This window comes from Serratia sp. NCCP-200 (assembly GCF_059697885.1).
On the sequence record NZ_BAAKUJ010000007.1, the window covers coordinates 115,344 to 225,746 of the forward strand.

122 protein-coding genes (2 of these 122 running past the window's edge) are annotated in these 110,403 nt (G+C 54.8%); 85 read left to right on the forward strand and 37 right to left on the reverse strand.

What is annotated here, in order from left to right; all coding sequences use genetic code 11:
* Nucleotides 1-1,087, forward strand: the end of a protein-coding gene (malP, locus tag AC6HVW_RS20755) for a maltodextrin phosphorylase (RefSeq protein WP_071681379.1). Its footprint begins 1,319 nt before the window's first position; only the last 1,087 of its 2,406 coding nucleotides appear in the window; its start codon lies beyond the left edge, outside the window; it ends in the stop codon at nt 1,085-1,087.
* A gap of 9 nt (nt 1,088-1,096) precedes the next feature.
* A complete protein-coding gene (gene malQ, locus AC6HVW_RS20760; RefSeq protein ID WP_071681377.1) occupies nt 1,097-3,178 on the forward strand; it encodes a 4-alpha-glucanotransferase in 2,082 nt (693 codons plus the stop codon).
* A 72-nt stretch (nt 3,179-3,250) separates the two neighbouring features.
* Here the strand turns inward: malQ and nfuA are convergent, their stop codons facing one another.
* On the reverse strand, nt 3,251-3,826 hold the full coding sequence (nfuA, locus tag AC6HVW_RS20765) for a Fe-S biogenesis protein NfuA (RefSeq protein WP_021181724.1): 576 nt from the start codon (nt 3,824-3,826) through the stop codon (nt 3,251-3,253).
* A 58-nt stretch (nt 3,827-3,884) separates the two neighbouring features.
* Nucleotides 3,885-4,568, reverse strand: coding sequence for a DNA utilization protein GntX (gene gntX, locus AC6HVW_RS20770; protein WP_071681375.1), 684 nt, complete (start codon nt 4,566-4,568; stop codon nt 3,885-3,887).
* A 31-nt stretch (nt 4,569-4,599) separates the two neighbouring features.
* Between gntX and bioH the strand changes: the two genes are divergently transcribed.
* Both bioH and AC6HVW_RS20780 read left to right on the forward strand, forming a co-directional pair.
* Nucleotides 4,600-5,370: a pimeloyl-ACP methyl ester esterase BioH gene (gene bioH / locus AC6HVW_RS20775; protein WP_071681373.1), complete on the forward strand. Its 771-nt coding sequence runs from the start codon at nt 4,600-4,602 to the stop codon at nt 5,368-5,370.
* Nucleotides 5,371-5,670: 300 nt separating this feature from the next.
* Nucleotides 5,671-5,955 (forward strand): YdgH/BhsA/McbA-like domain containing protein, encoded by a 285-nt coding sequence (locus AC6HVW_RS20780; protein WP_021181721.1) that lies wholly within the window; start codon nt 5,671-5,673, stop codon nt 5,953-5,955.
* Between the two features lie 42 nt (nt 5,956-5,997).
* Here AC6HVW_RS20780 and AC6HVW_RS20785 read toward each other — a convergent pair whose 3' ends face one another.
* From AC6HVW_RS20785 to greB, 6 genes are all read right to left on the reverse strand, one after another.
* Nucleotides 5,998-6,237, reverse strand: coding sequence for a FeoC-like transcriptional regulator (locus AC6HVW_RS20785; protein ID WP_021807449.1), 240 nt, complete (start codon nt 6,235-6,237; stop codon nt 5,998-6,000).
* Nucleotides 6,237-8,549, reverse strand: coding sequence for a Fe(2+) transporter permease subunit FeoB (gene feoB / locus AC6HVW_RS20790; protein ID WP_497569652.1), 2,313 nt, complete (start codon nt 8,547-8,549; stop codon nt 6,237-6,239). The genes AC6HVW_RS20785 and feoB overlap by 1 nt, the downstream gene beginning before the upstream one ends.
* A 75-nt stretch (nt 8,550-8,624) precedes the next feature.
* Entirely contained in the window at nt 8,625-8,849 is a 225-nt protein-coding gene (feoA, locus tag AC6HVW_RS20795; protein ID WP_021807451.1) for a ferrous iron transporter A, read from the reverse strand.
* Nucleotides 8,850-9,440: 591 nt separating this feature from the next.
* A complete protein-coding gene (locus tag AC6HVW_RS20800; protein ID WP_186486511.1) occupies nt 9,441-9,983 on the reverse strand; it encodes an RNA 2'-phosphotransferase in 543 nt (180 codons plus the stop codon).
* Between the two features lie 264 nt (nt 9,984-10,247).
* Complete coding sequence (locus tag AC6HVW_RS20805) at nt 10,248-12,578, reverse strand: Tex family protein (protein WP_071681367.1); 2,331 nt, start codon at nt 12,576-12,578, stop codon at nt 10,248-10,250.
* Nucleotides 12,579-12,703: 125 nt separating this feature from the next.
* Nucleotides 12,704-13,186 carry a transcription elongation factor GreB gene (greB, locus tag AC6HVW_RS20810; RefSeq protein WP_071681365.1) on the reverse strand — a complete coding sequence of 161 codons (483 nt, stop codon included), beginning with the start codon at nt 13,184-13,186 and terminating at the stop codon, nt 12,704-12,706.
* Between the two features lie 378 nt (nt 13,187-13,564).
* On the opposite strand from greB, the gene ompR reads away from it, so the two are divergent.
* Together ompR and envZ are read left to right on the forward strand one after the other, a co-directional pair.
* Complete coding sequence (gene ompR, locus AC6HVW_RS20815; RefSeq protein ID WP_004709363.1) at nt 13,565-14,284, forward strand: osmolarity response regulator transcription factor OmpR; 720 nt, start codon at nt 13,565-13,567, stop codon at nt 14,282-14,284.
* The gene (gene envZ, locus AC6HVW_RS20820) at nt 14,281-15,651 is read left to right on the forward strand and encodes a two-component system sensor histidine kinase EnvZ (RefSeq protein WP_024482751.1); all 1,371 of its coding nucleotides are present in this window, start codon (nt 14,281-14,283) and stop codon (nt 15,649-15,651) included. The genes ompR and envZ overlap by 4 nt, the downstream gene beginning before the upstream one ends.
* Nucleotides 15,652-15,836: 185 nt before the next feature.
* Here envZ and pckA read toward each other — a convergent pair whose 3' ends face one another.
* The 5 genes from pckA to AC6HVW_RS20845 form a co-directional block, all read right to left on the reverse strand.
* Nucleotides 15,837-17,456: a phosphoenolpyruvate carboxykinase (ATP) gene (gene pckA, locus AC6HVW_RS20825; protein WP_021807458.1), complete on the reverse strand. Its 1,620-nt coding sequence runs from the start codon at nt 17,454-17,456 to the stop codon at nt 15,837-15,839.
* A 200-nt stretch (nt 17,457-17,656) separates the two neighbouring features.
* Complete coding sequence (gene hslO / locus AC6HVW_RS20830; protein WP_021807459.1) at nt 17,657-18,535, reverse strand: Hsp33 family molecular chaperone HslO; 879 nt, start codon at nt 18,533-18,535, stop codon at nt 17,657-17,659.
* 25 nt (nt 18,536-18,560) lie between these two features.
* The gene (gene hslR / locus AC6HVW_RS20835; protein WP_021181711.1) at nt 18,561-18,968 is read right to left on the reverse strand and encodes a ribosome-associated heat shock protein Hsp15; all 408 of its coding nucleotides are present in this window, start codon (nt 18,966-18,968) and stop codon (nt 18,561-18,563) included.
* Nucleotides 18,965-19,645 (reverse strand): GMP/IMP nucleotidase, encoded by a 681-nt coding sequence (gene yrfG / locus AC6HVW_RS20840; RefSeq protein ID WP_071681363.1) that lies wholly within the window; start codon nt 19,643-19,645, stop codon nt 18,965-18,967. The genes hslR and yrfG overlap by 4 nt, the downstream gene beginning before the upstream one ends.
* An 84-nt stretch (nt 19,646-19,729) precedes the next feature.
* Nucleotides 19,730-21,862: an intracellular growth attenuator family protein gene (locus AC6HVW_RS20845; protein ID WP_071681361.1), complete on the reverse strand. Its 2,133-nt coding sequence runs from the start codon at nt 21,860-21,862 to the stop codon at nt 19,730-19,732.
* A gap of 448 nt (nt 21,863-22,310) precedes the next feature.
* On the opposite strand from AC6HVW_RS20845, the gene nudE reads away from it, so the two are divergent.
* Entirely contained in the window at nt 22,311-22,865 is a 555-nt protein-coding gene (gene nudE / locus AC6HVW_RS20850; protein WP_021807462.1) for an ADP compounds hydrolase NudE, read from the forward strand.
* A gap of 115 nt (nt 22,866-22,980) precedes the next feature.
* On the opposite strand, the gene mrcA is transcribed toward nudE, so the two are convergent.
* Nucleotides 22,981-25,539: a peptidoglycan glycosyltransferase/peptidoglycan DD-transpeptidase MrcA gene (gene mrcA, locus AC6HVW_RS20855; protein WP_071681359.1), complete on the reverse strand. Its 2,559-nt coding sequence runs from the start codon at nt 25,537-25,539 to the stop codon at nt 22,981-22,983.
* A gap of 121 nt (nt 25,540-25,660) precedes the next feature.
* Between mrcA and pilM the strand changes: the two genes are divergently transcribed.
* The 12 genes from pilM to trpS all read left to right on the forward strand — a co-directional run bounded on the left by pilM (nt 25,661) and on the right by trpS (nt 35,985).
* On the forward strand, nt 25,661-26,503 hold the full coding sequence (gene pilM, locus AC6HVW_RS20860) for a type IV pilus biogenesis protein PilM (RefSeq protein ID WP_071681358.1): 843 nt from the start codon (nt 25,661-25,663) through the stop codon (nt 26,501-26,503).
* Nucleotides 26,503-27,039: a PilN domain-containing protein gene (locus AC6HVW_RS20865; RefSeq protein ID WP_071681356.1), complete on the forward strand. Its 537-nt coding sequence runs from the start codon at nt 26,503-26,505 to the stop codon at nt 27,037-27,039. Before pilM ends, AC6HVW_RS20865 begins: the two co-directional genes overlap by 1 nt.
* Complete coding sequence (locus tag AC6HVW_RS20870) at nt 27,032-27,541, forward strand: type II secretion system protein M (RefSeq protein ID WP_071681354.1); 510 nt, start codon at nt 27,032-27,034, stop codon at nt 27,539-27,541. Before AC6HVW_RS20865 ends, AC6HVW_RS20870 begins: the two co-directional genes overlap by 8 nt.
* On the forward strand, nt 27,534-27,890 hold the full coding sequence (locus AC6HVW_RS20875; RefSeq protein ID WP_071681352.1) for a DNA utilization family protein: 357 nt from the start codon (nt 27,534-27,536) through the stop codon (nt 27,888-27,890). The genes AC6HVW_RS20870 and AC6HVW_RS20875 overlap by 8 nt, the downstream gene beginning before the upstream one ends.
* Complete coding sequence (gene hofQ, locus AC6HVW_RS20880; RefSeq protein ID WP_071681350.1) at nt 27,890-29,137, forward strand: DNA uptake porin HofQ; 1,248 nt, start codon at nt 27,890-27,892, stop codon at nt 29,135-29,137. Before AC6HVW_RS20875 ends, hofQ begins: the two co-directional genes overlap by 1 nt.
* Nucleotides 29,138-29,689: 552 nt before the next feature.
* Nucleotides 29,690-30,211 (forward strand): shikimate kinase AroK, encoded by a 522-nt coding sequence (gene aroK, locus AC6HVW_RS20885; RefSeq protein WP_005271698.1) that lies wholly within the window; start codon nt 29,690-29,692, stop codon nt 30,209-30,211.
* Nucleotides 30,212-30,305: 94 nt separating this feature from the next.
* A complete protein-coding gene (aroB, locus tag AC6HVW_RS20890; protein WP_186486507.1) occupies nt 30,306-31,403 on the forward strand; it encodes a 3-dehydroquinate synthase in 1,098 nt (365 codons plus the stop codon).
* 281 nt (nt 31,404-31,684) lie between these two features.
* Nucleotides 31,685-32,677: an SPOR domain-containing protein gene (locus AC6HVW_RS20895; protein ID WP_021807470.1), complete on the forward strand. Its 993-nt coding sequence runs from the start codon at nt 31,685-31,687 to the stop codon at nt 32,675-32,677.
* 84 nt (nt 32,678-32,761) lie between these two features.
* Complete coding sequence (gene dam, locus AC6HVW_RS20900) at nt 32,762-33,583, forward strand: adenine-specific DNA-methyltransferase (RefSeq protein ID WP_071681346.1); 822 nt, start codon at nt 32,762-32,764, stop codon at nt 33,581-33,583.
* Nucleotides 33,584-33,609: 26 nt separating this feature from the next.
* Entirely contained in the window at nt 33,610-34,287 is a 678-nt protein-coding gene (rpe, locus tag AC6HVW_RS20905; protein WP_021807472.1) for a ribulose-phosphate 3-epimerase, read from the forward strand.
* A complete protein-coding gene (locus AC6HVW_RS20910; protein ID WP_071681345.1) occupies nt 34,280-34,978 on the forward strand; it encodes a phosphoglycolate phosphatase in 699 nt (232 codons plus the stop codon). The genes rpe and AC6HVW_RS20910 overlap by 8 nt, the downstream gene beginning before the upstream one ends.
* Before the next feature lie 2 nt (nt 34,979-34,980).
* Nucleotides 34,981-35,985 (forward strand): tryptophan--tRNA ligase, encoded by a 1,005-nt coding sequence (trpS, locus tag AC6HVW_RS20915; RefSeq protein WP_021181695.1) that lies wholly within the window; start codon nt 34,981-34,983, stop codon nt 35,983-35,985.
* Nucleotides 35,986-36,122: 137 nt separating this feature from the next.
* On the opposite strand, the gene AC6HVW_RS20920 is transcribed toward trpS, so the two are convergent.
* The 5 genes from AC6HVW_RS20920 to nirB all read right to left on the reverse strand — a co-directional run bounded on the left by AC6HVW_RS20920 (nt 36,123) and on the right by nirB (nt 42,097).
* Nucleotides 36,123-36,683: an NlpC/P60 family protein gene (locus tag AC6HVW_RS20920; protein ID WP_186486506.1), complete on the reverse strand. Its 561-nt coding sequence runs from the start codon at nt 36,681-36,683 to the stop codon at nt 36,123-36,125.
* A 209-nt stretch (nt 36,684-36,892) separates the two neighbouring features.
* Complete coding sequence (gene cysG / locus AC6HVW_RS20925) at nt 36,893-38,296, reverse strand: siroheme synthase CysG (RefSeq protein ID WP_071681343.1); 1,404 nt, start codon at nt 38,294-38,296, stop codon at nt 36,893-36,895.
* Nucleotides 38,297-38,349: 53 nt separating this feature from the next.
* Nucleotides 38,350-39,150 (reverse strand): nitrite transporter NirC, encoded by an 801-nt coding sequence (gene nirC / locus AC6HVW_RS20930; RefSeq protein WP_021807475.1) that lies wholly within the window; start codon nt 39,148-39,150, stop codon nt 38,350-38,352.
* 71 nt (nt 39,151-39,221) lie between these two features.
* Nucleotides 39,222-39,551: a nitrite reductase small subunit NirD gene (gene nirD, locus AC6HVW_RS20935; protein WP_071681341.1), complete on the reverse strand. Its 330-nt coding sequence runs from the start codon at nt 39,549-39,551 to the stop codon at nt 39,222-39,224.
* Entirely contained in the window at nt 39,548-42,097 is a 2,550-nt protein-coding gene (nirB, locus tag AC6HVW_RS20940) for a nitrite reductase large subunit NirB (protein ID WP_021807477.1), read from the reverse strand. The genes nirD and nirB overlap by 4 nt, the downstream gene beginning before the upstream one ends.
* 286 nt (nt 42,098-42,383) lie before the next feature.
* On the opposite strand from nirB, the gene AC6HVW_RS20945 reads away from it, so the two are divergent.
* The gene (locus AC6HVW_RS20945) at nt 42,384-43,667 is read left to right on the forward strand and encodes a cytosine deaminase (protein ID WP_497569653.1); all 1,284 of its coding nucleotides are present in this window, start codon (nt 42,384-42,386) and stop codon (nt 43,665-43,667) included.
* A gap of 55 nt (nt 43,668-43,722) precedes the next feature.
* Here the strand turns inward: AC6HVW_RS20945 and tsgA are convergent, their stop codons facing one another.
* The 6 genes from tsgA to AC6HVW_RS20975 all read right to left on the reverse strand — a co-directional run bounded on the left by tsgA (nt 43,723) and on the right by AC6HVW_RS20975 (nt 49,529).
* Nucleotides 43,723-44,907 (reverse strand): MFS transporter TsgA, encoded by a 1,185-nt coding sequence (tsgA, locus tag AC6HVW_RS20950; protein ID WP_071681337.1) that lies wholly within the window; start codon nt 44,905-44,907, stop codon nt 43,723-43,725.
* Nucleotides 44,908-45,140: 233 nt separating this feature from the next.
* Nucleotides 45,141-46,121, reverse strand: coding sequence for a LacI family DNA-binding transcriptional regulator (locus tag AC6HVW_RS20955; RefSeq protein WP_071681335.1), 981 nt, complete (start codon nt 46,119-46,121; stop codon nt 45,141-45,143).
* Nucleotides 46,122-46,210: 89 nt separating this feature from the next.
* Nucleotides 46,211-47,521, reverse strand: a complete 1,311-nt coding sequence (locus AC6HVW_RS20960) for a 6-phospho-beta-glucosidase (RefSeq protein WP_186486505.1) — start codon at nt 47,519-47,521, stop codon at nt 46,211-46,213.
* On the reverse strand, nt 47,518-47,856 hold the full coding sequence (locus tag AC6HVW_RS20965; RefSeq protein WP_037376524.1) for a PTS lactose/cellobiose transporter subunit IIA: 339 nt from the start codon (nt 47,854-47,856) through the stop codon (nt 47,518-47,520). Before AC6HVW_RS20965 ends, AC6HVW_RS20960 begins: the two co-directional genes overlap by 4 nt.
* 25 nt (nt 47,857-47,881) lie before the next feature.
* Nucleotides 47,882-49,207, reverse strand: a complete 1,326-nt coding sequence (locus AC6HVW_RS20970; RefSeq protein WP_071681332.1) for a PTS sugar transporter subunit IIC — start codon at nt 49,205-49,207, stop codon at nt 47,882-47,884.
* 16 nt (nt 49,208-49,223) lie between these two features.
* Nucleotides 49,224-49,529, reverse strand: a complete 306-nt coding sequence (locus tag AC6HVW_RS20975; RefSeq protein ID WP_037376515.1) for a PTS sugar transporter subunit IIB — start codon at nt 49,527-49,529, stop codon at nt 49,224-49,226.
* A gap of 311 nt (nt 49,530-49,840) precedes the next feature.
* Between AC6HVW_RS20975 and ppiA the strand changes: the two genes are divergently transcribed.
* The 4 genes from ppiA (at nt 49,841) to AC6HVW_RS20995 (ending at nt 54,771) form a co-directional block, all read left to right on the forward strand.
* A complete protein-coding gene (gene ppiA / locus AC6HVW_RS20980) occupies nt 49,841-50,410 on the forward strand; it encodes a peptidylprolyl isomerase A (protein ID WP_021181682.1) in 570 nt (189 codons plus the stop codon).
* A gap of 167 nt (nt 50,411-50,577) precedes the next feature.
* Entirely contained in the window at nt 50,578-52,263 is a 1,686-nt protein-coding gene (locus AC6HVW_RS20985) for a sensor histidine kinase (protein ID WP_021807483.1), read from the forward strand.
* Complete coding sequence (gene btsR, locus AC6HVW_RS20990) at nt 52,263-52,988, forward strand: two-component system response regulator BtsR (RefSeq protein ID WP_021181680.1); 726 nt, start codon at nt 52,263-52,265, stop codon at nt 52,986-52,988. Before AC6HVW_RS20985 ends, btsR begins: the two co-directional genes overlap by 1 nt.
* A gap of 256 nt (nt 52,989-53,244) precedes the next feature.
* Nucleotides 53,245-54,771: a helicase HerA-like C-terminal domain-containing protein gene (locus AC6HVW_RS20995; protein WP_071681330.1), complete on the forward strand. Its 1,527-nt coding sequence runs from the start codon at nt 53,245-53,247 to the stop codon at nt 54,769-54,771.
* Nucleotides 54,772-54,982: 211 nt separating this feature from the next.
* On the opposite strand, the gene AC6HVW_RS21000 is transcribed toward AC6HVW_RS20995, so the two are convergent.
* Together AC6HVW_RS21000 and AC6HVW_RS21005 are read right to left on the reverse strand one after the other, a co-directional pair.
* Entirely contained in the window at nt 54,983-55,306 is a 324-nt protein-coding gene (locus tag AC6HVW_RS21000; RefSeq protein ID WP_021181678.1) for a helix-turn-helix domain-containing protein, read from the reverse strand.
* Nucleotides 55,290-55,649 (reverse strand): type II toxin-antitoxin system RelE/ParE family toxin, encoded by a 360-nt coding sequence (locus tag AC6HVW_RS21005; RefSeq protein ID WP_071681329.1) that lies wholly within the window; start codon nt 55,647-55,649, stop codon nt 55,290-55,292. The genes AC6HVW_RS21000 and AC6HVW_RS21005 overlap by 17 nt, the downstream gene beginning before the upstream one ends.
* Before the next feature lie 216 nt (nt 55,650-55,865).
* Here AC6HVW_RS21005 and AC6HVW_RS21010 point away from each other — a divergent pair, with 216 nt between their 5' ends.
* Both AC6HVW_RS21010 and argD read left to right on the forward strand, forming a co-directional pair.
* Complete coding sequence (locus AC6HVW_RS21010) at nt 55,866-56,441, forward strand: aminodeoxychorismate synthase component II (RefSeq protein WP_021181676.1); 576 nt, start codon at nt 55,866-55,868, stop codon at nt 56,439-56,441.
* Nucleotides 56,442-56,535: 94 nt separating this feature from the next.
* On the forward strand, nt 56,536-57,753 hold the full coding sequence (gene argD / locus AC6HVW_RS21015) for a bifunctional acetylornithine/succinyldiaminopimelate transaminase (protein WP_497569654.1): 1,218 nt from the start codon (nt 56,536-56,538) through the stop codon (nt 57,751-57,753).
* A gap of 31 nt (nt 57,754-57,784) precedes the next feature.
* Here the strand turns inward: argD and AC6HVW_RS21020 are convergent, their stop codons facing one another.
* Together AC6HVW_RS21020 and crp are read right to left on the reverse strand one after the other, a co-directional pair.
* Entirely contained in the window at nt 57,785-59,860 is a 2,076-nt protein-coding gene (locus AC6HVW_RS21020; protein ID WP_071681325.1) for a YccS/YhfK family putative transporter, read from the reverse strand.
* Nucleotides 59,861-59,916: 56 nt separating this feature from the next.
* On the reverse strand, nt 59,917-60,549 hold the full coding sequence (gene crp, locus AC6HVW_RS21025) for a cAMP-activated global transcriptional regulator CRP (RefSeq protein WP_005969523.1): 633 nt from the start codon (nt 60,547-60,549) through the stop codon (nt 59,917-59,919).
* Between the two features lie 381 nt (nt 60,550-60,930).
* Between crp and AC6HVW_RS21030 the strand changes: the two genes are divergently transcribed.
* On the forward strand, nt 60,931-61,338 hold the full coding sequence (locus tag AC6HVW_RS21030) for an OsmC family protein (protein WP_071681323.1): 408 nt from the start codon (nt 60,931-60,933) through the stop codon (nt 61,336-61,338).
* A 2-nt stretch (nt 61,339-61,340) separates the two neighbouring features.
* On the opposite strand, the gene AC6HVW_RS21035 is transcribed toward AC6HVW_RS21030, so the two are convergent.
* On the reverse strand, nt 61,341-62,249 hold the full coding sequence (locus AC6HVW_RS21035; RefSeq protein WP_021808048.1) for a LysR substrate-binding domain-containing protein: 909 nt from the start codon (nt 62,247-62,249) through the stop codon (nt 61,341-61,343).
* A 192-nt stretch (nt 62,250-62,441) separates the two neighbouring features.
* Between AC6HVW_RS21035 and AC6HVW_RS21040 the strand changes: the two genes are divergently transcribed.
* Nucleotides 62,442-63,632 carry an MFS transporter gene (locus tag AC6HVW_RS21040; protein ID WP_071681321.1) on the forward strand — a complete coding sequence of 397 codons (1,191 nt, stop codon included), beginning with the start codon at nt 62,442-62,444 and terminating at the stop codon, nt 63,630-63,632.
* Between the two features lie 5 nt (nt 63,633-63,637).
* On the forward strand, nt 63,638-64,816 hold the full coding sequence (locus tag AC6HVW_RS21045; RefSeq protein ID WP_071681319.1) for an amidohydrolase: 1,179 nt from the start codon (nt 63,638-63,640) through the stop codon (nt 64,814-64,816).
* A 36-nt stretch (nt 64,817-64,852) separates the two neighbouring features.
* Here the strand turns inward: AC6HVW_RS21045 and AC6HVW_RS21050 are convergent, their stop codons facing one another.
* From AC6HVW_RS21050 to AC6HVW_RS21060, 3 genes are all read right to left on the reverse strand, one after another.
* Nucleotides 64,853-65,722 carry a phosphoribulokinase gene (locus tag AC6HVW_RS21050; RefSeq protein WP_021808045.1) on the reverse strand — a complete coding sequence of 290 codons (870 nt, stop codon included), beginning with the start codon at nt 65,720-65,722 and terminating at the stop codon, nt 64,853-64,855.
* Between the two features lie 151 nt (nt 65,723-65,873).
* Nucleotides 65,874-66,107 (reverse strand): YheU family protein, encoded by a 234-nt coding sequence (locus AC6HVW_RS21055; RefSeq protein ID WP_021808044.1) that lies wholly within the window; start codon nt 66,105-66,107, stop codon nt 65,874-65,876.
* Nucleotides 66,104-67,084 carry a hydrolase gene (locus AC6HVW_RS21060; RefSeq protein WP_071681317.1) on the reverse strand — a complete coding sequence of 327 codons (981 nt, stop codon included), beginning with the start codon at nt 67,082-67,084 and terminating at the stop codon, nt 66,104-66,106. Before AC6HVW_RS21060 ends, AC6HVW_RS21055 begins: the two co-directional genes overlap by 4 nt.
* Nucleotides 67,085-67,201: 117 nt before the next feature.
* On the opposite strand from AC6HVW_RS21060, the gene AC6HVW_RS21065 reads away from it, so the two are divergent.
* Both AC6HVW_RS21065 and AC6HVW_RS21070 read left to right on the forward strand, forming a co-directional pair.
* A complete protein-coding gene (locus AC6HVW_RS21065; RefSeq protein WP_021808042.1) occupies nt 67,202-67,804 on the forward strand; it encodes a LysE family translocator in 603 nt (200 codons plus the stop codon).
* Between the two features lie 9 nt (nt 67,805-67,813).
* Complete coding sequence (locus tag AC6HVW_RS21070; RefSeq protein ID WP_071681315.1) at nt 67,814-68,596, forward strand: PhzF family phenazine biosynthesis protein; 783 nt, start codon at nt 67,814-67,816, stop codon at nt 68,594-68,596.
* On the opposite strand, the gene AC6HVW_RS21075 is transcribed toward AC6HVW_RS21070, so the two are convergent.
* Nucleotides 68,588-69,568, reverse strand: a complete 981-nt coding sequence (locus AC6HVW_RS21075) for a LacI family DNA-binding transcriptional regulator (protein ID WP_071681313.1) — start codon at nt 69,566-69,568, stop codon at nt 68,588-68,590. The two genes, AC6HVW_RS21070 and AC6HVW_RS21075, sit on opposite strands and share 9 nt — an antisense overlap.
* Before the next feature lie 234 nt (nt 69,569-69,802).
* Between AC6HVW_RS21075 and AC6HVW_RS21080 the strand changes: the two genes are divergently transcribed.
* From AC6HVW_RS21080 to tauD, 9 genes are all read left to right on the forward strand, one after another.
* Entirely contained in the window at nt 69,803-70,720 is a 918-nt protein-coding gene (locus AC6HVW_RS21080; RefSeq protein ID WP_071681311.1) for a GNAT family N-acetyltransferase, read from the forward strand.
* Nucleotides 70,721-70,767: 47 nt separating this feature from the next.
* On the forward strand, nt 70,768-72,030 hold the full coding sequence (locus AC6HVW_RS21085; protein WP_071681309.1) for an MFS transporter: 1,263 nt from the start codon (nt 70,768-70,770) through the stop codon (nt 72,028-72,030).
* Nucleotides 72,023-73,099 (forward strand): Gfo/Idh/MocA family protein, encoded by a 1,077-nt coding sequence (locus tag AC6HVW_RS21090; RefSeq protein WP_071681307.1) that lies wholly within the window; start codon nt 72,023-72,025, stop codon nt 73,097-73,099. The genes AC6HVW_RS21085 and AC6HVW_RS21090 overlap by 8 nt, the downstream gene beginning before the upstream one ends.
* Nucleotides 73,096-74,160 carry a sugar phosphate isomerase/epimerase family protein gene (locus AC6HVW_RS21095; RefSeq protein WP_071681305.1) on the forward strand — a complete coding sequence of 355 codons (1,065 nt, stop codon included), beginning with the start codon at nt 73,096-73,098 and terminating at the stop codon, nt 74,158-74,160. The genes AC6HVW_RS21090 and AC6HVW_RS21095 overlap by 4 nt, the downstream gene beginning before the upstream one ends.
* Nucleotides 74,157-75,284: a Gfo/Idh/MocA family protein gene (locus AC6HVW_RS21100; protein WP_071681304.1), complete on the forward strand. Its 1,128-nt coding sequence runs from the start codon at nt 74,157-74,159 to the stop codon at nt 75,282-75,284. Before AC6HVW_RS21095 ends, AC6HVW_RS21100 begins: the two co-directional genes overlap by 4 nt.
* Before the next feature lie 93 nt (nt 75,285-75,377).
* Nucleotides 75,378-76,373, forward strand: coding sequence for a taurine ABC transporter substrate-binding protein (gene tauA / locus AC6HVW_RS21105; protein ID WP_186486502.1), 996 nt, complete (start codon nt 75,378-75,380; stop codon nt 76,371-76,373).
* Between the two features lie 10 nt (nt 76,374-76,383).
* Nucleotides 76,384-77,151 carry a taurine ABC transporter ATP-binding subunit gene (tauB, locus tag AC6HVW_RS21110; protein WP_071681302.1) on the forward strand — a complete coding sequence of 256 codons (768 nt, stop codon included), beginning with the start codon at nt 76,384-76,386 and terminating at the stop codon, nt 77,149-77,151.
* Complete coding sequence (gene tauC / locus AC6HVW_RS21115; protein ID WP_071681301.1) at nt 77,148-77,981, forward strand: taurine ABC transporter permease TauC; 834 nt, start codon at nt 77,148-77,150, stop codon at nt 77,979-77,981. The genes tauB and tauC overlap by 4 nt, the downstream gene beginning before the upstream one ends.
* The gene (gene tauD, locus AC6HVW_RS21120) at nt 77,978-78,826 is read left to right on the forward strand and encodes a taurine dioxygenase (RefSeq protein ID WP_071681300.1); all 849 of its coding nucleotides are present in this window, start codon (nt 77,978-77,980) and stop codon (nt 78,824-78,826) included. Before tauC ends, tauD begins: the two co-directional genes overlap by 4 nt.
* Before the next feature lie 3 nt (nt 78,827-78,829).
* On the opposite strand, the gene AC6HVW_RS21125 is transcribed toward tauD, so the two are convergent.
* The gene (locus AC6HVW_RS21125; RefSeq protein WP_071681299.1) at nt 78,830-79,549 is read right to left on the reverse strand and encodes an NUDIX hydrolase; all 720 of its coding nucleotides are present in this window, start codon (nt 79,547-79,549) and stop codon (nt 78,830-78,832) included.
* A gap of 192 nt (nt 79,550-79,741) precedes the next feature.
* Here AC6HVW_RS21125 and prs point away from each other — a divergent pair, with 192 nt between their 5' ends.
* The gene (gene prs / locus AC6HVW_RS21130) at nt 79,742-80,602 is read left to right on the forward strand and encodes a ribose-phosphate diphosphokinase (RefSeq protein WP_071681298.1); all 861 of its coding nucleotides are present in this window, start codon (nt 79,742-79,744) and stop codon (nt 80,600-80,602) included.
* Between the two features lie 10 nt (nt 80,603-80,612).
* Nucleotides 80,613-82,103 (forward strand): nicotinate phosphoribosyltransferase, encoded by a 1,491-nt coding sequence (locus tag AC6HVW_RS21135; RefSeq protein WP_497569655.1) that lies wholly within the window; start codon nt 80,613-80,615, stop codon nt 82,101-82,103.
* Between the two features lie 37 nt (nt 82,104-82,140).
* Here AC6HVW_RS21135 and AC6HVW_RS21140 read toward each other — a convergent pair whose 3' ends face one another.
* Nucleotides 82,141-84,060 (reverse strand): ABC transporter ATP-binding protein, encoded by a 1,920-nt coding sequence (locus AC6HVW_RS21140; RefSeq protein ID WP_059199482.1) that lies wholly within the window; start codon nt 84,058-84,060, stop codon nt 82,141-82,143.
* A gap of 134 nt (nt 84,061-84,194) precedes the next feature.
* Here AC6HVW_RS21140 and kefG point away from each other — a divergent pair, with 134 nt between their 5' ends.
* The 4 genes from kefG to slyD all read left to right on the forward strand — a co-directional run bounded on the left by kefG (nt 84,195) and on the right by slyD (nt 87,457).
* Nucleotides 84,195-84,749 carry a glutathione-regulated potassium-efflux system ancillary protein KefG gene (gene kefG, locus AC6HVW_RS21145; RefSeq protein WP_071681295.1) on the forward strand — a complete coding sequence of 185 codons (555 nt, stop codon included), beginning with the start codon at nt 84,195-84,197 and terminating at the stop codon, nt 84,747-84,749.
* Entirely contained in the window at nt 84,749-86,557 is a 1,809-nt protein-coding gene (kefB, locus tag AC6HVW_RS21150; RefSeq protein ID WP_071681294.1) for a glutathione-regulated potassium-efflux system protein KefB, read from the forward strand. Before kefG ends, kefB begins: the two co-directional genes overlap by 1 nt.
* Nucleotides 86,558-86,571: 14 nt before the next feature.
* Nucleotides 86,572-86,775 (forward strand): YheV family putative zinc ribbon protein, encoded by a 204-nt coding sequence (locus AC6HVW_RS21155; protein WP_037376686.1) that lies wholly within the window; start codon nt 86,572-86,574, stop codon nt 86,773-86,775.
* 94 nt (nt 86,776-86,869) lie between these two features.
* Nucleotides 86,870-87,457, forward strand: a complete 588-nt coding sequence (gene slyD / locus AC6HVW_RS21160; protein ID WP_021181645.1) for a peptidylprolyl isomerase — start codon at nt 86,870-86,872, stop codon at nt 87,455-87,457.
* 45 nt (nt 87,458-87,502) lie between these two features.
* Here slyD and AC6HVW_RS21165 read toward each other — a convergent pair whose 3' ends face one another.
* Nucleotides 87,503-87,730 carry a protein SlyX gene (locus tag AC6HVW_RS21165; RefSeq protein ID WP_071681293.1) on the reverse strand — a complete coding sequence of 76 codons (228 nt, stop codon included), beginning with the start codon at nt 87,728-87,730 and terminating at the stop codon, nt 87,503-87,505.
* Between the two features lie 317 nt (nt 87,731-88,047).
* Between AC6HVW_RS21165 and fkpA the strand changes: the two genes are divergently transcribed.
* From fkpA to rplQ, 39 genes are all read left to right on the forward strand, one after another.
* Nucleotides 88,048-88,926, forward strand: coding sequence for an FKBP-type peptidyl-prolyl cis-trans isomerase (fkpA, locus tag AC6HVW_RS21170; protein WP_024482692.1), 879 nt, complete (start codon nt 88,048-88,050; stop codon nt 88,924-88,926).
* A gap of 326 nt (nt 88,927-89,252) precedes the next feature.
* Entirely contained in the window at nt 89,253-89,975 is a 723-nt protein-coding gene (locus AC6HVW_RS21175; protein WP_024482691.1) for a helix-turn-helix transcriptional regulator, read from the forward strand.
* Nucleotides 89,975-90,364 carry a sulfurtransferase complex subunit TusD gene (gene tusD / locus AC6HVW_RS21180; protein ID WP_071681292.1) on the forward strand — a complete coding sequence of 130 codons (390 nt, stop codon included), beginning with the start codon at nt 89,975-89,977 and terminating at the stop codon, nt 90,362-90,364. The genes AC6HVW_RS21175 and tusD overlap by 1 nt, the downstream gene beginning before the upstream one ends.
* Before the next feature lie 9 nt (nt 90,365-90,373).
* On the forward strand, nt 90,374-90,733 hold the full coding sequence (gene tusC / locus AC6HVW_RS21185; RefSeq protein ID WP_021808024.1) for a sulfurtransferase complex subunit TusC: 360 nt from the start codon (nt 90,374-90,376) through the stop codon (nt 90,731-90,733).
* A gap of 9 nt (nt 90,734-90,742) precedes the next feature.
* On the forward strand, nt 90,743-91,030 hold the full coding sequence (tusB, locus tag AC6HVW_RS21190) for a sulfurtransferase complex subunit TusB (RefSeq protein WP_071681291.1): 288 nt from the start codon (nt 90,743-90,745) through the stop codon (nt 91,028-91,030).
* A 144-nt stretch (nt 91,031-91,174) separates the two neighbouring features.
* Nucleotides 91,175-91,549, forward strand: coding sequence for a 30S ribosomal protein S12 (rpsL, locus tag AC6HVW_RS21195; RefSeq protein ID WP_021181638.1), 375 nt, complete (start codon nt 91,175-91,177; stop codon nt 91,547-91,549).
* Between the two features lie 91 nt (nt 91,550-91,640).
* Nucleotides 91,641-92,111 carry a 30S ribosomal protein S7 gene (rpsG, locus tag AC6HVW_RS21200; protein ID WP_021181637.1) on the forward strand — a complete coding sequence of 157 codons (471 nt, stop codon included), beginning with the start codon at nt 91,641-91,643 and terminating at the stop codon, nt 92,109-92,111.
* 90 nt (nt 92,112-92,201) lie between these two features.
* A complete protein-coding gene (gene fusA, locus AC6HVW_RS21205) occupies nt 92,202-94,316 on the forward strand; it encodes an elongation factor G (protein ID WP_021181636.1) in 2,115 nt (704 codons plus the stop codon).
* A 71-nt stretch (nt 94,317-94,387) separates the two neighbouring features.
* Nucleotides 94,388-95,572, forward strand: a complete 1,185-nt coding sequence (gene tuf / locus AC6HVW_RS21210; RefSeq protein ID WP_046808053.1) for an elongation factor Tu — start codon at nt 94,388-94,390, stop codon at nt 95,570-95,572.
* 133 nt (nt 95,573-95,705) lie between these two features.
* Entirely contained in the window at nt 95,706-95,900 is a 195-nt protein-coding gene (gene bfd, locus AC6HVW_RS21215) for a bacterioferritin-associated ferredoxin (protein WP_024485620.1), read from the forward strand.
* Between the two features lie 74 nt (nt 95,901-95,974).
* Nucleotides 95,975-96,454 carry a bacterioferritin gene (gene bfr / locus AC6HVW_RS21220; RefSeq protein WP_021182231.1) on the forward strand — a complete coding sequence of 160 codons (480 nt, stop codon included), beginning with the start codon at nt 95,975-95,977 and terminating at the stop codon, nt 96,452-96,454.
* A gap of 495 nt (nt 96,455-96,949) precedes the next feature.
* Nucleotides 96,950-97,261: a 30S ribosomal protein S10 gene (gene rpsJ / locus AC6HVW_RS21225; protein ID WP_001181005.1), complete on the forward strand. Its 312-nt coding sequence runs from the start codon at nt 96,950-96,952 to the stop codon at nt 97,259-97,261.
* A gap of 31 nt (nt 97,262-97,292) precedes the next feature.
* Nucleotides 97,293-97,922: a 50S ribosomal protein L3 gene (gene rplC / locus AC6HVW_RS21230; protein WP_004956193.1), complete on the forward strand. Its 630-nt coding sequence runs from the start codon at nt 97,293-97,295 to the stop codon at nt 97,920-97,922.
* A gap of 10 nt (nt 97,923-97,932) precedes the next feature.
* Nucleotides 97,933-98,538 carry a 50S ribosomal protein L4 gene (rplD, locus tag AC6HVW_RS21235; RefSeq protein ID WP_021182230.1) on the forward strand — a complete coding sequence of 202 codons (606 nt, stop codon included), beginning with the start codon at nt 97,933-97,935 and terminating at the stop codon, nt 98,536-98,538.
* The gene (rplW, locus tag AC6HVW_RS21240) at nt 98,535-98,837 is read left to right on the forward strand and encodes a 50S ribosomal protein L23 (protein WP_021182229.1); all 303 of its coding nucleotides are present in this window, start codon (nt 98,535-98,537) and stop codon (nt 98,835-98,837) included. The genes rplD and rplW overlap by 4 nt, the downstream gene beginning before the upstream one ends.
* Before the next feature lie 18 nt (nt 98,838-98,855).
* A complete protein-coding gene (rplB, locus tag AC6HVW_RS21245; RefSeq protein ID WP_021182228.1) occupies nt 98,856-99,680 on the forward strand; it encodes a 50S ribosomal protein L2 in 825 nt (274 codons plus the stop codon).
* A gap of 14 nt (nt 99,681-99,694) precedes the next feature.
* Nucleotides 99,695-99,973, forward strand: a complete 279-nt coding sequence (rpsS, locus tag AC6HVW_RS21250; RefSeq protein ID WP_004929772.1) for a 30S ribosomal protein S19 — start codon at nt 99,695-99,697, stop codon at nt 99,971-99,973.
* Between the two features lie 14 nt (nt 99,974-99,987).
* Complete coding sequence (gene rplV / locus AC6HVW_RS21255) at nt 99,988-100,320, forward strand: 50S ribosomal protein L22 (RefSeq protein ID WP_004391423.1); 333 nt, start codon at nt 99,988-99,990, stop codon at nt 100,318-100,320.
* A gap of 17 nt (nt 100,321-100,337) precedes the next feature.
* On the forward strand, nt 100,338-101,036 hold the full coding sequence (gene rpsC / locus AC6HVW_RS21260; RefSeq protein ID WP_004956187.1) for a 30S ribosomal protein S3: 699 nt from the start codon (nt 100,338-100,340) through the stop codon (nt 101,034-101,036).
* A 12-nt stretch (nt 101,037-101,048) separates the two neighbouring features.
* On the forward strand, nt 101,049-101,459 hold the full coding sequence (rplP, locus tag AC6HVW_RS21265) for a 50S ribosomal protein L16 (RefSeq protein ID WP_004929764.1): 411 nt from the start codon (nt 101,049-101,051) through the stop codon (nt 101,457-101,459).
* Nucleotides 101,459-101,650, forward strand: coding sequence for a 50S ribosomal protein L29 (rpmC, locus tag AC6HVW_RS21270; RefSeq protein ID WP_002218942.1), 192 nt, complete (start codon nt 101,459-101,461; stop codon nt 101,648-101,650). The genes rplP and rpmC overlap by 1 nt, the downstream gene beginning before the upstream one ends.
* Before the next feature lies 1 nt (nt 101,651).
* Nucleotides 101,652-101,906, forward strand: a complete 255-nt coding sequence (gene rpsQ, locus AC6HVW_RS21275) for a 30S ribosomal protein S17 (RefSeq protein ID WP_021182227.1) — start codon at nt 101,652-101,654, stop codon at nt 101,904-101,906.
* A 166-nt stretch (nt 101,907-102,072) separates the two neighbouring features.
* Nucleotides 102,073-102,444, forward strand: coding sequence for a 50S ribosomal protein L14 (gene rplN / locus AC6HVW_RS21280; RefSeq protein ID WP_020837240.1), 372 nt, complete (start codon nt 102,073-102,075; stop codon nt 102,442-102,444).
* 10 nt (nt 102,445-102,454) lie between these two features.
* Entirely contained in the window at nt 102,455-102,769 is a 315-nt protein-coding gene (gene rplX, locus AC6HVW_RS21285; RefSeq protein WP_021808126.1) for a 50S ribosomal protein L24, read from the forward strand.
* 14 nt (nt 102,770-102,783) lie between these two features.
* The gene (gene rplE, locus AC6HVW_RS21290) at nt 102,784-103,323 is read left to right on the forward strand and encodes a 50S ribosomal protein L5 (RefSeq protein WP_021808125.1); all 540 of its coding nucleotides are present in this window, start codon (nt 102,784-102,786) and stop codon (nt 103,321-103,323) included.
* A gap of 13 nt (nt 103,324-103,336) precedes the next feature.
* A complete protein-coding gene (gene rpsN / locus AC6HVW_RS21295; protein WP_021182224.1) occupies nt 103,337-103,642 on the forward strand; it encodes a 30S ribosomal protein S14 in 306 nt (101 codons plus the stop codon).
* A 30-nt stretch (nt 103,643-103,672) separates the two neighbouring features.
* Entirely contained in the window at nt 103,673-104,065 is a 393-nt protein-coding gene (gene rpsH / locus AC6HVW_RS21300) for a 30S ribosomal protein S8 (RefSeq protein ID WP_021182223.1), read from the forward strand.
* A gap of 14 nt (nt 104,066-104,079) precedes the next feature.
* Complete coding sequence (gene rplF, locus AC6HVW_RS21305; RefSeq protein WP_021182222.1) at nt 104,080-104,613, forward strand: 50S ribosomal protein L6; 534 nt, start codon at nt 104,080-104,082, stop codon at nt 104,611-104,613.
* Between the two features lie 9 nt (nt 104,614-104,622).
* Nucleotides 104,623-104,976 carry a 50S ribosomal protein L18 gene (gene rplR, locus AC6HVW_RS21310; RefSeq protein WP_021182221.1) on the forward strand — a complete coding sequence of 118 codons (354 nt, stop codon included), beginning with the start codon at nt 104,623-104,625 and terminating at the stop codon, nt 104,974-104,976.
* A gap of 14 nt (nt 104,977-104,990) precedes the next feature.
* Nucleotides 104,991-105,491, forward strand: a complete 501-nt coding sequence (rpsE, locus tag AC6HVW_RS21315) for a 30S ribosomal protein S5 (protein WP_021182220.1) — start codon at nt 104,991-104,993, stop codon at nt 105,489-105,491.
* Nucleotides 105,492-105,497: 6 nt separating this feature from the next.
* Nucleotides 105,498-105,677: a 50S ribosomal protein L30 gene (gene rpmD, locus AC6HVW_RS21320; protein WP_004956161.1), complete on the forward strand. Its 180-nt coding sequence runs from the start codon at nt 105,498-105,500 to the stop codon at nt 105,675-105,677.
* Nucleotides 105,678-105,680: 3 nt separating this feature from the next.
* Nucleotides 105,681-106,115 carry a 50S ribosomal protein L15 gene (gene rplO / locus AC6HVW_RS21325; protein WP_021182219.1) on the forward strand — a complete coding sequence of 145 codons (435 nt, stop codon included), beginning with the start codon at nt 105,681-105,683 and terminating at the stop codon, nt 106,113-106,115.
* A gap of 8 nt (nt 106,116-106,123) precedes the next feature.
* Nucleotides 106,124-107,455, forward strand: a complete 1,332-nt coding sequence (gene secY, locus AC6HVW_RS21330) for a preprotein translocase subunit SecY (RefSeq protein WP_021182218.1) — start codon at nt 106,124-106,126, stop codon at nt 107,453-107,455.
* A 33-nt stretch (nt 107,456-107,488) separates the two neighbouring features.
* The gene (gene rpmJ, locus AC6HVW_RS21335) at nt 107,489-107,605 is read left to right on the forward strand and encodes a 50S ribosomal protein L36 (RefSeq protein ID WP_002227352.1); all 117 of its coding nucleotides are present in this window, start codon (nt 107,489-107,491) and stop codon (nt 107,603-107,605) included.
* A gap of 146 nt (nt 107,606-107,751) precedes the next feature.
* Entirely contained in the window at nt 107,752-108,108 is a 357-nt protein-coding gene (gene rpsM / locus AC6HVW_RS21340; RefSeq protein WP_021182217.1) for a 30S ribosomal protein S13, read from the forward strand.
* Between the two features lie 16 nt (nt 108,109-108,124).
* Nucleotides 108,125-108,514 carry a 30S ribosomal protein S11 gene (gene rpsK / locus AC6HVW_RS21345; protein WP_004929731.1) on the forward strand — a complete coding sequence of 130 codons (390 nt, stop codon included), beginning with the start codon at nt 108,125-108,127 and terminating at the stop codon, nt 108,512-108,514.
* 33 nt (nt 108,515-108,547) lie between these two features.
* Nucleotides 108,548-109,168: a 30S ribosomal protein S4 gene (gene rpsD, locus AC6HVW_RS21350; protein WP_021182216.1), complete on the forward strand. Its 621-nt coding sequence runs from the start codon at nt 108,548-108,550 to the stop codon at nt 109,166-109,168.
* A gap of 26 nt (nt 109,169-109,194) precedes the next feature.
* Nucleotides 109,195-110,184: a DNA-directed RNA polymerase subunit alpha gene (locus AC6HVW_RS21355; RefSeq protein WP_002919219.1), complete on the forward strand. Its 990-nt coding sequence runs from the start codon at nt 109,195-109,197 to the stop codon at nt 110,182-110,184.
* A 40-nt stretch (nt 110,185-110,224) separates the two neighbouring features.
* A protein-coding gene (rplQ, locus tag AC6HVW_RS21360) for a 50S ribosomal protein L17 (protein ID WP_004929726.1) crosses the window boundary here: on the forward strand, nt 110,225-110,403 show its 5' end (the start). 211 nt of this gene lie beyond the right edge of the window; the window shows 179 of its 390 coding nt (coding positions 1-179); its start codon is at nt 110,225-110,227; the stop codon falls past the right edge of the window.

The following is a 110,403-nucleotide window of genomic DNA, read 5'->3' on the forward strand; positions in this document are numbered from 1 at the left end:
GGAATATCACCAGCTGTGGCCGAACAAATTCCACAACGTCACCAACGGCATTACGCCGCGCCGCTGGCTCAAGCAGTGTAACCCGGCATTGTCAGGCCTGATCGATACCACCCTGAAAGTCGAGTGGGCCAACGATCTTGATGCGTTGAAGGGCTTGGAAAAATACGCTGAAGACGCCGCTTTCCGCGAGAAGTACCAGCAGATTAAGCGCGATAATAAGGTGGTCCTCGCCAACTACGTGCACAGCGTAATGGGGCTGACGCTCAATCCAGACGCGATCTTCGACGTGCAGATCAAACGCCTGCACGAGTACAAGCGCCAGCATCTGAACCTGCTGCACATTCTTTCGCTGTATCGCCAACTGCGGGATAACCCGGATCTGGACATCGTGCCACGCGTATTCCTGTTTGGTGCCAAAGCCGCGCCGGGCTATTACCTGGCGAAGAACATCATCTATGCGATCAATCAGGCCGCAGAGAAGATCAATAACGATCCGATCGTCAAAGATCGCCTGAAAGTGGCCTTCATCCCTGATTACCGCGTTTCCGTCGCTGAACTGATGATCCCGGCGGCGGACATTTCCGAGCAGATCTCCACCGCCGGTAAAGAAGCGTCGGGCACCGGGAATATGAAGCTGGCGCTGAACGGCGCACTGACCGTTGGCACGCTGGACGGAGCCAACGTCGAGATCGCCGAGCAGGTCGGCGAGGACAACATCTTTATTTTCGGCAACACCGTGGAGCAGGTCAAAGCGCTGTTGGCCAAGGGTTATGATCCGCTGAGCTATCGCAAGAAAGACAAACACCTGAAGGCAATCCTGGATGAACTGGCCAGCGGCACATTCAGTCACGGTGACAAGCACGCCTTCGATATGATGCTGCACAGCCTGTTGGAAGGTGGCGATCCGTATCTGGTGCTGGCGGACTTTGCTTCCTACTGCGAAGCTCAACGGCAGGTAGACAAACTGTATCGTGACCGCGACGAATGGACGCGCCGCACTATCCTTAACACCGCGCGCGTAGGCATGTTCAGCTCGGATCGTTCGATCCGTGACTATCAGCAACGCATTTGGCAAGCCAAGCGTTAAGGAGTGTGAATGAGTAAAGGTATCGATCAGGTAGCAGCCCAGGCTGGGATTGCTGCCGATTACATCAATGCCCACGGCCAACGCCAGGCGATTTCGCCGGAAACCAAACGCAAGCTGTTGGCGGCGATGAACCCGGCGTCGTTGCAGCCGTCAACGGCTCCCTTGCCACTGGTTAAAGTCTTTTATCATGGCAACCCGGTGGCGCTGCCGCTGGGGGGAGATGGCGAGTTTCATTGGGTATTGTTGCGTGAGGATGGTAGCCAGCAAGAAGGCCGTGCCAGTGCGCACAAAACCCTGACCCTGCCGGGCAAGTTACCGCTGGGTTATCACCAGCTCACGTTGTCACAGGGGGAGCAACAATGGGCCTGCCGGCTGATTGTCGCCCCCAAGCGTTGCTACGAGCCGGATGCATTGTTGACCGGCAAGAAGCTGTGGGGAGCCTGCGTACAGCTCTACACGCTGCGTTCCGAGCGTAACTGGGGGATTGGCGACTTTGGCGATCTGCGGGCGATGGTCGGTGAGGTGGGTGAACGCGGCGGCGCCTTTATCGGGCTCAACCCGATCCACGCGCTGTATCCGGCCAGTCCGGAAAGCGCCAGCCCTTATAGCCCGTCTTCGCGCCGCTGGTTGAACGTGGTGTATATCGACGTCAACGTGGTGGAGGATTTCCAGCTCAGCCAGGCTGCGCAAAAATGGTGGCAGAAGGCTGCGACGCAGAAGCTGTTGGCCAAGGCGCGTAGTAGTGAGCTGGTGGACTACAGCACGGTAACGCAGTTGAAGCTGGCGGCGTTGAAGCTGGCTTTCCCGCATTTCCAGGCCCGCAAGCCGCAGGATGCTCTGACGCAGGAATTTGAGCGCTTCGTCGATGAAGGGGGCAGCAGCCTGTATCAGCAGGCAACGTTCGACGCGTTACATGCCCATCTCAGTGCCAAAGACAGCACTATGTGGGGATGGCCAGCCTGGCCGGAGGAGTATCAGCAGGGCAATAGCCCGGCAGTGGAAACCTTCTGTAAGCAGCATGAGGATGAGGTTACCTTCTACCTGTGGCTGCAATGGTTGGCGGCCAGCCAGTTTGCCGAGTGCTTCGGCCAAAGCCAGCAGTGCCAGATGCCGATTGGGCTGTACCGCGATCTGGCGGTCGGGGTGGCAGAGGGCGGGGCGGAAACCTGGTGTGAACGCGAACTGTATTGCATGCAAGCCTCGGTGGGTGCTCCGCCGGATATTCTCGGGCCGCTGGGGCAAAACTGGGGCCTGCCGCCGATGGATCCGCATGTGATGGTGGCGCGGGGTTATCAGCCGTTTATCGATTTGCTGCGGGCCAACATGACCAGTTGTGGCGCCTTGCGTATCGATCACGTGATGGCGATGCTGCGTTTATGGTGGATCCCTTATGGTGAAACGGCCGATCACGGTGCCTATGTGAAATACCCGGTTGACGATCTGCTGGCGCTGTTGGCCTTGGAGAGTCAGCGCCATCGTTGCATGGTGATTGGGGAGGACTTAGGGACCGTGCCGGTGGAGATCGTCGGCAAACTGCGTGATGGCGGCGTCTATTCCTACAAGGTGCTGTATTTCGAGCACGATGCGGAGAAGCAGTTCCGTGCGCCGCAGTCATACCCGGTGCAGGCAATGGCGACCATTACTACCCACGATCTGCCAACGCTGCGTGGCTATTGGCAAAGTGGCGATCTGACGCTCGGTAAGCAACTGGGGCTATACCCGGATGCGGAAGTGCTCAAAGAGCTGTTTGCCGATCGAGAACGGGCCAAGCAGGGGTTACTGGACGGGCTGCATCGTTACGGCTGCGTACCGCAAAAGGTCGGCAAGAAAGCCTCGTTGTTGAGCATGAGCCCGTTGCTGAACCGGGGTCTGCAACGCTATGTGGCAGACAGCGCAAGCGCGCTGCTGGGCCTGCAGCCGGAAGACTGGCTGGATATGGCGGAACCGGTCAATATTCCCGGCACCAGCGATCAGTACCCGAACTGGCGGCGCAAGCTGAGCCAGACCTTGGAAGCGATGTTTGACGATGCTGAGGTCAACCGTTTATTGAAGGATTTGGATAAGCGACGTAGGAAGGTTTCGGTAGGCTAAATGCATCGGGGCGGCTTACCGACCCCGATGGAGACAGGCAGGGCGCAAAACGGAATTGCGCCCTGACAGTTATCAGTAGTAGGAGTGTTCGCCGCGCTGGTGCTCGGTGAGATCGCGCACGCCTTTCAGTTCCGGGAACTTTTGCAGCAGCTCTTTCTCGATCCCTTCCTTCAGCGTCACGTCGACCATTGAACAACCGTTGCAACCGCCGCCGAACTGCAGGATGGCCAGCGCGTCGTCGGTGATTTCCATCAGCGTCACACGGCCACCGTGGCCAGCCAGCTGCGGGTTGATCTGCGATTGCAGCACGTACTCAACGCGCTCCATCAGTGGCGCATTGTCGTCCACTTTGCGCATTTTGGCGTTCGGCGCTTTCAGCGTCAGCTGTGAGCCGAGCTGATCGGTGACGAAGTCGATCTCGGCGTCGTCCAGATAAGGCGCGCTCAGCTCATCGACGTAAGCGGACAGCTTCTCGAACTTGAGTTCGGTATCTGTCGCTTCCACCGCGTCTGGCGGGCAATAAGAGACACCGCATTCGGCCGTCGGCGTACCCGGATTGATCACGAATACGCGGATTTGGGTGCCTTCTTCTTGGCTTGCCAACAGCTTGGCAAAGTGTTCCTGTGCAGCATCTGTTATACGGATCATAGCATTAGCTCAATAGTTGACTTCTATAGTAGGTTATAATACGCCCATTGCCGTGGTACTACAACGTGCGGCAAACGCACCAAATCTGCAATGATGCGACGCCCTGCTTCTGTAACAGTGTAGCGATTTCCGCCATGGTGCTGCCAGTGGTAACCACATCATCCAGCAGCGCCACATGTTTTCCTGCCAGGTTCTCATCACAACGGAAAGCCCCACGCAGATTACGCCGCCGCAGGCGCGCTATCAATTGCTGTTGTGGCGCGGTTGCCCTGATGCGGCGTAATGCCGCAGGGCGATATTCGCAGCCCAACCAGCGGGCCAGTGGCAGGGCCAACAGCTCGCTTTGGTTATAGCCACGTCGCCAGCAGCGTTTATCCTGCAAGGGTACCGCTAAAATCACCTCCGGTCTGTTCAGATGTTGCTCTCGGTGCGCCTGCAGCCAGTGCAGCAGGATCAAACGAGCCAGAGTGGGAGCCAGTGCGGGTGTCTGTTGGAATTTGAAATTTTTCACCAGGGTGCTGATGGGCGGGCGATAATCCGAAACAAATACCAAGGCTTGCCAAGGGGGCGCCTTTTGCAGACATCGTCCGCAAGGCTGATGGGGATCGCCACTGGGCAAACCGCAAACCGGGCAGCAACAGGGTTTGGCGGGCAACGTGCGTAGGCAGTAGCTGCAGATACCCTGTTGCATCAGCCGTAATGGTTGCCGGCATAGCCAACAGCGGCTGTGGATTGGTAGCATAGTCACCTCCGTTTTAGCAGGACAATAACTGATGACTGAGCTGTATTGGAAAACACTGGGAGAGGGCGATCGCGATCTTGTGCTGCTGCACGGATGGGGATTGAATGCCGAGGTCTGGGGTTGCACGTTGGAGCGATTGGCTCCGCATTTTCGCCTACATCTGGTGGACTTGCCTGGCTATGGCCGCAGCCAGGGCTATGGGGCCGTCTCGTTAACGGAGATGGCAGAGATACTGCTGGTCGTCGCACCCAAGCAGGCTTATTGGCTGGGGTGGTCCCTTGGTGGACTGGTTGCCGGGCAGATCGCCCTTATGCAGCCTGAGCGGGTAACCGGGCTGATCACCGTAGCTTCTTCGCCCTGCTTTACGGCGCACGACCCGTGGCCGGGGATCCGTCCGGAGGTGCTCAGTGGCTTCCAGCAGCAGCTCAGCCATGATTTCCAGCGCACCGTGGAACGTTTTCTGGCGTTGCAAACGTTGGGCACGGAAAGCGCTCGTCAGGATGCGCGCCAGTTGAAAACCGTAGTGCTCAATCAGCCGATACCGGGTGTTGAGGTGCTGAACGGAGGCCTGGAGATGCTACGTACGGTGGATCAACGCCAATCGTTGGCGGCACTGACGATGCCGGTACTGCGTATTTATGGTTACCTCGACGGGCTGGTGCCGCGCAAAGTGGCTAGCCTGTTGGATGAATTGTGGCCAAGCTCCACCTCGGAGGTGATCGCCAAAGCGGCCCATGCGCCGTTTATCTCTCATCCCGAAGCATTCGCTAACATTATTAATCAATTTGTTGCAACCGAGTAATGGCGCGGTCTGGCGGCGATATCTCATTGATTACAGATTATAAACGCACAAAACGGCGGTAAATTTTCAACCAATAAGTGGATAAAAACTAAACCTGTTCGATACTTGAAGGGGTAAATGCGTGGCTACAAGGTGAATATAAGCTTATCAATCTTCACTTTGGCGATTTGTTTCTGGGCAGAGGGAGCTTCGTCAGGGAAAGCAACGAAGCTGTTAGACGTCGCAGTAGCCAAGCTCGATGACGCATTTGTTGTTAGTCGCTTTCATAAAAATCCAATTTATCCATTGAGAGGTATTATCATGAAATCATTGAAGATGATCGTTGCGGCGTTGATTGTAGGCTCAGTGTCTTTCGGTTCGATGGCTGCAACCTTGCTAACTAAGGACGAGCTGGATAAGAACCCAGGCAAGTATGAGAAAATTGGTACCGTGTCTTCAACTGCACAGGCCACCGATCCGATGGACTTGAAAGATGAATTGTCCAAACTGGCCGATGAGAAAGGGGGCCAATACTATGTCGTGCTGGCTGCCCGTGAGCACGGCAAGTTCAGCGCCGTAGCGGATGTGTATAAAGACAAGCAATAATCTTCAAGTAGGGGGTGCAGGCAAACTATTGCGCCCCTGTATTCACCCCTTCAAACGATAAATCACCGTGTTACAAGCCAGCCCTTCTGGGCAACTCTTACAGCTACCGCTCAGGCATTCGCTGCTATCGAGCTCAATACGTTCAACTTTCCCCATGGCGGTCAAACGTTGCAGCATTGCTTCAACCAATGGCAAGGGCGTTGCCAACTGCTGACTCAGCTGTTGCGCCTGAGCGCTGCCCCGAAGGGCAAGCGCATCACGGATTTGCAGCAGGCTGGCCATTAGTGACAGTCACCCGAACTTTGACAACAGGACGCCGAGGTGGTGCTACGCAAACGGATCGTTACGCGGCTACGAGCCTTGCGCAAGCCCAATAGTACCAGCGCATTGAACAGCAGCACGATCAGGATCGCTGTCGCGCTGTATTGCGGATGCTGGCTGAAGGTCGCGATCTGATAGAACAGCGTTGCCAGCGAATAGGCCACGTTCAACCCCCACAGGATGGAGAAGGTCATCCAACCCCGGCTGGACTCACGTGCAATAGCGCCCATCACCGAAACGCAGGGAACGTAAAGCAACACGAAAATCAGATAGCTGTAGGCAGAGATTGAAGTGCCAAATTTGCTACTCATAACGCCCATTGAGCCCACGCCCATCTCACCATCACCCTTGCTGGCTTCGATAGGGTTGGAGAGTACGCTCAGGCTGAAGGTGCTCTTCAGGCCCTGCCAGGTTTCATTGACGGCGGCGCCGAGCTCATCAAGCAGGTTGAAGTTGGCGGCATCGAAGTGCTCATTGGTGATGTTCTCTGCGGTGTACAGCGTGTTGAGCGTCCCGACCACCACTTCTTTGGCCATCGCCCCGGTTACCAACCCGACGGTTGCTTGCCAGTTATCATTGTGTACGCCCATTGGCTGCAATAATGGCGTCAGCACTTTGGAAACCGAGGCCAGCGCTGAATCATTGATGCTGTCTACCGGCTGCCCGCTGAACGAGAAGCTGTTCAAGCCGCCAATAAAGATGCTGGCAATCACGATCACTTTCCCGGCGCGCAGCACAAAACCTTTCAGGCGTTGCCAGGTTTGCAGCAACAGGCTTTTCAGATGCGGCACGTGATAAATCGGCAGCTCCATCACGAACGGCGATGCTTCTCCGCGCATGATGGTGTATTTCAGCACCAGGCCGGTGAGGATCGCCACCACGATGCCGAGCATATACAGTGAGAACACCACGCCCGCGCCGTCCTGGCCGAAGAAGGCCGCGGCGAATACGGCAAAGATTGCCAAACGCGCGCCGCAGGACATAAAGGGGGCCATCATGATGGTGATCAGGCGTTCGCGTGGGGCATCCAAGGTGCGTGCGCCCATAATGGACGGCACGTTACAGCCAAAGCCGACGATCAGCGGCACGAAGGATTTACCCGGCAGCCCGAGCGCCTGCATCAGGCGGTCCATAACAAATGCCGCTCGCGCCATATAGCCGGAGTCTTCCAGGAATGACAGGAACAGATACATCATGCCGATCTGGGGAACCAGCGGCAGCACGGTATTGATACCGCCCCCCACGCCCTGCGCCAGGAAGACGGTCAGCCACTGCGGGAAATGCAGGGTATAACCGATCCACTGGATGCCCTGAATAAAGATGGCCGCCGAACCGAGATCGAAGATTGGTTGCAGTGCGCCACCGATGTTGATCGCCAATACGAACATGATGTACATCACCAGCAGGAAGATCGGCACCCCCAGCCAGCGGTTGAGGATCACCCGATCCAGTACCTCCGTCAGGCGGTTTGGCAACGCCAGCTTGGAGTTGCTGACCGCATCGCAGATAGTGGCGATCGACTGGTAGCGGGCATCGGCAATTACCAGCGCGGGATCTTCCTGCTGCTGCTGTTGCAGCGCTTGCCTGGAATGAGCCAGCAGATCGGTGGCGTTCCCGGCTAACTGATGGCTGTAGATGTCGCCCTCCAGCATTTGCAGCGCCAGCCAGCGGCGTTGTTCGGTGGGCAACTGTTGAGGCATGGCCTCGGTCAGCGTAGCGATTTCGTCTAACAGCAGCGGCGGATAGGCCACCAGCGCTTTTAACTCATTGAAGCGGTGATTGTCGATGGTCTGTTTCAGCAGGCCAATGCCATCGGCCTTGGTGGAAACCATGGATACCACCGGGCAGCCAAGGCGCTCGGCCAGGGCAGCGACATCGATCTCAATATTCTGGCTCTTGGCAATGTCTTGCATGTTCAAGGCCACGATGCACGGAATACCCAGCTCCAGCAGTTGCAGCGTCAGGTAGAGGTTGCGTTCCAGGTTGGAGGCATCGACCACGTTGATCAGCATATCCGCATCGCCGCTCAGGATGTAGTGACAGGCGATCTGCTCATCCAGCGAGGTTTGTTCGGAGATGGTGGTGAGCGAGTAGGTGCCTGGTAAATCAACCAGCGTAACCTGCGACTGCGGCGTCGTAAACTGGCCCTCTTTACGCTCAACTGTCACCCCGGCCCAGTTACCGACCCGCTGGCGTGCTCCGGTGAGCTGGTTGAACAGCGTCGTCTTGCCCGAGTTCGGGTTACCGATTAAGCCAATAGTGATTTTTTTCATAAACCAACGTGATATCAGTAAATTAAGTATCGGCCGTGTTTGCACACGGCAACTGCCTGAGGCGGGGACAGCGCGTTACGCTTGGCTATCTAGCAGGATCAGGTCTATATCTTTTTTCCGCAGTACCAGGCTAACGCGGCGAGTCTTTATTTCTATCGGATCGCCAAATGGTGCCACGCGTACCACGTCAAACTGCGAGCCGGGCAGCATGCCAAGCGACAGTAATTTCTGGCGGTAGGCCGGGCTAATCTCGCTGGAGAAACCGGTAATTTTATAGGTATGTTTAGGAAGCAGCTGCATATTGCCTTCTCAATGCGTTGAGCATTCCCACAGGAATGACACCTTCAGAACATTTGCTGCCCAGACTACCTGTGAAAAGGTGTATGGGGCCAGGAGCGCCGAGCCAAAAACAGAGCAATGAATACACAGAATCATAGTGATAACAATTATCGTATTCAATACGGAATGTATGGGCAATTGTAAATGCTGTCATATCTGCAATGGACGCCTTGCCAGCTCCTGTTTTAGCACTAAGCCAAACGCACTGCAAATGAGTGCAAAAGGTTAATTAAGTTGCAAATTTGTGTATTTTCTTGCGGTAATGAAACAGTTGTAGCTCTATTGGCGTGGCTGAAAGTTTTATGGCGCAGATCTGGCAACATCGCCTGCTGTAAATGAGAGAGGTAAGTATTTGTGTTTACGACACAATCGACGAACTGAAAAGGTGGTGTTAATAAGGGTGTTAACAACGGAGCATTTTTACCGGCGTGCGGGCTTTAAGCGATAGCTCGAAACCGGGTGGCAAAATAATCGCCATTTTATTGCGGTAGGTCAAAATTGTCGGGGGTGGCGCTAGAAGGGCAAATGGCAAAAATGCCTTCATTTCTGCCATCACTTATCAATAAACTTTACTGGCACAGCCGTCGTCAACCAGACCCCATTATCAGCCTGATAAAATTTAAAGCCATTTTGGTACATTGCCAATGCATCAATGGTTAACACAACAGGTTTGCCATGCCTTTGGCCAACGGCGGTCGCTGTAGTGATATCAGCGGATAGATGCACATACTGACGGGAGCCAGCGATCAATCCGTCTTGATTAATTGAAGCGATAAAACGTGTTGCCGTGCCATGGTAAAGGTACTGTGGCGGGGTCTGTTCCTGATAGCTGATATCAACCTGTTTTGAGGAGTGCCCCTGTACCGCGCGGATATAACCGCCATCATCAGAAATAGAGAAGCGCTTCTTGTCGCTGTTCTCTACAACCGATCTGATTAGCGGCAGGTCAAGTATCCTACCCTTTTTAGCTGCACAGGCGATAAGCGAGTCGAGATTCGCCCATCCTTCACTGTCCAGCGTTAAACCGATAGATTCTGGTTGGTGGCGTAATACATAGCTTAAAAACTTGCTTACATCTTGATTTTGATGACCCATTTCACATTCCTTGTTGTTGGTATCGGCATATTACTGGGTAATCTATGGCTGGTGTCAATGAAGAGAGCAATTTTGCTGACGCTATGTAGGGTGGGATGTCATCCCCGAGCTAGTGGATTGATGACTAATTTACCTACGAACTCCAGAAGTCCATAGTTGAATACATGGATCTCATCGACCGTAATAAATCCGCGCTGTCTCTTGAGCGCAGAACCGATCAAGAGACAGCCGAAGGAGGGGATAAGGGTTTATCCCCTCAGCTCATTATTTCTTGCCAAATGCGGCGGCCAGCGCATCACCCATGGCGCTGTTACCTGCCGGGGTGCTGTTGCGTGGCTTAGGCTTATTGACCGCCGGGCGCGAAGTCTTATCGCGTGCTGGAGCGTTGTTATTGCCCCCGCCACGGCGTGCGGAACCCTCTCCCGGTTGCTCATCCAGACGCATGCTCAGCGCGATACGCTTACGCTGCAGATCCACCTCCATCACCTTCACCTTGACGATATCACCGGCTTTTACCACGGTATGCGGATCTTCAACGAACTTGTCCGCCAGTGACGAGATGTGCACCAGGCCATCCTGATGGACGCCGATATCAACAAAGGCACCAAAGTTGGTGACGTTGGTGACCGAACCTTCCAGGATCATGCCCACCTGCAGGTCGTTGAGGGTTTCCACCCCTTCGGCGAAGGTAGCCGTTTTGAATTCCGGGCGCGGATCACGGCCTGGTTTTTCCAACTCTTTCAGGATGTCGGTGACCGTTGGTACGCCGAATTTCTCATCGGTAAAGTCGCTGGCTTTCAGGCTGCGTACCGCGCTCGGGTTGCCCATCAAATCTTGCAGAGCCTGGCGGGTTGCGGCCAGAATGCGTTCCACCACCGGGTAGGTTTCCGGGTGAACGGTTGACGCATCCAGCGGGTTATCGCCGTGGTTGATGCGCAGGAAGCCCGCGCACTGCTCGAAGGCTTTTGGCCCCAAGCGGCTCACTTTCAGCAGTTGTTCACGGTTACTGAAGCGGCCATTCTCATCACGCCAGGTGACGATATTCTGCGCCATCATGCGTGTCAGGCCAGCAACTCGGGTCAGCAGCGGCACGGAGGCGGTGTTCAGATCAACCCCAACGGCGTTCACACAGTCTTCCACCACCGAGTCCAGCTTCTTGGCTAACTGGCTTTGGCTGACGTCATGTTGGTATTGGCCCACGCCGATAGATTTCGGATCGATTTTCACCAGTTCCGCCAGCGGATCTTGCAGACGGCGGGCGATGGAAACCGCACCGCGCAGCGAAACGTCCAGGTTCGGGAACTCCAACGCGGCCAGCTCGGAAGCGGAATACACCGAAGCTCCGGCCTCGCTGACGATCACTTTCTGGGCTTTAACGTCTGGGAACTGCTGTTGCAGCTCGGCATAGAAACGCTCGGTCTCGCGGGATGCGGTGCCGTTACCGATGGCAACTAGCTCAACCTTGTGTTTGATGCACAACGCGGCAACGACCGCAGCGGCTTTGGCTGCCTGCCCGGTGTGCGGATAAACGGTATCGGTGGCAACCAGCTTGCCGGTGGCATCCACCACCGCCACTTTAACGCCAGTGCGCAGGCCAGGATCCAGGCCCATGGTAGCGCGCATACCGGCCGGGGCTGCCATCAGCAGATCGTGCATGTTGCGGGCGAAAACGTTGATCGCTTCGTCTTCCGCACGCTCACGCAGGGTACTCATCAGCTCGGTTTCCAGATGCAGCAACACCTTGATGCGCCACGTCCAGTTAACCACGGATTTACGCCAGGCATCTGCCGGCGCGTTGTTCAGGCGCAGGTTGAGATGGTTGGTGATAATCAGCTCGCCCTGGCTTTCACGCGGGGTTTCTTCAAACTGCGGATCGGCGTTCAGCGCCAGTTGCAGCACGCCTTCATTGCGGCCACGGAACATCGCCAGCGCACGGTGCGAAGGCACTTGCGCAATAGGTTCATGGTGATCGAAGTAGTCACGGAATTTCGCGCCTTCCTCTTCTTTACCCTCGACAACCTTGGACACCAGATGGGCGTTTTTCCACAGGTAGTCACGCACCTTGGCCAGCAGGGTAGCGTCTTCGGCAAAGCGTTCCATCAGGATGTAGCGTGCGCCGTCCAGCGCCGCTTTGACGTCTGCCACGCCCTTTTCGGCATCGACAAACCCTTCGGCCAGTTGCTCTGGCTGCTGTTGCGGATCTTGCCACAGGGAGTCTGCCAGCGGTTCCAGACCGGCTTCAATAGCGATCTGCCCACGGGTGCGGCGTTTCGGTTTGTAGGGCAGGTAAAGATCTTCGAGTTCGGTTTTGCTTTGCGTGGCGTTGATTGCCCCCGCTAACTGCTCGGTCAGTTTACCCTGATCTTCAATGGACTTGAGGATGGTTTGGCGGCGATCTTCCAGTTCACGCAGATAGCCCAGACGAGTCTCCAACTGACGCAGTTGGGTATCATCCAGGCCCCCGGTGACTTCCTTACGATAGCGTGCGATAAACGGCACGGTATTACCTTCATCCAGCAGACGGATGGCGGAGTCAACTTGCTCCGGGCGGGCCTGCAGTTCGGTTGCAATAATGCGGCTCAGTGGATCAGTCATAAGTCAGGTATCTGTTAGCAGCGATAATCGATAGGGGGATAGTTATACGTTTTGCAGGGGGAAAATGCCAGCCCAGAGGGCCGAGGTTTTGATGGGCGCAGCATGCAGCGCCCCTAAGGTCTCAACTATTCTTCGTCTTTGATATATTCGATCTCGTTGACCGTCCAGTAGGCAATACCTGCCGGGGTCTCAACCGTGGCCGTATCCCCCACCTCTTTTTTCAGCAAGGCGCGAGCCATGGGGGAGTCGATGGAGATGTAGTCTTTACGGCCAAAGATTTCGTCGTAACCCACGATGCGAAAGCGTTTGGTATCGCCATCATCATTCTCGATCTCTACCCAGGCCCCAAAGAACACCTTGCCCGCCTGCTGTGGTGAATAATCGACAATTTTCAGCTGTTCAAGGCACTTAGTGAGATAGCGCACCCGGCGATCGATCTCACGCAGCCGCTTTTTATTGTATTGGTAGTCGGCATTTTCACTTCTGTCGCCCAAGCTTGCGGCCCAGGTGACTTTCTTGGTCACTTCCGGGCGCTCTTCACGCCACAGGAAATCCAGTTCTTTTTTGAGTTTGTTGTAACCCTCGCGGGTGATCAGCAATGTTTTCATCGTCATCCATCATCGAATCACAGGAGCAGTAGGCATTCTCGCATAAAGCGGCCACCATATCCGTTGGCGTTTTTTTTATAAACCTGAGGTACACTGCCAATTCGCCAGTCTTGCGGTTTTCTGCCAAGAGTGTACATCATACGCAGCGGGAAGTTGTTTACCGATCTGCGGCTCCGGTTTAAGTGAAAATTGTTGATATTTGGGCAAAAGAATAAGCTTTGTAACAATTTCGTCTAGAATAAATACCATTAAACGCTGTCAGTAATGATGGAGTTTTTGAACAATACGAGGCTGTTGCCAAATAGCCGCCAGCGGTGCCAATGCATAAGTGCGGGCCACAGTCTAGAATCAGGCAATACAGCCTTTGGGAGTCAGACAATGCAAGAGAATCACAAGATTCTGGTCGTCGATGATGACATGCGCCTGCGTGCGCTTTTAGAGCGTTACTTAACCGAACAGGGCTTCCAGGTTCGCAGCGTTGCCAACGCTGAGCAAATGGATCGTTTGCTGACGCGCGAGTCTTTCCATCTGATGGTATTAGACCTGATGTTGCCGGGTGAAGACGGGCTGTCCATTTGCCGTCGCCTGCGCAGTCAAAGCAACCCGATGCCGATCATTATGGTGACCGCCAAGGGTGAAGAAGTGGACCGTATCGTCGGGCTGGAAATCGGTGCAGATGACTATATCCCTAAGCCGTTCAACCCGCGTGAACTGCTGGCTCGAATCCGTGCAGTACTGCGCCGTCAGGCCAACGAACTGCCGGGTGCGCCTTCTCAGGAAGAGGCGGTGATCGCCTTTGGTAAATTCAAACTGAACCTCGGCACGCGCGAGATGTTCCGTGAAGATGAACCTATGCCATTAACCAGCGGTGAGTTCGCCGTGCTGAAAGCCCTGGTCAGCCACCCACGCGAACCGTTGTCGCGCGATAAGCTGATGAATCTGGCCCGTGGCCGCGAATACAGTGCGATGGAGCGTTCCATCGACGTGCAGATCTCGCGCCTGCGCCGCATGGTTGAGGAAGATCCGGCACATCCACGCTATATCCAGACCGTTTGGGGTCTTGGCTACGTCTTCGTCCCGGACGGCAGTAAGGCATGAGACGATTACGCTTTTCACCGCGTAGCTCGTTTGCCCGAACTTTGCTGTTGATCGTCACCTTGCTGTTCGTCAGCCTGGTGACGACCTATCTGGTGGTGCTTAACTTCGCCATCCTGCCCAGTCTGCAGCAGTTCAATAAGGTATTAGCGTACGAAGTTCGTATGCTGATGACCGATCGGCTGCAACTGGAGGACGGTACCTTGCTGGAGGTGCCGCCAGCGTTCCGCCGCGAGATCTACCGCGAGCTGGGCATTTCGCTTTATACCAACGCGGCTGCTGAAGAGAGCGGCCTGCGCTGGGCGCAACACTACCAATTTCTTAGCCAGCAGATGGCGCAGCAACTGGGTGGCCCGACCGACGTCCGCGTCGAGGTTAACAAAAACTCCCCGGTGGTCTGGCTGAAAACCTGGTTGCAGCCAGATATCTGGGTGCGCGTCCCGCTGACCGAAATCCATCAAGGCGATTTCTCGCCGCTGTTCCGCTACACCCTGGCGATTATGTTGCTGGCGATAGGCGGCGCCTGGCTGTTTATCCGCATTCAGAACCGCCCTCTGGTGGAGCTTGAGCATGCTGCCTTGCAGGTAGGCAAAGGCATTATTCCGCCGCCGCTACGTGAGTATGGTGCCTCTGAGGTGCGCTCGGTAACCCGAGCCTTCAACCAGATGGCTTCTGGGGTGAAGTTGCTGGCCGACGATCGCACGCTACTGATGGCGGGAGTCAGCCATGACCTGCGCACGCCGTTGACGCGTATCCGTCTGGCGACGGAAATGATGAGCGAACAAGACGGTTATCTGGCGGAGTCGATCAATAAAGATATCGAAGAATGTAACGCCATTATCGAACAGTTTATTGATTACCTGCGTACCGGCCAGGAGATGCAAACCGAAATTTGCGATTTGAATTCCATTCTGGGCGAAGTGGTGGCCACCGAAAGTGGCTACGAGCGGGTGATTGAAACCGATATTCTGCCGGGTGAGCTGATGGTGAATGTGCATCCGCTCTCGATCAAACGTGCGGTGGTGAACATGGTGGTGAATGCGGCGCGCTATGGCAACGGCTGGATCAAGGTCAGCAGCGGGCGCGAACTGCAGCGCGGCTGGTTCCAGGTGGAGGATGATGGCCCCGGTATCAAGCCGGAAGAGCTGAAGCATCTGTTCCAACCCTTTGTGCGCGGCGACAGTGCGCGTAGCACCAGCGGCACCGGGTTAGGGTTGGCGATCGTGCAGCGCATCATTGACGCTCATGCTGGCGTGCTGGATATCGGCACCAGCGAGCGTGGTGGGCTGCGTATCCGAGCCTATCTCCCAATACCGATCGAGAAGAAAGAAACTTCCAGCGGGAATCCGCCAGCCAAAGAGAACGCCTGATATCCTGACTTAAGGCCGCAGCACTGTGGCCTGGTCAATATTAACGGGCGCAGCATTGCAGCGCCCCTACAAATTGGCCACAAGTGCAAGTCAGCCACGAATTCAAACCAACCTCAAGTGCAAATCAGCCAAAAATAGAAAAGGCGCGGAATTCCGCGCCTTGGCTTAGGGGGTAATCAACGCAATTACAGTTTCGGACCCGAGCTGACCAGTGCAGCGCCTGCCGGGGTATCGGTGTATTTGTCGAAGTTGGTGATAAAGCGGTTCGCCAGATCGTGCGCCTTCTCTTCCCACTGTTCTATGTTGGCATAGGTGGCACGTGGGTCGAGGATGGCCGGATCAACGCCTGGCAGGGCAGTTGGCATCGACAGATCGAAGATTGGCAGCGTGATGGTTTCTGCCTTATCGATTTCACCGTTGAGGATGGCGTCGATAATGCCGCGGGTGTCTTTGATCGAGATACGCTTACCGGTGCCGTTCCAGCCGGTATTGACCAGGTAAGCCTGGGCTCCAGCTGCCTGCATGCGCTTGACCAGCACTTCCGCATACTGGGTTGGGTGCAGTGACAGGAATGCCGCGCCAAAGCAGGCAGAGAAGGTTGGCGTTGGCTCGGTAACGCCGCGCTCGGTACCAGCCAGCTTGGCGGTGAAACCAGACAGGAAGTGGTACTGGGTCTGGTTGGCCGTCAGGCGTGATACCGGTGGTAGTACGCCGAAGGCGTCCGCCGTCAGGAAGATCACCTTGGTAGCGTGGCCCGCTTTGGACACTGGCTTGACGATATTGTGGATGTGGTAGATCGGATAGGAAACACGGGTGTTTTCGGTTTTCGATCCGTCGTTGAAGTCCACGGTGCCATCGGCCAATACGGTGACGTTTTCCAGCAGCGCATCACGCTTGATGGCGTGATAGATATCTGGCTCGGCTTCTTCCGACAGCTTGATGGTCTTGGCGTAGCAGCCGCCTTCGAAGTTGAAGACGCCATCATCATCCCAGCCGTGTTCGTCATCGCCAATCAGTTGGCGTTTCGGATCGGTGGACAGGGTGGTTTTACCGGTGCCGGACAGGCCGAAGAACACCGCTACGTCGCCTTTCTCGCCCACGTTAGCCGAGCAGTGCATGGAGGCAATGCCTTTAAGCGGCAGCAGGTAGTTCATGATGGAGAACATACCCTTTTTCATTTCGCCGCCGTACCAGGTGCCGCCGATCAGCTGCATACGCTCGGTCAGGTTGAATGCCACGAAGTTTTCCGAGTTCATTCCCTGCTGCTGCCAGTTCGGGTTGGTGCACTTGGCACCGTTCATCACCACGAAATCAGGCTCAAAGCCTTGCAGTTCTTCATCGCTCGGGCGGATAAACATGTTTTTGACGAAATGCGCCTGCCAGGCCACTTCTGTGATAAAGCGGACTTTCAGGCGGGAATCTGCGTTAGCACCGCAGAAGGTATCGACCACGAACAGGCGCTTGCCGGAAAGCTGCTCGGTGACCAGTTTTTTCAGATCTGCCCAGACTTCAGGGCTGAGAGGTTTGTTGTCGTTCTTGCCTTTACCTTGATCGGCCCACCAGACGGTGTCCCGGGTGATATCGTCACGGACGATGTACTTATCTTTTGGCGAACGGCCGGTGAAGATGCCGGTATCGACGGCAACGGCACCCAGATTGGTTACTACACCACGCTCAAACCCTTGCAATGAAGGGTCCGTTTCTTCCTTAAACAGTAATTCATAACTCGGATTGTGAACGATTTCACCAACGTTATGAATTCCATAAGCGGCAAGATCCTGGTGGGTTATACCATTAACACGCATGTCACTACTCCTTGATCACAGAATTTCTGGCGACAATTGTAGGGATCCATGGCGATGTAACCGCGATAGGTATCAAATATTTAACGTATTAAACGTTTTTTAGTTACGTTATGAGATGTAGACCACGGAATAAAGCAAGCGTGCAAACGGCGGGGGCTGACGTGCGTCACAACTCGACGCACGTCACACCGCGGTGTTGCTTAATGCAGTTGGGTGTTGCTGTCGGCATTGCCGTTGTGGAGGGCGGCGATGTCTAACGCATCGAATACATAATGATTACCACAGTAATCACAGTGCATATCGATGTTGCCATCCTGTTCCAGCATATCGGCCACTTCTTCCGCTGGCAGCGTGATCAAGGCATCGGCACAGCGCTGGCGTGAACAGGTGCAGCGGAAGATCACGTCCTGAGGTTCGTACAGCGTAACCTCTTCCTGATGATAGAGGCGATACAGCACTTCGTTGGCCGGCAGGGTGAACAGCTCGTGATCCTTGATGGTGGCGGTCAGCTGCACCAGATGGTCGAAATCATCGGCATTGCCATCCTGAGCTGGCAGTACCTGCAGCAGCATACCGGCAGCCGCAGGTTTGCCTTCAGCTTCACCGGTACGGATAAACAGGCGCGTTGGCAACTGTTCGGACTGGCGGAAATACCCTTCCAGACACTGGGCCAGCGTTTCACCTTCCAGACCCACCACGCCCTGATAGCGTTCACCTTCAGACGGGCTGATGGTGATCACCATAATGCCGTTACCCAGCATCTGGTGCAGGGTGCTGTCGGCCACAATCTCGCCTTCGACACGGGCTACACCACGCATCTCCTGGCGATTATTGCCGTTGATCACTGCCAGTTTCAGCGGGCCGTCGCCTTGCACCTGAACGGTAATGTCACCGTCGAACTTCAGCGTGGCGGTCAGCAGGCTGGTGGCTACCAGCAACTCGCCCAGCAGTTTTTGTACCGGTGCCGGATAATCATGGTTGGTCAGGATGTGCTGATAGGTTTCGCTGACGGTAACCAGCTCACCGCGCACCGCGTAGTTTTCGAACAGGTAACGGTGTAATTGGTCATGGTTGGACATAGTTTTCTCTCTTTGAGGCGAGGGATTATTCCTGCTCGCCAAATTTAAATTTAATCAAATCGCGCCGCTCTTTCTTGTCCGGACGACGATCCGGATGCGGCATGGTCAGCGCATTCATCTTGCGTGCCAGCGCCACTTTCTCGCGGTTGGCAATGCTGGCCTCGGTTTCCTGATACATCAGCTGCGCCTCGTCGGCTCCACGCCGTTGGCTATTGATGGCCAGCACGATGACAGTGCGTTCGTCGTTGCCCTGACGCAGCTTGATTTCGGCATTGATTTCAACGGCTTTACTCGGCTTGCCGCGCTGCCCGTTGTAGTGCACCTTGCCGCCGTCGATCATGTCACGGGCCAGTGCGCGGGTTTTGTAAAATCGGGCGGCCCACAGCCATTTATCCAGGCGGACGGCCTCATCCGGTGTTGCTTTGGCTTTCATTGCTCCCTCCGTTCCAAGGCCGGTATCAACTGGCGGTAGTCGCTCATCGACGGATAACGCTGGAAAGTTTTACTCGCCATGCTGGAATCCGGGTTCTGCACGCCTAGGCAGTAGCGGATACCAAACTTGCGGGCGGCATCCAGAATGGGTTCACCATCATCCACAAACAGCGTGCGCTGCGGGTCAAAGCCGGTTTGCTGCTGCACGGCCCGCCACAGACGCTGATCTTCCTTTGGATAACCAAATGTGTGGGTGGAAAGTAATAAATCAAGGTGTCGATCCAAACCGGTGTGCTCAACCTTCACTGCCAGACTGTGTGGATGCGCGTTGGTGAGCAGGATGGTGCGCTGCCCGGCATCGCGTAACGCCTGCAAAAACGGCTGGGTATCTTCACGCAGCCGAGCTCGGTTACCGACTTCGCTGGTCATTTGGTAGATATCCAGCCCTAGGCGTTCGCTCCAGTAATCAAAGCAATACCAGTTCATGGTGTGTTGCACGGCCAGGTATTCCTGGTGAATGATTTTGCTGGCGTCGTCGAAGGGAATGTCTCGTTGCTCACTCAACGCCTGCGGTACCAGCGTTAGCCAAAAATGGCTGTCGAATTCAAGATCCAGCAGGGTGCCGTCCATATCCAGCAGTACGGTATCAATATCGTGCCAGTCAAACTCAGGAACCATGTACCAACTCCATAGGCGGGATAGCGGTATCCCGCGGATGATAAAAAACATACAGCCTAGTATAGGCGGATGGCAGGTCGGAGGCTACGCCATCGGGCGTATGGATATCGGGGTGAGCTGCGGGTTGAAGCAGCTGTCGTAATAGCGCTGGATGTCGGCGAGGCGATGTTGGTTTTTGCGCCTGCGTTGTACCAGCCGCCAGGTGTTGTAACCCAGCACGACGACCAACACCAGCAACAGCAGGCTGGTGCCAAGATAGCGCCACAGGGTCACGATATCCGGTTCACTATGCAGGGCGATATGCCGAGTGCCGTTGGCATCGACAAAGATATTGGTGATCACCCCGTTTGCCCGGAACGGCGTATGTAGCAACATGCTGCTAAGACGCTGTAGTTCTTTCCATTGGTCGAGTGAGTTGTATTCGTTCAGCGGCTGTGTGGGCAAGGGATAATCCACCAACTGCTTGCCTTCGTCACTGGTAATCAAAAAACCGCCCGGCGGTGGGCTGTTGAGGGCTGCAGCGGCCTGACGGGTTTCCCGCACCACGAAGGCAGAGGTAGCCGCGTTACTCAGGTTTTCCAGCGATTCAGCACTGACCGGACGCAGCAGGACGTTAACGCCTTCCAGCGCCCCGGATTTGGCCCGTTTCACCAGGTTGGCCCAGTTCTTGACGTTACCCAGATTGACCAGTGCATTCTTCAAGCGCACACAGTCGGCCTCCGTGCCACACAGGTCCTGCGTTTTCAATACGATATCCGCAAAGTCATCCAACAAGATCATGCCTGACTTTTCAATCGCGCTGGCCAACTGCGGGTTCACTTTCTGCTCGACACCGCTTGGGTGCAGTTGCCGGTTGATGGTGGCCATCAGCGCAGCCGCTTTATCGATCACTTCCGATTCGGGCTGTGGCAGCGGGGTCGCCGTATTCCAGTAGATCCCCGAACAATCGAAAGGCATAAAGCTTGGCGCAGTGGCGCTGTTGTTGCCCGAAGGAACGTAGCACATGCCGTTGCCCTGAATTTTCAGCCTATCGCCGATATGCAGTGGAATGGCCTCCAGCGCCTGAACGCTGGTGACTTCCGTTTTCTGTGTGCCCTGTAACCACGCGGTGCTCAATTTAGCGGGTAAGCTGAGTGGAATGTAGATTAACAGTAACAACAGCACCACGAGCGAACTGGCCGCTAATACGGCGTTCTTGCCCCAATACTGCAAGGGGAAGTTCTTCACTTCGTCATGCAGGGAAAGATAGTGCCCCTGACGTACCACCTGCCGGTTGAGGTAGATATCCACATTGGTGGTTTTACCCAGGTCTGCATTCAGGTAAGGCAGCCAGTGCGGGGGGTAGATCAAATCGATAATGCCAAAAGAGATATTACTGATTTGCCCCTGATTGGACTCACCGAATAACCCCCAGCGCTTTGGCGTGCCGCGCAGACAGTGCACCTCTTTCAGCTCTTTTTCGCTCGGGCGGCGCAACAGATGCCAGCAGCCCCAGACGATCATCAGCACCGCTACCAGAATGATCCAGGGGATCACTACCACCGGACTGATCAGGCTAAGGAACAGCAGCAGTAGGGCAGCAGAGATGAGGGCCGCTTCCTTGACGCCGTTCGGCCGATTAAGCTCATGTTCCTCGCGGGTTTCCTTGCGAATGTTCACCAACTCAATATGTTCGCTCTCTTCTTTGCGGATGGAGGCGTTCCTTGTCGGGGTTCTAGTCACTACCGGCGAAGGTGGGCTGTCGTAAATGTGATCCAGCAGCGAATGGCCGTTGAGTGAGATCACCAGCGGTAGCGTCTGGGTCTTGATCACTTCGACATGGTTATCGGCGCTGATGTACTGCTCCCAAAACGGAGGAAGATGGATCTCTTCCGAGTCGAGATAGTAGCGCCAGTTGTTGGGTTCATCGCTTGCCAGACCATAGCGGGTAATGGCATGGGTGATCGGGTAAACGTTGTCGCTCTGTGCGGTCAACGCCAGCCGGGCAGAAGGCAGGGAAGCGGAACCTGACAGCAGTTTGTTGCCCAGGCGGTTTTGTTGGTTGAGGTAATTCTCGATAGCTGCCCGCTCTGGCGCGGTCAGTTTGCGGTGGTTAGGTTTGACGAACGGCAGGATACCTGCCAAGGCTGGCTGGGGGCGGAATTTAAACCACAAGTAGAGGCCAGCAGCGATCAGGCAGGCTAGCGCTAAGGCCAATATCAACGCTATTGTGCTCATGCTATTCTCGTCCTACACCCATGAAACCGCCAATCTTACGCAAAGCCAGACATTATACGGAGTTAACCGCCCAGAGATAGAATGACCCACCGTTTAGTTGTTATCCGGCTCTCATTCGTGGCTATCGTTAGGCATTTACCGTACGATTTTTTAACCTGCACGAGCATAGCAATCCTCATGGTGTCCGGATATCAGGATTATCCTATTTGCCTACCTGTTTTTTTATCCACCGGGATAGCTGCTGGTCAGGTTTGTTAAAAAAAAGTAAATTACAGGCTAAGCTCGTTGCGGAAATGGTTCCCATTAACGCACAATGTGATCAAGATCGAGTTTAGCCAGTGGTTGACCCTTTTGCTGTCTGCCACAACGCGCATATTATTATCCTGGTTACCTGCCTGAGAGTACTGAGTATTCAGTGTATTAGGCGGTTAACCTATTTGAGGCAATCATGGATAAACAGCTGCAAAAACCTAAAATTCTGAAAGTAGAAACGGTCGCGCGCTCGCGTTTATTTAACGTGGAGTCGGTCGATCTGGAGTTCAGTAACGGTGTGCGGCGGGTCTATGAGCGTATGCGCCCTTCGGAACGCGAAGCGGTGATGATTGTGCCGGTGATAGGGGATGATTTGCTGCTGATCCGTGAATACGCGGTAGGCACCGAATCCTATGAGCTGGGTTTCCCTAAAGGGCTGATTGATCCTGGCGAAGGAGTGTTGGAAGCCGCTAACCGCGAACTGATGGAAGAAGTCGGCTTTGGGGCCGGGCGCTTTGATTTTCTCAGCAAACTGACGATGGCACCGTCCTATTTTTCCAGCCAGATGAATATCGTGCTGGCACACGACCTCTATGCGCAAAGTCTGGAGGGGGACGAGCCAGAGCCGTTACCCCAGGTACGTTGGCCGATAGCCAACATGATGGCACTGCTGGCGGAACCGGACTTTCGTGAGGCGCGCAATGTCAGCGCATTGTTCCTGGCAGAGGCATTCCTGCGCGGTTCACGCTAACCCTCCATCGATTCATCTGCACGAGCGTTGATGACAAATCCGCCCGGACTCACAACATGCGGCGCCCGCCGGTTAAGATAAAAAAATGGCCAGATTGCTCTGGCCATTGTCGTTTTTAGAACAGCTCGTGACTTTCGCCACCAGGGTCTGTCAGGGTGGTTCCGGCATCATGTACCGAGAACTCCGTGGGTTGAGTGCCTTCGATAAAGTACTCGGAACGGCTACCCCCGCCCCCGTTGGACAGTTTGCCGGTGCTCTTGTCGATGGTCACGCTGACAATCCCCGGCGGTGGAGTGACTTTCTGCTCTGGCAGGCCTTCCAGCGCCACCTTCATAAAGTCATCCCAAGCCGGTTGAGCACTCTTCGCTCCACCTTCACCACCGGAAATCTGATCCGGGATAGCACCTGAAGCGGAGGAACGGCCAAGATTGCGGCGGTGATCGTCGAAACCGATCCACACCGATGTCACTGTTTCTGGGCCGTAGCCGGAGAACCAGGCATCTTTCGAACTGTTGGTCGTACCAGTTTTGCCGCCGATATCATGGCGTTTAAGATCGCGGCCTGCGCGCCAGCCGGTACCCATCCAGCCCGGTTCACCGAAGATATTGGTGTTCAATGCATCACGGATCAGGAACGACAGCGGGGTGCTGATCACATGTGGTGCATACTGCTGGTCGTTATCCTGCTGCATCTGTGCCGGGGTTACCTGCTCAAGCTGTGGCATCGGGACGTTGGCATTGTTGCCTTCCTGCGATACCGCCACGTTCTCGACGTTATCATCGGAAAGCATGGCTGAACGATGCGTATCGCCGTAGATCACCGGCAGGTTGCAGCTATCGCAGACCACTTTCGGTTTGGCTTCGAATACCGCGTTACCCGTATCGTCTTCGATCTTGGTGATGAAGTACGGGTCAACCAGATAGCCACCGTTGGCCAACACGGCATAGCCGCGAGCCACCTGTAGCGGGGTGAACGAAGCCGAACCTAGCGCCAGCGATTCCGAATGCACGATGTTTTGCGCAGGGAAACCAAAGCGTTGCAGATATTCAGCGGCATAGTCCACGCCCATGGCGCGCATTGCCCGCACCATCACCACGTTTTTCGATTGGCCTAGGCCTTGGCGTAGTCGGATAGGACCGTCGTAAGTAGGTGGCGAGTTTTTCGGCCGCCAGTCGGTACCGGCACCGGCATCCCAACGGGTGATCGGCAGATCGTTGAGGATGGTGGCCAACGTCAGGCCCTTATCCATCGCCGCGGTATACAGGAACGGTTTGATGTTGGACCCCACCTGGCGCAGCGCCTGGGTTGCGCGGTTGAACTTGCTCTGGTTGAAATCGAAGCCGCCGACCAACGCTTTGATAGCGCCAGTATTAGGATCGAGCGACACCAGCGCCGAGTTCACGTCCGGCACCTGTGACAGCCACCAGTTGTCGTTAACTTTACGCACCCAGATCTGTTGGCCGGGCTGCACCACGTCGGTGACGCGCTTCGGCGTAGGGCCTTGCAGCGTATCGCTCTTGAACGCACGTGCCCAGCGCATGCCAGACATAGGGAGCGCAATGCGGCTGCCATCGGCCAGCATGGCGGTAGCCTGTTCGGCATCCGCCTGCAGGATCACCGCAGGAGACAGCGGGCCGTAGTTCGGCAGGTTCTTCAGTGAATCGACAATCTGTTTCTGATCCCAGGCAGGCTCACCCACTTTCCACAGCACGTTTGACGGGCCGCGATAGCCGTGGCGCATGTCGTAGTTGAGGATGTTGTTACGTACCGCCTCCTGCGCACCTTGTTGCAGCCGCTTGGTGATGGTGGTGTACACCTTGTAACCGTCGGTATAGGCGTTTTCACCGTAACGCTTGATCATCTCCTGACGCACCAGCTCTGAAAGATAAGGGGCGGAGAAGCTGATTTCCGGCGCATGGTAATTGGCTACCAAAGGTTCACTGCGGGCCTGATCGTACTGCGCCTGTGTGATGTAGCGCTCATCCAGCATTCGCGATAGCACCACGTTACGACGCGCTACGGACCGATCGTGGGAGTACAACGGGTTAAAGGTAGAAGGTGCCTTGGGTAATCCGGCAATGGTGGCCATTTCGCTCAGCGTCAGTTGGCTGACATCCTTACCAAAATAGACGTGCGCGGCAGCACCCACGCCATAAGCGCGGTAACCCAGATAGATTTTGTTCAGATACAGCTCAAGAATTTCATCCTTGGTCAGCATCTGTTCAATGCGGATCGCCAGGAAGGCTTCCTTGATTTTGCGCATCAAGGTGCGTTCCGGGCTCAAGAAGAAGTTTCTGGCCAACTGCTGGGTGATGGTACTGGCCCCCTGCGAAGCATGGCCGGAAACCAGCGCGACCGATGCGGCACGGAAGATACCAACGGGATCGACCCCGTGATGATCATAGAAACGGCTGTCCTCCGTGGCGATGAAGGCATGCACCATCACCGGTGGGATTTGGTCCAGCTTGAGAGGAATACGGCGTTTTTCACCATATTGGGCGATCAGTTCGCCCTCCGCGCTGTAAACCTGCATCGGGATTTGTAGCCGCACGTCTTTCAGCGTTGCGACATCGGGCAGCTGTGGCTCGACATATTTGTACAAGCCAAAAATCGAGGCTGCTCCCAGCACGATGCAAAACACTGCAAGGATTAAAAGATACTTTACGAACTTCACCTGAGATTTCCCATTTCATGTCAATTGGGCAGTTTATAAACAACCGCGCGGTAGTATAAAGGCAAGCCTGCAACATGGATATGTTCTTTTGTTATCTGAGGGTACGGAGGTGGGGTGAAATATGTTTTCTCAAACGTGGCAGGTGGGGTTGGATATCCAGGATCACAGCATCAGAGCGCTGGCTGCGCAGCGTCGGCGTAACGGTTGGCAATTGCGCCACTGGTGGCAACAGGCATTGCCCTATTCGGCGCTGCGGGCGGGGCATTTAGAGAGTTCTGCGATGCTGGTGGAGGTACTCAAGCAGTGGCGTAGCCGGTTACCAAGACATATTTCCTTACGCATTGCTTTACCCGCGCAGCGGGTTTTACAGCAGACGTTACCCCTGCCGGATCTGCGCTTGCAGGAGCCGGTTCGCCACGACTACATCACCACCCAGGGTCTGAAACAGTTCCCGTTAGACAGCCAGACGTTAGCAATGGATTACCGTCAGGCGCAGCCCAATACCCATCAGCTGCTGCTCACCGCGGCCCGCCAGCAGGAGCTGCAACAATGGCTGCATTGCCTGCAACAGGTGGACCTGCATCCCCAAGTGATCGATATCGCCCCCAGTGCGCTCAGCATGATGGCCGCATTTGCCGGCTTGGCTCCCGATGCCGGGCTGCTGCATCGCCTGGAGTCGGAATGGTTATGGGTAGCACCGCGAGCGATGCCCTTTGCGTATGGTGTCTTGCCTGCGGGGGAAGCCGTCGGCGTCAAGCAGGCGTTGGCAGCCCTGCGTTCAGCTTGCCCAGCCATGGGGACTAAAGAGGTGTATTACAGCAGCGTGCTGGAGGAGGCCGCGCCAGAAGGTGCCATGCCTTGGTCACCGTTCACGGCTTTCAGCCGCTTATACCCGCCGCTGCCCGCTCAGCCAATGGCGTTTGTTCTGGCTGGCGGGTTGGCTCTGCGCCGCGAGGATGCCTGATGTATCAGGTCAATCTGTTGCCCTGGCGCCTCAGACGGCAGCGGCAGCGCTACACCTTCTGGTTACGCTGCTTCGTTGCTCAATTGCTGCTGGTGCTGGCTATGCTCACGGCAGCCTACTTTTTGCTGTTCTACCAACAGGCCAGGCAACATTCGATATTGCAGGACTTAACGCAGCAACACACTGAGCTGGCAGAGCGTATTCAACAGACGCAGCAAAAGATGGCCGAACTGGCCCGTTTAGCCGCAGAAAGCGACCGTTACCAGCATAATCGAGCGCACAACCTGCGTTACCTGTCGCTATTGCAGCAGCTCTCGGTAACGCTGCCTGAAACCCTGTGGCTCACGGATTTTGAAGAGAACGCCAGGGGGATTTTGCTGCGGGGACAAGGTGGGGCGTATGGGGAGATCGTCACCTTTGAACGACGGTTGGCCGCGCTACCTTTGTTGCAGGGCTGTCGCCTGGTTGAAGTCACGCAGCGTAAGGAGGGAGGGCTGGCGTTCACTGTCACGGCACGCTGGGGGCAGGATGGATAAGCCCTTGCCAGACTGGCTGATCCCCTGGCTCGCCCGGCCTGGCTGGCAACTGCTGGCGGCTCAATGGCTGGTATTAGCCGGGGTTGCGCTGTTGGCCTGCAGTGGGGTGATCACGGGGGAATGGCAACGGTGGGAAAGGCTGGATGAGCAGCGTCAGCAGTTGGTACACCAGATTGCCGAGCGTCAGCAGCAACTGAGCCAGCTACCGCCGTTAGCAGAGCTTGAGCAGCGGTTAGGGCAGCAGGTGTTGATCGTGCCTGATGAGCCGGGGGATTTGGGGGCTCAGCTCTATCAGCTTGGGGGGCGGCTGCTACGTTTCCAGCAGCAGGAGAAATCAGCCCAACAAAAGATAAGGTTACAGCTAGATTTCGAGGGCTTGCTGCGCTTGCTGGAGGTGCTGCCCTCCACCCGCAGGATTGGGCAAATGAAAATCGAGAGGCAGCCCGAAGGGTTAACCACTCAACTGACTCTGATTAGCTCAGAAGAGGCGTTGGATGAATAAGGCGTGGTGGTTTTGGCTGCTGTTCTCGGCCCCGCTGTGGGCTGAACAGTATCGCGATCCGTTCCAGCCACCGCTAACGGCGGCCTGCGCCGATCCTGCCGTTTCACCGGAGGATTGGCGGTTGAAAGGGATTATTGGCACGCCGGATTTGCGCTATGGCTGGGTGGTCACCCCGCAGGGGCAGTGGTTGGGGTTATTGCCCCGGCAGCGGGTGCTGGATGGGGATTGGCAAGTGATGCAGATCCAGCCCCGGCAGCTTGAACTCGTGGCGCAGGATAGGGCCGAAGCATGTCGGCCACGCACGAGTAGTGTGGTGCTCACGTTGGGGAAAAACCGTAAGGAAAAGTGATGAAAGGATATCAGTGGCTTTTGGTGGGGTGGCTGGCTCTCCCTTTGGCGGTGATGGCGGACGTGAAGCAGGAAAAGCCGGTGTCGCTGGCTTTCCATGATACCCCGGTCAGCCTGATTTTACAGGCGCTGGCGGAGTATCAAGACTTGAACCTGGTGGCCGCCGAGGGTGTCGATACCAATCTGACGCTGCGGTTGGACAATGTTCCCTGGCAGCAGGCGTTGGCCGTGGTGTTACGCATGGGCAAACTGACGATGACGCTGGAGGGCAATGTGATGATGGTTTTCCCACTGCCGGATGAACAGGAGCTGCTTCGTCGGCAGCGGGCGTTGGCGCAGCAGGAGCCGCTGCACAACCTGACGATCACGCTGCAAAACGCGGAGGCCAGCGAGATAGCGCAGAGCCTGGATAGCCAACGTGGCAAATTATTGACCGAGCGTGGCAGCGTCGTGGTGGATAAACGCACCAACGCGTTGCTGCTGCGTGACACCGCTCAGGCGCTGGCCCAGTTGAAAACCTGGGTGGCAGAAATGGATACCCCGCTGGAACAGGTACAACTGGCTGCCCATATTGTCACCATCAGCAGCGAGAATTTGCGGGAGCTTGGCGTAAGGTGGGGGCTGGCGGCAGAAGAAAGGCCAGCTAAAAAGCTGCGGATAGACAATTTCAGCGTTGGTCTGCCGGTAGAGAACAGCGCCATAACGGCCGGTTTCCACCTGGCACGTATCAGCGGGCGCATCCTGGATCTGGAGCTGTCGGCGCTGGAGCAGGAAAATCAGGTGGAGATTATCGCCAGCCCGCGCCTGCTTACCGCACATCTGCAAACCGCCAGCATTAAACAGGGCACGGAAATCCCCTACGAGGTGTCGAGCGGTTCCAGCGGTGCCACCTCGATCGAGTTCAAGGACGCGGTGCTGGGCATGGAAGTCACGCCGAAGATTTTGCCCAATGGCCGCATCACCCTGGCGTTACAGATCAGCCAGAATATGCCCGGGCGTTCGATCAAACAGGGCGAAGGAGAGGCGCTGGCGATCGACAAGCAGGAGATTAAAACCCAGGTGACGGTGAAAGATGGTGAAACCATCGTCTTAGGGGGCATTTTTCAGCGTCAGCGCAACCAAACGGCCGATAAAGTCCCTGGCGTGGGCAATATCCCCTTGCTGGGATCGCTGTTCAAACATAGCAACCAACAGCATAAAAGGCGCGAGTTGGTGATTTTCATCACGCCCACACTGGTTAAAGTCTAAATTGTCTCGATCGTGATGTTTGGCACGGTGATGACGCCAAGGCCAAATGAGGGAAACCGACGAAAGTTGCCGTTAATCTGCCAAATCACGACATCCCGTGACTTTTTCAGATAAACTCCAGGCGGAGATCTCGCTGCAATGCTCGGTTCATGAGGTCTTGGTCCAAAATCCTAGCCGTTGAAAACGCTTAAAAGTTGGCAAGCAAATGCACTTTTTTTCGTGCCTTAGAGGCATCTGAGTTTGACGCTGCGGCAGATTTAGCTTACAAGGGTTACCGAATTGAGCACCGAGGTTTTTTTGTTAATGCTGTACCCGTCGTCTTCCAGGCTGAAACCTGGGATCCATAGGGTATAAGACGCCGTTAAAAACGTATGGTTTCCCTCCTGCGGCGTGGATAGTGATTTATTCGGTTGCCAAACTACCAAGAGTGTTGAGATAATTTTTCGTCTGATCTCGCACTATCGCTCATGAGGTTTCAGTTTAGGTCCCGCCGCTAATTTGATTGGCGGGGCGGGTTATCATTAACGAATTGTCTTAGTAATACCGAAAAACATGGCAGAGAAACGCAATATCTTTCTGGTTGGGCCTATGGGTGCCGGCAAAAGCACTATTGGCCGTCAGTTAGCTCAGCAACTCAATATGGAGTTTTTCGACTCCGATCAAGAAATTGAGCGACGTACCGGAGCTGACGTGGGCTGGGTATTCGACGTGGAAGGGGAAGAAGGTTTCCGCGATCGTGAAGAAAAAGTCATTAATGAACTGACGGAAAAGCAAGGGATTGTGCTGGCTACCGGCGGGGGCTCGGTTAAGTCGCGTGAAACGCGTAACCGCCTGTCGGCGCGTGGTGTCGTGGTCTATTTGGAAACCACTATCGAGAAACAGTTGGCCCGTACTCAGCGCGACAAGAAGCGTCCGCTGCTGCAGGTAGACTCTCCTCCGCGTGAGGTGCTGGAAGCGCTGGCTAGAGAGCGCAATCCGTTGTACGAAGAAATTGCAGATGTCACTATCCGCACCGACGATCAAAGCGCTAAAGTGGTTGCCAACCAGATTATCAACATGCTGGAAAGTAACTGATAGCGGGTTCCGTGTTGGCCGCGGGCAAATGCGGAAATTCTGATTGTGTTCCCCGCGTTGGCGGGGATAAACCACACCGAGAACTGAGCGCGACATGGAGAGAATTACCGTAACGCTTGGGGAGCGTAGCTACCCGATTACCATAGCCGCCGGATTGTTTGACGATCCGGCTTCTTTTATGCCGCTAAAGGCGAGTGAACAGGTCATGCTGGTCACCAACCAGACTTTGGCACCGTTGTATCTGGGGCGGATCCGGTCGGTGCTGGAACAGGGCGGCGTAGTGGTGGATCAGGTGATTCTACCTGATGGCGAACAGTATAAATCTCTGGCCGTACTCGAGCAGGTGTTCTCGGCGCTGCTGGAAAAGCCCCACGGTCGCGATACCACGTTAGTTGCCCTCGGCGGCGGCGTGATTGGCGATCTGACCGGCTTTGCCGCAGCGTGCTATCAACGCGGTGTGCGTTTTATCCAGGTTCCTACCACGCTGCTCTCGCAGGTGGACTCCTCCGTTGGCGGCAAAACCGCCGTCAATCATCCGCTCGGTAAAAATATGATCGGCGCCTTCTACCAACCGGCTTCGGTGGTGGTAGATCTGGACTGCCTGCGTACTTTACCGGCGCGTGAACTCTCCTCTGGTCTGGCGGAAGTGATCAAATACGGGATTATTCTCGATGGTGATTTTTTCGTCTGGCTGGAAAATAATATTGATGCGCTGGTTGCGCTGGATATGGACGCGTTAGCGTACTGCATCCGCCGCTGTTGCGAATTGAAGGCCGAAGTGGTGGCTGCCGATGAACGTGAAAACGGTCTGCGGGCGTTGCTCAATCTGGGCCATACCTACGGCCATGCCATCGAAGCCGAAATGGGCTACGGTGTCTGGCTGCACGGTGAAGCCGTGGCGGCTGGCATGGTGATGGCTGCGCAAACAGCACGTCGCCTGGGCCAGTTCTCGGCTGACGATATCGAACGGATCAAGGCGCTGCTGCTGCGCGCCGGGTTGCCGGTTTGCGGGCCGCAGGAAATGACGCCTGAGGCCTATCTGCCACACATGCTGCGTGATAAAAAAGTGTTGGCGGGGGCGTTGCGTTTGGTATTGCCGAAGGGCATTGGTGAAGCAGAAGTTCGTGGCGGTGTCGCCCATGAGCTGGTGCTGGCATCCATCGCTGACTGTTTACCAACACAGCGCGCGTAAGTCGGTTACACTCAATAACGTTAACGTTTCGCCAGGTCGATATGCAGCCGTTGCTCTGCTGCTATCCGGGCTGCACCTTGCCCGCCTGGCAATTCCATGGATGGCGTAATTTGACGCAGGTCGACAGTGCTTGAGCTTGCGGGCTATAACAGTAGCTTGGCTGCTGTTAGACTCTATAAAAATTGTGCGCAGGGCGAGACAGATGTCGCTTTGCCATCATCGGGTTAATAGTCTCGAACCACCTGGGTGGCGAGATTTTGCCTCTAGTTGGAGGGTTTCAGATGGATGAATTTAAACCAGAAGACGATCTCAGGCCTGATACCAGCGATCGCCGTCCTTCGCGTTCACGTCGGCCAGCCGCAACTGGGCCGCGTTTTGCCGTTTCACGCCAGCATATGATGATTGGGATTGGCATTTTGGTGCTGCTGTTGCTGATCATCGGTATCGGTTCGGCGCTGAAGGCCCCCACCAAGCACGAGGTCGCGCAACAAGGGGCAACCCGCGACATCAATCTGTCGGGCTCATCGTCGCTGACCACCAGCAACAACGGTGTTGCGGGCGGCACTACGGATACCAACGATAACAACGGTGTCAGTACCTCTCAGCCCCAGACTGTTAGCGTTCCACCTATCTCCAGCACGCCGACTGAAGCACAACCTGTAGTACCACAGGGTGGTGCTGGTGAGCGTGTCGATCTGCCAGGCAACATGGCAGACGCCCTGTCTTCACAACAAGGTCAGGTTGATGCTGCTGCCGCGCAAAGTCTCAATGCCCCGGTTTCCGCTTTGCCAACCGCTCCGGCAACCGTGATGAACGGTGCTGCCGCGCGTCCGGCGGCGAATAACAATGCAACCGCTGCGACGCAGCCGCATAAAACGCCTGCCTCCAAGCCAGCAGCCACCAAGCCGACAGCATCGGTCAAACCTTCTGCGACCACCACCACGGTTTACACCCCACCGGCCAAAGGCAAGAGTGGTGTGGTGAGCGGCAGCGGAAGCTCACTGAAAACCGCACCGGGTAGCCATTACACGCTGCAGTTGAGCAGTGCCTCACGCTCCGATACGTTGAATGCCTTTGCCAAGCAACAGAATTTGCCACACTTTATGGTGTACGAGACCAAACGTGATGGGAAACCCTGGTATGTGTTAGTGAGCGGCAACTACGCCTCTTCGGCGGAGGCCAAGCGTGCTATCGCTACGCTGCCGGCGGAAGTTCAGGCGAAAAAACCATGGGTCCGTCCTGTACAGCAAGTACAGCAAGACCTGAAAAAATAATCATTAATTTTGTGCGCTGATGTGCTGTCTGAAGCAGAGTACATATCCGCCGCTCTGAATTGTAATAAGTAGCTAACTGACGGCATGAAGAAAAACCGCGCTTTTTTAAAATGGGCTGGTGGAAAATACCCGCTGATAGACGAGATCCGTCGTCATTTACCAGAGGGTAACTGCTTAATCGAGCCCTTCGTGGGCGCGGGTTCAGTCTTCCTGAACACAGAGTATGAGGCTTATATTCTCGCCGATATCAACAGCGACCTTATCAGCCTGTATAACATCGTTAAGCTGCGCACGAATGATTTCGTGCGCGATGCCCGCTTGCTTTTCACCGACGAATTCAATAACTCTGAGCAGTTCTACCTGCTGCGCGAAGAGTTCAACACCACCACCGATGAGTATCGGCGCGCGCTGCTGTTCCTGTATCTGAACCGCCACTGCTATAACGGCCTGTGCCGCTATAACCTGCGTGGTGAGTTCAATGTGCCGTTTGGGCGTTACAAGAAACCCTACTTCCCGGAAGAAGAGCTGTATTGGTTTGCTGAAAAATCACGCAATGCCACTTTTGTCTGCGAGCACTATCACGATACCATGGTGAAGGCGACCCAAGGTGCGGTGGTCTATTGCGATCCGCCTTATGCTCCTCTGTCGGCAACGGCGAATTTTACCGCATATCACACCAACAGCTTTAGCCTGGCCGATCAGCAAGGGCTGGCGCGCATTGCGCATCAGCTGTCGGTTGAAAGCCAGGTGCCGGTGTTGATTTCCAACCATGACACCGAGCTGACGCGTGACTGGTATCAACATGCTTCGCTGCATGTGGTGAAGGCTCGTCGCACCATCAGCCGCAATATTTTAGGCCGCAGTAAAGTGAACGAACTTCTGGCGCTGTATAAAAAAGCGGAATAACTCGACCCCTACGTTTGGAGAAGCGGATGAAAAAGTTTTTGATTGCCCCGTCCATTCTGTCTGCAGATTTTGCCCGCCTGGGTGAAGATACTGCCAAAGTGTTGGCCGCCGGCGCCGACGTGGTGCATTTTGACGTGATGGATAACCACTACGTGCCTAATCTGACGATCGGGCCAATGGTGTGCGAAGCCTTGCGCAATTACGGCATTACCGCACCGATTGACGTCCATCTGATGGTAAAACCGGTCGATCGCATCGTGCCGGACTTTGCCAAGGCAGGGGCAACCTACATCTCTTTCCATCCCGAAGCTTCCGAACACGTTGACCGTACCATCCAACTGATCAAAGAGAACGGCTGCAAGGCGGGCTTGGTGTTTAACCCAGCGACCCCGTTGAGCTATCTCGATTACGTGATGGACAAGATCGACGTGATCCTGCTGATGTCGGTCAACCCTGGTTTTGGCGGTCAATCCTTTATCCACGGCACGTTAGACAAGCTGCGTCAGGTTCGCAAACTGATCGATGAAAGCGGTCGTGACATTCGCCTGGAAGTGGACGGCGGCGTGAAGGTAGACAATATTGCCGAGATCGCAGCGGCGGGCGCGGACATGTTCGTGGCAGGCTCGGCCATCTTTGGCAAGCCGGATTACCGCGCGGTGATTGATCAAATGCGCAGCGAACTGGCCAAGGTGACTCATGGCTGATTTTAGCGCTATCCGTGGTCTGGCCTTCGATCTCGACGGCACGCTGGTAGACAGTGCGCCGGGTTTGGCGGCGGCCATCGATATGGCGTTGGCGGAAATGGGTCTGCCGCAGGCCGGTGAGGCCCGTGTTGGCACCTGGATTGGTAACGGTGCCGATGTGCTGGTCCAGCGTGCGCTGCGCTGGGCAGAGGTAGAAGCCACGCCGGAACTGTGCCTGCAAATGCGTCAACGTTTCGACCATTTCTATGGGCAAACCGTAGAAAGCGGCAGCCGCCTGTTTCCACAGGTAATAGAGACGCTGGCCCAGTTGGCCAAGCTGGGCTACCCGCTAGCGCTGGTCACCAATAAGCCGACACCCTTTGTGGCCCCTTTGCTGACGGCGCTCGGCATTATCGACTTTTTCTCGCTGATCATCGGCGGTGACGACGTGGTGGAGAAAAAGCCACATCCTGCTCCGCTGTATCTGGTGTTCGGCAAGCTTGGCCTGCGGGCCGGTGAAGTGCTGTTCGTCGGTGATTCACGCAATGATATTCAGGCGGCGCAGGCGGCAGGTTGCCCGAGCGTCGGTCTGACTTACGGATATAACTACGGTGAAGCGATCGCCCTGAGCCATCCCGACCGCGTGTTGGAGCGCTTCGCCGATTTGTTGCCCGCACTTGGGCTGTCATCTTTAGAAGATCGGGAAATTTAACTATGAGTAAGCCCATCGTTTTCAGCGGCGCGCAGCCGTCCGGTGAACTGACTATCGGCAACTACATGGGGGCGCTGCGCCAGTGGGTGCAGCTGCAGGACGAGTTTGATTGCATCTACTGCATCGTCGATCTGCATGCCATCACCGTGCGTCAGGATGCACAACAGCTGCGTAAAGCCACCCTGGATACGTTGGCGCTGTACCTGGCCTGTGGTATCGATCCAGAGAAAAGCACCATCTTCGTGCAGTCTCATGTGCCGGAACATACGCAACTGAGCTGGGTGCTGAATTGCTACACCTATTTCGGTGAACTGAGCCGCATGACCCAGTTCAAAGACAAGTCGTCGCGCTATGCGGAAAACATCAACGCCGGTCTGTTCAGCTATCCGGTGCTGATGGCGGCAGACATTCTGCTGTATCAGACCAATCAGGTGCCGGTCGGTGAAGACCAGAAGCAGCATCTGGAACTGAGCCGTGACGTCGGCCAGCGCTTCAACGCGCTGTATGGCGACGTGTTCAAGGTGCCGGAGCCGTTTATTCCGAAATCCGGCGCGCGCGTGATGTCGCTGCAAGAGCCAACCAAGAAGATGTCCAAGTCGGATGATAACCGTAACAACGTGATCGGCCTGCTGGAAGATCCGAAGGCGGTGACCAAGAAGATCAAACGTGCGATGACCGATTCCCAGGATCCGCCGGTCATCCGTTACGACGTTGCCAATAAAGCGGGGGTGTCCAACCTGTTGGATATCCTTTCCGGCGTGACCGGCAAGAGCATTGCCCAACTGGAAGCCGAATTTGAGGGCCAGATGTATGGTCACCTGAAGGGCGCCGTAGCAGAGGCCGTGTCTGGTATGTTGGTCGAGCTGCAAGAGCGTTATCACCGTTTCCGCAACGATGAGGCTCTGTTACAGCAGGTGATGCGTGATGGCGCGGCGAAAGCTCGTGCACGCGCGCAGGAAACCTTGGCGAAGGTGTATGAAGCCGTAGGTTTTGTACCGCATCCTTAACGGATACTGCGTAACGGTAGCAATAAACAGCGGCCCATAGATGGCCGCTTTTTTGTGGCAGGGTTATCCTGCCAATCAGGGAGTCAAGTTCCCGGATATCCACTTTGCCGAATTGATCCTGGGAAAGAGAGCGCGGATTATACAATCACGCGGCGTGCGGTGGCGTAGCGTTTTACCCAGTAGTCATTTTGCAGGCTGGAAATTTTTACGCCCTGGCTGGTTGAAGCGTGAATAAACTGTTCATCGCCGATGTAAACCCCCACGTGGCGTTCTGCGGATGTCATACGAAAGAAGACCAGATCGCCAGGCCGGAGGTCGGCACGCGTTGTACCCACGCCGTGACCGATCTGCCGGGACGTGGTTCTCGGCAAACGCTCATTGAGCATATCCGCAAAGGCAGAATGATAGATTTCCTGCATCAACGATGAACAGTCGATCCCCTTTTTCGACGCCCCGCCAAGCTTGTATTTCACGCCTTCCCACTGGGCAAATTCGGAAAGGATCCTGTCCCGTATCTCTTTATCATCAGGTACGGACGATTTCGTGGTGGCAGTGCCCTCATCTCTAAAAGGAGATGAAAATGCAGGGCTAGCCAGCAGGATAGTAAGAATAAGTAGGCTGAAGGTAGTAAAAGATTTCAAAGTCATAACAATAAACAAGATTAAATAATAAGCAAAAAGAGGGTGAAAAATAGCCATCTCATCCGTTCAGATCAAGATCTAAATTGCTGCTTATATGTTAATAACTTGTATCTCACACGGGTTTTTCATTGCGTGTCAGTATGTTTTATGACCTTTTTATGTCTGGACGATGGGTCAGTAACGGGTCATTGTTTAACCAATGTTTAGGTTCGCCGCTGTAGGCAGGAAATCACGACCGCTGGCTAACCAACGGCCGAGATCCTGTATCAGGCAATTTTGCTGAGGTCTGCTGGTGTCTGCCGGCAGGCATTCCAGTTCAGCTTGCGGCGCAGGCTGACGACGCTGCCAACGATAATCAGGCTTGGGCTGGCAGCCTGTTTGGCTAGCTCACCCAGTTGCGCCAGCTCGCCTTCTATCACACGTTGGCGAGTTGAGGTGCCGTTTTCGACCAGAGCTACGGGCATTGAGGCCGCCATACCGTGAGCGGTCAGCTGCTGCTGAATTTCTGCCGCCTGAGTTAGCCCCATATAGAACACCAGCGTCTGCTGTTTGGCGGCAAGCTGTGCCCAGTCTAATCCGCCGTCGGCCTTGGCGTGCCCCGTCACCAAACGCACGCTTTGCGCGTGATCGCGGTGGGTGAGGGGGATGCCGCTGTAAGCCGAGCAACCTGAAGCCGCAGTGATCCCCGGTACTACCGAGAAGGGAATGTCCGCTTCGGCCAGCGTTTCCAGTTCTTCGCCACCCCGGCCAAAGATGAAGGGGTCGCCCCCTTTTAGCCGGACGACACGCAGGCCTCGTCTGGCCTGCTCCACCAGGATCTGATTGATGTGTTCCTGTGGTACGCAGTGGTATCCGGCACGCTTGCCTACAAAGATACGCTCGGCATCGCGGCGCACCAGGGCCATAATTTCTTCAGAGACCAGGCGGTCGTAAACGACCACGTCAGCCTGTTGGATCTGCTGCAGACCTTTCAGCGTCAGCAGGCCAGCATCGCCGGGGCCTGCGCCTACCAGCACCACTTCGCCCTGTTCTTCAGGCCGATCGGCGAACAGCTTTTCAACCTGCTGGTTGGCCTGCGGGGTATCGCCGTTGGCCAGGGACTGCGCCAGTCTGTCGTGTACGAACAACCTTTCCCAGAAGCGGCGACGAGCGCCAATGCTGGCAAACTCCTGCTTTACCCGCTGGCGCAATGAACCCGCCAACTGAGCCAGTTGACCCAGATGCTGCGGCAGAATGGCTTCCAGTTTTTCCCGTAGCAGACGTGCCAGCACCGGGGCTTTGCCCCCGGAAGAAACGGCCACCATAATCGGCGAACGATCGATAATCGAAGGCATGATAAAGCTGGCGCGTTTGGGGTCGTCCACCACGTTGCAGAACACCTGCCGTTGGTTGGCGCACTGATAAACCAGGGCGTTGACTTCCACCCGATCGGTGGCGGCAATCACTAACCATTTTTCTGCCAGCAAGTCGGCAGAAAACTCACTTTCTACCAGAGTCACTTGGCCCTGTTCGGCCCAGATCAGGAATTGCTCACTGAATTCGAGCGAGTTGACGGTTAACTGCGCACCGGCGTCCAGCAGCAGGCGAGCCTTACGTTCAGCGACTTCCCCGCCGCCGACCAGCAGGCAGGCTTTGTGTTGCAGTTGGCAGAAAATGGGTAAGTAATCCATCGGCAATCCTCGGGGAAGTGGCTAACGAGGGCGATCGCTCACCCCCAAAATCATTATGCGGTTTGGCGAGCGGCGGCAATCTCAGCCTGTGGACGTTGGGCACGTGGCGTGGCATACCAGTAACCGAGGCCCATAAAGACGGCGCCAGAGACCATATTGCCCAGAGTCACCCACAGCAGGTTATGACCGATACCGCTCAGGGTATAGGCTTCACTGTGGTGGCCGAACCAGGACAGGGCAAATAGCGTCATGTTAGCCACCGAGTGCTCGTAACCGGAAGCGATAAACGCCAGCAAACACCACCAGATGGCGATGAATTTGGCCGCGCCTTCAACGCGCAATGCCATCCAGATCGCGAGGCAAACCAACCAGTTACACAGTACACCTTTGAAGAACAGCACTTCTGCCGGGGCAGTGGTTTTGGCCAGCGCCACGGTATGTACCAGGCTGGTATCCATCGGCAGTAGGCTACCCCCGCCGTAATAATACATCAGCGCAACCAGCACCGAACCGAGCAGGTTACCCAACCAGGTTTGTGGCAGCACGGCCCACATCTGGCGGTGCTTGATGGTACCGGCTTTGACGCCCAGCATCAGAAACATGGTGTGGCCAGTGAACAGCTCTGAACCGGCGATGATCACCAGCGTCAGTGCGATACCGAAGGTGGCACCCATGACCAACGGACGGATAGACGGATCCACCAGGTTGCCGAGGGTAAAGATCAGGATAATACCCAATCCGACATAGGCCCCGGCCATAGCGGAACTGATCCAGAAGCCGAGCGGACTCTCTTTGGCCAGTTTGACGATGCGTGCCGCGTTGGCAGCACATTTGTTGATGGTGTCGGTGAACATAAATTTCCCTGGGAAGTAATAAAAATTGGTGCCGTGCCCCTTGGTTAACTTTAACCAAGGGGCATCGTGTTTTATTGCATTGCCACCTGAACCAGGCCGTCGACTACCCGGCTGGTGAAGCTGGCCACGGAGCGGCTCTCATCTTCCAGACAGAAACCGTCGTGCAGGCGGAAATGCTGTTTTTTCAGCGGGCTGGCGACCCACAATTCACCCTGATGCTCGGCAATCAGTCCGCGAGAGAGCACGCTGGCCTGGGCAAACGGGTCGATATTGCTGATGGCAAACAGCCGTTCGTCGGCATAGGGGCGGAATATCGCCACCTGCTGGGTGCCGATCAGCGCACACACGCCGGTCGCGGGCAGAATATCGGCGATGGGGCAAACGGTGATCCACTGGCTCATGCGTTGTTCTCCTCGGTTTCCAGCAAGGTGACGGGAATGCGTTCATCCGGGCGGGCTGGGCGATGTTGCTCGCGCTCGGCCACGACCTGAACGTTAGGATCGCGCTGGCTATTGTTAATAAAGTGAGCGAAACGCACCTGCGATGCAGGATTTTCGACAGTTGCTTTCCATTCGCAGATCACCGCTTCACGCAGGCGAGCAATTTCGGTTTCCAGCTGTGCGTTGATGCCCAGCTTGTCGTCAATAATCACCTTGCGCAGATAATCGATGCCGCCTTCCAGGCTTTCCAGCCAGACCGAGGTACGCTGCAACTTATCGCCGGTGCGGATGTAGAACATCATGAAACGGTCGAGGTAACGCATCAGCGTTTCGTTGTCGAGATCGGCGGCCAGCAAATCGGCATGGCGCGGTTTCATCCCGCCGTTGCCGCAGACATACAGGTTCCAGCCGTTCTCGGTGGCAATAATGCCGACGTCTTTCCCCTGCGCCTCGGCACACTCGCGGGTACAGCCGGAAACGCCAAACTTCATCTTGTGCGGGGTACGGATGCCTTTGTAACGGTGTTCAAGCTGCACGCCGAAGCCAACGCTGTCACCCACGCCATAGCGGCACCAGGTGCTGCCGACGCAGGTTTTCGCCATCCGCAGCGCCTTGGCGTAGGCGTGGCCGGTTTCGAAGCCGGCGGCGATCAGCTTGCTCCAGATGGCGGGCAGATCGTCTTTCTGCGCACCAAACATGCCGATACGCATCGAGCCGGTCATCTTGGTGTACAGGTTGTATTCTTTGGCAATCTGGCCGACGGCGATCAGACCTTCCGGCGTGATTTCACCACCGGCTGAGCGCGGGATCACCGAATAAGTGCCGTCTTTCTGGATGTTGCCCAGGAAGTTGTCGTTGGTGTCTTGCAGCGGCGTGTGCTGCGGCTTGAGCACATACTCGTTCCAGCAGGAGGCCAGCAGTGAACCAACGGTCGGTTTACAGACTTCGCAGCCGTAACCCTTACCGTATTTCGCCAACAGCTCGTCGAAGGTCTTGATGCCTTCAACCCGGATCAGGTGGTACAGCTCCTGGCGGGAATAGGCAAAGTGTTCACACAGGTGATGGTTAACCTCGATGCCCTGTTTGCTCAGTTCGGCATTCAGCACCTGGGTGATCAGTGGAATACAGCCGCCGCAGCCGGTACCGGCCTTGGTCTCGGACTTGATCGCCGCCACGGTATGGCAGCCCATATTCACCGCTTTGATGATATCTCCCTTGCTGACGTCGAAGCAGGAACAGATCTGTGCGGTTTCTGGCAGCGAATCTACGCCGATGGCAGGCTTGCTGCCGGCATGGGCTGGCAGGATCAGGCTGTCCGGGTTTTCCGGCAGTTCGATATTATTCAGTGCCAGCTGCAGCAGGTTGCCGTAGTCGCTGGTATCGCCGACCAACACCGCGCCGAGCAACGTTTTGTTGTCCGCGCTGACGACCAGACGCTTGTAAACCTCTTTGCTTTCATCCAGATAGACGTAGCTGCGGGCGCCTTCGGTACGCGCATGCGCATCGCCGATGCCCCCAACATCGACCCCCAGCAGCTTCAGTTTGGCGCTCATATCGGCACCCTGGAAGCTGTTTTCACGGCTCAGCAGATGGTCGGCGGTGACCTGAGCCATCTTGTAGCCCGGTGCTACCAAGCCAAAGGTGCGCTGCTGCCAGGAGGCGCATTCGCCGATGGCATAAACGTCTGGATCGGAGGTCTGGCAGTTATCGTTAATCGCAATGCCGCCGCGTGGGGCGGTAGCCAGCCCGCATTGGTGAGCCAGTTTGTCCTGCGGGCGGATGCCGGTGGAGAAGACGATAAAGTCGACCTCCAGCTCGCTGCCGTCGGCAAAGTGCATGGTTTTGCGTGCGCTTTTGCCGCCGTTGATGATTTCGGTGGTGTTCTTGCCGGTGTGGACTTTGACACCCATGCGCTCGATCTTGCGGCGCAGCTGGTCGCCGCCCATCGGATCGAGCTGTTCTGCCATCAACATCGGCGCGAACTCGATCACGTGGGTTTCTACGCCCAGGCTTTTCAGTGCGCCAGCCGCTTCCAGGCCGAGCAGGCCACCGCCCACTACCGCGCCACGTTTACTGCGGCGGGCGCAGGATTCGATAGCGTTAAGATCTTCAATGGTGCGGTAAACGAAGCAGTCCTGAGTCTCTGAACCTTTGATCGGCGGGATCCACGGGTAGGAGCCGGTCGCCATGATCAGCTTGTCGTAATACACCGTGCGGCCGGTATTGGAGTGGATCACTTTCTCTGCGCGGTTAATGGTGATCGCGCGCTCGCCAACCAGCACTTTGACGCCCTGTTTTTCGTAGAAGCCTTCGCGGACCAGCGAAAGCTCTTCTGCAGTGTGGTGGGAGAAATAGGAGGAGAGATGCACGCGGTCGTAGGCGATGCGTGGCTCTTCACAAAAGATGGTGATGTCGAACTGGTCTTTGTCTGCCTTTTCCAGCAGATCTTCGATAAAGCGGTGGCCGACCATGCCGTTGCCGATAACCGCGAGTTGGACTCTGCTCATTATTGCCTCAAAATTCTGATTTCCTGGATGTACCTTATTCCTCCCAGAAGGCAATTTATTGATACAGGTCAAGCTAGCCCTTATATACCTCTAAGGTGGTATATCTATGATTTTTATCGATATTTGATAAGTTGCGGTTTTTACTCAACTTTAGCTGAATCGAGCCAGTTAATGAAAAAAATACTCATTGGGGAGTAACCAGAGGAAGGAAAGCCAAGCGGCGATTTTGTCAGCTCGTCATTGGCCAGTATGATGAAAGAAATGGTGAGCCGAACAGAGGTAAAAAATGGCGAACAATCCGGTCAAGTTTATCGATAACCTGCGCCTGAGTGGGCATGAGGGGCTATGGCAGTTGGCCATTGAGCAGGGGCGGATCGCGCATATCATTCCACAGCCTGAGGGGCTGGAGTGGCGCAGCGACGTGTTGGATGCCGAAGGCGGGCTGGCGCTGCCGCCGTTTATCGAGCCGCATATCCACCTGGATACCACGCAAACCGCCGGGCAGCCCGCATGGAACCAGTCCGGCACGCTGTTTGAAGGTATTGAGCGCTGGGCGGAGCGCAAAGCACTGCTCACCCATGAGGACGTGAAACAGCGCGCTTGGCAGACGCTGAAATGGCAAATCGCCAACGGCGTGCAGCATGTGCGCACCCATGTCGACGTGTCCGATCCTAAGCTGACCGCGCTGCGCGCCATGCTGGAGGTCAAGCAGGAGGTCGCTCCTTGGATCACGCTGCAGATCGTGGCCTTTCCTCAGGAAGGGATCATGTCGTATCCCAATGGGGAAGCCCTGCTGGAGGAGGCGTTACGGCTCGGGGCGGATGTGGTCGGGGCTATCCCGCATTTTGAGTTCACCCGCGAATACGGCGTGGAATCGCTGCACAAGGCTTTTGCCCTGGCACAGAAATATGATCGGCTGGTGGACGTGCACTGCGACGAGATTGACGACGAGCAGTCCCGCTTTGTGGAGACCGTGGCCGCGCTGGCGTTGAAGCTGGAGATGGGCGCCAAGGTTACCGCTAGCCACACCACCGCGATGCATTCCTACAATGGGGCCTATACCTCAAGGCTGTTCCGGCTGCTGAAAATGTCCGGTATCAACTTCGTGGCCAACCCGTTGGTGAATATTCACCTGCAAGGACGTTTCGATACCTATCCTAAACGGCGTGGCATCACACGGGTGAAGGAGATGCTGGAGGCGGGCATCAACGTCTGCTTTGGTCATGACGACGTGTTTGACCCCTGGTATCCGCTGGGCACCGCCAATATGTTGCAGGTGCTGCATATGGGGCTCCACGTCTGCCAACTGATGGGTTATGGCCAGATCGATGACGGTTTGAATCTGATCACCACCCACAGCGCACGAACTTTGAACCTGACGGATTACGGTTTGCGTGCAGGCAATAGTGCCGATTTGGTGATCTTACCCGCAGACAGCGGTTTTGACGCAGTACGCCGCCAGACGGCGGTACGCTATTCGATCCGAGCTGGTGCGGTCATCGCGGCCACCCAGCCTGCGCAAACCACGCTGTATCTGGAGCAGGAAGAGCAGGTCGACTTCAGGCGTTAGACATAAAAAAAGGGTTCTGCGTTGGCAGAACCCTCATGGGGAAAACGAGCAACAGTTAGTGCGTGGTATGCCCATGGTTGCGGTGCTTGGTCACAAAGCCGAGCAGCAGACACATCACAAACACGGCCAGATACAGGCCGTTGGCCGTAGTCAGTGCGGCATGGACCCCGTTGCTGGCAACGATCGGGCCGGTGACCACGAAGGTCAGCATGGTACCGATGGTGCCGCAGGTCAGGATAAAGTTGACCAGTTTCGGTGAGGAAACCTTGGTTTGCTGCGAACCGAGCGTGATCAGCGTGGTGTAGATCGCGCTGGAGACGAAGCCCAGAGCCATGATGTAGTAGCTCAGGTACTCAGGATTATCGGTGCTGATAAACAGGTACATGGCACCCGTTGCCAGCGCGGCCAGCACGGTGACGATGCGTTGCAGGTCAAAGAAGCGCAGCACGAAGCTGAACACCCACATACCGATCATGTAAGAAGTCCAGAAGTTGCTGACTACCTTGCCCGCCTGATCGATATTCATGCCGAAGGTTTTGGTGGCGTATTCCGGCACCCATTGGATAAAGCCCAACTGGCCAAGGATGTAGCACAGCGCGGCGATAGCCAGGAACAGCACGCCGATGCCCCATTTCTCTTTCACCACCGGCTCGCTGCTTTTCTCCCCTTTGTCACCCAGAACCGGGAACTCGGAACACAGCGTCAGCACGAAGATGGCCAGGTACAGCACTCCAATGCAGGCGTAAACCCAGTACCAGCCAATGCTGCGCGCCAGCAGCATTGCGGCGATGATTGGGAAGATCATCCCGGCCATGCTGAAGAAGGAGTCGGTAAACAGCAGGCGTGAACCACGTTGGCGGCCCGCATACATATGGGTGATCAGGAAGGTACCGATCGACATGGTGATACCGCTGACCACACCGAGCACAAACATGCACAGCGAGAACAGGGTCAGGCTTTTGCCCACCATCAGCCCGGCGATGGCCAGCAGCATCAGGATAAAGCCAAAGATCAGCTGACGTTTCAGCGGAATGATTTCCATCAGCCAGGCATTGAGGAAGATTGAAATCAAAATACCCGCGTTAAGGAAGGTAAAGGTATTGCTCATGCTGGAAACCGGCAGATTGAAATACTCTGCGATGTTTCCCATCACCATCCCTGTGACGATCACTAATGCACCGGTCAGCGCATAAGAGAAGAAGCTGATCCAGGTTAGCCGGATGCGGTTGCTGTCATTCATGTATATAGGCCTGATTATCTTTGTTGTGGTTTATACCCGTGGGCTGTCAGGACGTAACCTGAGATCCCTGGGGTTTAAAGCTGGCATAAGGCCGCAGGTTTTTCCTGCTAAAAACTGGAAAAGATCCCGATCAGGCCACCAGGAGGCGGATCCTAGCATAGACAACGGGAGTTTATGTGACGAGCATCGATTTTTTGATGCAAGAGATGAAAGGTTTTTAGATTTTTATGTGATCAGCTACCGGGTGTGGCGATCGAATCGCGCTGGATGATGGTCGGCTCAAAGCTCACCGGTGCGGTCAGTGGATCTATCAGCAGACGAGCGGCATATTGCGCCATTTCGGTAATAGGGAAATGCACGCTGGTGAGCGCCGGGCGGACAAAAGGCGCTCGTTCGCCACTGTCATAACAGATCAATGAGATATCCTGCGGTACACGCAGATGCCGTTCATTAATCGCCAGCAAGGCACCAATCGCCATTTCTTCGTTGCAGCAGTAGATCGCCGTAGGCAGCGCTTTGCTGCGCAGCAACTGGTCAGCGCACTGGTAGCCGCTTTCCAGGTCATAGACCCCTTCCGGGCAGCCTAGCGGTTGCAGGTTGGCGGCCTGCATCGCATTGAGGAACCCTTGTAACCGCTGTTGGCTGGAGGCTCGTTGGGCTGGGCCACTGATACAGGCAATGCGCCGATGGCCGGCATCGATGAGCTGCTGGGTAGCAAGCTGGCTGGCATAAACGTGATCGAAGGTAACACAGCGATCTTCCAGGCCAGGGACCAGGCGATCCAGCAGCACAAAGGAGCGCTGTTCGGCCGCCAACTGACGCAGTCGATCGTCGCTGAGGCAGCGCACGTGGAGGATCACTCCGTCGCAACGCAGGCTGAACAGGCGTTGGATCGCCAGCAGTTCATTTTCCGCACTGTTGCGGCCTTGGGTTACCAGCAGCTGTTTACCGTTGGACTCGGCTTCGGTTTGGACGAAATCCATCAGGGCACCAAAGAAGCCCCCTCGGTATGAGGTGGTGACCAGGCCCAAGGTATTGCTTTGGCTGGATGCCAACGCCCTAGCCGCGGGGTTGGGGGTATAGCCCAGTTCGGCCACCGCCCGTTTGACCTTCTCGCGGGTGAGCGCTTTGACCTTGTTGTCGCCGTTGACCACGCGTGACACAGTCGCGCGGGATACGCCCGCTATCGCTGCGACATCTTCCAGTGTCACCATTTTACTGCTCCTGATTACGGGCTTATCCCCCCACTTGATCAGATTACAGGAGATAAGTGGGTCCGGCGAGCCGAACCCAATGTTGATGGTTATGCGTTAAACTGCGGCAAATAGGCTTTATTCACCTCCAGCACTTCTTCCAGCAGCGGCTGGGCAATTTGGGCGTTGGCGACCAGAGGATTGGTGACCAGTGCCAGCAGCCCACTGCGGCGATCGCCATGCACGGCGGCCTCTATCGTCAGGCGTTCATAGGCTTTAACCTGCTGGGTCAGCGCATGCATCGAATCCGGCAGTTGGCCAAACGTCAGCGGATGGGCACCCTGAGCATCGACGATACAGTTGGTTTCTATCACAGCATCGTCTGGCAAACCGCGAATAGCGCCACGGTTTGCGGTATTGACCACTAATTGCGTGCCGAGATTATTGTGAATGGCACGGATCAGCTCTAACGCCACTTCGGAATAGAAGGAACCACCACGGAAACTGAGCTGCTCGGGCTTGCTGTCGAGATGTGGGTCTGCATACAGCTCGAACAATTCCTTCTCTACTTTCATCACCTGTTCGGCACGGGTACCGCGTTCGGCTGCGGCGGAAATCTCCTCTGCCAGCATCTCTTTGGTCTGGTAGAAATAGCGGTGATAAGGGCAGGGGATCGCCCCTACGGCGCGCAGGAACTCTGGTGGCCAAGGCTCTTCCTTGATGTTGTTCATGGTCAGCGCGGCACCGTCACACAGCATCTCGAGTACCTTGTCGGTCACGTCCTTGCCGTTTTGCAGCACCTGGTGGACCCACACCATGTGGTTCAACCCGGCAAATTGCAGCTGTACCTCGGCGTAAGGGGCCTGCAGCATATTGGCGATCATGTGATGCATGCTGATCGGCACGTTACACAGGCCGATAATTTTCGCCTTGGTATAACGCGAAACGGCTTCGGTCACGATACCAGCCGGGTTGGTAAAGTTGATGATCCAGGCATCGGGTGCCAGCTGTTCTACCTTGCGGGCGATATTCAGCATCACCGGAATGGTGCGCAGCGCTTTGGCAAAGCCGCCAACGCCGGTAGTTTCCTGGCCGATCAGTTGGTATTTCAGGCCTAGGCGCTCGTCGGCTGCCCTAGCAGGCAACTGACCCACGCGGAACTGGGTGAGAACGAAACTGGCACCGCGAATGGCCTCGTCCAGATCGAAATGCACGCTGACCTTCACCTGCTCAAGGCCGTTACGGGCCAGCATACGCTGGGTTAATGCGGCAATGATCTCGACCTTCTCCCGGCCAGGCTCAACGTCCACCAACGCCAGTTCGGTCACCGGCAACTCTTCAATTCGCAGGATCAGGCCTTCCACCAGCTCCGGCGTGTAGCTGCTGCCGCCGCCAATAATGGCGATTTTTAATGCGCTCATGAGCGGGACTCCAATTGTACCTGACGGCGATAAAGTTCGATCATGTCGTCGGCCAGATCCTGAATGACCATGGCGTTCATCAAGTGATCCTGTGCGTGTACGGTGATCAGGGTGATGGCCAGTTTGCCGCAGCCTTCGTCCATGCCGATCAGTTGGGTCTGAATGCGGTGGGCCTGTTTCACCGCCTGCTTGGATTCGGCCATATGTTCGGCGGAACCGGTGAAATCACCGGCACGGGCCTGTTGCAAAGCCATCAGCGCGCTGCTGCGGGCGCTACCGGCAAATACCAGCAGCTCCATAATGGTGCTTTCAAAATCCTGGCTGACTTCAGCCATCAGTTCAGTCACGTTATCTCTCCTGTTACTGTGCGGTGGCGGCGTTGCTGGCTTCACGTTCAGCCTCGGCCTGCTCGTGTTCTTGCGCCAGTAGTTGTTTTTCATACACCTTGAAGAACGGCAGCCAGATCGCCAGGTCAATCACCATCAGCACCAGCACCAATAAGGCGGCACGGATATCCCAAGAGGCGGAGATCATCGCTCCCAGCGGTGCCGGAGCGGTCCAGGGAGCCATCGCCACCATTTTCTCCACCATATCCCAGTGCAGGGCGAAATAAGCCAGAGTGGCGTTAACCATCGGCACCACAATCAATGGGATAAACAGCGTTGGGTTCATCACCACCGGCGAACCGAACAGCAGCGGTTCATTGATATTGAAAGCCGCCGGGACCACGCTCAGCTTGCCGATGGTGCGTAGATGAATGGAACGGCTACGCAGATAAAGGAAGGCCAACACCAGCGTGGAGCCAGAGCCGCCGATACAGACATAGAAAGACCAGAATGGCGCGGTCAGCGTTTGGGTCATGGCTGCACCGTTGGCGACCAGCGCGGCGTTAGTGGCCAGGTTAGCCATAAAGATCGGGTTCAGCAGGCCGGTCACGATATTGTCGCCGTGAATACCGGCAAACCACAGCAGGTTGGCAATCAGTACTGCCAAAAGGATGGCTGGCAGCGTATCGCCGACGGAAATCAGCGGCTGGAACACCTGCATAATCGCAGCGGGCAGCAGCAGTTGGAATTCGCTCTGCATCAGGAGGCTGACGGGGTAGACCGTCAACAGAATGCCCACCACCGGGTACAGCAGTTCAAACGAACGGGCAATGGCAGGGGGAACCTGCTCCGGCATGCGAATGGTAATGTTGTACTTTTTCAGCAGGCGGATCAGTTCGACCGACCAAATGGCGCAGATCAGGGCGGTGAATACCCCCTGGCCACCCAGAAAATCGAGGGACATCTTGTTGTCGACCTGTGGCGCAGAGGCCAGCAGGAATGCCATCAGTGACAGCAGCGCGGCGGTCAGGGCGTCCATTTTGTAGTGCTTTGCCAGACTGTAGGCGGTACCAATAGAGACAAATACGCTCATCAACCCCATGGTCATAAAGAACGGCATGGTGATGGTGTCCCAGTGCTTCTTGGCGAACCCTAACCAGGCTTGCCCAAAGCTGGAGGTGGTGGTCGCGTCAAACGGCGGGTTGGCGACGATCAGCATGATACTGCCGACGATCAAAAACGGCATAGCGCTGATAAAACCGTCACGAATGGCAATAATATGGCGTTGGCTACCGATCCGGCCAGCCAGTGGCGCGATATGGCTTTCGACCACGCGCATCAGGGAAGCGTATAGGCTCATGGGGTTCTCCGCGGCGTCAGGCGATCAGGCTGAGGGCTTGGTCTAATACCTTGTCACCGCGCAGGGTGCCGTAATCCATCATGTCGATGACGGCAACCGGCAGGCCATGCGGCCCGGCAAGCTGGCTGAAGCGGGCCAGTTCGTACTTTACCTGTGGCCCCAACAGCACCACGCTGGCAGTTGGTAGCTCGGCTTCGAAATCCGCAGCCGGTACCGCCACAATCTCCACGGCCAGTTCGCGCTTTTGCGCTTCGGTTTGCATGCGTTTGACCAGCATGCTGGTGGACATCCCCGCGGCACAGCACAGCACTATCTTTTTCATCATTGCTCTCCAGTATTATTATGGTTATCAGCGCAAATGAGAGCGCTCTCATTTATTTAGCCTAGCTGGATTGCAGAACCAAACCGGGATTTGTGTCGCAAAAACCGATGAAGGGCGAAAATCGGCAAATAATGCGTGATCGGCTTGGCAAAAATCAGTACGGGGATCATACTGTCGACAGGAAAAAACCGGGCGCACTCAGAAACGTCCGGCAATTGAGTAAATATAGGTAAATGGCTGGCGCTGCCGGGCGCAGCTCTTTAGAATCAAAGCGCTTTCCGTTGTTTGTATCTCAAAGAAAGGACCCGTTCATGTTCAAACGTACTTTAGTGACCTTCGTTGCGCTGTGTTCACTGACAGCCATGGCACCCGCCGCATTAGCCGCCGGTGAAACCCACGTCATGCTGACCACCTCGGCAGGGAATATCGAATTGGCGCTCGACAGTCAGAAGGCACCGGTCTCAACCAAGAACTTCATTGACTACGTGAACAGCGGTTACTACAACAACACCGTTTTCCACCGCGTGATCCCTGGTTTCATGGTTCAGGGTGGCGGTTTTACTGCGGATATGCAGCAGAAAACCACCAATGCACCGATCAAAAACGAAGCCGACAACGGCCTGCGTAACCTGCGTGGCACCATTTCCATGGCGCGTACCGCCGATAAAGACAGCGCCACCAGCCAGTTCTTCCTGAACGTGGCAGACAATGCGTTCCTCGATCATGGCCAGCGTGATTTTGGCTACGCGGTATTTGGCAAAATCGTTAAAGGTATGGACGTAGTAGATAAAATCTCCCAGGTACCCACTGGCAACGTCGGTCCTTACCAGAATGTCCCGAGTAAACCTATCGTGATCCTGTCGGCCAAAGTGCTGCCATAAATCACCCAAGCCGGTCTCTAGCTGGGGCCCGGCCTGCTTTTCCCTCCTGAATGTTTGCCTGCATCACTGTTTTTTTCGATCCCACGTGATTTAATTGCCCGCCTAAAACCAGACCGGATACCCGGCACTTTTTTGATCGCCCCCGTTGTTCAGGATGAGCCGTTTTTATGTACGAATTTAACCAGGTGTTACTGCTGTTACAGCAGATGTGCGTGTATCTCGTCATTGCCTATCTGCTGAGCAAGACGCCGCTGTTTATTCCGTTGATGCAGGTGACCATTCGCCTGCCGCACAAGTTGCTGTGCTACGTCATTTTCTCGGTGTTCTGCATTATGGGCACCTATTTTGGCCTGCATATTCAAGACTCCATCGCCAATACCCGCGCTATCGGCGCCGTGTTGGGCGGGCTGCTGGGTGGGCCCTCCGTCGGTTTCCTGGTTGGCCTAACGGGCGGCTTGCATCGTTATACACTGGGGGGCATGACAGACGTCGCCTGTGCGATCTCCACGGTGGCCGAAGGTCTGGTTGGCGGTATTGTGCACAGCATTGCCATGCGGCGCGGGCGTATCGATCTGCTGTTCAACCCGCTGTTTGTCGCCGGGATTGCGTTGGTGGCCGAAGTGCTGCAAATGGCGATTATCCTGATCGTCGCGCGTCCGTTCCCCGAAGCGGTGCTGCTGGTGGAGCACATCGTCCTGCCAATGCTGATCGCCAATACCATCGGTGCCGCCATGTTTATGCAGATCCTGCTTGATCGGCGGGCGATGTTTGAGAAATACACCAGCGCCTTCTCCTCCAAGGCGTTGAAGATTGCCGAACGTACCGAGGGTATTCTGCGCCAGGGGTTTGACCAGGAAAACAGCATGAAGGTGGCGCGGGTGGTCTATCAGGAGCTGGGTATCGGCGCCGTGGCGATCACCGATCGTGACAAGCTGCTGGCCTTTATCGGTATTGGTGACGACCACCATCTGCCGGGCACGCCGATCTCCTCGGTCCACTCCCATCGCGCCATCGATAACAACGAGGTGGTGTATGCCGACGGCAATGAGCTGTCTTACTGCTGCTCCATCAACGGCAATTGCAAACTAGGTTCGACACTGGTGATCCCGCTGCGTGGTGAAAACCAGCGAGTGATTGGCACCATCAAACTGTATGAACCCAAGACCAAGCTGTTTAGCACCATTAACCGCACGCTGGGGGAAGGGATTGCCAGCCTGCTGTCGGCGCAAATCATGGCCGGGCAATATGAGCGCCATAAACAGCTGCTGGCCCAGTCGGAAATCAAACTGCTGCATGCGCAGGTGAACCCGCATTTCCTGTTCAACGCCCTGAATACGCTGGTGGCGGTGATCCGCCGCGATGGCGACCGAGCCTGCGAACTGGTGCAGTATCTGTCGACCTTTTTCCGCAAAAACCTCAAGCGCTCCGACGATGAGGTGAGCCTGGCGGACGAGATCGAACATGTGAACGCCTATCTGCAGATCGAAAAGGCCCGTTTTGCCGATCGACTGGAGATCACCGTTTCGCTGCCGGAAGAGTTGCTGGCAGTGCGTTTACCTGCGTTCTCGCTGCAGCCGATTGTGGAAAATGCCATCAAGCACGGTACTTCCCATCTGTTGGGGATTGGCCGTGTCGATATTGGTGCCCGCCTGGAAGGTGATCACTTGCTGTTGCAGGTGACGGATAACGCCGGGCTGTTCCGTCAGCAGACCGGTGGCAGCGGGTTGGGGATGAACCTGGTCGATCGGCGTATCCGCGTGCGCTATGGTGAAGATTATGGCGTGCAGGTCACCTGCGAACCTGAAGCCTATACTTGCATCACCCTTAACGTTCCCTTGGCGAGGGCTGCTTGATGTTGAACGTACTGATTGTTGATGACGAACCCTTTGCCCGCGATAACCTGCGCCACCTGCTGGAAGAGGAAGAGGGCATTACCATTATTGGTGAATGCGCCAATGCCATTGAGGCCATCAGCCAAATCCACCGCTTGCAACCGGACGTGGTGTTCCTGGACATCCAGATGCCGCGTATCAGCGGATTGGAAATGGTTGGCATGCTCGATCCGAACCGTATGCCCTACATCGTGTTTCTGACGGCCTATGACGAATACGCGGTGCAGGCCTTTGAGCAGCATGCGTTTGATTACCTGCTGAAACCGGCGGAGCCGAATCGGCTGAATAAAACCTTGCAGCGCCTGCATCAGCGCCGTGCTCCGCAGAATATTGCGGCGTTGGATGAAAGCGCGGGCTACCTGAAATACATTCCCTGCACCGGTCACAGCCGGATTTACCTGCTGCGTTTCGACGAGGTGATCGCTATCCGCTCACGCTCGACCGGAGTGTATGTGGTGCGCAATGACGGCATGGAGTGTTTTACCGAACTGACGCTTCGCACGTTGGAAAGCCGCACGCCATTGGTGCGCTGCCACCGGCAATATCTGGTGAACCTTGAGCAGGTCAAAGAGATCCGTTTTGAAGAAAGTGGCACGGCGGAAATGATTATGTCGGTGGGGGAGCCGGTACCGGTCAGCCGCCGCTATCTCAAATCGCTGAAAGAAGAGCTGGGGTTACGCGGATAACGTTAAGCGACTCTGTTTGGCATGGGAGACTCTAATGTGCCACAGATTGACTCCTACGATTGATATCGGCTTGAAGAGTTTGCTGAGGTGACCTCTTTAACTTGCAAAAGAGCAGGGGCTAATAGCTCCCTCTCCCTGTGGGAGAGGGTTGGGGTGAGGGGCCCTTTTGTTTGTCCTTGACGGGTTTACGTCTCGCTTATAGCCTTGATGATATCAGCGGGCGCATTCGCGCCGTACAGGGTTATAGGAACAGAAAATGAGCGAAGCACGGATTATTGCCAAAGCGATGAAAGACGGGAAACCGGCGCAGGAACTGGTCATTTTGCCTGCCCTGGCTAACCGCCACGGGTTGATCACCGGGGCGACCGGTACGGGCAAAACCGTCACCCTGCAAAAGATGGCGGAGCAGTTCTCGCGCATTGGCATTCCGGTATTCCTGGCGGACGTTAAAGGCGATCTGTCGGGCATTGCGGCCGAAGGTGTTCCCTCCGAGAAGTTGCAGGCGCGGTTGGCGGCAATTGGCGTTACCGACTGGCAACCCCAAGCCTGTTCCATGATCCCTTGGGATATTTTTGGTGAAAAGGGTCATCCTATCCGCGCCACCATTTCCGATCTTGGCCCGCTACTGCTTGGCCGCCTGTTGGATCTGAATGAGGTGCAGAGCGGCGTGTTGCAGTTGGTGTTCAAGATCGCCGATGACAACGCCTTACTGTTGCTGGATATGAAAGACCTGCGTGCGATGGTGCAGTACGTCGGGGATAACGCCAAACAGTTCCAAACCCAGTACGGCAACATCTCTTCGGCCTCGGTCGGGGCGATCCAGCGTGGTTTGCTGACGCTGGAACAGCAGGGTGCCAATCAGTTCTTTGGCGAGCCGATGTTGGATATCAACGATCTGATGAGAACCGACGCCAACGGGCACGGCATCATCAACCTGCTGGCGGCGGATAAGCTGATTAACCAGCCGAAGCTGTATGCGGTGTTTTTGCTGTGGCTACTGGCGGAGCTGTTTGAGCATTTGCCGGAAGTGGGCGATCCGGAACAGCCAAAGCTGGTGTTTTTCTTCGACGAAGCCCACCTGCTGTTTAACGATGCGCCACCGGCATTGCTGACCAAAATTGAACAGGTGGTGCGCCTGATCCGTTCCAAAGGCGTGGGCATCTACTTTGTCACCCAGAATCCGTTGGATATCCCGGACAGTGTCCTGGGCCAGCTGGGTAACCGTGTCCAGCACGCGCTACGGGCCTTTACGCCTCGCGATCAAAAAGCGGTGAAGGCAGCGGCCCAAACCATGCGCGCCAATCCAGACTTTGATGCGGAAACGGCAATCACCGAGCTAGGCGTGGGCGAGGCATTAGTTTCCTTCCTGGATGAGAAAGGGCGGCCGAACGTGGTGGAGCGTGCGATGGTGATCGCACCGGAATCGAAAATGGGCATGCTGGGGGCGGAAGGGATGAACAGCGCCATCAATAAATCCCCGCTCTACGGACGCTATGAAGATATGGTAGATCGTGAATCTGCCTATGAAAAACTGGCCGCAGGTGGTTTTGCCACTGTGGGTATGCCACAGCCTGGGCAACCGGCTCAGAAACCGGCCGCAGGGCAGGAAAGCGGCGGTGGCTTGATGGGCGGCTTGAACGAGATCCTGTTTGGTTCCACTGGTCCACGCGGCGGTAAACACGACGGCATCGTACAGACCGCCGCCAAGAGCATGGCGCGCGATTTGGGCCGCCAGATCCTGCGCGGCGTTTTAGGCTCGATCATGGGTGGCCGCAAAAAGTAGGTCTGTGAACTCTAATCTAGGGGCGCTGCATACTGCGTCCGTTTAGCTTTGCCAGCGGTTCCAAACTTGGCAGTCAGAGCAGATTTCGCAGACCGTGTCTGCGAAATGGCTTGCCTAACAAATTTCTCTGATAGCATCTGAGCAATTTCCAGACCAAAACCCTAAAACTGCTCGGGATGCTGGGTGTGAAACTGGATGATTGAGCAAGTCATTAAATCAACACCTTAAGCCCATGTTTCAGGACCACGGTGAGTAACTTCAACGACAGGCCACTGGGGCGTTTGGCACCGCTTTCCCATTTTTGTACTGTAGAAACGCTGGTGTTCAGATAACGGGCAAAGACTGGCTGGCTGACATTGAGCTTTTCCCGCAATGCTTTGATTTCAAGTGGTTGAAGATCTTTGACGCTGCTGATGCAGGCTTGATCGAAGCTACGCATTGTCTCCTGCGGGATGGCGTCGACGCTGAATAACCCAGAAGCTGCACTATGGATGGCTTCAAACGCAGGACTTTTGAATTTACTTTTTGCGGTCATGACAAATCTCCACCAGCTCTTTATTTGTAATCAATGCCATAATCTTTTCATCTGTAAGTACCGCATAGTACTTTGCTAACTCTCGAAATCCAGCAAGTTCACGTTTATCGATGTTGGCCATATCCTGTTTAGCATACAGGAACGTGTAAAACCAATGCACTCCGCCTTTGGCTAATATTATGGCGCGATCACGATTCTCCCTTAGGCGCTTCTTGTATACTCCGCCTCCGAGGTCATCGGCCTTCCCTTCTATCACTGCATCAATAGCCCGGCATAATTCCCTATCTTTGATGCCATGAGATTCGGCCATTTTGGCAAACCATTTGGTTTTAAATACGCGCATTAGGTTGACATCCTGTTACCTTAACTATAGCACTTGGTGCTATATTACTCTCTTTTTTGGCTGATTCAACGTTTTCAAATCAGCAAAACTGGCTGTCTTTATGGATTACTGTTCGAACGTGGCTATAGGTGTAACGGTGAAGGTTAGATAAACTCGGCTATCTAGCTATTTGATACGGGCGACCGTAACGATCCTTCACACTAAGTTCATTTAAACATGCTGCTGCTGATCGATAACTACGACTCTTTTACCTACAACCTCTATCAGTACTTCTGCGAACTGGGTGCAGAAGTGCTGGTGAAGCGTAACGATGAACTGCAACTGGCCGATATTGAGCGGCTGGCACCGCAACATCTGGTGATATCCCCTGGCCCCTGTACGCCGAACGAGGCGGGCATCTCGCTGGCTGCCATTCGCCATTTTGCCGGCAAGTTGCCGATCCTTGGGGTCTGCCTAGGTCATCAGGCGTTGGGCCAGGCGTTTGGCGCCGACGTGGTTCGCGCTCGGGAGGTGATGCACGGCAAAACCTCTGCCATCCGCCATCATAATCTCGGCGTGTTCAAGGGATTGAATAATCCACTGACCGTCACCCGCTACCATTCACTGATCCTGGATGCTGCGACGTTGCCGGAGTGCTTTGAGGTGACCGCCTGGAGCGAACGTGACGGCGAACGGGATGAGATCATGGGGATCCGCCACCGGACGCTGGCGCTGGAGGGTGTGCAGTTCCACCCGGAGAGCATTCTCAGCGAACAGGGGCATCAACTGCTGGGTAATTTCCTTGGAAGTTAGCCGTTAGTGGTTTTTTAAGCTTGCCCTTGGTTGGTTTTTTATGCATATTTTGTGATTATATTTTCACTTGATAGTTAGCCGCCTGGAGCCAGTAATGACCGAAAAAACCGCAGTTACCCGCAGCACCTTTGATCAGGTTATCCTGCCTGTTTATGCACCCGCCCAGTTTGTGCCGGTGAAGGGCAAGGGGAGCCGCGTATGGGATCAGCAGGGGAAAGAGTATATCGACTTCTCTGGTGGCATCGCGGTGACTGCGTTGGGGCACTGCCATCCGGCACTGGTTGAGGCTCTAAAGCAGCAGGGCGAAACCCTGTGGCATACCAGCAACGTGTTCACCAATGAGCCCGCACTGCGCCTGGCCAGTAAATTGATCGCTGCCACCTTCGCCGACCGGGTGTTTTTCGCCAACTCAGGTGCGGAGGCTAACGAAGCGGCGTTCAAGCTCGCTCGTCATTACGCCATCACCCGTCATAGCCCGTATAAAACCAAGATTATCGCGTTTAATAACGCTTTCCATGGCCGTACGCTGTTCACCGTTTCCGTGGGCGGGCAGCCAAAATATTCCGACGGCTTTGGGCCGAAACCGGCCGATATCGTGCATGTACCTTTCAACGATCTGGCCGCGGTGAAAGCGGTGATGGACGATCACACCTGTGCGGTAGTGATGGAGCCTATTCAGGGTGAAGGGGGAATTACCGCAGCCGATCCTGTCTTCCTCAAGGGCGTACGTGAACTTTGCGACCAACATCAGGCGCTGCTGGTGTTTGATGAAGTGCAAAGCGGTATGGGCCGTAGCGGCAAGCTGTTTACCTATATGCATTACGGCATTACGCCAGACATCCTCACCACCGCTAAAGCGCTGGGCGGCGGTTTCCCGGTGAGCGCGATGCTGACCACCCAAGAGATCGCCTCGGTGATGCAGGTTGGCAACCACGGCACCACCTACGGCGGCAACCCACTGGCCTGTGCAGTGGCAGAGGCAGCGTTGGACGTGATCAATACGCCAGAGGTGCTAAGCGGGATTGAGCAGCGTCGTGGGCTGTTTGTTCAGGCTTTGCAGGAGATCGGTAAGAAATACGATGTGTTCAGCGATATTCGTGGCATGGGGCTGTTGATTGGCGCGGAACTGAAGGCGGGCTATCACGGTAAAGCGCGTGATTTCCTCACTGCCGCTGCTGCACGTGGTTTGATGATCCTCAATGCCGGGCCAAATGTGATCCGTTTTGCCCCTTCGTTGGTGGTTGAGCTGAAAGATATCGACGAAGGCATGGCGCTGTTCGAATTGGCCGTACAGGATGTGATTAACGGCTGATCAAGTCTGCGGGGCTGCGGTCCCGCTAACCTCAGCTTTCCCGCAGTTTGCGCTTCAGCCAGATCCCATGATGTGGGCGCTGGCGCCATGCCAATGACGAAATGGTATGCATCACGGTCAGGTGAGAAAGGATCCGCCGCAGATGGCGTTCCATCTCGGTAACCGGCATGTCCGGGTGCAGATCTGGCGGCTGCATGATGCTGTTGCTGGTACTCGGGCCGTCATATTCCAACCGCTGCTGACAACTCTGCAAGGCGATCTCACAGGTTTGCAGATACTCCTGCGCCAGCTTTGGCGTCAGCATATAGTGCTCGCGCGCCAGAATGGTCATCGCATTCAGGTGTTCAACAATAAACTGGTTATGGGTGATCCACAGCCGCATATCAGCCAGATAATTCGATTCGAACCCCGGTTCCTGCATCGCCTGATTGAGCGAGGTAAACAGGGCGTTATGTGCCTGATTGACCTGCATGCGCGTGTAGGCCAGTTCGCTGGGGTCGGGTTCCTGTTCTTCCAGCAAGAGTCGCAGTGCCGTCTGATCGTGCTCCAGAGCCTGATGGGCGTTTTTCCGCAGCAGGCCACTCTGCCACTGCGGCCATAGCCAGATCGTGCCGCCAAACACCAGTACGCAGCCGATAAGGGTATCGATCAGGCGGGGGACCAGGAAATGGGTACCGTTCAGCGCCAGGAGCTGCAAGGTGTAGACGGCGGTCACGGTGAAGCCCATCACCGCCAGCCCATAGTTTTTTCGCAGGATCAGATAGGCCGCCAGGGTGATGGCCAACATGATACTCAGCGTCACGCTTTCGGGCATCTGTAGTTGCAACAGCCCAGCGGCAATCACCAGCCCGGCCAACGTGCCGAGGGCACGGTGCTGGATCCTCACCCGCGTGGCGTTATAGCCGTTTTGGCTGACCAGCATGATGGTCAGCAAGATCCAATAGGGTTTTGGCAGGTTGAACAGCATGCCCAGGCTGCTGCCGGCCGCCAGAATGACCCCCAGCCTGGCGGCGTTGCGCAGGGCGTTGGATTTAAACGACAGATAGCTCACCACCGCAGGCCAGAAAGGCAGGCGTGACTGATTGGCCATCAGATTGCGGCGGTACAGTGGGTGCTGAGTGCGTAGCAGGCGCGCGATGCGGCTGAAGTGGTAATAGCAGAACTGGCCAACCGGGTTATCGGCGTGCTGTGAGGCCACTTTTTCCAGCGCTGCCAGCTCATTCTTCATGCTGAAACGCGCAGAGTGCCGATGATAGAGAATATCGTCGGCCATCACCCGCAGGCGCGTGGCGATCACTTGGGCGTTGCGGCGGATAATCGCTTCGGCCTGGCTTTGCTCCACCAGCTTTTGCACTTCTTCCGGCAGATGCAGGCTGACGGTGATGTGCTCTTGCAAATCGAGCGCCACCTGAAACGTACGCCGCAGGCGCTTTTGCTCTAGGTTATTGGCATGGGGCAGGAAATTAAGCTGTTGGTATAGCAGACTGATCAGGTCCATCACTTTCTGCTGGCGTTGCAACAGCGGCGGCAGGGCAGTTTCAGGATCGGTGTGCTGCGTCAGTAATGAGTATTTGGCTTCAAAATAGTCGGCCAACTGCATATACAGCTGGCTTAGGGATTCGCGCATCGGCTGCTCTTTCCACAGCTTGAACCAGGCCCAGGTAAACAGCCCGTACCAGGCGGTGCCGACGATATACAGCAAAGGGGCATGCCAGATTGGCACGGTGCCTACCATGCTGAGGGAAAAGATGGCGGCGACCAATGCGGCTGGTAGCAGGCGTGCGTGCAGCGGGCTGATCTCACCGCTGACGCCGAGCAACAGCGCCATTGCCAGCATCAGCAAGGGTAACGGCAGATCCCACAGCAGGGCTTGTTGCAGCAGAAGGCTGCTGAGTGCGAACAGGGAGCCGCCTACGACCAGGCGTTTGAAAAAGCGTTTGTGTGGCGTATCCAGCCCGGCAATGTTGCAGCAGGCGGGCACCAACGAGAACAGCATGCCGAGTTGCAGGTTGCCAATCAGTAAACCAAACGCCACCGGCAGGCACAACACCAGCGTTTGCCGCAGTGCGTAGTTGACTTCCGGGTGGTAGATCAGGCGGCGCCACATGGTTGGCTATTCAGCAGGTAAAGAAACGGCGCATTGCTGCACCGTTTCTCTGGGGATTAACGCGTACCGTACACGACAATGGTTTTGCCGTGCGCGGAGATCAGGTTTTGATCTTCGAGCATTTTCAAAATACGACCGACGGTTTCACGTGAGCAACCGACGATTTGGCCAATTTCCTGGCGGGTGATTTTGATCTGCATGCCGTCTGGGTGAGTCATGGCATCAGGCTGTTTTGCCAGGTTCAGCAAGGTCTGTGCAATGCGGCCGGTTACGTCAAGGAAGGCGAGGTTACCCACTTTCTCTGAGGTGACTTGCAGGCGGTTAGCCATCTGTGCGGACAGGCGCATCAGGATATCCGGGTTAACCTGGATCAGTTGGCGGAATTTCTTGTAGGAAATTTCAGCCACTTCACAGGCGGTTTTGGCCCGTACCCAGGCGCTACGCTCCTGGCCTTCTTCAAATAATCCTAGCTCGCCGATGAAATCCCCCTGGTTAAGGTAGGACAGGATCATCTCTTTGCCTTCTTCATCTTTAATCAGCACCGCGACGGAGCCTTTGACGATGTAGTAAAGCGTTTCGGCCTTTTCACCTTGGTGAATAAGCGTACTCTTCGATGGATATTTGTGGATATGGCAATGAGACAGGAACCATTCGAGAGTCGGGTCTGTTTGCGGTTTGCCGAGAACCATTCGCTGTTATCCTCTGTTGTTATCGCTGCCTTGTATCACAGGGGTCAGAGTTCCCTGTAAAACGTGCTTATAGCCCGGTGTTTTAATTGTGGCTATCAACAGGTTTTGAGGCGTGTTATAGAAATACGCTTGTGCTCTAGCATATTAACTTGCAGGGAGAGCTGCAAGCTACATTCTGTTAACAAACCAATATAGGGGCCTTTCCTTGGACATATCCCTGAAATCGGTGACCTGGAAAGAGTTATTGCGGCTCTGTTTGTAGCACAGAGTGAGGCGGGTGTCTTGTGTTGTCTCGCTTCAGCATGATTAGCGTCAGGTTACGTTGCCAGAATGTATGCGAAAGCGTACCCTGTTTTTAAGAAATTAACCGGAGTGTGTAACATGCAGGCAAGAGTTAAGTGGGTAGAAGGGCTGACATTCCTGGGTGAGTCTGCGTCTGGTCACCAGGTTTTGATGGATGGCAATGCTGGCGATAAAGCGCCAAGCCCGATGGAAATGGTGTTGATGTCCGTCGGCGGCTGTAGCGCCATCGATGTGGTGTCGATCCTGCAAAAAGGGCGTAACGATGTGCGTGACTGTGAGGTAAAACTGACCTCCGAGCGTCGTGAAGAAGCACCGCGTCTGTTTACCCATATCAACCTGCATTTTATCGTCACCGGCAAAGGGCTGACCGATAAGATTGTCGAGCGCGCGGTGGATCTTTCCGCCGAGAAATACTGCTCCGTCTCCTTGATGCTGGGTAAAGCCGCCAGCATTAGCCACAGCTTCGAAATCCGCGAAGTGGCCTGATCCTACCAAGGGTAGCGCAGGCAGTGGGCACGCAATAAATCAAGAAATCGCCGTGCCGTCACGGTTAGCGGCGATTTCTGTGAATACAGCACGCAATATTGCGCTTGTGGCAACGTGTCGATAGGCAATGCCACCAGCCGACGCTGCAAATAGAACGGTGCACTCATCGCCCGCGCCACGATAGTCAGATAATCCGCCTCCAGCACCATATTCAAGCCACAGGTCACAGAGTCCGAACGAATGGGCGAACGGCTCAATTGCTGATAGAAGGTGCCTAATACCGCACGCAACTGCTGGTAATAACCCATATCGGTTTCCGGTAATAACCACTTGGCCTCACGCAGTTCGTCCAACGAGGTGGCCTGCGCCAGTGGGTGCCCCTGGCGTGCGATAATGCAAAAAGAGGCGTTGAACAGCGGTTCACGCACCAGATCCTCCAGCGGAAGTTCCGGGCTGACGGTACCCACGGCAAAATCCAGGCGGCCTTCGCGCAATGCTGGCAGTAGCGTAGAAAGCTGCGCTTCGCGGATTAGGAGATTGGCCTGTGGAAACGGCTGTTTGAAGGCTTCGACCAGCTCCGGTAATACCGTCAGGGCGAGTAGCGAAGAGCAGCCAATGGCGACGTTACCTTGCGAATGCTGATTCAACTGCTGGATCTCGTCGGCGGCGCGCTGCAATTCCTCCAGGATCAACTGCATTCGCAGGGCGAAGGCGCGGCCGGTTTCGGTCAGCGTCATTCCCTGACTGCTGCGATTGATCAACTGGGTTTCCAGGATCTGTTCCAGTTCACGGATGGTGCGGCTCACCGCCGGTTGAGATTGCTCAAGCGCGCGTGCCGCCCCACGAATACTGCCGCTGCGGATCACCTGCTGGAAGACTTTCAACTGTTGTAACTTCGGTAAATAGCGCATTCCCCACCCTATCAATAAAAAGCATCACCCCTTACAAAATTGTATCTTATGCCGCTCGGCAAAAGGCGATAATTTCAGCACGCTGTTGTAAGTGACTGTTATTAAAACTATAAAGTGACCTGGATCACATTATTAAACTACGCCCGTCACGCTGGTGGGCAGCCTGGGTGATAACTTAAAGGAATATCGGCGATGAAAAATCGTTCGCTAATGATTTTTTTGCTGTTTGTGGGCTATGTCGTGGTGTACATCGATAAAACCGTGATGGGTTTTGCGCTGTTACCTATCGAACGCGAGTTCAATCTACAGCCGGAACAGCTGGGCTACATTACCGGGATGTTTTTCCTGGCGTATTCCCTGTTCCAGATACCGGCGGGCTGGCTCAATGACCGCTTTGGCTTTAAGAAAGTGCTGTGCAGTTCGTTACTGCTGCTGGGGGGATTTGCCCTGTGCTTCGGCATTCTGGGGTTCGGCCTGGGCCTGCTGGTGACGTTCCGCTTCCTGTCGGGTATTGGCCACTCCGGCTACCCGTGTTCCTGCGCCAAGGCAGTGGTGGCGAATTTCCCACTGGAACAGCGCACCTTCGCGCAGTCCATTCTGCTGTCTTCCGCCGGGTTGGCGATGACCGTCGGGCCGCTGGTCGCGGTCTATTGCCTGGATCACATCGGCTGGCGTGGGTCGTTCTCTGCGCTTGGCCTGTTGGCATTCGTGATTGCCGCCTGCATCTTGTGGCTGGTGCCCAATCCGCCACAGGTGGCGCCCGCCAAAGCTGGGGCAGCGGCAGCCAACTATAAGGCTCTACTGAAAAACCCAATCGTGCTGCTGCTGTTTGTGGCGATTTTCTGTATCAACATCCCGTCGTACGGCCTGATGGCCTGGCTGCCGAAATTCCTGGTACAGCAGCGCGGAATGCCGCTTGACGTCTCCAGCATGGTGGTGGCCGCCGGCGGTCTGGGGATCTGGATCTCCTCACTCGGCACCGGCTGGCTGGTCGGGCGCTACCTGCAAGGGCATGAGCCGTGGGTGATCTTCTTCAGTTCCCTGCTCAGCGCCTTGTGCATCTGGCTGGTGTTTACCAGCGAATCGGCTCTGACGGCCAGCCTGTTCTTGTTCCTGGGTTATATCTTCCTGATGGCCTCGTTCGTCACGGTGTTTACCTTGCCTATGAAGCGCTTGCCTACGGAAGTGATGGGGGCAGCGATGGGGCTGATTAACACCGGCGGCACCTTGGGTGGCTTTGTGGCCCCTATTGCCATGGGGTATCTGATCACCATCAGCCACAACTACATGACGACGTTTATCTTTTTGGCACTGGCTATGGTGGTTTCCGGGCTGGTGATCCTGCCATTGGCGGGCAAAGCACGCCAACCGGCACTGAATTAAGGAGTCTGAACATGAATATTGAACAACTGATTGACGGCGTGGAACAACAGGTATTGCAGTGGCGGCGTCATATGCATGCGAATCCTGAGTTGTCTTTTCAAGAGGCGCAGACGGCAGATTACATAGCCGGACAACTGGCTAGCCTTGGTCCGTTGAAGATCACCCGTCCTACGCCGAATAGCGTGGTTGCCGAATTGCAGGGCGCAGCGCCGGGGCCATGCTATGCATTGCGCGCCGATATTGATGCCTTGCCGATCCAGGAGGAAAGCGACGAGCCTTTCTGCTCGACCCGGCCAGGGGTGATGCATGCCTGCGGCCATGATGCTCACAGCGCGATGTTGCTGGGCGCGGCCAGCGTGCTGTGCCAGTTGCAGGCGCAGCTGCAAGGCTCGGTGCGTTTTATCTTCCAGCATGCCGAAGAAGTGCCACCGGGCGGAGCCCAACAACTGGTAGATCTGGGGGTTCTGGATGGCGTGAAGATGATCTTCGGCCTGCATGTCATGCCCAACTTCCCGACCGGTGAGGTGGGGATGAAGCAGGGTGTGTTCAGTGGCTCCAGCGATAACTTCGACATTGTGTTGCAGGGTAAGGGTGGGCATGGCTCGATGCCGCATCTGTGTATCGATCCGGTGCCGATTGGTGCGGAGATCGTTAGCGCTTTGCAGCAGATCGTGGCACGTAAGCTTGATCCGTTAAATGCCCCGGTGTTGACGGTGGCAACCTTCCAGGCAGGTGACAGCTATAACGTCATTCCAGACAGCGCCCGGTTGGCAGGAACGCTACGCACTCATAATCAGGAAGTCCGTGATCGGGTGCCGCTGTTGGTTGAGCAAACCGTCGCTGGGATCAGCCAGGCGCACGGTGCCAGCTATAAGGTTGACTGGACGCGTGGCTATACCATCGGCAATAACCACCCTGATGCCTGCGCCATTGCGCGCGAGGTGGTGGCCGAAGCCGTGGGGCCACAGGCGTTGCGGGAATTGACTACCGCGATGTTTGGCAGCGAAGATTTCTCCTCCTATCAGGAGAAAGTGCCGGGGTGCTTCCTGTTTATCGGCAGCGGTAACGAGGCGATCGGTGCCACCTATGGCGTGCATAATCCCCGTTTTAAGTTGGATGAGGCGGCGATGCAGATCGGCGTGAAACTGCACGTCGGTTTTATCCGCCACCTGTTGATGCGCTAACGACGGCGGGCGCGGAGATTAGCCGCGCCCGATAACTTATTCGATCTTCTTGCCTTCCATCAGCCGCTGCACCAGCGGTGCCATAATCAATTCCATTGCCAGCCCCATCTTGCCACCCGGTACCACCAGCGTATTGATATGCGAGATAAACGATCCTTGCAGCATCGCCAGTAGGTAAGGGAAATCGATCTGATCCAGACCGCGGAAGTGGATCACCACCAAGCTTTCGTCGAGTGAGGGGATTGCCTTGGCGGCAAACGGGTTGGAGGTATCTACCGTCGGGACGCGTTGGAAGTTGATATGGGTGCGCGAGAACTGTGGCGTGATATAGCTGATGTAATCCTCCATAGAACGGACTACCGAGTCCATCACCGCCTCACGAGAATGGCCACGCTCGCCGGTATCGCGGATCAGCTTCTGGATCCACTCCAGGTTGACGATCGGCACCACGCCGACCAGCAGATCGACATGTTTGGCTACGTCGATCTGATCGGCCACTACGCCGCCGTGCAGCCCTTCGTAGAACAGGACATCCGTGGGGGCGGGCAGTGGCTCCCAAGGCGTGAACGTGCCAGGAACCTGGTTGTAAGGCACCGCCTCGTCGTAGGTATGCAGATATTTACGTGAGCGGCCGGTGCCGTTCTTGCCGTATTCGATAAAGCTTTGCTCAAGCAGGCCAAAGTCGTTGGCTTCCGGGCCGAAGTAGCTGATATGGCGCCCCATATCGCGGGCTTTACGAATTGCCGCATCCATTTCCGGCCGGGTGTAACGGTGGAAGCTGTCGCCTTCCAGCTGGGCGGCGCGCAGGTTTAGCTGCTGAAAAATCTTGCGGAACGCCAGGCTGGTGGTGGTGGTGCCGGCTCCGCTGGAACCGGTCACCGCGATAACGGGATGTTTGGCAGACATGGTCGAGGGTCACTCCGTATTAAATGCGCAGGCTCAGAATGAGATTTTTAGTATGGCTGATACCCTTTCGCCCAAGGCGAAATTGTGCGCGTTGGTTTGCAATACTGCATTGTTACCTGATTTTTTCCCTCAGTCATAGCGCGCAATAAGACTAAATTTCCTCCTGCCCGGCGCGGATCTGCCCGCGAGGCATGATGTTGACGGTTTCATGTAGCTCTGACCACACCAGCACCACTTCGCCGCTTTTCAACTGGCGGCGCACGTCGTCGACCTTCTGTTCCAGCGAACGTTCGTGCTCGCCGTAGTCGGTTCCTTCGCGTAATACAAAGGATTCGATCAGGCTGTTGAGAGTCTCTTGTTCAATTTCTTGCCAGGGAATAATCACTTGGTGGGTTCCAAAAAAGGAGAAAGCCAGGCCGGGATACGTTGCTCCAGCCACATTTGCGGTTTTTTCAAGGTGCCACCGACAAAGCCGACGTGGCCACCGCACTCCGTCAGCTGATATTCGATATTAGGCGGCAGGCTGGCGAGGTCGGGGATCACCGCATCGGTCATAAACGGATCGTCTTTAGCGTGAATGATCAGCAGCGGCGTGGTGATCTGCGGCAATAGCGGCAGGGCGCTGCAACGGCGATAGTAATCGACTGCGTCGCTGAAACCGTGAATGCGCGAAGTGATCACATCATCAAACTCACGAATGCGCCGCAGCTTGTTCAGTTGCGACAGATCCAACGGCAAGGTGCCTGGATAGTGCAGCAGCTTGCGGGTGGCATTTTGCTTGAGTTGGCCCAGCAGGTAGCGCTGATAAACGCGTGAGAATCCCTGTTCCATGCGAAGCGAGCAAGGTTCCAGCATCAGCGGGGCGGAAACGACCACTGCCGCCTGTAGCAGGCTGTCATTGCCCTGTTGGGCCAGATAATAGGCCAGCATATTGCCGCCAAGGGAAATCCCGACCGCCGCCGTTGGCACTTCGCCAAAGCTGTCACGCAGCCAGCGCAGGAAGAAGCGGGCATCTTCCGTTTCACCGGAGTGGTAGATGCGTTGCTTGCGGTTAGGCACGCCGCTGCAACCACGGAAATGCATCACTACGCCTAACCAACCTTGCTCGCGCCAGGCATTGAGCAGCCCATGTGCGTAAGGGCTGTAAAAATTACCCTCTAACCCATGGAACAGCACCACGCGAGGTTTCTCGCGCGCCAGTTGCGGATCTTCACTCCAGGCCAGATCGACGAAATCGCCGTCCGGCAACTCCAGCCGTTGCCAATGGGGTTGCAGCTGTATGCGGCGGCGCACCAGCCGTGGCAGCAGGGTTTGCAGGTGTGGATTACTGGCCCCGGTCAGGGGGCGAAAGGATTCATACATAATGAATAAAATTCTTGTTGGCGGCTATTGTGTGATCCGAACCGCACTGTTAGCTTCAAACACATGTATTAGCAATCATACTGCAAAAAAGTCATTTGGGTGAGGAGCGCCCGCTTCATGGAACTGAGTTTATTTCTTTCGATGCTAGGCTTCCTGTGGGTGGCCGCGATCACCCCTGGCCCCAACAATATGTTGCTCACCACCTCAGGGGCCAATTTCGGCTTTATGCGTTCATTATGGCTGATGATCGGCATCATGCTGGGTATGCAAAGTATCTTGGTGCTGGTGGCATTTGGCGTTGGTGGGTTGATCCTGATTTATCCTTCCTTGCACTTGATCTTGAAAATCCTCGGCAGCCTTTATCTGTTGTGGCTGGCGTGGAAAGTGGCGACGGCGGCCTATGAAAAGCTGGAAACCGACGCGCCGCCACCAAAGCCGGTGCGTCTGTACCAAGGCTGGCTGTTGCAATTCCTTAACCCCAAGGCCTGGCTGATGGCGCTTGGGGCAGTGGCGAGCTTTAGCCTGGCGGGGGATAAATACAACCACTCGATTCTGGCCATCGCCTTCGGTATCTTTGCCGTCAACATCGTTGCCGGGATCATCTGGTTGGGTTTTGGTACGGTGATTGGCCGCCTGCTGCGCAGCAAGAAAGCCTGGATAATCTTTAACGTGTCGATGGGGCTGTTAACCGCCGCCTGTGTATTACTGATTTGGCATTAAGGAACTGTAATGGCCGAAAACTATTTCCATGTTGATGCCTTTATTGGCGAAGGGCTGCGGGGCAACCCGGCCGGTGTCTGCCTGCTGCAACAACCGCTGGAAACGGCGCAGATGCAGGCTATCGCCAATGAACTATTCCTGCCGGAAACCAGCTTTGTCTGGCAGGACGGCGACATGTATGCGATCCGCTGGTTCACGCCAACGCGGGAAGTGGATCTGTGCGGGCATGCTACTTTGGCCACGGCGCACGTGCTGTTAAACGTGGTCAACCCGGGGTTGAGCGATATCCGTTTCCGTTCCGCAAGCGGTGAGCTGTATGTCAAACGCGATGCGGCCGACGGTGAACGGCTGATCCTGGATTTCCCTTCTCGCCCACCACAGAAAATTGCTGAACCGCCACAGTTGGCCGCTTTACTCGGTGTGCAACCGCAGGAAGTGTGGCGAGCCCAGTCGCTGATGGCGGTATTGGCCGATGAGGCGCAGGTCAGGGCGGTGCAGCCTGCGATCGCCGAGCTGATCGACCACGTGGGTTGCGGCGTGATCGTCACGGCTCCGGGTGATGAGGTGGATTTTGTCTCGCGCTATTTCTCAATGGATCGCAGCGAAGATCCGGTCACCGGCTCCGCCCATTGCATACTGATGCCTTACTGGACGGCGCGCCTTGGCCGCCACGTATTGCATGCCAAGCAACTCTCATCACGCGGCGGCGAGTTGTTCTGCGAGCAGCAAGGAGAACGTACGTTGCTGGGTGGCTACGCGCGCATCTTCTTGCGTGGTTCTCTTTCAGGTTGAACTCCGTTCCAGCAGTTGCCAATCCAGCACGTCGTGGCAAGGGGGCAACTGCTGGCCCTGAATTTTCTCCAGCAGCAACTGCACGCTACGCACGCCGAACTGATGCATGGGCTGTACGATGGTGGTTAGCGGCGGAGTGGTGATACTGCCAAACGGCACACCGTCAAATCCCATCACCGCGATATCTTCTGGAATACGCAAGCCCTGCTGGTGCAAGGCACTCATCGCGCCTCCGGCAATCACATCCGAAATGGCAAATACCGCATCTGGCCGTGGCCCGTCTGCCAGCAAATCACTCATCGCCTTGGCTCCTGCGGAGTAATCCAGCCCTTCGACGTATTCCACCCGGCAATAGTCCAGCCCCAGCTCGGCCAACGCCTGCCGGTAGCCCTGTTCTCGCTGCTGTGAATACAGATAACGCATATCGCCGTTGAGCAACGCGATCCGCTGGCGGCCTTTGGCTGCCAGGTGCTGCACACCGGCCATGGCGGCCTGGTGATTATCGATGGTGACGGAGGAGGCGCGGAATTGGGTATCCCCTTCGCCGCATTGCACCCAGGGGAAATCACCGATCATGGCGGTCAGCCCCGGCAAACAGCTGATGGCATCCATGGTGATCACGCCGTCGACTACCTTGCCACTTAGCAGGCTGAGGTAAGCGGATTCACGGGTGGGGTTGGATTCCGAGTTACACAGCAGAATATGGTAACCGTGGCGTTCGGCTTCTTCTTCGATACCGCGTACCACCAGGGAGCAAAAGGGGTTGGTGATATTGGACACCAGCACCAGCAGCATCCCGCTGCGGGCAGTGCGCAACTGGCGTGCCAGCAGGTTGGGTTGATAGTCACATGCGCGGATCGCCGCCAGGACCTTATCGCGAGTGGCTGGTTTGACGATCTGTTGGCCGTTCAACACCCGTGAGACGGTGGCCGCTGAGACGCCAGCGATTTTCGCCACCTTTGCTATCGACATGGTTTGCTTTTCCTTCTGCCCGTTTGCCTCGCACAGTATGCGGCAAAAAGTACGATCACTACGAAGAGTTTGTGACAGCGATTACAAATTCATCTTCTCCCTACTTTTAATCATATCAATCCGGTTGCCGAAAAAAAGAAATCGATTACATTTTATTTATCGCAAAATGAAATCGATTACATTTAAGATTTAGAGCGAAATTACCCCGAATGGCGACGCAATAGGAGGTGGCAGATGGAGATACAGCTTCAGCTAGCGCAAGCAGAGGATCGCAGCGAGATTGCCGCTCTAATCCATTGCTCGACCAATGCCTGGTATCAGCGCCACGGATTGGGCGACATCTTCTCGGCCGGGCCGGAAAGTTGCGGCCTGTTTGTTGATGTTTACCAGCAGTTGGATGAGGGCCACCACTGGATTGCGCGCGATCAACAAGGGGCAATCTGTGGCTCCTGCTTTTTCCACCCGCGTGAAACTCATTTGGGGTTGGGCATCATGAATGTTCATCCCGATTATTTTGGCCGCAGGATTGCCAGCCGTTTGTTGGCCAAGGCCGATGAACTGGCGGGTGGCTTACCGGTTCGTTTGCTGTCCAGCGCGCTAAACCTGGATTCCTATTCGCTCTACCAGCGCGGGGGATTTACCCCGTATGCCCTCTATCAGGATATGGCGATCCCGGTGCCGAGCCAGGGATTTGCTTACCCACGCCTGACTCGCGGCCAGGTACGGGCAGCCCGGCTTGACGACCTGCCCGCCATCCTGGAGTTGGAGCGCGAAATACTGGGCATCGAACGCCAGCGCGATATCGATTATTTCCTCAATGACACCAGTGGACTGTGGCGGGTTGCCGTCTGGGAGTTGGACGATCGCATCGGCGGTTATCTGGCCTCGGTGGCGCATCCGGCCTCCCGTATGTTGGGGCCAGGGTGCTGCCATAGCGAAGAGATCGCCCTGGAGTTACTTGGCTGGATGCTTGATCGCCATCATCGCGGTACGACACCGGTGGTATTGGTACCCGCAGAGCGCTCCGCACTTAGCCAGGTTTTGCTGCGCTGGGGAGGACGAATTTGTGAGTTACATATCGCGCAGGTGAAAGGCCAGGCGCAACAATCCGGCGGCGTGGTGATGCCGTCCTTTTTGCCGGAAAGCGGTTAGCACCGGCGTCGTTGCTGTATTAACCAACCAACACCGATGGGGGAGTTATGCAAACAGATAGCCAGGCCTTGGGGGCCAAAAGCGCCACGTTCAAATGGGTGGTGCCTCGGCTGGCACTGATGATGTTCCTGCAATTTTTTGTCTGGGGGGCCTGGTATGTCACGCTCGGCGTGGTGATGGGCAAATATGGCCTGGCTGCGATCATAGGCGATGCCTATTCCACCGGGCCAATTGCCTCCATCCTGTCGCCTTTTGTGCTGGGCATGGTGGTCGATCGCTTCTTTGCCTCGCAAAAAGTGTTGGCCGTGCTGCACCTGATTGGGGCTGGCCTGCTGTGGATGATGCCAGGGTTCTTTGCCGAGGGGCAGGGCAGCGGCCTGCTGTGGATTATCTTCGGTTATATGCTGTGCTACATGCCCACCATTGCCCTGAGCAATAACGTGGCGTTTTACAGCCTGAGTAACAGCGAGAAAGCCTTCCCGGTAGTGCGGGCGTTCGGCACCTTTGGCTGGATTGTTGCCGGGTTGATCGTCGGCAGCAGCGGCCTGTCGGACAGTACCGATATCTTTACGCTGGCTGCTGTAGCCTCGTTGGTATTGGCGATTTACAGCTTTACGCTGCCGCATACCCCGGCACCGGAGCGCGGCAAGCCAGTAAAAATGCGCGATCTGCTGTGTGCGGATGCTTTCGCAATGCTCAAGCAGCGCCATTTCCTGGTATTTATCATCTGTGCCACGCTGATCTCCATCCCGTTGGCGGCGTATTACGCCTATGCCGCGCCGTTCGTTGCCGCGGCCGGTTTCACCAACGTGGGTGGCGTGATGTCGCTGGGGCAAATGTCTGAGCTGTTCTTCATGCTGCTGATCCCGTTCCTGTTTGCCCGGTTGGGGATCAAGTACATGCTGATGATCGGCATGCTTTCCTGGTTCCTGCGCTATGTGATGTTTGCACTAGGCATTACCGAAGAAATGCGCTGGATGATCTACCTCGGCATCATCCTGCATGGCATGTGCTATGACTTCTTCTTCGTTATCGGCTTTATCTATACCGATAAAGTGGCGGGCGACAAGGTGAAAGGCCAGGCACAAAGCCTGCTGGTGCTGTTCACCTACGGCATCGGTATGTTGATTGGTTCGCAGATCAGCGGTGCGCTGTTTAACCATATGGTGACGGCGGACGGCGCTGCGGCGTTGCCGCAATGGCAGCACTTCTGGTGGTACCCGGCCTTCGGCGCATTAGCGATCGCCGCACTGTTCTTCTTCACCTTCAACTACCGGGATGTTCCAGCAGGGGAGAAACGTGATGGCTGATTTGCGGGTGCTGGTGGTGGGTTGCGGCAATATGGGGGCGTCCCATGCCGAGGCCTACCACGCTATGGAAGGGGTGACAATCTGCGGGCTGGTAGCTCGGGGCGAGTCGCGTGAGCTGCTTAATCAACGTTTGGGGGGCGGTTATTCCACCTTTAGCGACTTTGAGTTGGCGCTGGCGCAAACCCGGCCTGATGCCGTGTGCCTGACCACTTATCCGGACACCCACGAAGCCTACGCCTTGGCGGCGCTGGCGGCGGGATGCCATCTGTTTATCGAAAAGCCGCTCGCCACCACGGTAGCAGGGGCTGAAAGGGTGATTGCTGCTGCTCATCAGGCACAACGACAGGTGGTGGTGGGCTATATCCTGCGCCATCACCCCTCCTGGCAGCAGTTTGTGGAGCTCGCTCGGGGTTTGGGTAAGCCCTTGGTGATGCGGATGAACCTCAACCAGCAAAGCCACGGGCAGATGTGGAATGTGCATCGCAACCTGATGCAGTCATTATCGCCAATTGTCGATTGCGGCGTACATTATCTGGACGTGATGTGCCAGATGGCCCAGGCGGAGCCGATCAGCGTGAGCGCTATCGGCGCCCGGCTGACCGATGACCTGCCGCAGGGGATGTATAACTACGGCCAGCTACAGGTGCGTTTTTCCGACGGTTCGATCGGCTGGTACGAAGCTGGCTGGGGGCCGATGATCAGTGAAACGGCCTACTTTGTGAAAGACGTCATTGGGCCGCGTGGCGCAGTTTCGATCGTAGCTCGTCATCAGGAAAGGGCTTCTGACGATGTTGGGGGGCATACCAAAACCGAATCATTGCGGGTGCATTATGCCGATCTGGACGACGAGAACCGCTTTACGCGGCCAGATCGCTGGATCGACTGCCAGGATGAGCCGGACCATTTGGCGCTGTGCCTGAGTGAACAGCGGTACTTTTTACAGGCTATTCGTGAGGGACTGGATCTCAATCAGCATCTTCAGGATGCATTGAACAGCTTACGGGTGGTGTTGGCGGCGGACGAGGCGGTTCGCAGCCAACGTACGGTGATATTAGGGAGAGAAGCATGAAGACGATGCAGGGGCCGGGATTGTTTCTGGCGCAGTTTATCGCCGAGCAGGCCCCGTTTAATACGCTGGATGGTTTGGCGGAGTGGGCTGCCGGGCTGGGCTTCACCAGCGTCCAGATCCCCACGTTGGAGCCAGCCATTTTCGATCTGGCGTTGGCGGCACGCAGCCAGGAATATTGCGATGAGATCGTCGCCCGGCTTGGGCGGCACGGTATCCGTATCAGCGAGCTGTCGACGCATTTGCAAGGGCAACTGGTCGCCGTCCATCCAGCCTACGATCTGGCCTTTGACGGCTTTGCTCCGTCAGAAATCCGGGGCAAACCTCAGCAGCGGCAGGCCTGGGCAACGGAACAGTTATTGCTGGCGGCGCAGGCTTCGCAGCGTTTGGGGCTAACGGCCCATGCGACCTTCTCTGGGGCGTTGGCGTGGCCCTATTTCTATCCGTGGCCGCCGCACAATGCGTTATTGCTGGAGGAGGCCTTCGAACAGTTGGCCAAGCGCTGGCTGCCGATCCTGGACGCCTTCGATCGGGCTGGTGTAGATGTGTGCTATGAGCTGCATCCGGGAGAGGATTTACATGACGGCGTGACCTTTGAACGCTTTCTGGCCAAGGTCGGCAACCATCCCCGCTGCCATATTCTCTATGATCCGAGCCATCTGCATTTGCAGCAGATGGACTATCTGGGCTTTATCGATTGTTATCACCCACGTATCCGCGCGTTTCACGTTAAAGATGCCGAGTACCGCCCCAGCGCCCGCAGTGGCGTGTATGGGGGTTACCAGCCATGGTTGGAAAGACCTGGGCGCTTCCGTTCTCTGGGGGACGGGCAGATCGACTTCCCGGCCATTTTCAGCAAGCTGACGCAGTACGGCTTCCCTGGAGTCGCTACGTTGGAATGGGAGTGCTGCCTTAAGTCGCCGGAGGCCGGAGCACGAGAAGGTGCCGCCTTTATCGCCCGCCATATAATTCCGGTAGCGGAACGGGCCTTTGATGATTTTGCAGCGGTGGATACTGACCGGGGGCGAGTCAGAGCCATGCTGGGCGTGGAGGATGCATCATGAGATTAAAGCTGGGAATGGTAGGTGGCGGTGAAGGCGCGTTTATTGGCGCGGTGCATCGGTTGGCGGCGCGGATGGATGATGAGTTTGAACTGGTCGCCGGGGCTTTCTCCTCCGATAGGCAAAACTGTCTGCGCACCGGGGAGTTACTGCATCTGCAACCGGATCGCTGCTATGCCGATTTTAACCAGATGGCGCAGGCAGAAGCGGCACGAGAGGATGGGATTGATGTTGTCGCGATCGTGACCCCGAATCATTTGCACGCTCCAGTCGCCAGCGCTTTTCTCAACGCCGGGATTGATGTGATCTGCGATAAGCCACTATGCACCTCTTACTCCGAGGCTCTGCAACTGGCACAAACGGTCCGCCAAAGTGGCAGACAACTGATCCTGACCCATAACTACAGCGCCTACCCGCTGGTACGTGAGGCACGTAGCCGCGTATTGGCGGGGGAGTTGGGCGAGATCCGCTTCGTCGAGGTGGAATATCTGCAGCAGTGGCTGGCAAAACCGCTGGAGCTGACCGATAACAAGCAGGCCGGTTGGCGTGCCCAGCCGGAAAAAGCCGGATCTGGCTGCATCGGTGACGTAGGTACTCACGCCTGGCAGTTGGCTGAGTTTGTCAGCGGCATGTTGCCTGAGGCGATCAGCGCGGAGCTGACGTCATTCATCGCGGGGCGCAAGCTGGACGACGATGTGCGGGTGCAGATGCGTTATGCCAACGGTGCCAAAGGTCGGCTCTGGGCCAGCCAGGTGGCCTGTGGTCATGAGAATGGGCTGAAGTTGCGAGTTTACGGCAGTGAGGGCAGCCTAGAGTTTTGCCAGGAAAACCCGAACCAGCTGTGGATACGGCCTTTTGACGCGCCCGCCTATTGCATCACCCGCGCTTCGGCATTTCAGCATGCAGAAAACCGCCTGCTGGCCCGCGTACCCGCAGGGCATCCTGAAGGCTATTTAGAAGGGTTTGGCCAGATTTACCGTGAAGCGGCCCGATGTTTGCGTGATGGCCCTTCGGCGGCACCGTTGTTACCAGGGATTGAAACCGGCGTGCAAGGGATGGCGTTTATTGATGCCGCTCAGCGCAGTAGCCGTGCCGGGGGAGAGTGGGTGGAATTGATATCGCCATAAGTAATAAAGAAGATTTTTTTATTCTTTTATTGCCGAGCGCCGCTCAGATAAAACTGTTGGTCACAGCACAGAATTATATCAACGGAGCGGATCATGGCGAGCAAACTTTTCTCTTTACGCAGTGCAGTATTGTTGGCTTTATCGCTCGGTGCGGCCAGTGCCCAGGCAGTGGACGTCACCGTGGCTTACCAGACCTCCGCCGAACCCGCCAAGGTGGCGCAGGCGGAAAACAGCTTTGCCAAACAGTCTGGCGCGACCGTTGACTGGCGCAAGTTCGACAGCGGCTCCAGCGTGTTGCGTGCGCTGGCCTCTGGCGATGTGCAGATTGGCAATATCGGCTCCAGCCCGCTGGCCGTGGCCGCCAGCCAGAAGCTCCCTATCGAAGTGTTCCTGATCGCCTCGCAGCTGGGTAGTTCCGAAGCGCTGGTGGTAAAAAAGGACATCAAATCTCCCCAGGATCTGATCGGTAAGCGCATTGCGGTACCGTTCATTTCCACCACTCACTACAGCCTGCTGGCCTCTCTGAAACACTGGGGCATCAAACCTGACCAGGTGCAAATTCTCAACCTGCAACCGCCAGCCATTGCGGCGGCCTGGCAGCGTGGGGATATCGACGGGGCTTACGTATGGGCTCCGGTGGTCAATGAACTCGCCAAACAAGGCAAGGTGCTGACTGATTCCGAACAGGTTAGCCAGTGGGGCTCACCAACGCTGGACGTGTGGGTAGTGCGCAAAGACTTTGCCGAGCAGCATCCGGAAGTTGTCACCGCGTTTGCCGCCAGCGCCATGAAAGCGCAGAAGGCCTACCTGGCACAACCGGAGCAATGGCTGAAAGATTCAAGCAACCTCAACACGCTGGCTCGCCTGAGCGGAGTGCCGCCAGAGCAGGTGCCAGAACTGGTGAAGGGTAACCGTTACCTGCCGGTCGCCGATCAGATCACTCAACTGGGCCAGCCGGTAGATAAAGCTATTCGCGATACCGCCGAGTTCCTTAAGCAACAAGGCAAGATCCCGCAGGTGGACAGTGATTACAGCGCCTATGTCACCGACCGCTTTGTCAAACAGGTGCAGGCTGCACCGCAGTCGTAAGGGATCCGCCATGCTAAACGTTAACCATCTTTCGGCCGATTATCAGGGGCGTGCGGCGCTGCGCGATGTGTCGTTCCAGATCGCCGCCGGGCAACTGGTGGTGGTGTTGGGGCCTTCTGGCTGTGGCAAGACCACGTTGCTGAATTTGATCGCCGGGTTTATTGAGCCAACGGCAGGCAGCATTACGCTGGATGATGTCCCCGTCAAAGGCCCTGGTGCCGAGCGGGGCGTGGTCTTCCAACATGAAGGCTTACTGCCGTGGCGCAACGTGGTGGATAACGTGGAGTTTGGCTTGCAACTGGCCGGTGTGGCCAAGCCGCAACGCCGCAAGGTGGCGCAGCAGATGTTGCAACGCGTTGGGCTGACCGGCTATGAACAACACTTCATCTGGCAACTGTCCGGTGGGATGCGTCAGCGGGTGGGCATTGCCCGCGCCTTGGCTGCCGACCCTCGGCTGTTGCTGCTGGATGAGCCTTTCGGGGCACTGGACGCGTTCACTCGCGAACAGATGCAGGAACTGCTGTTGAACATCTGGCGCGATACCGGCAAGCAGGTGCTGCTGATCACCCATGACATCGAAGAAGCGGTATTCCTGGCCAGCGAGTTGTTACTGCTTTCTCCTGGTCCTGGGCAGGTGGTGGAGCGTTTATCGCTGAATTTTGGTCAGCGCTATGCCGCCGGAGAGGCTTGCCGCGCCATCAAGTCCGATCCTGAGTTTATCGCCCAGCGTGAATACGTGCTGGGCCGGGTGTTTCAACAGCGCGAGGCCTTGTTATGAGCCTGCATTCTGTTCTGAAAGCCGCAATACCGACAGCGGTGCGCCAATCTCGTTTCACGCTGCCGCGCAGCCTCAAGCTGAGCACGGCAACCTTACTGGTGCTATTGGCTGTCTGGTGGGCGGTAACCACCTTGCAGCTGATCAGCCCGTTATTTCTGCCCGCGCCGCAGCAGGTCTTGCATCAGTTGGTGGTCATTGCCAGCCCGCAAGGCTTTATGGATGCCACGCTGTGGCAACACCTGGCCGCCAGTCTGGGGCGGATCCTGGTGGCATTACTGGCCGCTGTGGTGATCGGTGTCCCGGTGGGTATTGCGATGGGGCTAAGTGAGACAGTGCGTGGCCTGCTTGATCCCCTGATTGAAATTTATCGCCCGGTACCTCCGCTGGCCTATCTGCCGCTGATGGTGATCTGGTTTGGCATCGGTGAAACCTCGAAAATCCTACTGATCTACCTGGCGATTTTTGCCCCTGTGACGCTTTCGACCGTGGCAGGCGTACGCAGCGTAGCGCAGGTGCGCATTCGTGCCGCGCAGGCTTTGGGAGCCAACCGCTGGCAATTGCTGCGCTTTGTGGTGTTGCCTAGTGCGCTACCGGAAATTCTGACCGGCATCCGTATTGGCCTAGGTGTCGGCTGGTCTACGCTGGTGGCCGCTGAGCTGATTGCCGCCACGCGCGGTCTGGGATTTATGGTGCAGTCCGCAGGTGAGTTTCTGGCGACCGACGTGGTGATCGCCGGTATCAGCGTGATTGCGATAATTGCATTTGGTCTGGAGCTGGGGCTACGTGCCTTACAGCGCCGCTTGACCCCTTGGCATGGAGTACAGCAATGAACGAACGTTTAGCAATTACCCCGTTGGGGCCATATATCGGCGCGTTGGTGGAAAACGTCAATCTGGCGCGACCATTGGGCGACGGCCAGTTTGAACAGCTTTACCATGCCTTGCTCAAGCATCAGGTGCTGTTCCTGCGCGATCAGCCAATCACACCGCTACAACAGCGTGAGCTGGCAGGGCGCTTCGGCGATCTGCATATTCACCCGGTGTATCCACATGCTCCCGACGTGGAGGAGATCATTGTGCTGGATACTCATGACGATAACCCGCCGGATAACGACAACTGGCATACCGACGTCACCTTTATCGAGAACCCGCCGCAGGGGGCGATTTTAGCCGCCAAGCAGTTGCCGACGACCGGTGGCGACACGCTGTGGGCCAGCGGGATTGCCGCGTATGAGGCATTGTCCTCACCGCTGAAAAAGTTGTTGGCCGGGTTGCAGGCGGAGCATGACTTCACCAAGTCGTTCCCCGAATATAAACATCGTGGCAGTGAGGAAGAGCATCAGCGCTGGCAGTTGGCCGTGCAGAAAAACCCACCGTTATTGCATCCGGTGATCCGCACCCATCCAGTGACCGGCAAGCAGGCGCTGTTCGTCAATGAAGGATTTACTACGCGGATTGTCGATCTGGCGGCGAAGGAGAGTGATGCTCTGCTGAACTTCCTGTTTGCGCATATCACCAAGCCGGAGTTTCAGGTGCGCTGGCGCTGGCAGGCCAATGATATTGCCATCTGGGATAACCGGGTGACTCAGCATTACGCCAACGCGGATTACCTGCCGCAGCGGCGCATAATGCACCGTGCGACCATTTTGGGGGATAAGCCGTTCTATCGCGCCTGAAGATCACTCCACCATCAGGTTTCTGGAAAAGTTTCTCATATCTACCCCCGCTTTCCTGCGGTACAGGCGTGCCTTGCGTGCGCCTGTTGCCACTCTCTCGCCGGTTTCCTCAAACATTTCCGAAGCGTCAAAACGCCGCATCAGACTTTTGCGCTGCACCGTATGCGACAAAATGATCTCAATCACTTCCTGCAATTGGGAAAGCGTGAACTCCGCCGGCAGACAATAGACCGGAAGCATGGAGTAAGCCGTTTTTTGCCGTAGCCGCTGAAGTGCTGCTTCCACGATCGTTTGATGATCGAAAGCCAGCTGCTGTGTTTGCAGGTTGTCCAACGGCACCCAGGCGACGTCATTCACGTCGGCGATATGCGGCTGGCAATCGGCATGGGCGATCAGAGCAAAGTAGACCGTGGTCAGGCTCCAGCCACGCGGATCCCTTTCCGGGCCAGAAAAACTGGCCAACTGCGCCAGATAGGGCGGCACCACACCGGTTTTTTCCCTCAGTTTACGTTCTGCCGTCGCTTGCGTGGAGGCGTCGCGCTGCAAATCGATAAACCCGCCCGGTAATCCCCATTGATCGAGGAAAGGGTGATTAGCGCGCTTGGCCAACAGCACGCACAGCTTCCCGCCGTGTACGGTAAACAGCACGCTGTCGACGGTGACAAGCGGTGAGGGGAAGAGGCGCGGATCGTAGTTTTTCAGGTACTCGGCTTGCGTGGTCATGCTGGCGCTCGGCTAAAAAGGTCTTTGAGACAATATAACAATAGCGGCCGGCTAATGATAATTATTAAAAGCGTAAATAAACAAATGGTTAAGTGAATTTACTGTGAATAAGACATTTTTCGCTTGCCAATAAATGTCTCTTGGACAATTATATAAGTGTCTTAGGGACATTAATTGGTGGAGGGGAAGACTATGAGCGCACAACTGCAGTTGTTTTTGAACGACATTGAAGTGAAGGTGACAACCGGACAGTTTCCCGATGGGGCAGTGTATGCCCGGTTTGCACAGCCTGAAACAACGGGGACTTCGCAGATGCGTATTCGTGCCAGCGCAATGCGCAGCATGGATGACTTCATGCTGTTGGCACAGTTGACGCAGGCGGTACGCCACCAGTTTCTGATCAAAGAAAGCCTGCTTGAGTTGCCTTATCTGCCCTACGCCCGCCAGGATCGCCATATGGCTTCCGGCGACAGCTTTGCGCTCAAGGTATTCGGCCAATTACTCAACACCTTGGCGTTTGACCGTGTGACGGTGCTGGATCCACACAGCGAAGTGGCTGCCGCCGTGATCGACAACATGCACATCATTACTCAGCAGCAGTGTATGCAGCACAACCGCAGACTGGCCAATTTACTGACCCAGCAGCAACTGTTCCTGGTGGCTCCGGATGCCGGAGCGCTGAAAAAAATTCACGCGGTGGCGGCCCACTATGGCATTGCGCAATACGGCATCCTGACCAAACACCGGAACGTGTTCAGCGGCGAACTGACGGGTTTCGAACTGCTGGCTGGCGATGTGCAGGGCAAAGACGTACTGATTGTGGATGACCTGTGCGACGGTGGCGGCACCTTTATCGGCTCGGCCCAGGTGTTGCGCCAGGCGGGGGCTTGTACGGTCAGCCTGTATGTCACCCACGGGGTATTTTCCAAAGGTACCGCGGCTTTGCTGAATCAAGGCATTGATAACATCTATACCACCACTTCTTATGCTGCGGCGGAACTCGCTGAGCAACGTGTTGAACTGATTGATATTGCGCGTATCTACGCTCACTAAGGAACCGACTATGTTAACCAATCCTATTCTGGCGATTGATGGCTACAAAGTGTCACACCGTGAGCAATATCCGCTGGGTACTACGCGTATCTACTCCAACTTCACGCCGCGCAGCGATCGGTTCTTTGCCTCCCCGCTGCCAGACGGCCAACTGGTGTTCTTTGGTTTACAGGGGTTTTTGCAGTGGTTCATGGTGGATTTATTTAATCAGCAATTCTTTGCCCAACCGGAAGAACAGGTAGTGGGGGAATATAAGCGGTTGATGGATAGCTACATTGGTCAGGATCGGGTCTGTGTGCAGCATATTCGCGCCCTGCATCGGTTGGGTTATCTACCGCTGCATATCAAAGGGTTGGACGAAGGCAGCAAGGTGAGGATGAAGGTACCAGTGCTGAGCATTACCAATACGCGTGAGGAGTTCTTCTGGCTGGTCAACTACCTGGAAACGGTGATCTCGGCCGAACTGTGGAAGGCTTCCACCAATGCCACCATTGCCCATCATTATCGCAAGATCTGCCAGATGTGGGCGGATAAAACCTGCGATGACCTGGCGCATCTGGATTTCCAATGCCACGACTTTTCCTTCCGCGGCATGTCAGGGATGCATGATGTCGCGCAGGCAGGTACCGGGCATTTGCTCAGCTTCAAGGGTACCGACAACATTCCGGCGGTGCTGTACGCACAGAAGTATTATCCAACCGCAGAAGATTACTTCGTGGCTGGCAGCATCCCCGCCACCGAACATAGCGTGATGTGCATGGGAGAGCAGGCAACGGAGATCGAAACGTTCCGCCGTTTGATTGAAGATCTTTATCCGAATGGATTGGTTTCCATCGTCTCGGATACCTGGGATTACTGGCAGGTGCTGACGGAGTTTACCCGTGAGCTACACAGCAAAATCATGGCGCGCGATGGCCGGGTGGTTTTCCGCCCAGACAGTGGCGATCCGGTGGCTATTCTTTGTGGAACCGGCAACGACAGCGATCGCAGTGCGCAACGCAGCGCCGCAGAGAAAGGCTCGGTGGAAGTGTTGTGGGAAATCTTTGGTGGCACGGTTAACAGCAAGGGCTACAAAGTTTTGGATCCCCATGTCGGGCTGATTTATGGAGACTCCATCACTCTGGAACGCGCCCAGGAAATCCTGCAACGCCTGGAAGCGAAAGGTTTTGCCAGTTCCAACGTAGTGTTTGGCGTAGGTTCCTTTACTTATCAGTATAATACCCGCGATACCTTTGGTTTCGCGATGAAGGCCACCTACGGAGAAGTGAACGGAATTGGGCGCCCCATCTTCAAACAGCCGAAGACCGACAGCGGCCTGAAACAATCTGCACGCGGTTTGTTGCGGGTGATCCGCGATGGGGAAGGGGAATATCAACTGCTGGATAATCAGGACTGGCAACAGGAGCAGCAGGGCGAACTGAAAACGCGCTTCCTGGATGGCAAACTCTATAACCAGGAATCACTGGAGCAGATCCGCCAGCGCATTGCCTGCTACAGATAAAGGTTGCCCCCTCTCAGTAGAAAAGGGGCAACTATGATTAACTCTCCGACTCAAACGCCTGGGTTAGCGTTTCCAACTGTTCCTGGGCATCCAGCCAGGTCATTTCCGTTTCTTCCAGAGCGGACTTGGCCTGGCTTTGCTTTTGCAGGCAGGCGGTCAGATCGGCTTTACGGCTGATGTCGTACAGCGCCGAGTCTGCCAGTTGTTCTTCCACTGCGGCCAACTCTGCACTTAGCTTATCCATCTGCTGTTCCAGTTTGGCGATCTGCTTACGCAGTGGTTGGGTTTGCGTACGGAATTCGGCTTCACGGCGCTTTTGGTCTTTACGCGCCTGGGCGCTGTTGCCGTTATCCTGCTTTGGTGCGGCATCCTGCTGTGCCTGCTGCTTTTGCAGATCGCTAAGCCACTGCTGGTAATCGTCCAGATCGCCCTCGAACTGCTCCACCTGGCCATCGTGCACCAGATACAGATCGTCGGTGGTAGAACGCAAAAGGTGACGGTCGTGCGAAACCACCACCAACGCCCCCTCGAAATCGATCAGCGCTTCAGTCAACGCCTGGCGCATATCCAGATCCAGGTGGTTGGTCGGTTCATCGAGCAGCAGCAGGTTAGGGCGCTGCCAGACGATCAGCGCCAGCACCAGCCGTGCCTTTTCACCGCCGGAGAAACGTTCGGTGATTTCGGTGACCTTATCGCCCTGGAAGCCGAAGCCGCCAAGGTAATCCCGTAACTGCTGTTCTAACACGCGAGGGGCGATGCGGCTCAGATGCTGTAGCGGCGACTCATCGGCGCGCAGGAACTCCAACTGATGCTGGGCGAAGTAACCCAGTTTGATGCCCTTTGCCAGCCCGATCTCTCCGCTGAGCGGCTCCAGCGTGCCGGCCAGCATTTTGATCAGCGTTGATTTACCGGCACCGTTACGCCCCAACAGGCCAATACGTGAGCCGGGTACCAGGTTGAGCTTGATTGACTGCAAGATCACTTTGTCGCCATAGCCTGCGCTGACTTTTTCCATCCGCAGCAATGGATTCGGCAGGCTTTCGGGTTGGCGGAAGCTAAACGTGAACGGGTTATCGACGTGCGCCGGGGCAATCAGCTCCATCCGCTCCAGCATCTTGATGCGGCTCTGTGCCTGTTTGGCCTTGGTGGCCTGAGCACGGAAACGGTCAATGTAGCTTTGCAGATGCGCCACTTTTTCCTGTTGGCTCTGATACAGAGATTGCTGCTGCGCCAGTTTGGTGACGCGCTGGCGTTCGAAGGAGGAATAGTTGCCAGTGTATTCGTTGATGGTCTCATTTTCGATATGCAGGATCTTGTCGACGATAGGGTCGAGGAAATCACGGTCATGCGAAATCAGCACCAGGGTACCCTGATAGCTTTTCAGCCAGCGTTCCAGCCAGATCACCGCGTCCAAATCCAAGTGGTTGGTGGGTTCGTCCAGCAACAGCAGATCGGAACGGCAAACCAAAGCCTGAGCCAGGTTGAGGCGCATACGCCATCCGCCCGAGAAGGCGCGCACCGGGCTTTGCAACTGTTCGTTGGAAAAGCCTAAGCCGTGCAACAGGCTAGCGGCACGGGAACGGATGGTCCAGGCATCCAGAGCATCGAGCTTACCGTGCAGCGTGGCGATGGCGTGGCCGTCGTTATTATCGTTTGCCACCTGCAATTCGGCTTCCAACTGGCGGAATTCCCGATCGCCATCGATAACATACTCAATGGCAGGCACTTCCAGTGCCGGTGTTTCCTGATTCACCCAGGCTAGCGCCCAGTTGTTTGGAAAGGTGTAGCTACCACCGTCTGCGGCGATCTCACCTTTCAACAGGGCCAGCAGCGTGGATTTCCCACAGCCGTTCTTACCCACCAGGCCGACCTTCTGACCTGGATTAACCGTCGCCGTGGCGTTGTCCAACAGGACGCGGGTGCCGCGTCGGATTTGTAGCGAGGAGAAAACAATCATAAAGCGCCGTTTGTTCAGAGTATGTTAAATTGAATTGAGTTTACGTTAACAGGACGCGTAGCAGTCCTATTATTAGTCTTTGCGTTGCATGGTAACGGAAATCCGCCACCCTGACGACGCTTTGGAGGGGAATGATGTCACAGCCGCCGAAGGTTTTGCTGCTGTATGCCCATCCGGAATCCCAGGACTCGGTAGCGAACCGGGTTTTGTTACAACCGGCACAGCAGTTGGAACATGTCACCGTGCACGATTTATACGCGCACTATCCGGATTTCTTTATTGATATCCATCACGAACAACAACTGCTCCGCGACCATCAGGTTATCGTTTTCCAACACCCCTTATATACCTATAGCTGCCCGGCTTTGCTGAAAGAATGGCTGGACCGTGTGCTGTCCCGCGGGTTTGCCAGTGGTATCGGCGGTAATGCGCTGGCGGGCAAATACTGGCGTTCGGTGATCACCACTGGGGAACCGGAAGGTGCCTATCGCACTGGCGGTTACAATCGTTATGCGATCGAGGATATTCTGCGCCCTTTTGAGCTGACCGCGGCCATGTGCCATATGCACTGGCTGACGCCGATGATCGTTTACTGGGCGCGCCGTCAGAAACCGGAAGTGCTGAGCAGTCACGCCAGCGCTTATGGCGACTGGCTGCGTAACCCGTTGCCGCACACCGGGAGGCACTGATGGAAGGTTCTACGTTATTAACCGCCATATTGCTGTTCCTGTTTGCTGCGGTGTTGACGGTGCCGATCGCCCGCCGCCTAGGGATCGGAGCCGTTTTAGGCTATCTGATCGCCGGTATTGCCATTGGCCCGTGGGGATTGGGGTTCATCCGGGATGTGGATGAAATTCTGCACTTCTCCGAGTTGGGCGTGGTGTTCCTGATGTTTATTATCGGGCTGGAATTGAACCCGGCCAAACTGTGGGAGCTGCGTCGCTCGATCTTTGGTGTCGGTGCCGGGCAGGTATTGGTTACGGCGGCCGTGCTCGGTGCGCTGCTTTACTTCAGCCATTTTGCCTGGCAGGCGGCGGTGATAGGCGGCATTGGTCTGGCCATGTCATCGACGGCCATGGCGCTGCAACTGATGCGTGAAAAGGGCATGAACCGCAACGAAGGGGGCCAGCTAGGCTTCTCGGTGCTGCTGTTTCAGGATATGGCGGTGATCCCGGCGTTGGCGTTGATCCCGATCCTGGCCGGGGGCGCAGGTACCAGCGACGATTGGGCAGAAATCGCCATGAAGGTCGCGGCCTTCGGCGGCATGCTGATCGGGGGGCGCTTCCTGTTACGCCCGTTATTTCGCTATATCGCCTCATCTGGGGTGCGTGAAATATTTACCGCCGCCGCGTTGTTGGTGGTGCTGGGAGCAGCGCTGTTTATGGATGCCCTTGGCCTGTCGATGGCATTGGGGACCTTTATCGCTGGGGTGCTGCTGGCAGAGAGCGAATATCGCCATGAGCTGGAAATTGCCATTGAGCCTTTCAAAGGGCTGCTGCTCGGGTTGTTCTTCATCTCGGTAGGCATGGCGCTGAATATGGGGGTATTGTATACCCATCTGCTGGAAGTACTGCTTGGCGTGGTGATCCTGGTGACGGTGAAATCGGGTGTGTTGTACTCGCTGGCGCGTATCTTTGGCCTGCGGCGCTCGGTACGTCTGCAATTTTCCGGGGTGCTGAGCCAAGGCGGTGAGTTTGCCTTCGTGCTGTTCTCGGCGGCTTCGACGCAGCATATCTTCGACGACGATCAACTGGCATTGCTGCTGGTCGTGGTGACGCTCTCAATGATGACCACGCCGCTGCTGATGCAGATTATCGATCGCATTCTGGCCCGCCGCTACAACGCCAAGGATGAGGATGAAGAGGCGCCCTACGTGGCAGACGACGATCCGCAGGTGATAATCGTCGGTTTCGGCCGCTTCGGGCAGGTAATTGGCCGCTTACTGATGGCTAACAAGATGCGTATCACCGTGCTTGAGCGGGACGTTAGCGCGGTCGGCGTATTGCGCCGATACGGTTATAAGGTTTACTACGGGGATGCCACGGAGCTGGAGCTGTTGCGGGCAGCCGGTGCGGCAAAGGCCAAATCTATCGTCATTACCTGTAATGAGCCGGAAGATACCATGGCCATCGTCCATCTGTGCCAGCAGCACTTCCCCAACTTGTCCATTTTGGCGCGGGCGCGGGGGCGTGTGGAAGCGCACGAGTTGTTGCAGGCTGGCGTGAAACAGTTTAGTCGTGAAACCTTTTCCAGCGCCCTGGAACTAGGGCGCAAGGCGTTAACGGAGTTGGGGATGCACCCGCATCAGGCTTATCGTGCTCAGCAGCATTTTCGCCGTCTGGATATGCGCATGCTGCGTGAACTGATGCCGCCGCATCTGGGGGACGTGGCCCAGATTTCCCGCGTGAAAGAAGCCCGGCGCGAGCTGGAAGAACTTTTCCACCGTGAAATGCAAAAAGAAAAACGGCAGTTCGACGGTTGGGATGAATACGAATAATTCGGAGCACTATGATGTCTGCAACACGTAAAAGATTTATCGCCGGGGCGGTTTGCCCAAGCTGTAACGCTATGGATACGCTGGCGGTTTGGCGTGAAGACCAGGTTGAGGTGGTGGAGTGCGTCAAGTGTGGCCACCATCAGCGCCAGACCGAGCAACAGGTGGAAAAACACGTTCGCCCGCAGGAGCAGGTGATCGGTATTTTTCATCCGGAGTAGCGTTATCTGCCGTGATTTTTTATGCTGAAGGGTACAGCGCTGGAGATTTCCGCTACAATCTCCACCGATTTAGTTTCCAACGGTAGGAGATATCATGAAAGTAACAAAAGACTTGGTGGTCAGCCTGGCTTACCAAGTACGTACAGAAGACGGTGTTTTGGTTGATGAGTCTCCGGTGAGTGCACCGTTGGACTATCTGCACGGGCATGGCTCTCTGATCGCAGGTCTGGAAAAAGCACTCGAAGGTCACGAAGCTGGTGATCGTTTCGACGTTCATGTCGCCGCTAACGAAGCTTACGGCAACTACGATGAAAACCTGGTTCAGCGCGTTCCTAAAGACGTCTTTATGGGCGTTGATGAACTGCAGGTAGGCATGCGCTTCCTGGCTGATACCGATCAGGGCCCGGTTCCGGTTGAAATCACCGAAGTTGATGGTGACCACGTAGTGGTTGATGGTAACCACATGCTGGCTGGCCAAGACCTGAACTTCCACGTAGAAGTTGTGGCGCTCCGTGAAGCCACCGAAGAAGAACTGGCCCACGGCCACGTTCACGGTGAGCACGATCATCACCACGAACACGGTGACGGCTGCTGTGGCGGTCATGGCCACGATCACGACCACGATCATGACCACGGCAAGAAAGGCGGCTGTGGTGGCAACGGTGGTTGCGGCTGCCACTAATCCTGGTGCTGTAACTGCAACGAAAGGTCGCTTCGGCGGCCTTTTTTAGTAATGCGGGGGAGGTGTCTCTTCCGACTGCGAGGCGATCATCGAAGGTTGGCTGGCACGCAGTTTGTCGGTCAGCAGCCGCAGATGTTCTTGTATCTTCAGCATTTCAAGCTGATGCTGTACCACGGTTTGATTGAGTTCCTCAATCGTCACTTCCTGAAAGGCCTGGCGGCTTTCCATCTCTTCCAACCGCTGCAGCAGGCTGTTGTAGTTTTTCTCGTGCATGATATTACCTCTGGCACTGTTAAATCCGGGATTCTGGCACTATGTTATCAGTAGCGCTCGGCTTTGTGCCTGCCAATTTCGGCAAGCGGTTTTTCACTACCGCAAGTCGGGCAATTCAACTCGCAAGGTCGTCAAATAAAGTTGTTAATTATCAATTGGATAATTATTTTTCTTGAACTTTGCTACCAATATGAGGTCACATCTTGACTCGATTGGTTACCTGTGTGACTGTTTTGTTTTGTTTCAGGCAGCTATAGTAGCCCGGTTAACTTACTTAATGATGGTTTGAGGCACCGCTTCAGACACTGGAGAAATGGATGAAATCTTTGTTTAAAGTCACGCTTCTGGCAACCACTATGGCTCTTGCTCTGAATGCGACCCAAGTTATGGCAGCCGATGCGGCCAAACCTGCTGATGCAGCCACAGTTACCACTACCGGTGAGGTTGCGCCTGCTGCTGAAGCGGCTAAACCTGCAGAAGCACCAAGCACTGGCAAGTTCAAGAATGACGATGAGCAGGTTGCTTACGCACTGGGTGTTCAACTCGGCCGCTACATGGAAAACTCGCTGGATGAACAGGAAAAGCTGGGCATCAAGCTGGACAAAGACGTGATGCTCGGGGCTGTTAAAGACGCGTTTGCCAAGCAGAGCAAGCTGAATGACTCTGACATCGAAAAAACCCTGCAAGGTTTTGAAGTGCGCGTGAAGGCTTCCGCTCAGGCGAAGATGGAGCAGGACGCGAAAGAAAACGAAGCGAAAGGCGCTAAATACGCTGAAACCTTCGCCAAAGAAAAAGGCGCGAAGAAAACCGAATCTGGTCTGCTGTACAAAGTAGAGAAAGAAGGGACCGGTGAAGCACCGAAAGACAGCGATACCGTAGTGGTAAACTACAAAGGTACCCTGACCGACGGCACCGTGTTTGACAACTCCTACGATCGCGGCGAGCCATTGTCATTCCGTCTGGACGGCGTGATCCCAGGCTGGACCGAAGGCCTGAAGCACATCAAGAAAGGCGGCAAGATCAAACTGGTTATCCCACCGGCACTGGCCTACGGTAAAAATGGCGTTCCAGGGATCCCTGCCAACTCCACGTTGGTGTTTGATGTTGAACTGCTGGATGTGAAACCGGCAGCCAAGGCTGACGACAAAACAGAAAAAGCGGCTGACGAAGCTGCTGCAGACGCTAAAGCCAAATAAGTCTGAGATTTTCCCAACCGCCGCGAATGTCCTTCGCGGCGGTTTTCATTTCTGCGCTACCCAGAATGCAAAATATCCTGCAACTTTACTCCCTGTCTTTACTGATCGCTTGACGCCTGCCGGGCATCGGGCTTAACGTCAATATCACGCGCAAATGTAAGAACCAGCATCTGACCGTTTTGCTAGACTCTGGGTCTGAACTTATGAATCATGCGCCTGCCCCTTAGGGCGTGTACCTAAAACTGCTCCCGGCAGCGATTTTCTCCTGCACGAGCCGTTTTAGTTGCGTCCCCTGGCACAGGCGATCTATGTAGGTGGTATCTTCGATGTCAAATTCGCTTTTATCCAGCGAAGCCAGCGAACTTGATTTGCTGAATGAGCGTCCGTTTAGTCAGACGGACCATGAAATCCTGAAGTCGTATGAAGTCGTGGTTGATGGTCTGGCGATGCTGATTGGTGGGCACTGCGAAATCGTGCTGCACTCCCTGGAGGATCTGAAATGCTCCGCCGTGCGTATCGCCAATGGTGAACACACCGGGCGTAAAATCGGTTCGCCGATCACCGATCTGGCACTGCGTATGCTGCACGATATGGCGGGCGATGACAGCAGCGTCTCCAAAGCCTATTTCACCCGGGCCAAAAGTGGCGTGTTGATGAAGTCGGTGACGATTGCCATCCGCAATCGCGAACAGCGGGTGATTGGTCTGCTGTGTATCAACATGAACCTCGATGTGCCGTTCTCGCAGATCATCCAGACCTTTATGCCGCCGGAAACGCAGGAGGTGGCTTCCTCAGTCAACTTTGCCTCCTCGGTTGACGATCTGGTGGCACAGACGTTGGAGTTCACCATCGAAGAGGTGAATGCCGATCGCAACGTGTCCAATAACGCCAAAAATCGCCAGATCGTACTCAACCTGTACGAGAAAGGCATTTTTGATATCAAAGACGCGATCAATCAGGTTGCCGATCGCCTGAATATCTCCAAGCATACCGTCTACCTGTATATCCGCCAGTTCAAGAGTGGCGATTTGCTGGGCAATGAGCGCTGATGCTTAACTACTGCCTATTGGTCACCGGCCCGGCTTATGGTACTCAGCAAGCGAGCAGCGCTTGGCAATTCGCTCAGGCCCTGTTGGCGGCAGGCCACCGCATTACCAGCGTCTTTTTCTATCGTGAAGGGGTGCTGAATGCCAACCAACTGACCTCTCCGGCCAGCGATGAATTCGATCTGGTGCGGGCATGGGTGGCTATGGCGCAGCAACATGGTGTGGAGCTTAATGTCTGTGTGGCGGCAGCTTTGCGCCGTGGTGTGACCGATGAGCAAGAAGCCGCACAGCTGGCGTTGGTGGCTGCCAACCTGCAGCCGGGGTTTACCCTCAGCGGTTTGGGCTCATTGGCAGAAGCGGCGCTGAGCAACGATCGCCTGGTACAGTTTTAAGTGAGCAGAATGAAGCGAGTTGCGTTTGTATTTACCCAAGGTCCACATGGCAGTGCGGCTGGCAGAGAAGGGCTGGATGCGGTACTGGCAACGTCAGCACTGAGCGAGGATATCGGCGTATTTTTTGTCGGCGATGGCGTGTTGCAACTGCTGCCGGGCCAACAACCCGAAAAGATCCTGGCCCGTAATTACATCGCCACCTTTGGCGTATTGCCGCTGTATGACGTTGAAAACTGCTATCTCTGCGCAACGGCCATCCAGGAGCGCGGCCTGCAACAGGTCACTGACTGGGTGCTGAAGGCCGAAACTCTGCCGCCAGATACTCTGCGCCAGAAACTGGCCACTTACGATGTGGTCATGACTTTCTAGGATACTTTGATGCTGTATACCCTCAGCCATTCCCCAACCCGTTGCGACCTGCCTGCGTTGTTAAGGCTCACCAGAGAAGGTGATGCTCTGTTGTTGTTGCAAGACGGCGTACTGGCCGGCCTGTCCGGTAGCGCCAGCCTTGATTTATTGCTCAATGCCCCCATATCCCTTTATGCGCTGCAGGACGATCTGGAAGCCAGAGGCCTGTCTGTTCATTTTTCACCCAGAATCACGCTAATCGGTTATACTGACTTCGTTGTGTTAACCGAGAAACACCACAGCCAAATGGCATGGTAATGCGGGTGATGTTGTATATTTCTTGACACCTCTACCAGTCAGCCATAAAATTCTGCGTCCTCGTACTGTGCCAAAAGTGCATACGGGGGATTTATCACATGTTTACGAAGCAAAAAACGAAGCAAAACCCAGGAGCTTTTTTTAATGACTACGATTAATCAGCTGGTTCGCAAACCACGCTCTGTGAAGGCTGCTAAAAGCAACGTTCCAGCGCTGGAAGCCTGCCCGCAGAAACGTGGTGTATGTACTCGCGTATATACCACCACCCCGAAAAAACCAAACTCCGCACTGCGTAAAGTTTGCCGTGTGCGTTTGACTAACGGTTTCGAAGTGAGTTCTTACATCGGTGGCGAAGGCCACAACCTGCAGGAACACTCCGTAATCCTGATCCGTGGCGGTCGTGTTAAAGACTTGCCAGGTGTGCGTTACCACACCGTTCGTGGTGCACTTGACTGCTCCGGCGTTAAAGACCGTAAGCAAGCTCGTTCCAAGTACGGCGTGAAGAAGCCAAAGGCTTAATGGTTCTCCGTTAAGTAAGGCCAAACATTTTAATGTCAAAATAAACTCGTAGAGTTTTGGACAATCCTGAAATTTTCAACGGAGTATTTCCATGCCACGTCGTCGCGTAATAGGCCAACGTAAAATCCTGCCAGATCCTAAGTTCGGATCCGAGCTGTTGGCTAAATTTGTAAACATTCTGATGGTAGATGGTAAGAAATCTACTGCAGAAGCAATCGTCTATACCGCGCTGGAGACCCTGGCTCAGCGTTCTGGTAAAGGTCACCTGGAAGCTTTCGAAGTCGCTCTCGACAACGTGCGTCCGACTGTAGAAGTTAAGTCTCGCCGCGTTGGTGGTTCTACTTACCAGGTACCAGTTGAAGTTCGTCCGGTTCGTCGTAATGCCCTGGCAATGCGTTGGATCGTTGATGCCGCTCGTAAACGTGGTGATAAATCCATGGCTCTGCGCCTGGCGAACGAACTGTCTGATGCAGCAGAAAACAAAGGTTCTGCTGTTAAGAAGCGTGAAGACGTTCACCGTATGGCAGAAGCCAACAAGGCGTTCGCCCACTACCGCTGGTAATCCATGCAGTAGTTTTGCTAACCAAGTGGGCGCTTCAAGAAGCCAACCCGCTTGGTTTCACCGAACCGCCTAAGGCAATAGAGGAATCAAATGGCTCGTACAACACCCATTGAGCGCTACCGTAATATCGGTATCAGTGCTCACATCGACGCCGGTAAGACCACAACTACCGAACGTATCCTGTTCTACACCGGTGTAAACCACAAAATCGGTGAAGTTCATGACGGCGCCGCCACCATGGACTGGATGGAACAAGAGCAGGAGCGTGGTATTACCATTACTTCTGCAGCGACAACTGCTTTCTGGTCTGGTATGGCCAAGCAGTTTGAGCCGCACCGTGTAAACATCATCGACACCCCAGGGCACGTTGACTTCACCATCGAAGTAGAACGTTCCATGCGTGTGCTTGATGGCGCGGTAATGGTTTACTGTGCTGTTGGTGGTGTTCAGCCACAGTCTGAAACCGTATGGCGTCAGGCTAACAAATACAAAGTGCCACGCATCGCGTTCGTTAACAAAATGGACCGTATGGGTGCCAACTTCCTGAAAGTTGTTGGTCAGCTTAAATCTCGTCTGGGCGCAAACCCGGTTCCATTGCAGCTGGCAATTGGCGCAGAAGAGAAATTCACCGGTGTTGTTGACCTGGTGAAAATGAAAGCCATCAACTGGAACGAAGCTGATGCAGGCGTGACCTTCGAATACGAAGAGATCCCAGCTGACATGCAAGAGCTGGCTGCTGAATGGCACCAGAATCTGGTTGAGTCTGCTGCTGAAGCCTCAGATGAGCTGATGGACAAATACCTGGGCGGCGAAGAGCTGACCGAGGAAGAAATCAAGAAAGCTCTGCGTCAGCGCGTGCTGAACAACGAAGTGATTCTGGTAACCTGTGGTTCAGCCTTTAAAAACAAAGGCGTACAGGCAATGCTGGATGCGGTTATCGAATACCTGCCAGCGCCAAATGACGTTGAAGCTATCAACGGTATTCTGGACGACGGTAAAGATACCCCGGCTGTGCGTCATTCTGATGACTCAGAGCCGTTCTCTGCACTGGCGTTCAAAATCGCTACCGACCCATTCGTGGGTAACCTGACGTTCTTCCGTGTGTACTCTGGCGTTGTTAACTCCGGTGACACCGTTCTGAACTCCGTTAAGGCCGCGCGTGAGCGTCTGGGCCGTATCGTTCAGATGCACGCTAACAAGCGTGAAGAGATTAAAGAAGTTCGTGCAGGCGACATCGCTGCGGCAATCGGTCTGAAAGACGTAACTACCGGTGATACGCTGTGTGATCCTGCTAGCCCGATCATTCTTGAGCGTATGGAGTTCCCAGAGCCGGTAATCTCCGTAGCGGTAGAACCAAAAACCAAAGCTGACCAGGAAAAAATGGGTCTGGCTCTGGGCCGTCTGGCGAAGGAAGACCCATCATTCCGCGTATGGACTGACGAAGAATCAGGTCAGACCATCATCGCAGGTATGGGTGAACTTCACCTGGATATCCTGGTTGACCGTATGCGTCGTGAATTTAACGTTGAAGCGAACGTGGGTAAACCACAGGTTGCTTACCGTGAAGCGATTCGCGCGAAAGTTACTGACATCGAAGGTAAACACGCCAAGCAGTCTGGTGGTCGTGGTCAGTATGGTCATGTTGTTATCGACATGTACCCACTGGAGCCGGGCTCAAATCCGAAAGGCTACGAGTTCATCAATGACATTAAAGGCGGTGTGATCCCAACGGAATACATCCCTGCCATTGATAAAGGCCTCCAGGAGCAACTTAAGTCTGGTCCACTGGCCGGTTATCCGGTAGTTGATCTCGGTGTGCGTCTGCATTTCGGTTCTTTCCACGATGTTGACTCCTCCGAATTGGCGTTTAAACTGGCCGCGTCTATCGCCTTTAAAGATGGCTTTAAGAAAGCAAAACCTGTTTTGCTTGAGCCTATCATGAAGGTTGAAGTTGAAACGCCGGAAGAGAACACTGGTGACGTCATCGGTGACCTTAGCCGTCGTCGTGGTCAACTGAAAGGTCAGGAATCCAACGCTACTGGCGTTCAGATTCACGCTGAAGTTCCGTTGTCCGAGATGTTTGGATACGCAACTCAACTGCGTTCTCTGACCAAAGGCCGTGCTTCTTACTCCATGGAGTTCCTGAAGTACGATGATGCGCCGAACAACGTCGCTCAGGCCGTTATTGAAGCCCGTGGTAAATAAGCTTTCGGGTTTAACACATTGATCAGTGCTCCCTCCATGAGGGGGGAGCAAAAGAGTTAAGGAATATAGCCGTGTCTAAAGAAAAATTTGAACGTTCCAAACCGCACGTTAACGTTGGTACTATCGGCCACGTTGACCACGGTAAAACTACCCTGACCGCTGCAATCACTACCGTTCTGGCTAAAACCTACGGTGGTTCTGCACGTGCTTTCGACCAGATCGATAACGCGCCAGAAGAAAAAGCTCGTGGTATCACCATCAACACTTCTCACGTTGAATATGACACCCCGACTCGTCACTACGCGCACGTTGACTGCCCAGGGCACGCCGACTACGTGAAAAACATGATCACCGGTGCTGCTCAGATGGACGGCGCTATCCTGGTTGTTGCTGCGACTGACGGCCCTATGCCTCAGACTCGTGAGCACATCCTGCTGGGTCGTCAGGTTGGCGTTCCTTACATCATCGTGTTCATGAACAAATGCGACATGGTTGATGATGAAGAGCTGCTGGAACTGGTAGAAATGGAAGTTCGTGAACTTCTGTCTGCTTATGACTTCCCTGGTGATGACCTGCCGGTTGTTCGTGGTTCAGCGCTGAAAGCACTGGAAGGCGAAGCTGAGTGGGAAGCTAAAATCATCGAACTGGCCGGTCACCTGGATTCTTACATCCCAGAACCAGAGCGTGCTATCGACCAGCCGTTCCTGCTGCCAATCGAAGACGTCTTCTCCATCTCCGGTCGTGGTACCGTAGTTACCGGTCGTGTTGAGCGCGGTATCGTTAAAGTTGGCGAAGAAGTTGAAATCGTTGGTATCAAAGACACTGTTAAGTCTACCTGTACTGGCGTTGAAATGTTCCGCAAACTGCTGGACGAAGGCCGTGCTGGTGAGAACGTTGGTGTTCTGCTGCGTGGTATCAAGCGTGAAGACATCGAACGTGGTCAGGTACTGGCTAAACCAGGTTCAATCAAGCCACACACTCAGTTCGATTCAGAAGTGTATATCCTGAGCAAAGAAGAAGGTGGTCGTCATACTCCATTCTTCAAAGGCTACCGTCCACAGTTCTACTTCCGTACAACTGACGTGACCGGTACCATCGAACTGCCAGAAGGCGTAGAGATGGTAATGCCAGGCGATAACGTGAACATGGTTGTTACCCTGATCCACCCAATCGCTATGGACCAAGGCTTGCGTTTCGCAATCCGTGAAGGCGGCCGTACTGTAGGTGCGGGCGTTGTTGCTAAAGTTATCGCTTAATCGCGAATAATTTATAAGCACTAAAAGAGGGCACTTCGGTGCCCTTTTTTTATACAATTTTTTACCAATCTTAATTGAAATAAAAACGATTCTTATTTAGACTTACTGCATCGGTTAAGAAGTGAGTCTCTCTATGTACGTATGTCTGTGTAATGCTGTGTCTGACAAAGCTATCCGTAAGGCGGTGCGTCAACACAATCCCCATACCATGAAGCAACTGCGTGAGCTGGTGCCGATTGGAACCGACTGCGGTAAATGCATTCGTCAGGCAAGGCAAATTATGGTGGAGGAACGGGCAACCCTGATTCATATGCACGAAGTCGCCTAATAAATAGTAGGGTTATTTTTTGACTCTTGGCCCGCAGCTTCTACACTTTTAGAACTGCCCAGGAGGATTTACCTATGAAAGGCGATAAAAAGATCATTGCTCACCTCAACAAGCTGCTCGGTAACGAGCTGGTTGCCATCAATCAATACTTCCTGCACGCGCGTATGTTCAAAAATTGGGGCCTGATGCGTCTCAATGAGAAGGAATATCACGAGTCCATCGATGAGATGAAACATGCCGATCGCTACATCGAGCGTATCCTGTTCCTTGAAGGGTTACCAAACCTGCAAGATCTCGGCAAGCTGAATATCGGCGAAGATGTCGAAGAGATGCTGAGGTCCGATTTGGCTCTGGAACTGGACGGTGCCAAGAACCTACGGGAAGGTATCGCCTATGCCGACTCTATCCATGATTACGTCAGCCGCGATCTGATGAAAGAGGTGTTGGCCGATGAGGAAGGGCATATCGACTGGTTGGAGACTGAGCTGAGCTTGATTGAGCGGCTTGGCATCCAAAACTATTGCCAGGCGCAAGTGCTGGAACGTAAAGACTGACATCAGGGCCCCTCACCCTAGCCCTCTCCCACAGGGAGAGGGGACAGTCCGCGCCACAACTTAACAACGATATTCATCCTTTACATACCAGCTTTAACCCCATACCAGTCCTCACATTCCCCTGTTACAGACGCCATAACAGCCCTCAATATCCCTCTGTTACAGACGATCTCCTGTACTTGCCAATAATGCCGATCGGCTCCCTCTCACTAAAGGAGAGGGTTGGGGTGAGGGGTAAAACGCATTAAATACCGCTCATTCTGAGCATATTTCCATCCGTGGCTTGCAACCTGGCCTGGTTTGCGTATAATGCGCGGGCTTACCTAATCTTGGTAAGCCTGATTTTAGCGAATCAGTCGATTGGCAAGCACGTTTTGCCCTTCGAACAATACTCCCGATATGGGGGTTATATGTTGACGATTACACTCCCCCATCAATCGAAATGGGTGTGAGGAGTAATTATTTACGTTTATAAATAATTGGAGCTCTGGTCTCATGCAGAACCAAAGAATCCGTATCCGCCTGAAAGCGTTTGATCATCGTCTGATCGATCAATCAACTGCGGAAATCGTCGAGACTGCCAAGCGCACTGGTGCGCAAGTCCGTGGTCCGATCCCGCTGCCAACTCGCAAAGAGCGCTTTACCGTTCTGATCTCCCCGCACGTCAACAAAGACGCGCGTGATCAGTACGAGATCCGCACTCACAAGCGTCTGGTTGACATCGTTGAGCCAACTGAGAAAACCGTTGATGCTCTGATGCGTCTGGATCTGGCTGCCGGTGTAGACGTGCAGATCAGCCTGGGTTAATCAGGTCATTGACGATTGAGAGGTTGAAACAATGATTGGTTTAGTCGGTAAAAAAGTGGGCATGACTCGTATCTTCACTGAAGATGGCGTTTCTATCCCAGTAACCGTGATTGAAATTGAAGCGAACCGCGTGACTCAGGTTAAAGACCTGGACAACGACGGATACCGTGCCATTCAGGTCACTACCGGTAGCAAAAAAGCTAACCGTGTGACCAAACCGGAAGCGGGTCATTTCGCTAAAGCTGGCGTCGAAGCTGGCCGTGGTCTGTGGGAATTCCGCCTTGAAGAAGGTCAAGAGTTCGCTGCAGGTCAAGAAATCAGCGTAGAAATCTTCGCTGACGTTAAAAAAGTCGATGTTACCGGTACTTCCAAAGGTAAAGGTTTTGCTGGCACTGTAAAGCGCTGGAACTTCCGTACTCAGGATGCAACCCACGGTAACTCCTTGTCTCACCGCGTTCCGGGTTCTATCGGTCAGAACCAGACTCCGGGCAAAGTGTTCAAAGGCAAGAAAATGGCTGGCCACCTGGGTGACGAGCGTGTAACCGTTCAAAGCCTGGACGTAGTACGTGTTGACGCTGAGCGCAACCTGCTGCTGGTTAAGGGTGCTGTACCGGGCGCAACCGGTGGCAACCTGATCGTTAAACCAGCTGTGAAGGCGTAAGGGGATAGCAATGGAATTAGTATTGAAAGACGCGCAAAGCGCGCTGACTGTTTCCGAAACTACCTTCGGTCGTGATTTCAACGAAGCGCTGGTACACCAGGTTGTTGTTGCTTATGCAGCAGGTGCCCGTCAAGGTACCCGTGCTCAGAAGACCCGTGCTGAAGTGACTGGTTCCGGTAAAAAACCGTGGCGCCAGAAAGGTACTGGCCGTGCGCGTTCAGGCACTGTAAAGAGCCCGATCTGGCGTTCTGGTGGTGTAACCTTCGCTGCGAAGCCACAAGACCACAGTCAGAAAGTAAACAAAAAGATGTACCGCGGCGCGCTGAAAAGCATCCTGTCCGAACTGGTACGTCAAGATCGTCTGATCGTTGTCGAGAAGTTCTCTGTAGAAGCGCCTAAAACTAAGCTGCTGGCACAGAAACTGAAAGATATGGCCCTGGAAGATGTGCTGATCGTGACCGGTGAACTGGATGAGAATCTGTTCCTGGCAGCTCGTAACCTGTACAAGGTTGACGTGCGCGATGTGGCAGGTATCGACCCAGTTAGCCTGATCGCCTTCGACAAAGTGGTTATGACTGCTGATGCTGTGAAGCAAGTTGAGGAGATGCTGGCATGATCCGTGAAGAACGTTTGCTGAAAGTGCTGCGTGCACCGCACGTATCTGAAAAAGCATCCGCTGCGATGGAAAAAAGCAACACCATCGTACTCAAAGTTGCCAAAGACGCGACCAAAGCAGAAATCAAAGCTGCAGTGCAGAAACTGTTTGAAGTCGAAGTCGAAGACGTTAACACCCTGGTAGTAAAAGGGAAAGTGAAGCGTCAAGGTCAGCGTGTTGGTCGTCGTAGCGACTGGAAAAAAGCTTACGTCACCCTGAAGGAAGGCCAGAACTTGGACTTCATCGGCGGCGCAGAGTAAGTCGGAGGAGTAAGAACAATGGCAATTGTTAAATGTAAACCTACATCTCCGGGTCGTCGCCACGTTGTTAAAGTGGTTAACCCTGAGCTGCACAAGGGTAAACCTTATGCCCCGCTGCTTGAGAAACTGAGCAAAAGCGGTGGTCGTAACAACAATGGCCGTATCACCACCCGTCATATCGGTGGTGGCCACAAGCAACATTATCGTCTGGTTGACTTCAAACGCAACAAAGATGGTATCCCTGCTGTGGTTGAGCGTCTGGAGTACGATCCGAACCGTTCCGCGAACATCGCGCTGGTTCTGTACAAGGACGGCGAACGCCGTTACATCCTGGCGCCGAAAGGCCTGAAAGCTGGTGACCAGATCCAATCTGGTGTTGATGCTGCAATCAAAGCGGGTAACACCCTGCCTATGCGCAACATCCCAGTAGGTTCAACGGTTCATAACGTAGAAATGAAACCAGGTAAAGGCGGCCAGCTGGCTCGTTCTGCTGGTGCCTACGTTCAGATCGTCGCACGTGATGGTTCCTACGTAACTCTGCGTCTGCGCTCTGGCGAAATGCGTAAAGTTCCAGTTGATTGCCGCGCCACCCTGGGTGAAGTCGGTAACGCTGAACATATGCTTCGCGTTCTGGGTAAAGCAGGTGCTGCACGTTGGCGTGGTATTCGTCCTACCGTTCGCGGTACGGCGATGAACCCAGTCGATCACCCGCACGGTGGTGGTGAAGGTCGTAACTTTGGTAAGCACCCGGTAACTCCGTGGGGCGTTCAGACCAAAGGTAAGAAGACCCGTAGCAACAAGCGTACTGACAAGTTCATCGTACGTCGCCGTAGTAAAAAATAATTAGAGGATAAGCCATGCCACGTTCTCTCAAGAAAGGTCCTTTTATTGACCTGCACTTGCTGAAGAAGGTAGAGAAAGCGGTGGAAAGCGGTGACAAGAAGCCTTTGCGCACTTGGTCCCGTCGTTCAACGATCTTTCCTAACATGATCGGTTTGACCATCGCTGTCCATAATGGTCGTCAGCACGTACCAGTATTTGTTTCCGATGAAATGGTCGGTCACAAACTGGGTGAATTCGCGCCGACTCGTACTTATCGCGGCCATGCGGCTGATAAAAAAGCTAAAAAGCGCTAAGGTAGGAGGAAGAGATGGAAACTATCGCTAAACATCGCCACGCTCGTTCTTCTGCTCAGAAGGTTCGCCTTGTTGCAGACCTGATCCGCGGTAAGAAAGTGTCGCAAGCTCTGGAAACTCTGGCCTACACCAACAAGAAAGCTGCTGGTCTGGTCAAGAAAGTGCTGGAGTCTGCCATTGCTAACGCAGAACACAACGATGGCGCTGACATCGATGATCTGAAAGTCACGAAAATCTTCGTAGACGAAGGCCCAAGCATGAAGCGCATTATGCCTCGTGCAAAAGGTCGTGCAGATCGCATCCTGAAGCGCACCAGCCACATTACTGTGGTTGTGTCCGATCGCTGAGACTCTGGAGACTAGCAATGGGTCAGAAAGTACATCCTAATGGTATTCGCCTGGGTATTGTCAAACCTTGGAACTCTACTTGGTATGCGAATACCAAAGAATTCGCTGACAACCTGGACAGCGACTTTAAAGTTCGCCAATTCTTGACTAAAGAACTGGCGAAAGCTTCCGTTTCTCGCATCGTTATCGAGCGTCCAGCGAAGAGCATCCGTGTGACTATTCACACCGCTCGTCCTGGCATCGTTATCGGCAAGAAAGGTGAAGATGTCGAAAAACTGCGTAAGGTCGTAGCGGATATCGCTGGCGTTCCTGCGCAAATTAACATCGCCGAAGTCCGTAAACCGGAACTGGACGCAAAATTGGTTGCTGACAGCATCACTTCACAGCTGGAACGTCGCGTTATGTTCCGTCGTGCTATGAAGCGTGCTGTACAGAACGCAATGCGTCTTGGCGCTAAAGGTATCAAAGTTGAAGTAAGCGGCCGTCTTGGCGGTGCTGAAATCGCGCGTACCGAATGGTACCGTGAAGGTCGTGTTCCGTTGCATACACTGCGTGCGGATATCGATTACAACACATCTGAAGCGCACACCACTTATGGTGTAATCGGCGTTAAGGTATGGATCTTCAAAGGTGAGATCCTGGGTGGTATGGCTGCAGTTGAACAACCGGAACCGGCTGCTCAACCTAAAAAGCAGCAGCGTAAAGGCCGCAAGTAAGGAGAGTCGCTGATGTTACAACCAAAGCGTACAAAATTCCGTAAGGTGCACAAGGGCCGCAACCGTGGTCTGGCGCAAGGTACGGATGTTAGCTTCGGCACTTTCGGTCTGAAAGCTGTTGGCCGTGGCCGTCTGACTGCTCGTCAAATCGAAGCAGCTCGTCGTGCAATGACTCGTGCAGTGAAGCGTCAAGGTAAGATTTGGATCCGTGTATTCCCGGACAAACCAATCACCGAGAAGCCTCTTGAAGTGCGTATGGGTAAAGGTAAGGGTAACGTGGAGTATTGGGTTGCCCTGATCCAACCTGGCAAAGTCCTGTACGAAATGGACGGCGTTCCAGAAGAAGTCGCCCGTGAAGCGTTCAAGCTGGCAGCAGCTAAACTGCCGATCAAAACCACCTTTGTAACTAAGACGGTGATGTAATGAAAGCACAAGAGCTGCGTGAAAAAAGTGTTGAAGAGCTGAACACTGAGCTGCTCAACCTGCTGCGTGAGCAATTCAACTTACGCATGCAGGCGGCGAGTGGCCAACTGCAACAAACTCACCTGTTGAAACAAGTGCGTCGTAATGTCGCACGCGTTAAGACTTTACTGACTGAAAAGGCGGGTGCGTAAAATGACTGATATTATCCGTACTCTGCAAGGTCGTGTTGTTAGTGACAAAATGGAGAAATCCATGGTTGTTGCTATCGAACGTACGGTGAAGCACCCGATCTACGGGAAATTCATCAAGCGTACGACTAAGCTGCATGTACATGATGAGAACAACGAATGTGGTATCGGTGACGTGGTAGAAATCCGCGAATGCCGTCCACTGTCCAAGACTAAGTCATGGACGTTGGTTCGCATTGTAGATAAAGCGATTCTGTAATAGAGTAGCTGACTCTAACTTAATAAACGGCTCAGAAAGTGAGCCGTTTATTTTTTCTACCCATACTCTGGAAGCGGTGTTATAATGCTGCGCCCTCGGTTATGGGGCTTTTCAACGACCTAGTAATGGGTCCTAAAGTTGTAGTTGACATTAGCGGAGCACTAACATGATCCAAGAACAGACTATGCTGAACGTGGCCGACAACTCCGGTGCACGTCGCGTAATGTGTATCAAGGTTCTAGGTGGCTCGCACCGTCGCTACGCAGGCATCGGCGACGTCATCAAAATTACCATCAAGGAAGCAATTCCTCGCGGTAAGGTGAAGAAAGGCGATGTGCTGAAGGCGGTAGTGGTGCGCACCAAGAAGGGTGTACGTCGCCCGGACGGTTCTGTCATTCGCTTCGATGGTAATGCATGCGTTATTTTAAACAATAACAGCGAGCAACCTATCGGTACGCGTATTTTTGGGCCGGTAACTCGTGAACTGCGTAATGAGAAGTTCATGAAAATTATCTCTCTGGCACCAGAAGTACTCTAAGGAGCGAACCATGGCAGCGAAAATCCGTCGTGATGACGAAGTTATCGTGCTTACCGGGAAAGACAAAGGTAAACGCGGTAAAGTAAAAAATGTCCTGTCTGCTGGTAAGGTCATTGTTGAAGGTATCAACCTGGTTAAGAAACATCAGAAGCCGGTCCCGGCCCTGAACCAACCAGGTGGCATTGTTGAAAAAGAAGCTGCTATTCAGGTTTCCAACATTGCGCTGTTCAACTCGGCTACCGGTAAGGCTGACCGTGTAGGCTTTAGATTCGAAGACGGCAAAAAAGTCCGTTTCTTCAAATCAAATAGCGAAACTATCAAGTAATTTGGAGTATGACGATGGCGAAACTGCATGATTACTACAAAGACGAGGTAGTCAAACAACTGATGTCTCAGTTTGATTACAACTCTGTCATGCAAGTCCCTCGGGTCGAGAAGATCACCCTGAATATGGGTGTTGGTGAAGCGATCGCTGACAAGAAACTGCTGGACAATGCAGCAGCTGACTTGGCAGCAATCTCCGGTCAAAAGCCGTTCATCACCAAAGCACGCAAATCTGTTGCAGGCTTCAAAATCCGCCAGGGCTATCCGATCGGCTGTAAAGTAACTCTGCGTGGCGAACGCATGTGGGAGTTCTTTGAGCGTCTGATTTCCATTGCTGTTCCACGTATCCGTGACTTCCGTGGCTTGTCCGCTAAGTCATTCGATGGCCGTGGTAACTACAGCATGGGTGTGCGTGAGCAAATCATCTTCCCAGAAATCGACTACGACAAAGTCGATCGCGTTCGTGGTTTGGATATTACCATTACCACTTCTGCGAAATCTGATGATGAAGGCCGCGCGCTGTTGGCTGCTTTTAACTTCCCGTTCCGCAAGTAAGGCAGGGTTACTAATGGCTAAGCAATCAATGAAAGCACGCGAAGTCGTTCGCGTGAAACTGGCTGACAAGTACCGCGCTAAACGCGAGGAATTGAAAGCTATCATTTCTGGTGTGAACTCTTCTGACGAAGATCGTTGGGATGCTGTTCTCAAGCTCCAGTCTCTGCCGCGTGATTCCAGCCCGTCTCGTCAGCGTAAACGCTGCCGTCAAACTGGCCGTCCACATGGTTATGTGGGCAAATTCGGGTTGAGCCGTATCAAGCTACGTGAAGCCGCTATGCGCGGTGAAGTACCAGGCTTGAAAAAGGCTAGCTGGTAATTACCAATTGAATCACGGGAGTAAAGACAGATGAGCATGCAAGATCCGATCGCGGATATGCTGACCCGTATCCGTAACGGTCAAGCCGCGAACAAAGTTGCGGTCACCATGCCTTCCTCCAAGCTGAAAGTGGCAATTGCCAACGTGCTGAAGGAAGAAGGTTTTATTGAAGATTTCAAAATTGAAGGCGACACCAAGCCTGTTCTGGAACTGGTACTGAAGTACTTCCAGGGCAAGGCAGTGGTAGAAAGCATTCAGCGTATCAGTCGTCCAGGTCTGCGCATCTATAAGAAAAAAGATGCACTGCCAAAAGTTATGGCCGGTCTGGGTATCGCTGTTATTTCTACCTCTAAAGGTGTTATGACCGATCGTGCAGCTCGCCAAGCTGGTCTTGGTGGCGAGATTATCTGCTACGTAGCTTAATTCGGGAGGAAAGAATGTCTCGTGTTGCAAAAGCACCCGTCGTCATTCCTGCCGGCGTAGAGGTAAAACTCAACGGTCAGGTTATTTCGGTTAAGGGTAAGAACGGCGAGCTGACTCGTACAGTCCATGACGCCGTTGAAGTGAAGCAAGAAGCTAACGCACTGACTTTCGCCCCGCGCGAAGGTTTTGCTAACGCATGGGCCCAAGCGGGTACCACGCGCGCTCTGCTGAACGCAATGGTTGTCGGTGTTACCGAAGGTTTCACCAAGAAGCTTCAACTGGTAGGTGTTGGTTATCGTGCTGCTGTTAAAGGCAACGTGGTGAATTTAGCCCTGGGCTTCTCTCACCCAATCGATCACCAGCTGCCAGCAGGTATTACTGCTGAATGCCCAAGCCAAACTGAAATCGTGCTGAAAGGCGCTGATAAGCAGGTTATTGGCCAGGTTGCTGCAGATCTGCGTGCCTACCGCCGTCCTGAGCCTTATAAAGGCAAGGGTGTCCGTTACGCCGACGAAGTCGTGCGTACCAAAGAGGCTAAGAAGAAGTAAGGTAACACTATGGATAAGAAATCTGCTCGTATCCGTCGTGCGACCCGCGCACGCCGTAAGCTCAAAGAACTGGGTGCAACCCGCCTGGTGGTACATCGTACCCCGCGTCACATTTACGCACAGGTCATTGCTCCTAATGGTTCTGAAGTTCTGGTAGCCGCTTCTACTTTAGAAAAAGCTATCACTGAGCAATTGAAGTACTCCGGTAACAAAGACGCAGCAGCAGCCGTAGGTAAAGCTCTGGCTGAGCGCGCGTTGGAAAAAGGGATTGCGAAAGTCTCCTTTGACCGTTCCGGTTTCCAATATCATGGTCGAGTCCAGGCACTGGCAGATGCTGCCCGTGAAGCTGGCCTTCAGTTCTAAGGAAGAGGTTTAAGATGGCTCACATCGAAAAACAAGCTGGCGAACTGCAGGAAAAGCTGATCGCGGTAAACCGCGTATCTAAAACCGTAAAAGGTGGCCGTATTTTCAGCTTTACCGCACTGACAGTAGTTGGTGATGGTAACGGTCGCGTTGGTTTTGGCTACGGCAAAGCACGCGAAGTTCCAGCAGCGATCCAGAAAGCGATGGAAAAAGCCCGTCGCAACATGATGAATGTCGCGCTGAACGGCGGCACCCTGCAGCACCCTGTTAAAGGTGCTCATACGGGTTCCCGTGTGTTCATGCAGCCAGCTCATGAAGGTACCGGTATCATCGCGGGTGGTGCAATGCGCGCCGTTCTCGAAGTTGCTGGGGTGCACAACGTACTGGCTAAAGCTTATGGTTCCACCAACCCGATCAACGTGGTTCGTGCAACTATCGACGCTTTGGCTAATATGAAGTCTCCTGAAATGGTCGCTGCCAAGCGTGGTAAATCCGTTGCAGACATTCTGGGGTAATTGACCATGGCTAAGACTATCAAAGTTACACAAGTTCGCAGCTCCATTGGCCGTCTGCCGAAGCATAAAGCTACACTGCTCGGTCTGGGTCTGCGTCGTATTGGTCACACCGTAGAGCGCGAGGATACTCCTGCTGTACGCGGTATGATCAACCTGGTTTCCTACATGGTTAAGGTTGAGGAGTAACAGATGCGTTTAAATACTCTGTCTCCGGCTGAAGGTGCCAAGCATGCGCCTAAGCGTGTAGGTCGTGGTATTGGTTCTGGCCTGGGTAAAACCGCCGGTCGTGGTCACAAAGGTCAGAACTCACGTTCTGGCGGTGGCGTACGTCGTGGGTTTGAAGGTGGTCAGATGCCTTTATATCGTCGTTTGCCGAAATTCGGCTTCACCTCTCGCAAAGCTATGATCACGGCAGAAGTTCGTCTGTCTGAACTGGCTCTTGTTGAAGGCGACGTAATCGACCTGAACACGCTGAAAGCCGCTAACGTTGTTGGTACCCAGATCGAGTTCGCGAAAGTTATGCTTTCTGGCGAAATCACTCGTCCGGTTACCCTGCGTGGTCTGCGTGTCACCAAAGGCGCTCGTGTTGCTATCGAGGCTGCTGGCGGTAAAATTGAGGAATAAGTAAGCTGATGGCTAAGCAACCAGGATTAGATTTTCAAAGTGCTAAAGGCGGACTCGGCGAGCTGAAGCGCAGACTTTTGTTTGTTATCGGCGCGCTGATTGTTTTCCGCATTGGCTCTTTCATTCCGATTCCTGGTATCGATGCCACTGTGCTTGCCAAACTGCTCGAACAGCAGAGAGGCACCATCATTGAAATGTTTAACATGTTCTCTGGTGGTGCTCTCAGCCGTGCTTCTATTTTTGCTCTGGGGATCATGCCGTACATTTCGGCCTCGATCATTATCCAGTTACTGACGGTGGTTCACCCAGCGTTGGCGGAAATCAAGAAAGAAGGGGAGGCTGGCCGTCGCAAGATTAGCCAGTACACCCGCTACGGTACGCTGGTGTTGGCCATATTCCAGTCGATCGGTATTGCTACCGGTCTGCCGAATATGCCTGGTATGCAGGGCCTGGTGTTAAACCCAGGCTTTGCGTTCTACTTTACTGCGGTTGTGAGTCTGGTTACCGGGACAATGTTCCTGATGTGGCTGGGCGAGCAGATTACTGAACGTGGTATCGGTAACGGTATCTCAATCATTATCTTCGCGGGTATTGTGGCGGGTCTTCCGCCGGCAGTTGGCCATACTATTGAGCAAGCTCGGCAAGGCGACCTGCACTTCCTCTTGTTGCTGTTGGTTGCAGTATTAGTGTTTGCAGTAACCTTCTTCGTTGTTTTCATTGAACGTGGTCAACGTCGTATCGTCGTTAACTATGCGAAACGTCAACAGGGTCGTCGTGTTTACGCAGCACAGAGCACACACTTACCGTTGAAAGTGAACATGGCAGGGGTAATCCCGGCAATCTTCGCTTCCAGCATTATTCTGTTCCCTGCCACGATTGCATCATGGTTTGGGGGCGGTACCGGTTGGAACTGGCTGACAACGATTTCGCTGTATTTGCAGCCTGGACAACCGCTTTATGTGTTACTCTATGCGTCTGCAATCATCTTCTTCTGTTTCTTCTACACGGCGTTGGTTTTCAACCCGCGTGAAACAGCAGATAACCTGAAGAAGTCCGGTGCCTTCGTACCAGGAATTCGTCCGGGAGAGCAAACGGCGAAATATATCGATAAAGTGATGACGCGTTTAACCCTGGTGGGCGCGATGTACATTACTTTCATCTGCCTGATCCCGGAGTTCATGCGTGATGCAATGAAAGTACCATTCTACTTTGGTGGTACCTCGCTACTGATCGTGGTTGTCGTCATCATGGACTTTATGGCTCAAGTGCAAACTCTGATGATGTCAAGTCAGTACGAGTCTGCATTGAAGAAAGCAAACCTGAAAGGCTATAACCGCTAATCTGGTGCGTTTGAGAAGTTACGGAGAGTAAAAATGAAAGTTCGTGCTTCCGTCAAGAAATTATGTCGTAACTGCAAAATCGTTAAGCGTAACGGTGTCGTTCGTGTGATTTGCAGCGCCGAGCCGAAGCATAAACAGCGTCAAGGCTGATTATCTCGCATATTTTTCTTGCAAAGTTGGGTTGAGCTGGCTAGATTAGCCAGCCAATCTTTTGTATGTAGCTGCAACATTATTTGAGTATCCTGAAAACGGGCTTTTCAGAATGGTGTTGCCGTAAAAATTAGTAGGAGTGCATAGTGGCCCGTATAGCAGGCATTAACATTCCTGATCATAAACATACCGTTATCGCGTTAACGTCGATCTTCGGAATCGGCAAAACTCGTTCACAGTCTATCTGTGCTGAGACGGGTATTGCTGAAAATGTTAAGATCAGTGAGCTGTCTGAAGAGCAAATTGAACAACTGCGTGAAGCAGTTGCCAAATTCACTGTTGAAGGTGATTTGCGTCGTGAAGTTACCCTGAGCATCAAGCGTCTGATGGATCTTGGTACATACCGTGGTTTACGCCATCGTCGTGGTCTGCCAGTTCGCGGTCAGCGTACTAAGACCAACGCACGTACCCGTAAGGGTCCGCGTAAACCGATCAAGAAATAATCGGGGTGATTGAATAATGGCAAAGGCACCTGTTCGTACACGTAAGCGTGTAAGAAAACAAGTCTCTGACGGCGTGGCTCATATCCATGCTTCTTTCAACAACACCATTGTGACTATTACCGATCGTCAGGGTAATGCTTTGGGTTGGGCAACAGCCGGTGGTTCCGGTTTCCGTGGTTCTCGTAAGTCAACTCCGTTTGCAGCTCAGGTTGCAGCCGAGCGTTGTGCTGACGCAGTTAAAGAATACGGTATCAAGAACCTGGAAGTTATGGTTAAAGGACCTGGTCCTGGTCGTGAGTCTACTATCCGCGCTCTGAACGCGGCTGGTTTCCGCATCACTAATATTACCGATGTGACTCCGATTCCTCATAACGGTTGTCGTCCACCGAAAAAGCGTCGCGTGTAACGCCCCTGCTTTTCGGATTGTTGGAGAAAGAAAATGGCAAGATATTTGGGTCCTAAGCTCAAGCTTAGCCGCCGCGAGGGCACAGACCTGTTCCTGAAGTCTGGCGTTCGCGCGATAGATTCAAAGTGCAAAATTGAACAGCCACCTGGTCAACACGGTGCGCGTAAACCGCGTCTGTCTGACTACGGTGTACAGTTACGTGAAAAGCAAAAAGTTCGCCGTATGTACGGTGTTCTGGAGCGTCAGTTCCGTAACTATTACAAAGCAGCAACCCGCCTGAAAGGCAACACCGGTGAAAACCTGTTGACCCTTCTGGAAGGTCGTCTGGACAACGTAGTTTACCGTATGGGCTTCGGCGCCACTCGTGCAGAATCACGTCAGCTGGTTAGCCATAAAGCCGTTATGGTAAATGGTCGCGTTGTTAACATCGCTTCTTATCAGGTATCTCCGAATGACGTAGTCAGCATCCGCGAGAAAGCTAAAAAGCAGTCTCGTGTTAAGGCTTCTCTGGAGCTGGCTGAGCAGCGTGAAAAGCCGACTTGGCTGGAAGTTGATGCTGCGAAGATGGAAGGTGTGTTCAAACGTATTCCTGAACGTACCGATCTGTCCGCCGACATTAACGAACACCTGATCGTCGAGCTTTACTCCAAGTAAGGCTTGAGTTTCAAAGAGAGGACACAATGCAGGGTTCTGTGACAGAGTTTCTAAAACCGCGCCTGGTAGATATCGAGCAAGTCAGTTCGACGCACGCCAAGGTGACCCTTGAGCCGTTAGAGCGTGGCTTTGGCCATACTCTTGGCAACGCACTGCGCCGTATTCTGCTTTCATCTATGCCGGGTTGCGCGGTGACCGAGGTTGAGATTGATGGTGTACTACATGAGTACAGCACCAAAGAAGGCGTACAGGAAGATATCCTGGAGATCTTGCTCAACCTGAAAGGGCTGGCGGTGAGAGTTCAAGGGAAAGATGAAGTTATTCTTACCCTGAATAAATCTGGCATTGGCCCTGTGACCGCTGCCGACATTACCCATGATGGTGATGTCGAAATCGTCAAGCCGCAGCACGTTATCTGCCACCTGACCGATGAGAACGCTGCTATCAGCATGCGTATCAAAGTTCAGCGCGGTCGTGGTTATGTGCCGGCTTCTGCCCGAATTCATTCGGAAGAAGATGAGCGCCCGATTGGTCGTCTGTTGGTTGACGCCTGCTATAGCCCTGTAGAGCGTATTGCCTACAATGTTGAAGCAGCGCGTGTAGAACAGCGTACTGACCTGGACAAGCTGGTCATCGAGATGGAAACCAATGGTACGATCGATCCTGAAGAGGCGATCCGCCGTGCGGCCACCATTCTGGCTGAACAACTGGAAGCTTTCGTTGACCTACGTGATGTACGTCAGCCGGAAGTGAAAGAAGAGAAACCAGAGTTCGATCCGATCTTGCTGCGCCCTGTTGACGATCTGGAATTGACTGTCCGCTCTGCTAACTGCCTTAAGGCAGAAGCTATCCACTACATCGGTGATCTGGTACAGCGTACCGAGGTTGAGCTGTTGAAAACGCCTAACCTGGGTAAAAAATCTCTTACTGAGATTAAAGACGTGCTGGCTTCCCGTGGACTTTCTCTGGGCATGCGCCTGGAAAATTGGCCACCGGCTAGCATTGCTGACGAGTAACCGGATCACAGGTTAAGGTTTTACTGAGAAGGATAAGGTCATGCGCCATCGTAAGAGTGGTCGTCAACTGAACCGTAACAGCAGCCATCGCCAGGCTATGTTCCGTAACATGGCCGGCTCTTTGGTTCGTCATGAGATCATCAAGACGACCCTGCCAAAAGCGAAAGAGCTGCGTCGCGTTGTTGAGCCGCTGATTACTCTTGCCAAGACCGACAGCGT

Coding starts and splice junctions, on each gene's coding strand:
- malQ (WP_071681377.1), top strand. CDS start 1,097: ATGAGTAAAGGTATCGATCAGGTAGCAGCCCAGGCTGGGATTGCTGCC.
- nfuA (WP_021181724.1), bottom strand. CDS start 3,826: ATGATCCGTATAACAGATGCTGCACAGGAACACTTTGCCAAGCTGTTG.
- gntX (WP_071681375.1), bottom strand. CDS start 4,568: ATGCTACCAATCCACAGCCGCTGTTGGCTATGCCGGCAACCATTACGG.
- bioH (WP_071681373.1), top strand. CDS start 4,600: ATGACTGAGCTGTATTGGAAAACACTGGGAGAGGGCGATCGCGATCTT.
- AC6HVW_RS20780 (WP_021181721.1), top strand. CDS start 5,671: ATGAAATCATTGAAGATGATCGTTGCGGCGTTGATTGTAGGCTCAGTG.
- AC6HVW_RS20785 (WP_021807449.1), bottom strand. CDS start 6,237: ATGGCCAGCCTGCTGCAAATCCGTGATGCGCTTGCCCTTCGGGGCAGC.
- feoB (WP_497569652.1), bottom strand. CDS start 8,549: ATGAAAAAAATCACTATTGGCTTAATCGGTAACCCGAACTCGGGCAAG.
- feoA (WP_021807451.1), bottom strand. CDS start 8,849: ATGCAGCTGCTTCCTAAACATACCTATAAAATTACCGGTTTCTCCAGC.
- AC6HVW_RS20800 (WP_186486511.1), bottom strand. CDS start 9,983: ATGGGTCATCAAAATCAAGATGTAAGCAAGTTTTTAAGCTATGTATTA.
- AC6HVW_RS20805 (WP_071681367.1), bottom strand. CDS start 12,578: ATGACTGATCCACTGAGCCGCATTATTGCAACCGAACTGCAGGCCCGC.
- greB (WP_071681365.1), bottom strand. CDS start 13,186: ATGAAAACATTGCTGATCACCCGCGAGGGTTACAACAAACTCAAAAAA.
- ompR (WP_004709363.1), top strand. CDS start 13,565: ATGCAAGAGAATCACAAGATTCTGGTCGTCGATGATGACATGCGCCTG.
- envZ (WP_024482751.1), top strand. CDS start 14,281: ATGAGACGATTACGCTTTTCACCGCGTAGCTCGTTTGCCCGAACTTTG.
- pckA (WP_021807458.1), bottom strand. CDS start 17,456: ATGCGTGTTAATGGTATAACCCACCAGGATCTTGCCGCTTATGGAATT.
- hslO (WP_021807459.1), bottom strand. CDS start 18,535: ATGTCCAACCATGACCAATTACACCGTTACCTGTTCGAAAACTACGCG.
- hslR (WP_021181711.1), bottom strand. CDS start 18,968: ATGAAAGCCAAAGCAACACCGGATGAGGCCGTCCGCCTGGATAAATGG.
- yrfG (WP_071681363.1), bottom strand. CDS start 19,645: ATGGTTCCTGAGTTTGACTGGCACGATATTGATACCGTACTGCTGGAT.
- AC6HVW_RS20845 (WP_071681361.1), bottom strand. CDS start 21,862: ATGAGCACAATAGCGTTGATATTGGCCTTAGCGCTAGCCTGCCTGATC.
- nudE (WP_021807462.1), top strand. CDS start 22,311: ATGGATAAACAGCTGCAAAAACCTAAAATTCTGAAAGTAGAAACGGTC.
- pilM (WP_071681358.1), top strand. CDS start 25,661: ATGTTTTCTCAAACGTGGCAGGTGGGGTTGGATATCCAGGATCACAGC.
- AC6HVW_RS20865 (WP_071681356.1), top strand. CDS start 26,503: ATGTATCAGGTCAATCTGTTGCCCTGGCGCCTCAGACGGCAGCGGCAG.
- AC6HVW_RS20870 (WP_071681354.1), top strand. CDS start 27,032: ATGGATAAGCCCTTGCCAGACTGGCTGATCCCCTGGCTCGCCCGGCCT.
- AC6HVW_RS20875 (WP_071681352.1), top strand. CDS start 27,534: ATGAATAAGGCGTGGTGGTTTTGGCTGCTGTTCTCGGCCCCGCTGTGG.
- hofQ (WP_071681350.1), top strand. CDS start 27,890: ATGAAAGGATATCAGTGGCTTTTGGTGGGGTGGCTGGCTCTCCCTTTG.
- aroK (WP_005271698.1), top strand. CDS start 29,690: ATGGCAGAGAAACGCAATATCTTTCTGGTTGGGCCTATGGGTGCCGGC.
- aroB (WP_186486507.1), top strand. CDS start 30,306: ATGGAGAGAATTACCGTAACGCTTGGGGAGCGTAGCTACCCGATTACC.
- AC6HVW_RS20895 (WP_021807470.1), top strand. CDS start 31,685: ATGGATGAATTTAAACCAGAAGACGATCTCAGGCCTGATACCAGCGAT.
- dam (WP_071681346.1), top strand. CDS start 32,762: ATGAAGAAAAACCGCGCTTTTTTAAAATGGGCTGGTGGAAAATACCCG.
- rpe (WP_021807472.1), top strand. CDS start 33,610: ATGAAAAAGTTTTTGATTGCCCCGTCCATTCTGTCTGCAGATTTTGCC.
- AC6HVW_RS20910 (WP_071681345.1), top strand. CDS start 34,280: ATGGCTGATTTTAGCGCTATCCGTGGTCTGGCCTTCGATCTCGACGGC.
- trpS (WP_021181695.1), top strand. CDS start 34,981: ATGAGTAAGCCCATCGTTTTCAGCGGCGCGCAGCCGTCCGGTGAACTG.
- AC6HVW_RS20920 (WP_186486506.1), bottom strand. CDS start 36,683: ATGGCTATTTTTCACCCTCTTTTTGCTTATTATTTAATCTTGTTTATT.
- cysG (WP_071681343.1), bottom strand. CDS start 38,296: ATGGATTACTTACCCATTTTCTGCCAACTGCAACACAAAGCCTGCCTG.
- nirC (WP_021807475.1), bottom strand. CDS start 39,150: ATGTTCACCGACACCATCAACAAATGTGCTGCCAACGCGGCACGCATC.
- nirD (WP_071681341.1), bottom strand. CDS start 39,551: ATGAGCCAGTGGATCACCGTTTGCCCCATCGCCGATATTCTGCCCGCG.
- nirB (WP_021807477.1), bottom strand. CDS start 42,097: ATGAGCAGAGTCCAACTCGCGGTTATCGGCAACGGCATGGTCGGCCAC.
- AC6HVW_RS20945 (WP_497569653.1), top strand. CDS start 42,384: ATGGCGAACAATCCGGTCAAGTTTATCGATAACCTGCGCCTGAGTGGG.
- tsgA (WP_071681337.1), bottom strand. CDS start 44,907: ATGAATGACAGCAACCGCATCCGGCTAACCTGGATCAGCTTCTTCTCT.
- AC6HVW_RS20955 (WP_071681335.1), bottom strand. CDS start 46,121: ATGGTGACACTGGAAGATGTCGCAGCGATAGCGGGCGTATCCCGCGCG.
- AC6HVW_RS20960 (WP_186486505.1), bottom strand. CDS start 47,521: ATGAGCGCATTAAAAATCGCCATTATTGGCGGCGGCAGCAGCTACACG.
- AC6HVW_RS20965 (WP_037376524.1), bottom strand. CDS start 47,856: ATGGCTGAAGTCAGCCAGGATTTTGAAAGCACCATTATGGAGCTGCTG.
- AC6HVW_RS20970 (WP_071681332.1), bottom strand. CDS start 49,207: ATGAGCCTATACGCTTCCCTGATGCGCGTGGTCGAAAGCCATATCGCG.
- AC6HVW_RS20975 (WP_037376515.1), bottom strand. CDS start 49,529: ATGAAAAAGATAGTGCTGTGCTGTGCCGCGGGGATGTCCACCAGCATG.
- ppiA (WP_021181682.1), top strand. CDS start 49,841: ATGTTCAAACGTACTTTAGTGACCTTCGTTGCGCTGTGTTCACTGACA.
- AC6HVW_RS20985 (WP_021807483.1), top strand. CDS start 50,578: ATGTACGAATTTAACCAGGTGTTACTGCTGTTACAGCAGATGTGCGTG.
- btsR (WP_021181680.1), top strand. CDS start 52,263: ATGTTGAACGTACTGATTGTTGATGACGAACCCTTTGCCCGCGATAAC.
- AC6HVW_RS20995 (WP_071681330.1), top strand. CDS start 53,245: ATGAGCGAAGCACGGATTATTGCCAAAGCGATGAAAGACGGGAAACCG.
- AC6HVW_RS21000 (WP_021181678.1), bottom strand. CDS start 55,306: ATGACCGCAAAAAGTAAATTCAAAAGTCCTGCGTTTGAAGCCATCCAT.
- AC6HVW_RS21005 (WP_071681329.1), bottom strand. CDS start 55,649: ATGCGCGTATTTAAAACCAAATGGTTTGCCAAAATGGCCGAATCTCAT.
- AC6HVW_RS21010 (WP_021181676.1), top strand. CDS start 55,866: ATGCTGCTGCTGATCGATAACTACGACTCTTTTACCTACAACCTCTAT.
- argD (WP_497569654.1), top strand. CDS start 56,536: ATGACCGAAAAAACCGCAGTTACCCGCAGCACCTTTGATCAGGTTATC.
- AC6HVW_RS21020 (WP_071681325.1), bottom strand. CDS start 59,860: ATGTGGCGCCGCCTGATCTACCACCCGGAAGTCAACTACGCACTGCGG.
- crp (WP_005969523.1), bottom strand. CDS start 60,549: ATGGTTCTCGGCAAACCGCAAACAGACCCGACTCTCGAATGGTTCCTG.
- AC6HVW_RS21030 (WP_071681323.1), top strand. CDS start 60,931: ATGCAGGCAAGAGTTAAGTGGGTAGAAGGGCTGACATTCCTGGGTGAG.
- AC6HVW_RS21035 (WP_021808048.1), bottom strand. CDS start 62,249: ATGCGCTATTTACCGAAGTTACAACAGTTGAAAGTCTTCCAGCAGGTG.
- AC6HVW_RS21040 (WP_071681321.1), top strand. CDS start 62,442: ATGAAAAATCGTTCGCTAATGATTTTTTTGCTGTTTGTGGGCTATGTC.
- AC6HVW_RS21050 (WP_021808045.1), bottom strand. CDS start 65,722: ATGTCTGCCAAACATCCCGTTATCGCGGTGACCGGTTCCAGCGGAGCC.
- AC6HVW_RS21060 (WP_071681317.1), bottom strand. CDS start 67,084: ATGTATGAATCCTTTCGCCCCCTGACCGGGGCCAGTAATCCACACCTG.
- AC6HVW_RS21065 (WP_021808042.1), top strand. CDS start 67,202: ATGGAACTGAGTTTATTTCTTTCGATGCTAGGCTTCCTGTGGGTGGCC.
- AC6HVW_RS21070 (WP_071681315.1), top strand. CDS start 67,814: ATGGCCGAAAACTATTTCCATGTTGATGCCTTTATTGGCGAAGGGCTG.
- AC6HVW_RS21075 (WP_071681313.1), bottom strand. CDS start 69,568: ATGTCGATAGCAAAGGTGGCGAAAATCGCTGGCGTCTCAGCGGCCACC.
- AC6HVW_RS21080 (WP_071681311.1), top strand. CDS start 69,803: ATGGAGATACAGCTTCAGCTAGCGCAAGCAGAGGATCGCAGCGAGATT.
- AC6HVW_RS21085 (WP_071681309.1), top strand. CDS start 70,768: ATGCAAACAGATAGCCAGGCCTTGGGGGCCAAAAGCGCCACGTTCAAA.
- AC6HVW_RS21090 (WP_071681307.1), top strand. CDS start 72,023: ATGGCTGATTTGCGGGTGCTGGTGGTGGGTTGCGGCAATATGGGGGCG.
- AC6HVW_RS21095 (WP_071681305.1), top strand. CDS start 73,096: ATGAAGACGATGCAGGGGCCGGGATTGTTTCTGGCGCAGTTTATCGCC.
- AC6HVW_RS21100 (WP_071681304.1), top strand. CDS start 74,157: ATGAGATTAAAGCTGGGAATGGTAGGTGGCGGTGAAGGCGCGTTTATT.
- tauA (WP_186486502.1), top strand. CDS start 75,378: ATGGCGAGCAAACTTTTCTCTTTACGCAGTGCAGTATTGTTGGCTTTA.
- tauB (WP_071681302.1), top strand. CDS start 76,384: ATGCTAAACGTTAACCATCTTTCGGCCGATTATCAGGGGCGTGCGGCG.
- tauC (WP_071681301.1), top strand. CDS start 77,148: ATGAGCCTGCATTCTGTTCTGAAAGCCGCAATACCGACAGCGGTGCGC.
- tauD (WP_071681300.1), top strand. CDS start 77,978: ATGAACGAACGTTTAGCAATTACCCCGTTGGGGCCATATATCGGCGCG.
- AC6HVW_RS21125 (WP_071681299.1), bottom strand. CDS start 79,549: ATGACCACGCAAGCCGAGTACCTGAAAAACTACGATCCGCGCCTCTTC.
- prs (WP_071681298.1), top strand. CDS start 79,742: ATGAGCGCACAACTGCAGTTGTTTTTGAACGACATTGAAGTGAAGGTG.
- AC6HVW_RS21135 (WP_497569655.1), top strand. CDS start 80,613: ATGTTAACCAATCCTATTCTGGCGATTGATGGCTACAAAGTGTCACAC.
- AC6HVW_RS21140 (WP_059199482.1), bottom strand. CDS start 84,060: ATGATTGTTTTCTCCTCGCTACAAATCCGACGCGGCACCCGCGTCCTG.
- kefG (WP_071681295.1), top strand. CDS start 84,195: ATGTCACAGCCGCCGAAGGTTTTGCTGCTGTATGCCCATCCGGAATCC.
- kefB (WP_071681294.1), top strand. CDS start 84,749: ATGGAAGGTTCTACGTTATTAACCGCCATATTGCTGTTCCTGTTTGCT.
- AC6HVW_RS21155 (WP_037376686.1), top strand. CDS start 86,572: ATGTCTGCAACACGTAAAAGATTTATCGCCGGGGCGGTTTGCCCAAGC.
- slyD (WP_021181645.1), top strand. CDS start 86,870: ATGAAAGTAACAAAAGACTTGGTGGTCAGCCTGGCTTACCAAGTACGT.
- AC6HVW_RS21165 (WP_071681293.1), bottom strand. CDS start 87,730: ATGCACGAGAAAAACTACAACAGCCTGCTGCAGCGGTTGGAAGAGATG.
- fkpA (WP_024482692.1), top strand. CDS start 88,048: ATGAAATCTTTGTTTAAAGTCACGCTTCTGGCAACCACTATGGCTCTT.
- AC6HVW_RS21175 (WP_024482691.1), top strand. CDS start 89,253: ATGTCAAATTCGCTTTTATCCAGCGAAGCCAGCGAACTTGATTTGCTG.
- tusD (WP_071681292.1), top strand. CDS start 89,975: ATGCTTAACTACTGCCTATTGGTCACCGGCCCGGCTTATGGTACTCAG.
- tusC (WP_021808024.1), top strand. CDS start 90,374: ATGAAGCGAGTTGCGTTTGTATTTACCCAAGGTCCACATGGCAGTGCG.
- tusB (WP_071681291.1), top strand. CDS start 90,743: ATGCTGTATACCCTCAGCCATTCCCCAACCCGTTGCGACCTGCCTGCG.
- rpsL (WP_021181638.1), top strand. CDS start 91,175: ATGACTACGATTAATCAGCTGGTTCGCAAACCACGCTCTGTGAAGGCT.
- rpsG (WP_021181637.1), top strand. CDS start 91,641: ATGCCACGTCGTCGCGTAATAGGCCAACGTAAAATCCTGCCAGATCCT.
- fusA (WP_021181636.1), top strand. CDS start 92,202: ATGGCTCGTACAACACCCATTGAGCGCTACCGTAATATCGGTATCAGT.
- bfd (WP_024485620.1), top strand. CDS start 95,706: ATGTACGTATGTCTGTGTAATGCTGTGTCTGACAAAGCTATCCGTAAG.
- bfr (WP_021182231.1), top strand. CDS start 95,975: ATGAAAGGCGATAAAAAGATCATTGCTCACCTCAACAAGCTGCTCGGT.
- rpsJ (WP_001181005.1), top strand. CDS start 96,950: ATGCAGAACCAAAGAATCCGTATCCGCCTGAAAGCGTTTGATCATCGT.
- rplC (WP_004956193.1), top strand. CDS start 97,293: ATGATTGGTTTAGTCGGTAAAAAAGTGGGCATGACTCGTATCTTCACT.
- rplD (WP_021182230.1), top strand. CDS start 97,933: ATGGAATTAGTATTGAAAGACGCGCAAAGCGCGCTGACTGTTTCCGAA.
- rplW (WP_021182229.1), top strand. CDS start 98,535: ATGATCCGTGAAGAACGTTTGCTGAAAGTGCTGCGTGCACCGCACGTA.
- rplB (WP_021182228.1), top strand. CDS start 98,856: ATGGCAATTGTTAAATGTAAACCTACATCTCCGGGTCGTCGCCACGTT.
- rpsS (WP_004929772.1), top strand. CDS start 99,695: ATGCCACGTTCTCTCAAGAAAGGTCCTTTTATTGACCTGCACTTGCTG.
- rplV (WP_004391423.1), top strand. CDS start 99,988: ATGGAAACTATCGCTAAACATCGCCACGCTCGTTCTTCTGCTCAGAAG.
- rpsC (WP_004956187.1), top strand. CDS start 100,338: ATGGGTCAGAAAGTACATCCTAATGGTATTCGCCTGGGTATTGTCAAA.
- rplP (WP_004929764.1), top strand. CDS start 101,049: ATGTTACAACCAAAGCGTACAAAATTCCGTAAGGTGCACAAGGGCCGC.
- rpmC (WP_002218942.1), top strand. CDS start 101,459: ATGAAAGCACAAGAGCTGCGTGAAAAAAGTGTTGAAGAGCTGAACACT.
- rpsQ (WP_021182227.1), top strand. CDS start 101,652: ATGACTGATATTATCCGTACTCTGCAAGGTCGTGTTGTTAGTGACAAA.
- rplN (WP_020837240.1), top strand. CDS start 102,073: ATGATCCAAGAACAGACTATGCTGAACGTGGCCGACAACTCCGGTGCA.
- rplX (WP_021808126.1), top strand. CDS start 102,455: ATGGCAGCGAAAATCCGTCGTGATGACGAAGTTATCGTGCTTACCGGG.
- rplE (WP_021808125.1), top strand. CDS start 102,784: ATGGCGAAACTGCATGATTACTACAAAGACGAGGTAGTCAAACAACTG.
- rpsN (WP_021182224.1), top strand. CDS start 103,337: ATGGCTAAGCAATCAATGAAAGCACGCGAAGTCGTTCGCGTGAAACTG.
- rpsH (WP_021182223.1), top strand. CDS start 103,673: ATGAGCATGCAAGATCCGATCGCGGATATGCTGACCCGTATCCGTAAC.
- rplF (WP_021182222.1), top strand. CDS start 104,080: ATGTCTCGTGTTGCAAAAGCACCCGTCGTCATTCCTGCCGGCGTAGAG.
- rplR (WP_021182221.1), top strand. CDS start 104,623: ATGGATAAGAAATCTGCTCGTATCCGTCGTGCGACCCGCGCACGCCGT.
- rpsE (WP_021182220.1), top strand. CDS start 104,991: ATGGCTCACATCGAAAAACAAGCTGGCGAACTGCAGGAAAAGCTGATC.
- rpmD (WP_004956161.1), top strand. CDS start 105,498: ATGGCTAAGACTATCAAAGTTACACAAGTTCGCAGCTCCATTGGCCGT.
- rplO (WP_021182219.1), top strand. CDS start 105,681: ATGCGTTTAAATACTCTGTCTCCGGCTGAAGGTGCCAAGCATGCGCCT.
- secY (WP_021182218.1), top strand. CDS start 106,124: ATGGCTAAGCAACCAGGATTAGATTTTCAAAGTGCTAAAGGCGGACTC.
- rpmJ (WP_002227352.1), top strand. CDS start 107,489: ATGAAAGTTCGTGCTTCCGTCAAGAAATTATGTCGTAACTGCAAAATC.
- rpsK (WP_004929731.1), top strand. CDS start 108,125: ATGGCAAAGGCACCTGTTCGTACACGTAAGCGTGTAAGAAAACAAGTC.
- rpsD (WP_021182216.1), top strand. CDS start 108,548: ATGGCAAGATATTTGGGTCCTAAGCTCAAGCTTAGCCGCCGCGAGGGC.
- AC6HVW_RS21355 (WP_002919219.1), top strand. CDS start 109,195: ATGCAGGGTTCTGTGACAGAGTTTCTAAAACCGCGCCTGGTAGATATC.